102 protein-coding genes and 6 tRNA genes (2 of these 108 only partly in view) are annotated in these 115343 nt (G+C 30.9%); 51 read left to right on the top strand and 57 right to left on the bottom strand.

Annotation, left to right across the window (positions count from 1 at the left end; translation table 11 throughout):
* Both BA195_RS09110 and BA195_RS09105 read right to left on the bottom strand, forming a co-directional pair.
* A protein-coding gene (locus BA195_RS09110) for a hypothetical protein (RefSeq protein WP_068704662.1) crosses the window boundary here: on the bottom strand, nucleotides 1–1112 show its 5' portion. It extends 160 nt beyond the left edge of the window; the window shows 1112 of its 1272 coding nt (coding positions 1–1112); it begins with the start codon at nucleotides 1110–1112; its stop codon lies beyond the left edge, outside the window.
* A gap of 29 nt (nucleotides 1113–1141) precedes the next feature.
* Nucleotides 1142–3481 carry a TonB-dependent receptor gene (locus tag BA195_RS09105; RefSeq protein WP_068704660.1) on the bottom strand — a complete coding sequence of 780 codons (2340 nt, stop codon included), beginning with the start codon at nucleotides 3479–3481 and terminating at the stop codon, nucleotides 1142–1144.
* A gap of 979 nt (nucleotides 3482–4460) precedes the next feature.
* Between BA195_RS09105 and BA195_RS09095 the strand changes: the two genes are divergently transcribed.
* The 4 genes from BA195_RS09095 to BA195_RS09080 are packed head-to-tail and all read left to right on the top strand — an operon-like array spanning nucleotide 4461 to nucleotide 6030.
* Nucleotides 4461–5216, top strand: coding sequence for a hypothetical protein (locus BA195_RS09095; RefSeq protein ID WP_068704656.1), 756 nt, complete (start codon nucleotides 4461–4463; stop codon nucleotides 5214–5216).
* A gap of 2 nt (nucleotides 5217–5218) precedes the next feature.
* Nucleotides 5219–5641, top strand: a complete 423-nt coding sequence (locus tag BA195_RS09090; protein ID WP_068704654.1) for a DUF5675 family protein — start codon at nucleotides 5219–5221, stop codon at nucleotides 5639–5641.
* Nucleotides 5619–5837 carry a hypothetical protein gene (locus BA195_RS09085; protein WP_068704652.1) on the top strand — a complete coding sequence of 73 codons (219 nt, stop codon included), beginning with the start codon at nucleotides 5619–5621 and terminating at the stop codon, nucleotides 5835–5837. Before BA195_RS09090 ends, BA195_RS09085 begins: the two co-directional genes overlap by 23 nt.
* 4 nt (nucleotides 5838–5841) lie before the next feature.
* Nucleotides 5842–6030, top strand: a complete 189-nt coding sequence (locus BA195_RS09080) for a hypothetical protein (protein ID WP_068704837.1) — start codon at nucleotides 5842–5844, stop codon at nucleotides 6028–6030.
* A gap of 26 nt (nucleotides 6031–6056) precedes the next feature.
* Here BA195_RS09080 and BA195_RS09075 read toward each other — a convergent pair whose 3' ends face one another.
* The 26 genes from BA195_RS09075 to BA195_RS08950 all read right to left on the bottom strand — a co-directional run bounded on the left by BA195_RS09075 (nucleotide 6057) and on the right by BA195_RS08950 (nucleotide 36190).
* On the bottom strand, nucleotides 6057–6434 hold the full coding sequence (locus BA195_RS09075; protein WP_068704649.1) for a DUF2493 domain-containing protein: 378 nt from the start codon (nucleotides 6432–6434) through the stop codon (nucleotides 6057–6059).
* Nucleotides 6435–6445: 11 nt separating this feature from the next.
* A complete protein-coding gene (locus BA195_RS09070) occupies nucleotides 6446–6850 on the bottom strand; it encodes a DUF6943 family protein (RefSeq protein ID WP_068704647.1) in 405 nt (134 codons plus the stop codon).
* Between the two features lie 1168 nt (nucleotides 6851–8018).
* Complete coding sequence (locus BA195_RS09065; RefSeq protein WP_068704645.1) at nucleotides 8019–9047, bottom strand: RES family NAD+ phosphorylase; 1029 nt, start codon at nucleotides 9045–9047, stop codon at nucleotides 8019–8021.
* A 2-nt stretch (nucleotides 9048–9049) separates the two neighbouring features.
* Nucleotides 9050–9985: a sce7725 family protein gene (locus BA195_RS09060; protein ID WP_068704643.1), complete on the bottom strand. Its 936-nt coding sequence runs from the start codon at nucleotides 9983–9985 to the stop codon at nucleotides 9050–9052.
* Nucleotides 9946–10851 (bottom strand): sce7726 family protein, encoded by a 906-nt coding sequence (locus tag BA195_RS09055; protein ID WP_068704641.1) that lies wholly within the window; start codon nucleotides 10849–10851, stop codon nucleotides 9946–9948. Before BA195_RS09055 ends, BA195_RS09060 begins: the two co-directional genes overlap by 40 nt.
* Nucleotides 10852–10971: 120 nt before the next feature.
* Nucleotides 10972–11634, bottom strand: coding sequence for a P-loop NTPase family protein (locus BA195_RS09050; protein ID WP_068704639.1), 663 nt, complete (start codon nucleotides 11632–11634; stop codon nucleotides 10972–10974).
* Between the two features lie 48 nt (nucleotides 11635–11682).
* Nucleotides 11683–12348, bottom strand: a complete 666-nt coding sequence (locus tag BA195_RS09045) for a hypothetical protein (protein WP_068704637.1) — start codon at nucleotides 12346–12348, stop codon at nucleotides 11683–11685.
* 33 nt (nucleotides 12349–12381) lie between these two features.
* Nucleotides 12382–12660 (bottom strand): helix-turn-helix domain-containing protein, encoded by a 279-nt coding sequence (locus tag BA195_RS09040; protein WP_068704635.1) that lies wholly within the window; start codon nucleotides 12658–12660, stop codon nucleotides 12382–12384.
* 319 nt (nucleotides 12661–12979) lie between these two features.
* Nucleotides 12980–13825, bottom strand: a complete 846-nt coding sequence (locus BA195_RS09035) for an RteC domain-containing protein (protein WP_084443143.1) — start codon at nucleotides 13823–13825, stop codon at nucleotides 12980–12982.
* A gap of 89 nt (nucleotides 13826–13914) precedes the next feature.
* Nucleotides 13915–15867: a heavy metal translocating P-type ATPase gene (locus tag BA195_RS09030; RefSeq protein ID WP_068704631.1), complete on the bottom strand. Its 1953-nt coding sequence runs from the start codon at nucleotides 15865–15867 to the stop codon at nucleotides 13915–13917.
* A gap of 12 nt (nucleotides 15868–15879) precedes the next feature.
* The gene (locus tag BA195_RS09025; protein WP_068704629.1) at nucleotides 15880–16086 is read right to left on the bottom strand and encodes a GDCCVxC domain-containing (seleno)protein; all 207 of its coding nucleotides are present in this window, start codon (nucleotides 16084–16086) and stop codon (nucleotides 15880–15882) included.
* Nucleotides 16086–16679 (bottom strand): mercuric transport protein MerTP, encoded by a 594-nt coding sequence (gene merTP / locus BA195_RS09020; RefSeq protein ID WP_068704627.1) that lies wholly within the window; start codon nucleotides 16677–16679, stop codon nucleotides 16086–16088. The genes BA195_RS09025 and merTP overlap by 1 nt, the downstream gene beginning before the upstream one ends.
* Nucleotides 16680–16732: 53 nt before the next feature.
* Nucleotides 16733–17149, bottom strand: a complete 417-nt coding sequence (locus tag BA195_RS09015) for a Fur family transcriptional regulator (protein ID WP_068704626.1) — start codon at nucleotides 17147–17149, stop codon at nucleotides 16733–16735.
* Between the two features lie 3 nt (nucleotides 17150–17152).
* A complete protein-coding gene (locus BA195_RS09010; protein WP_068704835.1) occupies nucleotides 17153–18358 on the bottom strand; it encodes an efflux RND transporter periplasmic adaptor subunit in 1206 nt (401 codons plus the stop codon).
* 7 nt (nucleotides 18359–18365) lie between these two features.
* Nucleotides 18366–22697, bottom strand: coding sequence for a CusA/CzcA family heavy metal efflux RND transporter (locus BA195_RS09005; RefSeq protein ID WP_068704624.1), 4332 nt, complete (start codon nucleotides 22695–22697; stop codon nucleotides 18366–18368).
* Between the two features lie 137 nt (nucleotides 22698–22834).
* Complete coding sequence (locus BA195_RS09000) at nucleotides 22835–23146, bottom strand: DUF6660 family protein (protein ID WP_068704622.1); 312 nt, start codon at nucleotides 23144–23146, stop codon at nucleotides 22835–22837.
* Nucleotides 23147–23297: 151 nt separating this feature from the next.
* Nucleotides 23298–23696 carry a heavy-metal-associated domain-containing protein gene (locus tag BA195_RS08995; RefSeq protein ID WP_068704620.1) on the bottom strand — a complete coding sequence of 133 codons (399 nt, stop codon included), beginning with the start codon at nucleotides 23694–23696 and terminating at the stop codon, nucleotides 23298–23300.
* A 35-nt stretch (nucleotides 23697–23731) separates the two neighbouring features.
* Nucleotides 23732–25501, bottom strand: a complete 1770-nt coding sequence (locus tag BA195_RS08990; protein ID WP_068704619.1) for an efflux RND transporter periplasmic adaptor subunit — start codon at nucleotides 25499–25501, stop codon at nucleotides 23732–23734.
* A gap of 4 nt (nucleotides 25502–25505) precedes the next feature.
* Nucleotides 25506–27998, bottom strand: coding sequence for a heavy metal translocating P-type ATPase (locus BA195_RS08985; protein ID WP_068704616.1), 2493 nt, complete (start codon nucleotides 27996–27998; stop codon nucleotides 25506–25508).
* A gap of 73 nt (nucleotides 27999–28071) precedes the next feature.
* Nucleotides 28072–28527, bottom strand: coding sequence for a heme-binding domain-containing protein (locus tag BA195_RS08980; protein ID WP_068704614.1), 456 nt, complete (start codon nucleotides 28525–28527; stop codon nucleotides 28072–28074).
* A complete protein-coding gene (locus BA195_RS08975; RefSeq protein WP_068704612.1) occupies nucleotides 28528–29121 on the bottom strand; it encodes a DUF3347 domain-containing protein in 594 nt (197 codons plus the stop codon).
* A gap of 27 nt (nucleotides 29122–29148) precedes the next feature.
* Nucleotides 29149–30372, bottom strand: coding sequence for a TolC family protein (locus BA195_RS08970; protein ID WP_068704610.1), 1224 nt, complete (start codon nucleotides 30370–30372; stop codon nucleotides 29149–29151).
* A complete protein-coding gene (locus BA195_RS08965) occupies nucleotides 30369–34076 on the bottom strand; it encodes an efflux RND transporter permease subunit (protein WP_068704609.1) in 3708 nt (1235 codons plus the stop codon). Before BA195_RS08965 ends, BA195_RS08970 begins: the two co-directional genes overlap by 4 nt.
* Before the next feature lie 108 nt (nucleotides 34077–34184).
* Nucleotides 34185–34598 (bottom strand): HYC_CC_PP family protein, encoded by a 414-nt coding sequence (locus BA195_RS08960; RefSeq protein WP_068704607.1) that lies wholly within the window; start codon nucleotides 34596–34598, stop codon nucleotides 34185–34187.
* Between the two features lie 54 nt (nucleotides 34599–34652).
* A complete protein-coding gene (locus BA195_RS08955; RefSeq protein ID WP_068704605.1) occupies nucleotides 34653–35912 on the bottom strand; it encodes a site-specific integrase in 1260 nt (419 codons plus the stop codon).
* Nucleotides 35913–36115: 203 nt separating this feature from the next.
* A tRNA-Pro gene (locus BA195_RS08950) sits at nucleotides 36116–36190 on the bottom strand.
* A gap of 175 nt (nucleotides 36191–36365) precedes the next feature.
* Here BA195_RS08950 and trxB point away from each other — a divergent pair.
* Nucleotides 36366–37304 carry a thioredoxin-disulfide reductase gene (gene trxB / locus BA195_RS08945; protein WP_068704603.1) on the top strand — a complete coding sequence of 313 codons (939 nt, stop codon included), beginning with the start codon at nucleotides 36366–36368 and terminating at the stop codon, nucleotides 37302–37304.
* 60 nt (nucleotides 37305–37364) lie between these two features.
* Here trxB and BA195_RS08940 read toward each other — a convergent pair whose 3' ends face one another.
* From BA195_RS08940 to BA195_RS08915, 6 genes are all read right to left on the bottom strand, one after another.
* Nucleotides 37365–37724, bottom strand: coding sequence for a cupin domain-containing protein (locus BA195_RS08940; protein ID WP_068704601.1), 360 nt, complete (start codon nucleotides 37722–37724; stop codon nucleotides 37365–37367).
* Nucleotides 37725–37726: 2 nt separating this feature from the next.
* Nucleotides 37727–39574, bottom strand: coding sequence for a PLP-dependent aminotransferase family protein (locus BA195_RS08935; protein ID WP_068704600.1), 1848 nt, complete (start codon nucleotides 39572–39574; stop codon nucleotides 37727–37729).
* Nucleotides 39575–39810: 236 nt separating this feature from the next.
* The gene (locus BA195_RS08930) at nucleotides 39811–41607 is read right to left on the bottom strand and encodes an acyl-CoA dehydrogenase family protein (protein ID WP_068704598.1); all 1797 of its coding nucleotides are present in this window, start codon (nucleotides 41605–41607) and stop codon (nucleotides 39811–39813) included.
* Between the two features lie 18 nt (nucleotides 41608–41625).
* Nucleotides 41626–42816 carry an acetyl-CoA C-acyltransferase gene (locus BA195_RS08925; RefSeq protein WP_068704596.1) on the bottom strand — a complete coding sequence of 397 codons (1191 nt, stop codon included), beginning with the start codon at nucleotides 42814–42816 and terminating at the stop codon, nucleotides 41626–41628.
* 3 nt (nucleotides 42817–42819) lie between these two features.
* Nucleotides 42820–45225, bottom strand: a complete 2406-nt coding sequence (locus BA195_RS08920) for a 3-hydroxyacyl-CoA dehydrogenase/enoyl-CoA hydratase family protein (protein WP_068704593.1) — start codon at nucleotides 45223–45225, stop codon at nucleotides 42820–42822.
* An 18-nt stretch (nucleotides 45226–45243) separates the two neighbouring features.
* Nucleotides 45244–45702, bottom strand: a complete 459-nt coding sequence (locus BA195_RS08915) for a MarR family winged helix-turn-helix transcriptional regulator (protein WP_068704592.1) — start codon at nucleotides 45700–45702, stop codon at nucleotides 45244–45246.
* Nucleotides 45703–45892: 190 nt separating this feature from the next.
* On the opposite strand from BA195_RS08915, the gene BA195_RS08910 reads away from it, so the two are divergent.
* From BA195_RS08910 to BA195_RS08895, 4 genes are read left to right on the top strand one after another with little or no spacing between them, the layout of a single operon-like run.
* Complete coding sequence (locus BA195_RS08910) at nucleotides 45893–46822, top strand: ABC transporter ATP-binding protein (protein ID WP_068704590.1); 930 nt, start codon at nucleotides 45893–45895, stop codon at nucleotides 46820–46822.
* Between the two features lie 3 nt (nucleotides 46823–46825).
* A complete protein-coding gene (locus tag BA195_RS08905) occupies nucleotides 46826–48148 on the top strand; it encodes an ABC transporter permease (RefSeq protein WP_068704588.1) in 1323 nt (440 codons plus the stop codon).
* Nucleotides 48149–48159: 11 nt separating this feature from the next.
* Nucleotides 48160–49005, top strand: coding sequence for a mechanosensitive ion channel family protein (locus BA195_RS08900; RefSeq protein WP_068704586.1), 846 nt, complete (start codon nucleotides 48160–48162; stop codon nucleotides 49003–49005).
* Nucleotides 49006–49055: 50 nt separating this feature from the next.
* A complete protein-coding gene (locus tag BA195_RS08895) occupies nucleotides 49056–50219 on the top strand; it encodes a sigma-54-dependent transcriptional regulator (RefSeq protein WP_068704584.1) in 1164 nt (387 codons plus the stop codon).
* A 102-nt stretch (nucleotides 50220–50321) separates the two neighbouring features.
* On the opposite strand, the gene BA195_RS08890 is transcribed toward BA195_RS08895, so the two are convergent.
* Genes BA195_RS08890 through BA195_RS08880 form a run of 3 tightly spaced genes read right to left on the bottom strand, consistent with a single transcriptional unit; the run spans nucleotide 50322 to nucleotide 51230 of the window.
* Nucleotides 50322–50528 (bottom strand): hypothetical protein, encoded by a 207-nt coding sequence (locus BA195_RS08890; RefSeq protein WP_141677679.1) that lies wholly within the window; start codon nucleotides 50526–50528, stop codon nucleotides 50322–50324.
* A complete protein-coding gene (locus tag BA195_RS08885) occupies nucleotides 50509–50871 on the bottom strand; it encodes a phage holin family protein (RefSeq protein WP_068704579.1) in 363 nt (120 codons plus the stop codon). The genes BA195_RS08890 and BA195_RS08885 overlap by 20 nt, the downstream gene beginning before the upstream one ends.
* The gene (locus BA195_RS08880; RefSeq protein WP_068704577.1) at nucleotides 50871–51230 is read right to left on the bottom strand and encodes a YtxH domain-containing protein; all 360 of its coding nucleotides are present in this window, start codon (nucleotides 51228–51230) and stop codon (nucleotides 50871–50873) included. Before BA195_RS08880 ends, BA195_RS08885 begins: the two co-directional genes overlap by 1 nt.
* A 154-nt stretch (nucleotides 51231–51384) precedes the next feature.
* Here BA195_RS08880 and BA195_RS08875 point away from each other — a divergent pair, with 154 nt between their 5' ends.
* A complete protein-coding gene (locus BA195_RS08875) occupies nucleotides 51385–52920 on the top strand; it encodes a GH3 family acyl-acid amido synthetase (protein WP_068704575.1) in 1536 nt (511 codons plus the stop codon).
* Here the strand turns inward: BA195_RS08875 and BA195_RS08870 are convergent.
* A complete protein-coding gene (locus BA195_RS08870; RefSeq protein ID WP_068704573.1) occupies nucleotides 52917–53486 on the bottom strand; it encodes a hypothetical protein in 570 nt (189 codons plus the stop codon). The two genes, BA195_RS08875 and BA195_RS08870, sit on opposite strands and share 4 nt — an antisense overlap.
* 266 nt (nucleotides 53487–53752) lie before the next feature.
* Here BA195_RS08870 and BA195_RS08865 point away from each other — a divergent pair, with 266 nt between their 5' ends.
* From BA195_RS08865 to BA195_RS08855, 3 genes are all read left to right on the top strand, one after another.
* The gene (locus BA195_RS08865) at nucleotides 53753–54394 is read left to right on the top strand and encodes a peroxiredoxin (protein ID WP_068704571.1); all 642 of its coding nucleotides are present in this window, start codon (nucleotides 53753–53755) and stop codon (nucleotides 54392–54394) included.
* 79 nt (nucleotides 54395–54473) lie between these two features.
* Nucleotides 54474–54782: a thioredoxin family protein gene (locus BA195_RS08860; RefSeq protein WP_068704569.1), complete on the top strand. Its 309-nt coding sequence runs from the start codon at nucleotides 54474–54476 to the stop codon at nucleotides 54780–54782.
* A gap of 80 nt (nucleotides 54783–54862) precedes the next feature.
* On the top strand, nucleotides 54863–55120 hold the full coding sequence (locus BA195_RS08855) for a DUF6952 family protein (protein ID WP_068704567.1): 258 nt from the start codon (nucleotides 54863–54865) through the stop codon (nucleotides 55118–55120).
* Nucleotides 55121–55184: 64 nt separating this feature from the next.
* On the opposite strand, the gene BA195_RS08850 is transcribed toward BA195_RS08855, so the two are convergent.
* From BA195_RS08850 to BA195_RS08830, 6 genes are all read right to left on the bottom strand, one after another.
* A complete protein-coding gene (locus tag BA195_RS08850; protein WP_141677678.1) occupies nucleotides 55185–55913 on the bottom strand; it encodes a hypothetical protein in 729 nt (242 codons plus the stop codon).
* Nucleotides 55914–55922: 9 nt separating this feature from the next.
* Nucleotides 55923–57470 (bottom strand): phospholipase D family protein, encoded by a 1548-nt coding sequence (locus BA195_RS08845; RefSeq protein ID WP_068704563.1) that lies wholly within the window; start codon nucleotides 57468–57470, stop codon nucleotides 55923–55925.
* A gap of 27 nt (nucleotides 57471–57497) precedes the next feature.
* Nucleotides 57498–57659 carry a hypothetical protein gene (locus tag BA195_RS14405; RefSeq protein WP_176714977.1) on the bottom strand — a complete coding sequence of 54 codons (162 nt, stop codon included), beginning with the start codon at nucleotides 57657–57659 and terminating at the stop codon, nucleotides 57498–57500.
* Nucleotides 57652–59094 carry a sodium:solute symporter gene (locus tag BA195_RS08840; RefSeq protein WP_068704561.1) on the bottom strand — a complete coding sequence of 481 codons (1443 nt, stop codon included), beginning with the start codon at nucleotides 59092–59094 and terminating at the stop codon, nucleotides 57652–57654. The genes BA195_RS14405 and BA195_RS08840 overlap by 8 nt, the downstream gene beginning before the upstream one ends.
* 241 nt (nucleotides 59095–59335) lie before the next feature.
* Entirely contained in the window at nucleotides 59336–59965 is a 630-nt protein-coding gene (locus tag BA195_RS08835) for an NAD(P)H-dependent oxidoreductase (RefSeq protein ID WP_068704559.1), read from the bottom strand.
* 88 nt (nucleotides 59966–60053) lie between these two features.
* Nucleotides 60054–60881, bottom strand: a complete 828-nt coding sequence (locus tag BA195_RS08830; RefSeq protein WP_068704557.1) for a peroxiredoxin family protein — start codon at nucleotides 60879–60881, stop codon at nucleotides 60054–60056.
* Between the two features lie 37 nt (nucleotides 60882–60918).
* On the opposite strand from BA195_RS08830, the gene BA195_RS08825 reads away from it, so the two are divergent.
* From BA195_RS08825 to BA195_RS08810, 4 genes are all read left to right on the top strand, one after another.
* Nucleotides 60919–62193, top strand: a complete 1275-nt coding sequence (locus tag BA195_RS08825; protein WP_068704555.1) for a DUF2851 family protein — start codon at nucleotides 60919–60921, stop codon at nucleotides 62191–62193.
* Between the two features lie 35 nt (nucleotides 62194–62228).
* Nucleotides 62229–62906 (top strand): NUDIX hydrolase, encoded by a 678-nt coding sequence (locus BA195_RS08820; RefSeq protein ID WP_068704553.1) that lies wholly within the window; start codon nucleotides 62229–62231, stop codon nucleotides 62904–62906.
* Between the two features lie 117 nt (nucleotides 62907–63023).
* Nucleotides 63024–64478, top strand: a complete 1455-nt coding sequence (locus tag BA195_RS08815) for a nicotinate phosphoribosyltransferase (RefSeq protein WP_068704551.1) — start codon at nucleotides 63024–63026, stop codon at nucleotides 64476–64478.
* Between the two features lie 10 nt (nucleotides 64479–64488).
* Complete coding sequence (locus BA195_RS08810) at nucleotides 64489–65247, top strand: phosphoribosyltransferase family protein (RefSeq protein ID WP_068704549.1); 759 nt, start codon at nucleotides 64489–64491, stop codon at nucleotides 65245–65247.
* Between the two features lie 47 nt (nucleotides 65248–65294).
* Here the strand turns inward: BA195_RS08810 and BA195_RS08805 are convergent, their stop codons facing one another.
* The 12 genes from BA195_RS08805 to uvrA form a co-directional block, all read right to left on the bottom strand.
* Nucleotides 65295–67748 carry an alpha-ketoacid dehydrogenase subunit alpha/beta gene (locus BA195_RS08805; protein WP_068704547.1) on the bottom strand — a complete coding sequence of 818 codons (2454 nt, stop codon included), beginning with the start codon at nucleotides 67746–67748 and terminating at the stop codon, nucleotides 65295–65297.
* Between the two features lie 117 nt (nucleotides 67749–67865).
* Nucleotides 67866–70682, bottom strand: a complete 2817-nt coding sequence (locus BA195_RS08800; RefSeq protein WP_141677677.1) for a gluzincin family metallopeptidase — start codon at nucleotides 70680–70682, stop codon at nucleotides 67866–67868.
* A gap of 53 nt (nucleotides 70683–70735) precedes the next feature.
* A complete protein-coding gene (locus BA195_RS08795) occupies nucleotides 70736–71446 on the bottom strand; it encodes an LOG family protein (RefSeq protein WP_068704545.1) in 711 nt (236 codons plus the stop codon).
* Between the two features lie 235 nt (nucleotides 71447–71681).
* Nucleotides 71682–72971, bottom strand: coding sequence for an HlyD family secretion protein (locus BA195_RS08790; RefSeq protein WP_068704543.1), 1290 nt, complete (start codon nucleotides 72969–72971; stop codon nucleotides 71682–71684).
* A 104-nt stretch (nucleotides 72972–73075) separates the two neighbouring features.
* The gene (locus tag BA195_RS08785) at nucleotides 73076–73285 is read right to left on the bottom strand and encodes a hypothetical protein (protein ID WP_068704541.1); all 210 of its coding nucleotides are present in this window, start codon (nucleotides 73283–73285) and stop codon (nucleotides 73076–73078) included.
* Between the two features lie 83 nt (nucleotides 73286–73368).
* A complete protein-coding gene (locus BA195_RS08780; protein ID WP_141677676.1) occupies nucleotides 73369–74367 on the bottom strand; it encodes a hypothetical protein in 999 nt (332 codons plus the stop codon).
* A 598-nt stretch (nucleotides 74368–74965) separates the two neighbouring features.
* Nucleotides 74966–75124 (bottom strand): hypothetical protein, encoded by a 159-nt coding sequence (locus tag BA195_RS14400; protein WP_176714976.1) that lies wholly within the window; start codon nucleotides 75122–75124, stop codon nucleotides 74966–74968.
* A gap of 172 nt (nucleotides 75125–75296) precedes the next feature.
* A complete protein-coding gene (locus BA195_RS08770; protein WP_068704535.1) occupies nucleotides 75297–77483 on the bottom strand; it encodes a peptidase domain-containing ABC transporter in 2187 nt (728 codons plus the stop codon).
* 88 nt (nucleotides 77484–77571) lie between these two features.
* The gene (locus tag BA195_RS14395; protein ID WP_176714975.1) at nucleotides 77572–77712 is read right to left on the bottom strand and encodes a hypothetical protein; all 141 of its coding nucleotides are present in this window, start codon (nucleotides 77710–77712) and stop codon (nucleotides 77572–77574) included.
* A gap of 128 nt (nucleotides 77713–77840) precedes the next feature.
* Entirely contained in the window at nucleotides 77841–79427 is a 1587-nt protein-coding gene (locus BA195_RS08765) for a vitamin K epoxide reductase family protein (protein ID WP_068704533.1), read from the bottom strand.
* 99 nt (nucleotides 79428–79526) lie between these two features.
* Nucleotides 79527–80207 (bottom strand): response regulator transcription factor, encoded by a 681-nt coding sequence (locus BA195_RS08760; RefSeq protein ID WP_068704531.1) that lies wholly within the window; start codon nucleotides 80205–80207, stop codon nucleotides 79527–79529.
* A 169-nt stretch (nucleotides 80208–80376) separates the two neighbouring features.
* Nucleotides 80377–83202: an excinuclease ABC subunit UvrA gene (gene uvrA, locus BA195_RS08755; RefSeq protein ID WP_068704529.1), complete on the bottom strand. Its 2826-nt coding sequence runs from the start codon at nucleotides 83200–83202 to the stop codon at nucleotides 80377–80379.
* A 111-nt stretch (nucleotides 83203–83313) separates the two neighbouring features.
* On the opposite strand from uvrA, the gene BA195_RS08750 reads away from it, so the two are divergent.
* The 24 genes from BA195_RS08750 (at nucleotide 83314) to BA195_RS08635 (ending at nucleotide 104337) form a co-directional block, all read left to right on the top strand.
* Entirely contained in the window at nucleotides 83314–83541 is a 228-nt protein-coding gene (locus BA195_RS08750; RefSeq protein WP_068704829.1) for a PspC family transcriptional regulator, read from the top strand.
* The gene (locus BA195_RS08745; RefSeq protein ID WP_068704831.1) at nucleotides 83541–84542 is read left to right on the top strand and encodes a potassium channel family protein; all 1002 of its coding nucleotides are present in this window, start codon (nucleotides 83541–83543) and stop codon (nucleotides 84540–84542) included. The genes BA195_RS08750 and BA195_RS08745 overlap by 1 nt, the downstream gene beginning before the upstream one ends.
* The gene (locus tag BA195_RS08740; RefSeq protein WP_068704527.1) at nucleotides 84542–85441 is read left to right on the top strand and encodes an SDR family oxidoreductase; all 900 of its coding nucleotides are present in this window, start codon (nucleotides 84542–84544) and stop codon (nucleotides 85439–85441) included. Before BA195_RS08745 ends, BA195_RS08740 begins: the two co-directional genes overlap by 1 nt.
* A gap of 88 nt (nucleotides 85442–85529) precedes the next feature.
* Nucleotides 85530–87104: an alanine/glycine:cation symporter family protein gene (locus BA195_RS08735; RefSeq protein ID WP_068704525.1), complete on the top strand. Its 1575-nt coding sequence runs from the start codon at nucleotides 85530–85532 to the stop codon at nucleotides 87102–87104.
* Nucleotides 87105–87122: 18 nt separating this feature from the next.
* On the top strand, nucleotides 87123–87827 hold the full coding sequence (locus BA195_RS08730; protein WP_068704523.1) for a ComEA family DNA-binding protein: 705 nt from the start codon (nucleotides 87123–87125) through the stop codon (nucleotides 87825–87827).
* An 18-nt stretch (nucleotides 87828–87845) separates the two neighbouring features.
* Nucleotides 87846–89012, top strand: a complete 1167-nt coding sequence (locus BA195_RS08725) for an acyl-CoA dehydrogenase family protein (RefSeq protein ID WP_068704521.1) — start codon at nucleotides 87846–87848, stop codon at nucleotides 89010–89012.
* Nucleotides 89013–89162: 150 nt separating this feature from the next.
* A complete protein-coding gene (gene rpsU, locus BA195_RS08720) occupies nucleotides 89163–89360 on the top strand; it encodes a 30S ribosomal protein S21 (protein WP_068704520.1) in 198 nt (65 codons plus the stop codon).
* Nucleotides 89361–89445: 85 nt separating this feature from the next.
* Entirely contained in the window at nucleotides 89446–90333 is an 888-nt protein-coding gene (locus BA195_RS08715) for a tyrosine-type recombinase/integrase (RefSeq protein WP_068704517.1), read from the top strand.
* A gap of 14 nt (nucleotides 90334–90347) precedes the next feature.
* The gene (gene hpf / locus BA195_RS08710) at nucleotides 90348–90656 is read left to right on the top strand and encodes a ribosome hibernation-promoting factor, HPF/YfiA family (protein WP_068704515.1); all 309 of its coding nucleotides are present in this window, start codon (nucleotides 90348–90350) and stop codon (nucleotides 90654–90656) included.
* Nucleotides 90657–90756: 100 nt separating this feature from the next.
* Nucleotides 90757–90830: transfer RNA gene (locus tag BA195_RS08705), tRNA-Thr, on the top strand.
* 41 nt (nucleotides 90831–90871) lie between these two features.
* Nucleotides 90872–90954 (top strand) — tRNA-Tyr (locus tag BA195_RS08700).
* A gap of 62 nt (nucleotides 90955–91016) precedes the next feature.
* Nucleotides 91017–91089, top strand: a tRNA-Gly gene (locus tag BA195_RS08695).
* A gap of 15 nt (nucleotides 91090–91104) precedes the next feature.
* Nucleotides 91105–91177, top strand: a tRNA-Thr gene (locus BA195_RS08690).
* Between the two features lie 75 nt (nucleotides 91178–91252).
* Entirely contained in the window at nucleotides 91253–92440 is a 1188-nt protein-coding gene (gene tuf / locus BA195_RS08685) for an elongation factor Tu (protein WP_068704513.1), read from the top strand.
* A 64-nt stretch (nucleotides 92441–92504) separates the two neighbouring features.
* Nucleotides 92505–92577, top strand: a tRNA-Trp gene (locus BA195_RS08680).
* A gap of 54 nt (nucleotides 92578–92631) precedes the next feature.
* On the top strand, nucleotides 92632–92823 hold the full coding sequence (gene secE / locus BA195_RS08675) for a preprotein translocase subunit SecE (protein ID WP_068704511.1): 192 nt from the start codon (nucleotides 92632–92634) through the stop codon (nucleotides 92821–92823).
* A gap of 2 nt (nucleotides 92824–92825) precedes the next feature.
* Nucleotides 92826–93374, top strand: coding sequence for a transcription termination/antitermination protein NusG (nusG, locus tag BA195_RS08670; protein WP_068704827.1), 549 nt, complete (start codon nucleotides 92826–92828; stop codon nucleotides 93372–93374).
* Nucleotides 93375–93439: 65 nt separating this feature from the next.
* Nucleotides 93440–93877, top strand: coding sequence for a 50S ribosomal protein L11 (gene rplK, locus BA195_RS08665; protein ID WP_068704509.1), 438 nt, complete (start codon nucleotides 93440–93442; stop codon nucleotides 93875–93877).
* A 20-nt stretch (nucleotides 93878–93897) separates the two neighbouring features.
* Complete coding sequence (gene rplA / locus BA195_RS08660) at nucleotides 93898–94587, top strand: 50S ribosomal protein L1 (RefSeq protein WP_068704507.1); 690 nt, start codon at nucleotides 93898–93900, stop codon at nucleotides 94585–94587.
* A 21-nt stretch (nucleotides 94588–94608) separates the two neighbouring features.
* Entirely contained in the window at nucleotides 94609–95124 is a 516-nt protein-coding gene (rplJ, locus tag BA195_RS08655; protein WP_068704505.1) for a 50S ribosomal protein L10, read from the top strand.
* Nucleotides 95125–95172: 48 nt separating this feature from the next.
* Nucleotides 95173–95544 carry a 50S ribosomal protein L7/L12 gene (gene rplL, locus BA195_RS08650; protein ID WP_068704503.1) on the top strand — a complete coding sequence of 124 codons (372 nt, stop codon included), beginning with the start codon at nucleotides 95173–95175 and terminating at the stop codon, nucleotides 95542–95544.
* 237 nt (nucleotides 95545–95781) lie between these two features.
* Complete coding sequence (gene rpoB / locus BA195_RS08645; RefSeq protein WP_068704501.1) at nucleotides 95782–99594, top strand: DNA-directed RNA polymerase subunit beta; 3813 nt, start codon at nucleotides 95782–95784, stop codon at nucleotides 99592–99594.
* A gap of 107 nt (nucleotides 99595–99701) precedes the next feature.
* Nucleotides 99702–103973, top strand: a complete 4272-nt coding sequence (rpoC, locus tag BA195_RS08640; RefSeq protein WP_068704499.1) for a DNA-directed RNA polymerase subunit beta' — start codon at nucleotides 99702–99704, stop codon at nucleotides 103971–103973.
* 55 nt (nucleotides 103974–104028) lie between these two features.
* Entirely contained in the window at nucleotides 104029–104337 is a 309-nt protein-coding gene (locus BA195_RS08635; RefSeq protein ID WP_068704497.1) for a DUF3467 domain-containing protein, read from the top strand.
* Nucleotides 104338–104382: 45 nt separating this feature from the next.
* On the opposite strand, the gene BA195_RS08630 is transcribed toward BA195_RS08635, so the two are convergent.
* Nucleotides 104383–105069, bottom strand: coding sequence for a Crp/Fnr family transcriptional regulator (locus BA195_RS08630; RefSeq protein WP_068704495.1), 687 nt, complete (start codon nucleotides 105067–105069; stop codon nucleotides 104383–104385).
* A 103-nt stretch (nucleotides 105070–105172) separates the two neighbouring features.
* Between BA195_RS08630 and BA195_RS08625 the strand changes: the two genes are divergently transcribed.
* The 10 genes from BA195_RS08625 to BA195_RS08585 form a co-directional block, all read left to right on the top strand.
* Nucleotides 105173–107545, top strand: coding sequence for a heavy metal translocating P-type ATPase (locus BA195_RS08625; protein WP_068704493.1), 2373 nt, complete (start codon nucleotides 105173–105175; stop codon nucleotides 107543–107545).
* Nucleotides 107546–107550: 5 nt separating this feature from the next.
* The gene (locus BA195_RS14250) at nucleotides 107551–107883 is read left to right on the top strand and encodes a cupin domain-containing protein (protein WP_068704491.1); all 333 of its coding nucleotides are present in this window, start codon (nucleotides 107551–107553) and stop codon (nucleotides 107881–107883) included.
* A 3-nt stretch (nucleotides 107884–107886) separates the two neighbouring features.
* Nucleotides 107887–108552 carry a deoxyribose-phosphate aldolase gene (deoC, locus tag BA195_RS08615; protein WP_068704489.1) on the top strand — a complete coding sequence of 222 codons (666 nt, stop codon included), beginning with the start codon at nucleotides 107887–107889 and terminating at the stop codon, nucleotides 108550–108552.
* Nucleotides 108552–109913 (top strand): oxygen-independent coproporphyrinogen III oxidase, encoded by a 1362-nt coding sequence (hemN, locus tag BA195_RS08610; protein WP_068704487.1) that lies wholly within the window; start codon nucleotides 108552–108554, stop codon nucleotides 109911–109913. Before deoC ends, hemN begins: the two co-directional genes overlap by 1 nt.
* 93 nt (nucleotides 109914–110006) lie before the next feature.
* Nucleotides 110007–110165: a cbb3-type cytochrome oxidase assembly protein CcoS gene (ccoS, locus tag BA195_RS08605; RefSeq protein ID WP_068704485.1), complete on the top strand. Its 159-nt coding sequence runs from the start codon at nucleotides 110007–110009 to the stop codon at nucleotides 110163–110165.
* A gap of 35 nt (nucleotides 110166–110200) precedes the next feature.
* Entirely contained in the window at nucleotides 110201–112402 is a 2202-nt protein-coding gene (ccoN, locus tag BA195_RS08600) for a cytochrome-c oxidase, cbb3-type subunit I (RefSeq protein WP_068704482.1), read from the top strand.
* 6 nt (nucleotides 112403–112408) lie between these two features.
* Entirely contained in the window at nucleotides 112409–112576 is a 168-nt protein-coding gene (locus tag BA195_RS14205; RefSeq protein WP_084443140.1) for a cytochrome C oxidase subunit IV, read from the top strand.
* A 12-nt stretch (nucleotides 112577–112588) separates the two neighbouring features.
* Entirely contained in the window at nucleotides 112589–113710 is a 1122-nt protein-coding gene (locus BA195_RS08595) for a cbb3-type cytochrome c oxidase N-terminal domain-containing protein (protein ID WP_245662337.1), read from the top strand.
* A 25-nt stretch (nucleotides 113711–113735) separates the two neighbouring features.
* Complete coding sequence (gene ccoG / locus BA195_RS08590) at nucleotides 113736–115157, top strand: cytochrome c oxidase accessory protein CcoG (RefSeq protein ID WP_068704480.1); 1422 nt, start codon at nucleotides 113736–113738, stop codon at nucleotides 115155–115157.
* A gap of 94 nt (nucleotides 115158–115251) precedes the next feature.
* Nucleotides 115252–115343: the 5' portion of a FixH family protein gene (locus BA195_RS08585; protein ID WP_068704478.1), read on the top strand. It continues 355 nt past the right edge of the window; the window shows 92 of its 447 coding nt (coding positions 1–92); its start codon is at nucleotides 115252–115254; the stop codon falls past the right edge of the window.

Raw genomic sequence — 115343 nt, 5'->3', positions numbered from 1 at the left:
CCAGATTGATAATACCACATCCATAAATTTGCTGGTACGTTTAGTTTAATAGCAGTTTTGTTATATAGATCAATTCGAGTAACTCCCCAAGGTGTAGCTTGGTCACTACCTTTACCAATTGATGCATCATAATAAGGAGCATAAGCAATACCGTTACCTACATAATACCATCCGTTAGCACCAACCTGTGTCATACCTAATGCGGTTGATAAATCTAATTGATAAGCATCATCATAAGTTCCGTTTTTAATACGAACTAATTTTGCAGGGTTAGAGGTTAAATGATAAATATCTCCTTTTTCATCTACATGGTATACGGGTGCTCTGTAGCCGTAAGTAGAGCCTTTAGCTACTTCAGATTCTAATAAAACAGGATTTTTTAAAGAAGGGTAATCTACTACTAAAGTTGTTGCTTTATATTCATCTGTTCTAATGTTTTCATCAGTGTTTGGGTCGTAGCCTCTTTTAGCGACACCGTAATAAGCCTTTCCGTTTTGTATTGTAGGGTTGTCAATTCGCCAAATGTGTAAACCGTCTGCTGTTTGTGGAATTATTACTTCCTGTTTTTCAGCTAAAGATAAGTTTGCTAGTTCAATTCTTTGTAAAACAGCCTTTGCTTCCGTGTGTGAATATGTATCGGCGTTGTAAATCTTTTCAGTGTTAATGGTGTGTACTAAAGCATCATTTTCATTAAGCACTTTCCATCTAGGGTAAGCTGTACCCATAGCAACCTGAACGTTTGTTTCTTCTAATTGTGTGTAATTAGAGGCGCCATTTATTTCGTACTTGTAAAGCATACCACCTCCATAACTTAGGTTGTATAGATATTTACCAGAAGGTGTACCGTAAATTCTTGCAGTACGTACTGAAGGAACTTCAAAACCTTCTCCTTTAAATGAAATTTCACCATCTTTTAATTCAGAGAAAGCTTGTACAAAAGTAGCTGAGTTTCCTGTAGATCCTACTCCGAAAGCTACGTTATAGAAATCTTGCGTACCTGTAGGTATTTTATCTTCGATGTTGTCGTTTGATTCACAGCTTGTCAATAATGAACTAACGACGGCAGCGGTTAATAGCAATGATTTGCTTATTGATATAAAATTTGTTTTCATAATAATATAATTAGATTTAAATAATGTGATTAAAATATTGGTCTGTAAATAAGTTTTAAATAAAAGGCTCTACCAGGTTTTTGCATTGCCCAATTATCAAAAACTTGTTTATCGGTAATGTTTTTGGCATTAAAACTTACAGTTGTTTTATTGTTAGGGGCAGTGTATGATGCGCCAATATCATGCAGTATTTGAGTTGGGATGTAGGCTTTACCTTTACTAGCTAAACTTTCCCAGTTTCTGAAAAATTTATGGGTATATCCAAAGTTATAATTGATGGAGAATTTTGAATTTTTCTTTATAAAATCGTTAAACTTATATTCAGCATAAGTATTTGCAGTTAAATATGGAGCGTTTCTTAATCGGTCTTTATAATAGATGTATTCAGATCCAAATTCATCAAACCTTAAATTATAACGTGCATTAAAATTGGAGTAATTAGCGGTTATAAATAAACGATTGTTATAATTGTATTTTAGTTCAATATCGTATCCTTTGCTTTTAATTTTTCCTAAGTTTTCAAAACCGTACGTGTCCGATAAACTTCCGCTAATACTTCTTGTAATCATGTTTTTTATATTTCGTACAAAAAAGTTGGTTTCAAGATTAAAATGATGTTTTTTTATTGAATATGTGCCTAATAGAAAACCAAGGTTGTAATTAATACTTGTTTCAGGTAAAAGTGTATAAGTAGGTTCAATATTTTCGCTGGTATTACCAAGTAATTCAGATATACCTGGCATTCGTAAGGCTTTTTCGGCTGAGGTTACTAATGTTGTCTTAGGTGTAACAGCATATGAAATTGCTGCACCATAACCGTTATAACTAATGTTTTTTTCATAGTCTGAAGCTATAATTGTTTGTCCTACTCTTTTGGGGTCAGATAATTTTACGTGTTGTTTGTATTGCTTGTAAAATAAGTTTGTTTTTAGTTTTTTAGCAAAAAAAATACTTTCATACGAGTAGCTAATTATTTGCTTAGTAAGGTATCTAGTGTCGGTTAAATCTCTTTCTGCTTGCGGACGCATTGGATCGTCAATATCTCTAGTAAAACGATTATAAAAATAATGCAAACCTAATTTATGTTGTGGGTGTAATTGATAATACAAACCAGTTCTATTAGCAATATTAATTTCCTTATTATTTGCTAATGTAGCATCACCTGCCTCTCCGCCATTGTTTTGCCAATTAATAGGAACTCCATTAGTGTCTCTTATAATTTTACCTAACCAATTATACATGTATGGAACTGTATCAATTACCATACGGTTTGTGTGTGAAAAAGAAGTAAAGGTATTTAGTGATAAACCTTCTGTTATGAGATCTTTTTTTCTGTATTTGAAAGATAACATTTTACTATTCAGCTTATTTCTTCTGTTTCCGTATACAATATCCATAACTGGACCTGTTTGTACGTCGTTTTCCATATTAGAAATCATTAAACCTAAGGTTATTTCATCAGCCCATTCTTTATTGATATATCCAATATTGGCTTTAAGACCTTTAGATTTGTATTTGTCATGAAAGCGTTCGGCTCTTACGTATTTTACTTTTCCTGTGGTAGGATTAACTACATAAACATTATCACCCCAAACTTCATAGTTATTATCAGTGCTGTTGTAAAAAGCAGATGCATCTACATTGAAATTTGTTATAGGATTTCTATATCCACCATCTATATTTATTTGATGTGTGTTAAACGATCCGTAAGAATAGGCAGTGCTAAGATGTGTACCTATACTTTTTTTAAGAACAATATTGATACCACCACCTAATGCATCTTCGGTTAACTCGGCAGGCAAAACCCCCTTATAGGTTTCAATACGTGCTATCATTGCAGGCGGAATGCTTGATAAAGAAAATGATTCACCGTAATTTCGAAGTGGAATACCATCAATAAAAATTCGAACAGAATTACCACTAAGCCCGTTAAGATTAAAGTGTGTATGTGAACCAAGTCCTCCACTTTGTCTAATTTTAACACCAGATGTTCTACCCAGAATTTCAGTTGCTTGCAAATTTTGAACAGCTAACTTTTGCGTGTCAGCTATTGCTATAGAAAATCCTTTCTCTTTAATTAGTTTTCCTTTAGACTTACTGGTTATAATAATGTTGTCTAATTTTGTGTTCTCATTGTTTTCTAAAACAACAGTCAAGTGGTCTGATTTTGTAGTCAAATCTACATTTATACTAATGCCGCTCGTTTCAAAAGCTTTAATATAAACAGTGTATTTGCCTGCTGGTATATTTGAAAAAAGAAAGTTACCATTTTCATCAGTATATACACTTTTACCAATTTGTTTAATGTGAACTAAAGCTAATTCAGCGGGAGTTCCGTTTTTGTAGCTTACTTTACCAGATAAGCTCATTAAAATATTGTTGTTTGATGTTTTAGCAAATGATGTAAAACATAATAAAATTGATATGAAAAATAAATATAAAGCTCTCAAAATTTATTTAGATTTGTTTTAAATAACGAGGCAAATATAAAAATAGTTTTTATTTAGATTGATTAAAAATTAATAAATTTTAATTTATTTTAAAAACCCAATTAAGGGTTTGTAGATCATCACAAAAGAAGAAATAAAAAGTATTGAGGAGTGAAAAAACTATTTAAGTTAACAGGAAAAAAGGTTGTTAAAATAGAAATTGGTAAGGGAAAACGAAAACCTGTAAAATAAAAAAGACTTAAGATTTCTCTTAAGTCTTTTAAGTCGGGGTGGCAGGATTGTAACTACCACTCTAATGTCTTTAATTATCAATTAGTTACAAGTTGTTTCCTTTTTGAGGTAACCGAATAGGTAACTTTAATGATATGAACTTTCGTTTTGAATTGCTTTATACAAAAGAGGTAAAAATATAAAAACCTTATACATACAAAGCAACATAAATTTACGCAAATTTTATGATTTATGGAAGTGATTTTATAACTAATTAATATACAGATTAATGATTTCAATTTCTATTCCAGAATATTCTGAAAAATCATTGATAGTAACAAATTGATGAGGTTCTTTGTCTAAAAAGTTCTTGATATCATTTAATAACTTGCGTCCATAACGTTCACTACGCCCTGTGATGCGCTGAATGTCTTTTGGGTATATACAAGCTCTTTTCTGATTCATAATACTCTATCTATACTTTATCAATACTTAAAACAGACTTAATATTTTTATGATGATGTTGATAATGCGTTGTTAAAATGTTGTGAACACTTTCGTGTTATCAATATTTTAATGACGTTTTTGGAGTTATCGGAACGAACATCCAAAAACGGATTTCGTTTTTTTATTGACTGCCATAAAGTTACGTGATTTGAAATGTTAATCACAAAAAAAAGTAAAAATTATGGCAAAACAAACTGGAATTATTAAGCTAAAAGGAACTATCGGAGGTATTTCTTTTTACAAAACAAGCGATGGACATCTTGCTCGTGAAAAAGGTGGTGTAGACAAAAGTAGAATTCAAAATGACCCAGCGTTTCAAAGAACGCGAGAAAATGGTTCTGAATTTGGTAGAGCAGGTAAAGGTGGAAAAGTATTGCGAAATGCGATTCGTGTGCTTTTACAAAATGCAAAAGACAAAAGAGTGGTTTCTCGTTTAACAAAAATTTTAGTAGCCGTTACTAAAACCGATATTGTTAATGAAAGAGGACAGAGAACTTTACAGGATGGTAATTTAAACCTTTTAGAAGCGTTTGAATTTAATTTGAAAGGAAAGTTAGGAGCAACTCTGTTTGCTCCGTTTGTTAAAGCTTTTGATAGAGTTTCTGGAGATACAACTTTAAATTTAGCTGCTTTTTCACCAACAGTTAGAATTGCAGCTCCTGCAGGAACGACACATTTTAAAATTGTAATGGGAGCATCAGAATTAGATTTCGTAAATGAAACCTCAACTTTTGAAAATGATGAAACTGCAATTTTACCTTACACAGTTGCAGATACAGCTGCAATTGCATTAACAGCTTCTATAACTGCTAATTCTACATTACCAGTAGTACAGGTTTTAGGAGTAGAGTTCTACCAAGAGGTAAATGGACAAATGTATTCTTTGAAAAATGGTACTTATAACGCATTATCTGTAACGATTATTGATAAACCTTAACAATGGAGTTAATACTTCAAAGAGCATATTTTAAAGAGGGTACTAATGGTACTCTCTTTAATTCTGATAAATTCCTTTGTCATACCATTGAATTGCCCTGGAGAAATAACAAAAGAAATATCTCTTGTATACCAGAAGGGCAATATGAAATTCTACCAAGATTTTCAAAACGATTTCAATATCATTTGATTTTGAAAAATGTGAAAGGTAGAAGCTTTATTTTATTTCATCCTGCAAATGATGTTAAAAGAGATTTAGAGGGCTGTATTGCTCCTGTAACCTATTTAAATGGTATTGGTAGAGGTGTATATTCCAGAAATGCTATGCAGAAATTATTGTCATTAGTGTATCAAGCTAAAGACCGAAAAGAAAAAATTGTATTAATCATTAAATCACAGAATTATGAAAATTATAGAACGTTATAAAAAACCAACACCGAAATTCTTTCGAGTGTTAAGAAACATTGGTATAGCCTTAGCCACTGCAGGAGGTGCAATTATTGCAGCTCCAATAAGTATTCCTGCAACAATAATAACAATTGCTACTTATATGACAGTTGCAGGAACTGTTGCAACTGCTGTTAGTCAAGCTGTAGTTTCTAATGAAAAAAAGGATGACTAAAAATATGTTTCAGAACGATATTCAAATAAAGTCAGGTGTTGTTGGGGGAACATTACTCTCTACAGTTTTTACTATTAGTTTAGACGATATACTTTTTACTGTTATTATGGCTGTTATTGGAGCAATTGTTAGTTTTTCTGTTTCTACATTATTAAAGTGGTTGTTTTTTAGAAAGCAAAAAAAGAATACCTAGTTTTAGTACTGGGTATTCTTTTGTTTTTATTGATTGATATTTAGAATTTCGTTTTCAAAGAGAATTATTCTAGTTTTTAATTGTCTTTGTTTAGCAAGTTGAATTATGTTTTTTGTTCCTTTACTTTTTCCATCCCAAAAAGCAATTAATGCGTCTGCATATATTGCCATTTGTTTATTTCTTTTTGGTCCAGCAGCTTTACCATATTTTATCCAATCAGCCGGAAATTTTATAATGTTGATGTTTTTTTCAGACGCGTATTTCTCTCCTAATTTGTCAGCACCTTTGTAATGAGCTCCAGAAATAATTTCGATATTTTTTTGTTTGTCCAGAAATTTATCACATTCGTGTTTTAATTTTTGGTAGTTGGTGAAGTTTCTGCTCCCAGCTATAATTATTTTCATAGTTTAATTTGTTAAGATCTTAGTAAGGCTATTTTTAGTTTTGAAATAGTTAACAATTGTTGTTGTAAGTTTTCTTCGAAAGCAGTTATTTTTTTGAGTTTTTCAACTTTCAATTGCCATTGTTGTTCTTCATAGTTCTGCAGTGCAGTAGTGATTACTTTTTTTACGTCTGAAATACCAATAAATGGAATGACAGAGCCTTTTAAATAGCACCCAAAGTATTGACCAACTTTTAAGGATAAACACAGATAATACAAAGACTCTCTATTTGTTGTAGAAGTTGTGGAAATTACAAAGCAGTTTGGACAAGGTTTGTCTAATGGCTTTCCAGAATTTAATCCTTTATTCAAAATAAAAAAATGTGGGTTTGAGTAAGTTCGTCCAATTTTGTGGGTTTTGATTTCAAAAATTTGCATAAGTATCCATTTTTAGGTTCAGGTTCTTTTGCTGTTTTTTTGCCCATAAAATTTTGGAAAGAAAAACAACAAAAAGAAAGCTGTTTCTAAATGGGGAGGATAGACTATCAAGGTTTTTGAAAAAAATACTACCAACTACTGAATGTTGAATTTTAAGTATTAAACTGTTAGTGGTGGAGATTTTTTTCAAAACCCGAAGGGCTTGACCTTTATAGGCTAAAAGCGGAGGCTTTTAAAAGATAAAATTTTATACAAATACATTTTTTCTTGAGGGAAACAGATGCTGAAAGTATTGCAACATTAAGAGAACCATTTGTTTTGCTGTCTTTTTTTTGTTTTTCTTTTTATCCTTTATTATATCTAAAATGATAGATTTTATCTGGATTTTTTTTGATTACTTAAAGAAATGAAACAAACAAAGACTTGAGATAAGGAATACTTGGACTTAACGATGGTTTTGTGCAGTTGAATGAGGTAAGGAATTATAATAAAGTTAAAATACCTAGTGCGCCGGCAGCAGCGAGAATAAGTGTATTGCTTTTTATTTGATTGTACTGTTTTTTTGATTGGTTTTGTTAAAAGTGAATGTTTTGAAAATATTACTTATGAGTTAGATTATTGAAATATATAAGTTTATTTGATTGTTAATAGCATTTACTTTTAGTGAAACCAACTATCCTGATTTTTTCAAATAAAAAGTTATACTCTTATTGGCTTTTTTTTGATTTTATAGGTGCTTTACAATTTCTTTTATAAACTGAAATTTTAATGATTTTAAAAATATTCACTTAAATTTACCAGTAGGCACTTATAAAAACAATGTAAAAAAGACGGAATGTTATTAAATTATCTACTTGTTATTATTAATTACTGGATGCGCGTCGGATGTGTGGCTATTTTACATAATGGCGTTATAGTGCCTGGAGTTTTTCACGGAAGAGCAGTATAACTGCACGTTATGTAAATATAGCTTGGGATAGCGTTTAAATTATTAGCTTTTGGCAATGTGCAGCTCTTTGCAGTTGTGGAATGAGGCACGAATGAAACAAGTTGTAATGTGCTGCATAAGTGTGGCAATTTAAACGCTATAAAGGAATGGCGAGGGGAACAAACTAAAAGACAGAGGATTTTGAGGAACGAAAAAACTGGGTTTTAGTTTGTGGGGAAATTACTTAACTGTTTTATGGTGTAAATCCATCCCTTCAATTTCAAATACTTCTGTTTCAATACAGTCTAATTTTTCAGGATTAAAAATTGCCAAATTATAACCTTCAGAATATAAGGAACTTTGATATTCTACACCATCAAAACCTAAAGATTTAATATACTCACAAATATATTGGGTTGGTATATAGTCTAATGATTTATCTTTTTTTCGTATGGGAAGAGACAACTCTTGCTGAAGAGTATAAATGAAAGGTAAATATTCAATATAATTTTTAATATCTTCCCTTTCTGACCAATAAATAGGATCAGTAGCAATGTTTCTAAAGCTTATAATTTCAAATTTTTCTTTTACTATAAATTTACCTATTGTCACATAGTCAAAAATTGTACTTCTTGTTTCATATAATGCTGTTTCAATACAATCGGCAATATATAAATAAGAAATACCTCTTGGATTTGCTCTACCAGCAGAGGCAAGTTCAGGTAATGGTGGGTTACCCATATTTTCTTTTTCGAATCCTTTTTTATCAGAAATTCTAGATCTAAAGTAAAACTTTCCTTTATAGATTTTTTTGGTTAAACTACTATATAAAATAGATTTTAAAATTTCAAAATTTATAGAGTTACTTGGTAAATAGCGATTTGAGAATTTAATTTCTTCTTTAAAATCATTCCAAATATTATGAATTTTTATTTCACCATTAATAATTTCTGAAGATACGTTACTATTAAATAATTCGGTAATATCTTCCATTTCATCTATAAAAATTGCTTTAAATAGTTCTTTGGAATCTTCAACTATATCTGTAGTAAGGTTAAAATCTTTTTTTAAAGATTGTGCTATATCTTGGTTAGAGTTAGCATCAACAGTGTAAAGGGACAAGAAATTTCTAAAAAAATTAATTAACTCTCTAGCTGTATAAATAGATACATTTGTTGATTTACAAAAATTACAGTTACCAACTCTATCATCAGCATTTATTATACTAATGATATAATCACTAGTAAAACAGTTTACACAACAATTCATAACTAAATGTTTTTAATTACTAATTCGATGTGATTCATAATTGACAATTTTTTTAAAGTGCCAAGACCAGGGAAATGACCTCTTTGGTGCAAATCTCGAAAAGTATTTACTGCATTTGTTTGTATGTCTTGTTGATTACACCAAGTAACTAACTTATGTATGGCTTCAGAAAATTTACCACCAATATCTGATACATCACCATTAGAGTCAGACACAAAATGTTTTACTCTTATTCTATCATTACCATCTATATAAGATAAATGTATTGCTACAGCTCTAGGTAAAAATCCTGAATCGGAATAATTATCACCTATAGTAAGAAAATCTCCAAAACCAACAAAACCATCTTCTTGATAATATTTGTATTCTTCAGAAAAGCTGCTTTCTAAATCAAGATAATCAGCATTTTTAGGCATTTCCTTAAAATAATCATCTAGTGATACTCGCGTGTTTTGAGCAAACTCTCTATAATATCTTCTACTTGTTTTAGAGAAGTAAATTAAGTTATAAACGATATTAAGATTTGTAGTAAGTAATTCTATATTATTACCGGAAACTTCAGAATTGTGAATTAAGGTAACACCATTAAAATTAAAATTCAGAGCACCTATAAAATCAATAAATGTTTGGATATTTCTTTCGGACTTATCATCCAAAATAACAGCTAATTGGAAGTTCTCATAGCCTTGTAAACTTTCTGAAACTACATCAATAATTTCTTGATGTTTTCCTTTTAAATCGCCAACTCTAGGGTTTATAATAATATTAAAATTAACATTTTTAGAAGCTAATTCTTTTAATGTTGATTTAAAAGTTGATGTACTTTTAACTGGTTCTATTACTGGTGAAGTTTTTAATATATCATCTGAAAATATAGAGCATAAATCTCTTAATGCGATTAATTCAAATTGTTTACCTCTAACATATGGGAAATACATACTTTGCTTTTTTGGGATAAAAAATTATCTAACTGTTGGTATTCATTATCAGAAAAGTTTAAAGAATAACATATATGTTTTAATGCTTCTGGAATTTGTCTTTCTTTAAAACTTTCTGGGTTAGAAATATTTCTAAATTTTAATTTTTGAATTACTAATTTTTGAAATTCTAAAATATCAATATTTTTTGACAACTTAAGACATTCTCTAAATATTTGTGTATTAGGCACATTTGGCACAGCATTAAAATATGATTTAATTATACTTAAATATTCGTCTTTTCTTAATGTTTTAAATAATGTTTCGTGGTTAAAAACTGATTGATTTACTTTTGCTTCTTTTAAAGTTTTAAGTGCATTTCTATTAGTTAATTCAATAATACCAATATTAGAATTGTAATATTTTGTCAATAAATTAGGAATGTGTTTAGAGCTTGTTACAATGTAAATTTTATCAGCAAATTTTTCATAATCTGATATTTGTTTCTCTAATTTCTCTAAACCATCAAGCTCTGTTTTTATTTCATAAATACGAGCTTCACCATTTAAAAGCACAAAATCTGCAATAGATTTACCTACTTTAAATTCATTTAAAGCAATGGTATTTTTAAGACTATATTTTTTAATTAAAAGCTTGTTAATTAGTACGTTTTTATAGACATATTCATTTTTATAAACCTTTAATAATGATTTGTAAATTTGATTTAGCACCTCAAGATTAGTAGTATTCTCATTAATTTTAGCATATCTGTTTATACGGTAAAATGTATCAAAATAATTATCTTCTCTTACTATTTTTTTAAAATTAGAGGCAGAAAATATTTGAGCTAAACTTCTTATTTGGGTTATGTCGCTAGTTTTGTCCATTATTCAACAAATTTACAAATTTCATTAAGAAGTCGTATAATTAACGACTTTTTCTGTTATAGATTTAAAACACGTCTATTTACTTATTATTGTTTTCAATATTTAAAAGCTATTAAAATTTTAACCTCGTTTGTCTTTACTGCTTGAATCGAAACTTATTAAGTTAAACATTTGTCGCATTCGAGAACGTACACGATTACCATATCTTTCTTCTAATTCTTGTGCATTTAGGTTGGTTGTAGCGTGTGTTCTTATTTTTCTTTTTAGGAATAAATCGTAACGAGATAAAAGAATTTCTCCCATTACATTACAATCTTTACCAAAATGACGACCAGTTGATTCAACACCTAAATCATCAAAACAATAAAAACTACTATTACCATATTCTTCAATAGTTTTGTAACCAATATTATTAAATGCGAATGTGATATTTCTAGCAGGAATTAGTTCATACGGTTTTTGATGTGGTACCATAAACCTTAATAATTTCATTAAACTTGTTTTACCACAGCCTACAGGTCCCGATAATAATATCCCTTTGTTTGGATCTATTTCTAATTTTTTGCAAGCCTCAAAATCACTTATAAAATAGACACATAGTTTATATAAAATAACCTCATCTTCTTCATAGATTTTAAAGTTTTTACCAAAGAGCAGCTTTCCTTTTGCATCAAGATAAATTAATATTTTTTTGAAATCGTATGAAATATTATTGTTATTAAATTCTCCTAATTGGTATTGAACACCTCCTTCTTTTATAATATGTGGTTGTATCTTATTCATAGTTTTAGATAGTGAGTTACTGAAATAAGCGCCGTATGACGCAAAGCGTTATAAAGGCTCATTGTAGTTTTTGTTTTTACTTGTCTTTAGGTTGTCTTGATTTTGGCTAACTGCTTTTTGATTTATTTTTGTTTTTATTTCTTCAGCTTTTAGCATCCAATTTTTAGCAGTAGCTTGCCAATTGACAATTTTTGTTTTTCCACCTACTTTCCAACCAATACCTTGATAATGATTAAAAAATTTTTGAGCTTCAATTATTGGCCATTTTTCATTTTTAAAAAAAGTAATAACATCATTTTCATTTTTTGGCTGGTCAAGTTTATTAATGTTTTTATTAGTTTGTATATGTTTATTATTAGATACCAGTGCTTGTCCGTTTATAGGATTGTATGAGTCCATAACTTGTTTATAACTTGTCTCAAAATTGAACATCTTAATTTTACTTCCCTTAAATGGGTTGTGTGATGGATAGTAAATAATATATTTCCAATGATTTAGCTCTTTAATACATTTATGATATGTTGATTTAGAGCCTATCTTTGAAAAGCTCATTACTTCTTCTCGATTGATATAAAATTCGTCTAAAAACCGATTGTTATTCCAGATTTGGAATAATGCTATATATAAACTTATGTGTGTTGGATTTAAACGGTTGTCTTTAGAGAATTGAATAAATACACCTTTTAGGTGTTTTATATAATTAACTTTTTGCATAGAATAGGTGTTTTAGCTGCACTTAAAGTGGCATTAAAACTTGTTGTGTATTCTATTGTCTTGCATTACTTTTTGAATATCATCATAATCGTAATAAATAACACCACCAACTTTAGTGTATGGTAACGTACCGTTAATACGTAAGTTTTGTAATGTACCTGGTGAAATACTTAACAGGTCGCGAACTTCTGGTGATTTTAACCATTTTTTAGTGGCTAAACCAGTTTTGTTATTGATGATTGTTTTAATACCTTCTAATAATTCTAATTTGAATTCGTGAAGATCTTCGGTTGTAATAATTGTTGCTGCCATAGTAAACGATTTAAGTTAAAAACAGCTACCACATCAAACTTTCGTTATCAATGGCAGCTATTAAATTGATTTAATTCACGAGTTAGAATGTTTTTCTTAAATAGGTATTCGTGAATCTGCGATTTGACTTTCGTTTAGCAAATATGAAGTGAATTATTGAGTATTTTTCACAAGTTACACCCAACTTGGGTGTTTTTATACGCTCATATTTAATGAGTTACATTGATTTGTTTTAATGTTTTACTTGTAAAACATAGGCAATAAAAAAGAGCAAATACTATGATAATTATTTGCTCTTTAAAACACCCAAGTTGGGTGTTTATTCATCAGATTCTAGCATTTTATCTACTAAAGATTCTTTTAGTTTATCAATGAATTTTGTTTGATTTATTTTGCGTGAACGGATTTCTAAAAAAGTTCTGTAATAATCGCCCAAACTAACGTTAAACATTTGTTCGCAAATTAAGGCTACCTCTTTAATATCTGCTGTTCCACTATTTATTACTCCAGAACTATGAAGTGCATAAATGAGTTCTATTAAATCTGTTTTATTACCTGTCCAAAATAATTTTGATTGCTTTTGAAAAGCGTTATAATTTGCTTCCATACTATTGTTATTTTCAAGTTTATCAATTTCAGTTTTTAAATAAATTATTAGCATATCATAAGCAAGAATTGTGGCTACAGTAGAATCGTGGCTTGTAGAAAATTTATCATCTGCGAAAAAAGAAAGAGAATCTGGAAATAAACGAATATTAGCTTTTCCTCTTATAAAATATTCGTTATCCAAAAAAGTAGCACCTCGTCTATAATAATGATAAAACTCTAAATTATCATTAAAATAATTTTGCAACCGATCTATATGTTTGTTAAAATACTTTACTTGAGATTTGTTACTACTTCTTGGTCTTTTACTTTCAATACTAAATAATTTCACATAATAAATTAATTTACTAAAAACTTGAGGCTTAATATTTTTGAAAAAATAGATTTCATCAGAAGTTGATGTTGATTTTCGTTTTAACAAAAGTTCTCTTATTTGTTCAAGAGCTCTTTGAGTTACCTTAATACCCTCTTCAGACCTCTCTAAAACACCTTCAATTTCTTTTTCTAAAAAATCTAAATTAGAATCTAATTTTTTTACTATTCTTTCAATTTTTTTCAACTTACAGTAGTTATGAGGATAATAAATCTGGTTTGTTTAAAAATATTTTACTTAAAAAAAATTAAAATAAATACAATGACTTTAATTATTTAACGCCATTGCATTCGTTGTAATCTTACAGCATTCAAAATTGCTAATAACGCAACACCTACATCAGCAAATACAGCTTCCCACATTGTTGCTAAACCACCTGCACCTAATATTAAAACAACTATTTTAACACCAAAAGCTAAAATGATATTCTGCCAAACAATTTTTCGAGTAGAACGACTAATTTTTATTGCTCTAACTACTTTTGAAGGTTGGTCTGTTTGGATAATGACATCAGCAGTTTCAATAGCAACATCACTTCCTAAACCTCCCATTGCAATACCAACGTTACTTGCTGCTAAAACAGGCGCGTCATTAATACCATCTCCAATAAAGGCTATTTTGTTTTCAGGATTTTGCTTTAAAACCTCAACTTCATTCAATTTATCTTCGGGTAATAAACCACCTTTTGCTTTTTCAATGTTTAATTGAGAAGCCACTTTTTGAGTAATGGAATCTTTATCGCCAGAAAGCATCATTATTTTAGAAATGCCTACTTTATGTAAATTGGTTATGGTTTCTTTAGCATCTTCTTTTAATTCGTCTGCAATGACAACATAACCAGCAAACTTATTACCAATTGAAACTAAAACAATAGATTCTACAATAGTGTCGATTTCTTTTGCCACTTCAATATTATTGGCAGTCATTAATGCTTTGTTTCCAACTAAAACAGTTTTTCCGTTTACAATTCCTTTTAAACCTTTTCCTGCTATTTCTGAAACTTTGGTAGCATTAAAATCTGCTCCATTTGCTTTGTATTCTAAAATGGCTTTAGCAATTGGATGCGTAGATTGCTCTTCCATCGCCATTAAGTATTTCATAAATTCAGTTTCTTCCCAACTGATTGTTTTTACTTCTTTGATTTTGAAAACTCCTTTTGTTACTGTACCCGTTTTATCCATAACCAACGTATTAATTTTGGTCATAGCATCAAGAAAAGAAGCACCTTTAAATAGAATACCGTTTTTTGAAGCTGCTCCTAAACCACCGAAATAACCCAATGGAATTGAAATAACTAAAGCACAAGGACAAGATATTACCAAGAAAATTAAAGCTCTATACAACCAATCTCTAAAGACATAATCATCTACAATAAAATAAGGTAATAATGTAACGCCTATGGCTAAAAACACAACAATTGGTGTGTAAATACGTGCAAACTTCCTTATGAATAATTCGGTTTTAGATTTACGAGCTGTTGCATTTTGAACCATATCGAGAATACGAGCAATGGAACTGTCTTTAAATTCTTTGGTGGTTTCAATTTCTATAACACCATTGAGATTGATACTTCCTGCAAATACTTTTTCACCTTTGGCAATGGTATCTGGTTTACTTTCACCTGTTAAAGCTGCTGTGTTAAATGAACCTTTTTCAGACAATAAAACACCATCTAAAGGTACTTTTTCGCCAACACGTACTTGTATCTTTTCGCCAATATCTACGGTTTCAGGATTTACAGAAACATAATCTTTATTTCGATAAACTAACGCTTCCTTTGGTCTAACATCAAGCAATGCTTTGATGTTTGATTTTGCTCTATTAACTGCTGCGCTTTGAAATAATTCGCCTACTGCATAAAATAGCATTACTGCAACACCTTCAGGATATTCGCCAATAATAAACGCACCAATGGTTGCGATTGACATTAGAAAAAATTCTGTAAAGACATCACCTTTTTTAATACTTTTCCATCCTTCTTTTACAACAGGAAACCCAACAGGTATATAAGCTATGATATACCAAACAATGCGAATCCAATCTCTAAAAAAATTAATATCAAAATAATCTAAAGTAATACCAATGATTAGCATTACAAAACTTACTATCGCTGGACTATATGCTTTAAAATTATTGGAACCTTTACTGTGATTATGACCATCATCGTGACTGTGTTCTTTTTCAGAATTAGGTTTTATATCTCTTAAATTGAGTTTCTTTTTTTTCATATCAATACAATTTTAGCAGCAACTTTTGTTTTGCTGAATTGGTGGACAAGGAACAGTACCGTAAGAACAGTAAACACAACAATCTCCTTCATTTGGTTTAAGAACCGCTTTGCAATTCTCACACTCGTAAAAGAATTGACAAGCGTTTGTTGGCATTTCTTCTACTTTTTTATTTCCACAGTTTGGACAAGTAATCTCTGATTTTAATTGAATTTCCATTAGTTTTCTTTTTTACCAGTTACTTTATAACCTGTTGAATTAATTGCTTTCTCAATTTCCGTTTCATTGGTTTTAGTTTTGTCAAATTCAACGATTGCATTACCACTTTCATAGGATGCTTTTGAGTTTAAGATTCCGTTGAGTTTATTCACTTCGTGGTTTACGTGTTCTTCGCAACTCGCACAGGTCATTCCGTTTATTTTAAATTCAGTTGTTTTAATGTCTGATTTATCAACTATAACTATTTGTTTTTCCATATTAGAATAAAAAATTCCTGAATAATAAGGGAATGCCAACATCACTATTGCAAATACAGTCACAATTGCCAAAAAGGTTTTGGACTGCATAAATTTTGGTTTTTCATCCGTCTCACATTCACAGTCAATTTCATTTCGAGACTTTAGTTTTTGATACCAAGCAAAACCAATCACTAAAACGGTAAATCCGATGAGATAGGATCTAAAGGGTTCTAACCAAGAAAATGTTGATGCAATGCCACTTGTTCCTGCAATTAGAGCTAAAACCGGTGTGATGCAACATAAAGAAGCTGTAATTGCTGTTATTATGCTTATTCCAATTAATCTTTTCTTCATTGGTTAAATATTTAAGTCAAAGATGCTATAAATTATAATGCAAGGGAAGTGCATTATTGACCGCTGCACTTATCACATACACCTTTTACAACCAGATTTACATTTTCAGAAACAAACCCTTCAGGAACGCTAATCTGTGGGATTTTATGATCTGTTAAGCAAATGGTTTCGTTACAATTGTTGCAATGAAAATGTAAGTGTAAATCGGTTTCAACATCACACTTACAACCTTGTTCGCAAAGCGCATATTTAGTTATACCAGTACCATCATCTATTTGATGAACAATCACATTTTCTTCAAATGTTTTAATGGTTCTGTAAAGTGTAGTTCTATCTATTTTTTCAAAAGCATTTTCAATATCGCTTAATGTAACTGCTATTTGTTTTTGTGCAAGAAACTTATAAATAAGTAATCGCATTGCTGTAACACGTATCTCTTTTGACTCTAATAATTGTTCTATAGTTTGCATAATTTAATGTTCGTGTTCTGCTTCACCTTTTTTCATTTCTGCAATAAGGTAGTAGGCATTATTATAAGCGAATTTTGTACTCGTCTCGATTTCTTTAGTAAACTCTACAGCTATCCAATTACCATCTTTGGCTCCTAAAATGACTTCGACTGGCTTGAAACTCCAATCTTCATTTTCCTTTTCTACAGAAAATACAAAATAGGTATCGCCTTCTTTTATAATAGCACTTTCTGGTAATGCTCTTGTTTTTGTATTTTCAACTTGAATTTTACCTTGGATATACATTCCTGGAATTAAATTACCTTTTTTATTTTCAATTTCTGCGTGAACGTGTACTGCTTTAGGGTTATCTTCGAATGTTTTGCTTACCGAATAGATTTCTGCAATTAATTCTTCATTTTGAGTAGATTGAACATTAAAGGTTACTTTTTGACCTTTTTTTACTTTATAAACATCTTTTTCGAAGACCATTAAATCTGCGTGGACGTGATGTGTATTTACTATTTCAAAGAGTTCTGATTGAGGTTCAACATACTGACCAGTTTTTACTTCTACCTTTTGAACAAACCCTTCAATTGGGCTACGCAATGCTACTTGTTGAGATATTGTGCCATTACGAACCGATGTTGTACTGATATTTAGTAATTGTAGTTGAGCTGCCATTCCATTAACCATAGCCTTTGACGCTTCGTATTCTGCTTCTGCTTTTTGAAAATTTGCACCAGAGCCTACGCCAGCATTATATAATTTTTGTTGACGTTCATAATTTTTCTTTAAAAAATTGCTATTGCTATACGCATTGAGATAATTGGTTTGCATTTGAATGATATTAGGATGTGATAAATAAGCAACAACCTGACCTTTGTTTACTTTATCTCCTTCAATTACTTTAATGGAAACTACATTAGCTCCAATTACGGAAGTTATTGCTGCTTCATTCTGTGGTGGTACTTCTAACGTTCCATTGGCTTCAACATAACCACTCATATTTCGCAACGCAATGGTGTCAATTTTCATTTTTAAGGCTTCAAATTGTTGTGTTGATAGCATCACTTCTTCGTTTTCGCTATGCCCTTCATTAGTTTCTATTTTGGTTTCTTTATTATGAGAATGCCCATCTTCTTCGTTGTGTTTTTCTTTATTGCCACAGGCAGTTATTAAAAAGGTCAACATTACTATTATTAGGATATTATATGATCTGTTTTTCATAGTGTTATTATTTAAAATATTGTAATTCAAAAATGCTTTGTAAATAGTTTACCAATGCTGTTTGAGCTTCTAACTCTGATTGAATGGCTTGATTTATAAGTTGCGTAAAGGCAGAATAATCAATTTCGCCTTCTTTATAAGCAAATAAAGCACCAGTTTTCTGTTCTTTAATAAGTGGTAATACTTCATCTTTATAAAATAGCCAAGACGTTTTCCATTTTTGGTAATTTTCTTTTGCTTGATTAAATTTAGATTGCACTTCCTTTTGTTTAAATAACATATTTACTTCTGCAATTTCTTTATTGAATTTTGCAGTTCTAATTTGTTTTCTTGTAGTACCAGAAAGAAATGGTATAGAAATACCGGCTTGATAAGTATAATAGCCTGAACTACCGTTTACTTTTTGTAAACCACCTTGAAGGTTAAACTTTGGTAAATTTTCGGCTTTGGCTGCTTTATAATTTGCTTCTGCTTCTGCTATTTTAAGTTGAGAAACACCATACAAAGGATGAGCTTCTACACTAAAGGCTGTTAAATCTATGTTGTTAAGGGTTTTAAACTCGTTTGGAACTGTATAGATTTTTTCAGAAACTAACCATAAATTTAATTGCTGTAAAGCAATGAGGTATTCGCTATAAGCTTGCTTTGTTTTATTTTTAATTTGTAAAGCTTGATTTTTAGCTGCTGAATATTCTAATTTTGATATGGCTTCTACTTCATAATTTAACTCGACAGCTTTTTCAAAATTGGTATAAATAGCATTCAATTCTTTATACAGATTATAATTCCGTTTACTTTTAAAGGCATTAGACCAGGCTTTTTTCACCTCTAATTCTAACTCTAATTCTGAAAGTTGATACGCCTTTTGCGCTAATTGAATACGTTGTTCTAATAATTTTTGTTTTGGTGCAATACCAAACACATCTATATTTGATTGGCCAACACCAATAGTTGTGTAAATACCTGAACCATCTTTAATTTCCTCACCACCTGTGAAAATTTGAGTTGAGCCAAAATCGAAAGCAGTCCCTTTTAATTGTTGCTGTTTATCAATTTCTAACTGTCTTTGTTTTAAACTAGGATAGTTCTCTTTTGACATTTTTATAGCTTCTTGTAATGAAACAATAGGCAAAGAGTCGCTAACTTGTTGTGCATTTCCTGTTATTGGAAACAAAAACATAAAAACTATAATAGCTGTTGCAGTTGCAAATTTTTTGTTTGCTTTAAATTTAAAAGACTTGTTCTCTACCCAATGGTATAAAATAGGCAAAACAAACAAGGTTAATAATGTAGAAGTTAATAGACCACCAATAACTACCGTTGCTAAAGGACGTTGTACTTCTGCACCTGCTGATGCAGAGATAGCCATTGGCAAAAAGCCTAATACATCAGTAAAAGCTGTAAGCATAATAGGTCTTATTCTTCGTTTTGTACCTTCAATAATTCTATCTTTTAAATTGGTAACGCCTTCTTCTTTTAATTCATTTAAACCACTAATCATTACTAAACCATTTAAAACTGCAACACCGAATAAGACAATAAAACCTACACCTGCCGAAATACTAAAGGGCATATCACGAAGCCATAAGGCTATAACACCACCAATGGTTGCCATTGGAATAGCGATGTAAATCATTAAAGTTTGTGGTAGTGATTTTAGCGCAAAATATATTAACACAAAAATAAGTAGCAATGCTATTGGTACTACAGTTTGCAAGCGATTACTGGCACGTTCTAAATTTTCGAAAGCACCACCATATCGAATAAAATAACCTGAAGGCAATTGAAGATTTGCATCTAATTTTGATTTGATTTCTGCTACTAACGATTTTACATCACGACCTCTTACATTAATACCTACATAAGTTCTTCTGTTAGTATTGTCTCTACTTATTTGCATAGGGCCAGCTTTGTAGCTTACGTCTGCAACTTCACGAAGTGGAATTTGTGCACCAGAAGGCAAGTTGACAAACAAGTTTTGAACATCTGTTATGTCTTTACGATTATGAGAACTTAATCTAACCACTAAATCAAATCGTTTTTCACCTTCAAAAATAACACCTGCTGTACCTCCTGCAAAGGCAGATTGTACAATTTGGTTTAAAGTATTTACTTGAAGTCCGTATTGTGCTAATTTACTTCGGTTATAGGTGATTGTCATTTGTGGTAAACCTGTGGTAGCTTCCGCTTTCATATCACCAATACCTTCTGTACCTGCAATTATTTTAGATATTTCTTCTGCTTTTTGAGACAGTACATTTATATCTTCTCCATAAAGTTTAATAGCTATGTCTTCTCTAACACCTTCGAGTAGTTCGTTAAAACGCATTTCAATAGGTTGGGTAAATTCATAATTTACACCAGGAATCATTTCTACTGCTTCCTTCATTTCTTCAATAAGTTCATCTTTGGTTGCAACCGTTGTCCATTCGCTTTTTGGTTTCAGAATTACAAATACATCAGCAATATCCATTGGCATCGGGTCTGTTGGAATTTCGGCAACACCAATACGACTTACAATTTTTTCAACTTCAGGAAATTTTGCTTTTACAATTTGCTCAATTTTTGTAGTGGTCTCAATAGTTTCAGAAAGAGAACTACCAGGTTTTAAAATAGCGTGAAACGCTATATCACCTTCATCGAGCTGTGGAATAAACTCACCACCCATTCTGGTAAACATAAAAACTGTTATTCCGAATAAAACAACTGCGATACCAACTATTAGTTTGCCTTTATTCAAGGCTTTTTCTAATAACGGTTGGTATTTACTTTCTACCCAATGCACAAACTTATCACCATAGGATTTTTTGTCTGATTTTGGCGCTCTTAAAATAAGTGCAGACATCATTGGAACATAAGTTAAACAAAGTACCATTGCACCAATCATAGCAAAAATAAAAGTCAATGCCATTGGCTTGAACATTTTTCCTTCAATACCTTGTAATGCCAATATCGGCAAGAAAACTATTAAGATTATTAGCTGACCAAAAAAGGCAGCATTCATCATTTTTTTAGAAGCATTTGCTGCAACATTATCACGTTCTTTAGACGTTAGTTTTTTCTTTTTTAAAACTTGTGAAGCAATAAGGAAAACGGTGCTTTCTACAATAATTACTGCACCATCAACGATAATACCGAAATCTATGGCTCCTAAACTCATTAAATTAGCCCAAACGTCAAAAACATTCATTAGAATAAATGCAAATAATAAGGATAATGGAATTGTTGAAGCTACTATTAAACCACCTCTCCAATTACCTAATAAGAAAATAAGAACAAAAATGACTATTAAAGCGCCTTCAATTAAATTGGTTGCAACTGTTGAGGTTGTTTCTGCTATTAACTTACTTCGGTCTAACAAAGGTTCTATGATTACACCTTCTGGTAATGATTTTTCAATTTGAGCCATTCTTTGTTTGACATTTTCGATAACATCATTTGAATTAGCTCCTTTTAACATCATTACCAAACCACCAACAACTTCGCCTTCACCATCTTGTGTTAATGCACCATAACGAATAGCAGCACCAAATTGCACCGTAGCAATATCGCCTACAGTTATAGGAATGTTATTTATATTTTTAACCGTAATCTTTTTAATATCTTCTAAACTACGCACCAAGCCTTCACCACGAATAAAATTAGCTTGATGATTTTTTTCTATATATGCACCACCTGTATTTTGATTGTTTGCCTCAAGAGCTTTAAAAACATCTGTAATTGTAATTCCAATAGCTTTTAGTTCGCTTGGATCAACAGCAACTTCATACTGTTTAATTTTACCACCAATGGCGTTAACTTCAACAACACCTTCTACCATAGCCATTTGACGTTGAACAATCCAATCTTGCATTGTTCGTAAATCTGTTACAGAATATTTGTCTTTATACCCTGGCTTTACTTTTAGTGTGTATTGATAAATTTCACCTAATCCTGAAGATATGGGACCCATTGTAGGTTCTCCAAAACCACTAGGAATTTGCTCTTTGACCTCATTTAGTTTTTCTGATACTAATTGGCGAGGTAGATATGTTCCCATATCATCATCAAAAACTATGGTTACTACAGATAAGCCGAAACGAGAAATAGAACGAATTTCTGTTACATCTGGAAGATTACTCATTGCCACTTCCACAGGATAAGTAACAAATTGTTCAATGTCTTCTGTACCTAAATTTGGTGCTTGTGTAATTACTTGTACTTGGTTGTTGGTAATGTCCGGAACAGCATCTATTGGTACTTTGGTCATACTCCAAATACCTGCTCCAATAATGGTAAGCGTTAGCAACCCAATAATGAATTTATTATTGATTGAAAAATCAATGATTTTATTAATCATATTAAAATGTATTAATTCAGTTAAAAAATATAAAAGTGTGTTCGTAATTCGATTTCGCTCAATATGAGCTTCTCGTAGCTATGCTACTCGAAGACGAAAACATTAAAAAAGGATATAGCTATCCTATGAAAACTGAATTATACCCGAGGTGGTTGTAAAATGGAAGTCGTAAAATCTTTTTCTATCCCATTGTGGTAGAAAAAATCTTGGGTAGAAATAAATGTTATTTCATATTTTATGTAAGAAAATTGAAAATATGTAGCGTTTATATGACAACATTGACATATACAAAAAGGCGAACATAAATCTGAATCTTGGTGCTGATGGTCATTATCCATAGCTTGTGAAATTTCAGTTTTAACATCATTATCAGACACATCAAAATCAGCACAAGGTGCTAGATTGAGTGCGAAAATATAAATTGATAATATGAATGCTAATAATTTCATTGTAGCAAATATATAAATTATTTAATGCAATGGTTGTGCAAATAATAGGCTTTACAATAATTAAAAGGTGTTTGGTTAGTTATATTTTATAGCAAAAGAAAAAACCTTAATTTTCCTTTTGCTATAAATTACATTAAAAAATCATACTTATTTATTGATTCATTTTCATTTCGTGGTCGTATTGACAACAACCTGGTAAATTTTTATAAGCTTCTTCGCTTCCTGCTACTTTTTCAGTATCATAACCAGAAGCTGCTATTGCTTTATGAATTGCCATTGCATTGGTTTTGGTATCATCAAAAGAAACATCGATTTTCTTTTTATCTACATTCCAATTAGCACTTGCAACACCTTCAACAGCATTTACTGCTTTTTCAATGGTTTTTTTACACATACCACAATTACCTCTTACTCCAAAAGACAAGTCTGTCATAGCCATATCTTTTGACATTTGTGTAGTGGTTGTTTTTGTTTCTTTTTTTGTTTGACTATTACAACTTGTTACACCTAAAGCTGCTATAACAGCTATACTTAAAATTACTTTTTTCATTGTTTTAAAATTTAATTGTTATTATTTGTATTTAATTATTCTATAACTTGTTTTACCTCTCCACAGGTTAGCATTGCTTCTCCAAAATATGGATTGATTACTTTTTCTTCTTTGCTTAACCAATAGGCACCTTTATTACTATCTGCCATTGGACAAAACTCTACATATACCTTTTCATTGATACCAAATAGTTGCACAGCTTTAATAAAATGCGAAGACAAATGTTTAAAATGATTTCTTTGCTCTTTTATATTTGCTGCTTTAGAAATAGCAATTGTTGAAGATTTAATTTCTTTTACTAATGACATCCAATGATTATGAGCTTCATCTTTAACTAGTTTCATATCCACATTATTCAAATTATCAAGTAAACTATTTGCATTTTCTGATGCTTTACTTGAGTTATCTTTAACAAACGCATCCTTTAAACTAATATAGCTTTCAAATACTTTTTTTAATTGTTTCTGAAATGCTTTTGATACTTCCAACCGTTCATTCATATTGGTATGGTCTGTATTATTTTTTGATGAATTACTATCCATACCTAAATGTCCTTCGTGACCAGTCATTACTTTTCCTCCATCTTTATTCATCATAGATTTTTTTCCTTGTAATTGTGCTGCTGCATCAACTGTAAAAGTTCCGTTGGTTACAATTTCATCACCATTTTCTAAACCTTTTAATACTTTGTAATTACTACCAATTTGGTTACCTAAAGTTATTTGACGCATTTCAAAAACTGGTTGGTCTGGATTGGTTTTAATATATACTACAGAGCGTTCACCTGTCCATAAAATGGCAGATGAAGGCACGAATAATGATTTTTCTTTATTAGAGGTTACCCCTTTAATTTTTCCTTCAATAAACATTCCTGGTTTAAATACTTCGTCTTTATTATTAAGCACTACTCTTAATTTAACAGTACGTGTTCTGTTATCTAAAATAGGGTCAATAAAATCTACTTTACCTTTAAATTTTTTATTAGGATAAGTATTTGTTGTTACGTTTATTTCTTGCCCTTTTTTAAATAAGTCTATTTGGTTTTCGTACACATCAAAGTTTCCCCAAACTGAATTTAAGTTTGCAATTTTTAATAGAGGTTGCCCTTGTTTTATATAATCGCCTTGCTCTACTAATTTTTCTGTTACAGTACCAGAGATAGTTGCGTAGACAGGAAAATTTTCTTTTATTTTTCCTGTTTGTTCTATTTTATTGATTTGCTTTTCAGAAAGTTTCCATAATTTTAATTTATTACGAACTGCTTTATATAATGCCGGTTGTGATTCCTTTAATGAAGCTGCTGTAATTAATTCTTGTTGTGCTGCATATAATTCTGGTGAATAAATGGTTGCTAATAATTGCCCTTTGTTTACTTTTTCTCCAGTAAAACTGACATTTAAGCGTTCAATTCTTCCAGAGAAATAACTGACTTGCACAGCATTTGCTTTTTCATTGGCAACAATTTTACCTGATAGTTTAATACCGTTATCGTCTGCTTTACTACTACCTACAATTGATGTTTGAATGTTGGCCAACGCCATTGCATTTTTTGTTAATTTGAATTGGTCTGCTGCTAAACCATCTGCTCCAGCTTCGGCAGGAATTAAATCCATACCACAAATAGGGCAATCACCAGGTTCTGGTTGCATAATTTGTGGGTGCATTGAGCAAGTCCATTTTTGATTGGTTTCTGCTATTTCATCGTGATTATGTTCAGTTTCTTTGTTTGATGAACTACCGAATAACAACCAACCTAATAATAAGCCAACTGCTAATATTACTATGTAAACTATATATTTTTTCATTTTTCTATATTTTAATATTTCTTAATCTTAATGCGTTTGCAATTACTGATACTGAACTAAAACTCATTGCTAAAGCTGCAATCATTGGTGATAGTAATAACCCGAATATTGGGTATAAAACACCTGCTGCAATGGGCACACCCAATACATTGTATATAAAAGCAAAAAAGAGATTCTGTTTTATGTTTTTAACAACATCGTGACTTAATTTTTTAGCTTTTACAATACCTTGTAAATCTCCTTTTACTAACGTAATTGAAGCGCTTTCAATAGCTACATCTGTACCTGTACCCATTGCAATACCAACATCTGACTGTGCTAAAGCTGGCGCATCGTTAATACCATCACCTGCCATTGCTACAACACTTCCTTTTTGTTGAAGTTTATCAATTTCATTCAATTTATCTTCTGGAAGACATTCTGCTTTATAGTGTTTAAGGTTTAATTGTTCTGCTACCGATTTTGCAGTATTTTTATTATCACCAGTTAGCATTATTACCTCAACACCATTATCTTGTAGTTGTTTAATAGCATTTTGACTTGTGGTTTTAATGGCATCGAAAATAGTTACATATCCAACAGCTTCATTATCTACTGCTATATACGATACTGTTTTACCTTGTTCTTGTTCTGCAACCACATTAGTTTCTAAATTTTTAGAAATAGTTATGGCAAACTGCTCTAATAACTTTGCATTACCTAAAGCAACTTTTTTGTTTTCAACAGTACCTATAACACCTTTTCCTGCTACAGCTTGAAAATCGTTTACTTTTGTAATTACAGTATTTTTAGATTTACCATAGTTTACAATAGCTTCTGCTAAAGGATGTTCGCTATATTGATTTAAGGAAGCAATGAAATGAAGTAGCTTTTCTTCTTTTAAATTATTAATTGAGATTACTTTTTCAACTGATGGTTTTCCTTCAGTAATCGTACCTGTTTTATCTACAATAAGCGTATCTACCTTATTCATTTTTTCTAATGCTTCAGCATTTTTAATTAATACACCAGATTGTGCACCTCTACCAACACCAACCATAACAGACATTGGTGTTGCCAAACCTAATGCACAAGGACAAGCAATAATTAATACAGCAATTGCATTTACAAAGGCAAAAACATAAGCAGGTTCTGGACCAAAAATAGCCCAAACTATAAATGTTATTACTGCAACAACTAATACAATTGGAACAAAGTATTTAGATATTCTATCTGCTAATTTTTGAATAGGTGCTTTTGAACGACTTGCATTATTTACCATATGAATAATTTGAGAAAGTAAGGTTTCGGAACCTACCTTTTCAGCTTTCATAATAAATGACTTTGTACCGTTAATTGTGCCAGAACTTACTTTATCGTCTATACTCTTATCTACAGGAATAGGTTCTCCAGTAATCATAGATTCATCAATACTACTATGTCCTTCTACAATACTACCATCTACTGGAATTTTTTCTCCAGGCTTAACTCGTAATAAATTGTCTTTTTCAATTTTATCGATTGCAATAACTTTATCTTCTCCATTAGTAACCAATGTTGCTGTTGAAGGCACTAATTTTAGTAATTCTTTTATTGCTCCACTTGTTTGACTATGTGCTCTTGCTTCTAATAATTGCCCTAATAATACTAATGTTAAAATTACCGTTGTAGCTTCAAAATAAACAAATACATTACCATCGGCTGTTTTAAAATCTTGTGGAAATACATCTGGAAATACCATTGCAAATACACTAAATAACCACGCGATACCCGAACCAATACCAATTAAAGTAAACATATTCAGGTTCATTGTTTTTATTGATGTGTAAGCACGTTTAAAGAACATCCAAGTTGCATAAAACACTACAGGGATTGATAATGCAAACTGAATCCAGTTCCATTGTTTTTGTTCTAAAACATTATATAAAGGATTATTATCTAATGCTTCTGACATTGCAATTAAAAAAATTGGTACAGTAAAAATTACAGCTATCCAAAACTTTTTTAATAGTTTTTTATAGGTTTTGTCTTCTTCTGAAATATCCGCTTCTAATGGCACTAAATCCATCCCACAAATAGGACAAAAACCTGCTTCGTCTTTAATTATTTCTGGGTGCATTGGACACGTAAATTGGCTACTTGCAGTAGTTAAACTTCTTTCTTCCACCAAGTCCATTCCACAAACAGGACAATCACCTGCTTTATTATATGTTTTGTCTTCTTCGCAGTGCATAGGACAATAAAATGTACCTGTTCCTTTGCCTTTAGGTTGTTCCTGCTTTTTTTCTTTATTAGGTTGGTGTTTACCTTGTTTATGAATACTATATCGACCACCATCATCTTTTAATGCTTTTTGAAATATTTCAATTGAAATATGTGATTGCATTTCAATAATAGCTTCTGATTTTTCTAAATTGACTTTTACGTTTGAAACATCATCAACTTTTGAAAGTGTTTCTTCTACGTGACTGCGACAACCGTTGCAAGTCATTCCGTGTATATGATATGTGTGTTTCATTATTTTATTTTTGTGCCTGACAAGGGAAGGGCTATTAACCAATTAATTAGTATTTCCTTCCCACATCAGGGCTTTATTTTAAATTGCCTTTTAGTTTCTTTATATAATCAATAACCAATGTCTTTTCAGATGTTGATAATTTTGCGTTTTTATGAATTAAGGTGTAAGATGAAAGTGGCATTTCATTGTTCTTAATCTGATTAATAATTGACTTTAATTTGCTATTCTTTCTTCTGGTTGAATACGTGTCCCAGTTATTAAAATTCAGCTCTTCTTTTCCATCGGCAATATGGTTTTCGAGAAACCAAGCAATGGGTTGAATTTTATTATACCAAGGATAGCTTGTATTATTACTGTGACAATCATAACAGGACGTTTGCAATAATGTATTGATATTTTTAGGTGTATTATTTACCAATAAAAAATCTGTTTTTGGTACGATATTACTTTGGTTTAGTTCTGTAGGCATAAACTGTATGCCTACAAAACACACCACTAAAACCAATGCTATGATTTTTACAATTTTCATTTAGTTAATCTCTTTTTGCACTTTACCACATTTCAGCATTTTACTACCGTAATAAGGATTTTTAATTTCCTTGTTCAAACTTAACCAAGCGCTGCCACCATCATACATTGGACAAAATTGTTGATATAAAGTATTTTTAGTACCGGTAATTGCAACCATATCCATAATATCCTTACTCAATGTTTTAAAATGTTCTCTTTGGTGATCTATTTCACTTCTACCAATATGTTCTGCGTGTTCTTTGGCATCTGTAATAATATCTTTAAGTTCTTTTTGCTGTTCAACAGTAAAACCATTTATTTCAAATTTGCTCAAAGTATTGTTCAATTTATCGCCAGCTTTAGCAGCTTTGTTTTTGTCGGTTTCTACTAAAGCATCTTTAAGTATCATATAGTCTGCTAACACTTTTTGAACACCTGAATTTTGTGAATTATCATCCATCATATTATTGGATTTATCCATTTTGTTATGGTTCATTTCTGAATGAACTATGCTGTCTTGAGTATTCTCCTTTTTTGCATCTTTACAAGAAATTATTGTAAGATTTATTAAAGAGATTACTAAAATTGCTACTATTGTTTTTAAATATTTCATTTTTATTGTTTTAAATTATACTTGTTTTTAGTTGCTTAAATAATTGATGATTGTGGTTTGTAAATAATAAGTTTTAATCGATTCTATTTGATTCATTTGAAACTTTAATTGCAGTTCTTGAATGTCTAAAACATCATTAAAATCAATTGTTCCTGTTTCGTAACTTTTGATTAATATTTGCTCTGCATCATTAGCTTGCTTCAAATTTTTGGTTTGAGTTTTATAACTTATTCTTGCAGACACTCTTTCTTTTATTGCTTTATCTAAAAGCGTTTCCAAAGTATTTAAGCGTTCTTGTTTTTGTGCAGTAATTTCCTGCTGTTGTAACTCGTTTTGCTTTGTTTTCGATTTATATTTTTTATTAAATATTGGTATTGATAAAGACACCATTGGCATTACAATATCTTTTCCATTATCGCTAAAGTCCATATTTGGACGTTTCGCCACATTGATATAATCTAATCCAAAACCAATCATAGGACTGCTTTCTTTTTGGTTTAATAATTCTGATTGTTCAATGGATTTAAAGAGTTTATCATATTTTAATAATTCAGGATGCAATGCTAAATTTTCAAAAGTGATTTCAAAATCTTCAGAAGGCATATTTAATTTATCAACAACAACTATAGAAACCTCTTTTTCTCTATTTAAAAGTTTATTTAAGGTTGTTTGTTCTGCTAAAAATTGTTGTTGCAACACTTCTTTTAATTGTTGTAATTCATTTTGACGCATCTGTAATCGTAACACATCTACTGCTGAAGCTTTGCCAACTTCGACAGAAGTTAAAGCCATTGTTTCGTAAGTTTTTAAGAGTTCGATATTGTTAGTTAATACTTTTTGTTTTGCTTTATTAGTATATAACTTGTAATACGATTGTGATACCGAAACCATTAATTTACGTTTGGCAATTACAATATCTTCATATTTAGTTTCAGCTAAAGAACTTACATAATTTTCTCTTGCTGTTATTGAGCCAAACCAAGGCAACATTTGTTTTGCAGAAACTTTAAAGCGTTGGGCTCCAGTTCTTGTTTCTGGCTCACTTACAAAATAACCTACTCCAAATTCGGTATTTGGAATGGTATTAACTTCATTTACTTTTTCTGAAACTCTCTTGTGCTGTAACTCGAATTTTTGAATCTCTGGATTGTTTACCAAAGCTTCATCGATTAAAGTTTGTAATTCTTGTGCATTTCCTTTGAGAACAAAGAGAAAAGAAAAAAGAAAAAAGATTGTTTTTATATGTTTCATTTTGATGTTCTTTTTAGTTGAGCTTCTGCTTTCCAGCTGTATAAAACTGGTACTACAAATAAGGTGATTAAGGCAATTAGCATACCTCCAAAACTTGGTATTGCCATAGGAATCATAATATCACTACCACGACCTGTTGAGGTTAATACTGGTAATAATGCCAATATGGTTGTTGCAGTAGTCATTAAACACGGTCTAATACGTTTTTCTCCTGCTTCAACAACAGCTGCTCTGATTTGCTTTTTGTTTTTTGGTGTATTCCTTTCAAATATTTGAGTTAAGTACGTTGCCATAACTACACCATCATCGGTTGCAATTCCGAAAAGTGCAATAAAGCCTACCCAAACAGCAACACTCAAATTAATTGGATGCATCTGAAATAAATCACGCAGATTTTCGCCAAAAAAGTTGAAGTTTAAAAACCAATCTTGACCATATAACCAGATCATTAAAAAACCACCTGCAAAAGCAACTGCAATACCAGTAAATACCATTAATGATGTACCTACTGAACGGAATTGAAAATAGAGTATTAAGAAAATAATAGCCAATGCCAAAGGCACTACAACCGATAAAGTTTTTTCTGCTCTTATTTGATTTTCATAGCTTCCTGTAAATTGATAATTAACCCCTTTTGGTACTACCAATTCGCCTGAATCTATTTTTTGCTGAATTAAAGCTTGTGCATTTTCAACAACATTTACTTCTGCAAAGCCATCCATTTTATCGAATAATACATAGCCTACTAAAAAAGTATCCTCACTCTTAATAACTTGTGGCCCTTGTTCATATCTAATGGTTGCCAATTCGCTTAATGGTACTGGACTGCCTTTTTCAACTGGCACATAGATTTGCTTTAAATCGGTTGGATTAGCTCTTAATTCTCTTGGGTATCTAACACGTACTCCATAACGCTCCCTACCTTCAACAGTTTGGGTTAAAACCATACCACCAACAGCTACTTTTAGCACCTCTTGTACATCTTGTATAGATATACCATAACGTGCAATTTTTTCCCTATCAATATCAATAAGTAAATAAGGTTTTCCTACAATACGGTCTGCAAAAACAGCTTCGTCTTTTACACCATCAGCTTGTTTTAAAATTCCTTCTAACTGTACACCAAAGGCTTCAATTTGTTTTAAATCTTGACCTTTAACTTTTATTCCCATTGGTGCACGCATACCTGTTTGCAGCATTACCAATCGTGTTTCAATAGGTTGTAGTTTAGGTGCAGAAGTAACGCCTGGTAACTTGGTAACTTTTACAATGTCATTCCAAATATCGTTTGGTGATTTTATTTCTGGTCGCCAGTTTCGATAAAATTCGCCATTATTATCTTCTATTAATTGCGACCTTTCTACAGCGCTCAAAGTGACATTTTCTGTATTATTAGGATTAGCGATGAAACGTCCATCTTTTAATTCAAATAAACCATCATTATTTACTTTGTAACGTTGACGTTCTCCGTTTTTATTCAGCATATATTCTGATTTATACTGAATAATATTTTCATACATAGACAAAGGCGCTGGATCTAAAGCTGATTCTGTACGACCTGCTTTACCAACTACGGTTTTTATCTCTGGAATACTTGCTACAGCCATATCTAACTGTTGTAAAACACGTTTGTTTTCTTCGACTCCAGAATGTGGCATTGAAGTTGGCATTAATAAAAAAGAACCTTCATTTAAAGATGGCATAAATTCTTTGCCTGTATTTTTCATTATGAAAAAACCTGCTATTACAATAGCTGTTGGTATGGATAAGAATATTAGTTTATTGTTCAAACACCATTTTAAAATACGTGTATAATACCTTATGAATAATGAGAAAACACCTAATAAACCAAAGCAAATAATACTTACAAAAATGAGATTCCAAAAGATGCTTTTATCTACACCTAAAGGTCTCCAATATTCAGCTAATAAAAACACAATAGCAGATACAGATATGATAATATTAATAAGATTTGCTTGTTTTTCGCTTATCATTTTTTGAACACTTAATAGTGTTGTAACTCCAAAAGCTACCAAGATTAAACCTAACCAATAACCATAGACTGTGGCAATAATTCCTAATGCTATTAAAACCCCATTTAAAACATATTTGAAATTGGTTTTAATGTTTTTCTTTTTAAATAAAAATGCAGCAAAGGGTGGAATTAAAAACAACGCTACAATAATTGAAGCTGTTAAAGCAAATGTTTTAGTAAAGGCTAATGGTCTGAATAATTTTCCTTCAGCTCCAATCATTGTAAATACAGGAATAAAACTTATAATGGTTGTCATAACTGCTGTTACAATTGCTCCAGATACTTCTGCTGTTGCGTTGTAAACCACATTATTTATAGGCAGTTTATCTTTGTTTTCATCTAAATGCCTAATGATGTTTTCTGAAAGTATTACACCTACATCTACCATTGTACCAATAGCAATAGCGATACCTGATAAAGCCACAATATTAGCATCTACACCAAAGAGTTTCATTGCTATAAAAACCATTAATACAGCAACTGGTAGTAAGCCAGAAATCAATACAGAAGCTCGAAGATTAAATACCATAATGATTATAACTAAAATAGTAATTAGTATTTCTAATGTTAGGGCTTCATTAAGTGTCCCTAAAGTTTCCTGAATGAGTTCTGTTCTGTCATAAAAAGGAACAATAGTTACTTGTGAAGTTCTGCCATCGGCTAATACTTTTGAAGGTAGTCCTGCGCTTAATTCGTTAATTTTTTCTTTAACATTATTGATAACTTCCATTGGATTCGCACCATATCGCGCTACTACGACAGCACCAACAACTTCTGCACCTTCCTTGTCCAGTAATCCTCTTCGAGTTGCAGGACCTAAAGACACTTTTCCTATGTCTTTAATTTTAATCGCTGTGTAATCTTCGGAAGTAACTACTGCATTTTCTATGTCGGAAATAGATTTTACATAACCTAAACCTCTAACTAAATATTCGGCTTGATTAATTTCTAAAGTTTGTGCACCAATATCTTTATTACTTTCTTTTACTGCTTTTACAATATGATGTAAACCAATATTGTATTGACGCATTAATTCCGGATTAACATCTACTTGGTATTCTTGTACATAACCACCAATTGATGCCACTTCTGATACGCCACTTGCAGACGATAGTGCATATTTAACATAGTAGTCTTGAATACTTCGTAATTCTTGTAAATCCCAACCACCTGTTACATTTCCGTTTTCATCACGACCTTCTAATGTGTACCAAAAAATTTGCCCTAATCCTGTGGCATCTGGACCCAAAGCAGGATTAACACCTTCGGGTAATAATCCGCTTGGTAACGAGTTGAGTTTTTCTAATATTCTACTACGACTCCAGTAAAACTCAATATCTTCTTCAAAAATGATATAGATACTTGAAAAGCCAAACATAGACGAACTACGAATGGTTTTTACTCCTGGAATACCGAGTAAAGATGTTGTTAATGGATAGGTTATTTGGTCTTCTATATCTTGTGGTGAACGACCATCCCATTTAGTAAATACTATTTGTTGGTTCTCTCCAATATCGGGAATAGCGTCTACAGCTACAGGGTTACTTGGTAAAAATCCTGTTTCCCAATTAAATGGTGCATTTACCGTTCCCCAGCCTATAAAGAGAACAAGTAATAATACTGCTACGAGTTTATTTTCTATTAAAAATTTGATGCTTTTATTTAGCATTGTCTTTGATTATTAAACAGTTAGACATAGGTGTTAAGAAAACACCGAATACAAAAAATCATCCTTATGACATACAGCCATAGGATAAAACAGTCTAATGTTTAAAAATCAAATTAAATAAGTCTCGTCAATCTTGAAGATTTGCTTGACGACAAGTGGTGGTTCGTATTCTTCGAAAGAAGATACGTTATTATCTAACCCTTCAAAAAGGTTAATGTAAGTATATACGAAAGAAGCAATAAATACCTGCTGCTCAAAAGTAATTTTATCAACTTGAAGTTGTAATTCATTTTGACCATCAACAGCTAATTGTTCATCACTACAACAATTCTTTTTTGTTATAGAACACCCATCAGTTAATGGGTTTTCCATTTCCATTCCACAGGTTTCTGCTTTATGGAATATAGCTGTATCCATTAAAGTATCTCCACAATAGTGCATATCTACAGTAAATGACATTGTAGAAAATAACACTACAAAAGCCATTAAAAGTGACATTATTTTATGGAATACTTGTTTCATATTGAAAACAAAGGTATAAAATTTAATTCAATTTGAATAGATTTTAACTTTGCTTTAAATAAAACTTGATTGGTTTTTGGTTGTTTTTACACCTTTCTCAAATTTTGCTCTTAATGTTTTCATATCATCACTTACCTTACGTTCAATCACTTTAGCATAAATTTGTGTTGTTGAAATGCGAGAATGACCTAAAAGTTTAGATACTGTTTCAATAGGTACGCCATTACTTAAAGTTACTGTTGTAGCAAATGTATGTCGTGCCAGATGAAATGTTAGATTCTTTTCTATTCTGCATAAATCTGCTATTTCTTTTAAATAAGCATTTAATTTTTGGTTTGACATTTTTGGAAATACAGTAGCATTTGCTAATGATTTTGGATTTTCTTTATACTTATTAATTAAAGTAAGTGCTTTAGGTAGTATAGGAATTCGTAAGGCATTGTTTGTTTTCTCTCTTTTCATAATTAACCACAACTCGCCATCTATACCATAATTAATATCACTTGCTGTTAAGTTTATTACATCAATATAACTCAAGCCGGTGTAACAGGCGAAAACAAATAGATCCTTTACTAATTGTAGTCTTTCAATTGAATAATCTTTTTCTTCAATTTCGTTCAATTCCATTTCAGTTAAATAGCCTCTTTCTACTTTTACAAATTTAGATTTGAAGTTTATAAACGGATCTCTTTCAATCCATTCCAGTTTATAAGATAGTGTAATCATTTTTCTAAAGCGTTCAATATGCTTCATTACAGTATTGTTACCCATTGGTTTTTGGTGATCTGTGGGTGTGAAATTTCTTAAGTATTTTTCAAACTTTAAAATGAAATTATAATCCAATTGCTTTAAATACATATCTGTAACTTTATATTTTACAAAAATGAAATCTGCAATGTACCCTTGTGTTGTGAAGTAATTTTTTTGAGTACCCCATTTGAGTTTCCCTACCATATCTTCATTATGATATTTTATGATATCATTTAAAGAATAATTTTGTTCATCTTCTTTTAGGTAACGAGCCTTAACGGTTTGAGCTGAAGTAATCTTACCTTCGGATTTTAATTCGTTTTTGGATTGGTGAAGCTCTGAAGATACCTGGTCCAAATATGCGTTAATAATTCGAGCCTCTTGGTTGGTTCCTTTTACTTTGTTTTTGGCAGAGCTCCAAAATTCAATTTTAATTTTTCGTTTGAGGCTAATTTCTGCTCTTTTCCCATTTACCGTTATACGTGCATAAAGAGGTGCTTTTCCATTTTTAGCTTTTGATAGTTTGAGCCAAAACAGAATACTAAACGTTGTCGAAGTTTTCATATCTTTCGTCTTTAGTTAAACATTTGTTTACTGACGAAAGTCAAATCAATAATTCGGTTACCTATATACCTATTATAAAATGGTAACCGAATAGGTCACTTTTTTAATCAAATAATATCAAATCTTATGATTGCTTAAAAATCATAAAACCTCGATAATCTTACGATTACCAAGGTTTTGATGTTAATTGATTATTAATTTTGTCGGGGTGGCAGGATTCGAACCTGCGACCTCCTCGTCCCAAACGAGGCGCGATGACCGGGCTACGCTACACCCCGAATAATTATCGGTGTGCAAATGTATAAAAAATAAACATATCTGAAACAAAAAATAAAAGAAATTTTTAAAACGTAAGATAATTTTAGTTTATCGTCTAATAATCAAAATATATATCAAAAAAATACATTAGCAATAAAAAAAAATTACATTTGTAATACTATAAAAACTTAAACGATGGCAGAGAAAATTAAATGTTTGATTATTGGTTCAGGACCAGCAGGATATACAGCAGCAATATATGCCGCGAGAGCAGATATGAAACCAGTTATGTATACTGGAATGCAAATGGGAGGACAGTTAACTACAACTACCGAAGTAGATAATTACCCAGGTTACCCAGATGGAACCGATGGAACGGCAATGATGAATGATTTACAAAAACAAGCGGAACGTTTTGGAACAGATGTTCGTTTTGGTATGGTTACCAAAGTAGATTTAAACACAGAGGTTGGTGGAATTCATAAAGTTATTGTTGATGAGTCTACTGAGATTGAAGCAGAAACAATAATCATTTCAACAGGGGCAACCGCTAAATATTTAGGATTAGAAAGTGAGCAACGTTTAATAGGTGGTGGAGTATCAGCTTGTGCTACTTGTGATGGGTTCTTTTATAAAGGACAAGATGTTATTGTAGTTGGAGCAGGAGATACAGCAGCAGAAGAAGCAACATATTTAGCTAATATTTGTAATAAAGTTACAATGTTAGTACGTAAAGATCATATGAGAGCTTCTAAAGCAATGCAGCACCGTGTAAATAAAACTGAAAATATTGAAGTATTGTATAATACCGAATTAGATGAGGTTTTAGGAAAAGATGTTGTTGAGGGGGTTCGTGTTGTAAATAATCAAACCAATGACAAAAAAGAAATAGCTGTTACAGGAGCTTTTATAGCAATAGGACACAAACCAAATTCTGATTTATTTAAAGGTGTTTTAGATATGGATGAAGTAGGTTATTTAATTACCAAAGGAAAATCATCTAAAACAAACTTGCCAGGAGTTTTTGCAGCAGGTGATATTCAAGATAAAGAGTACCGCCAGGCAGTTACAGCAGCAGGTTCTGGTTGTATGGCCGCTTTAGATGCTGAGCGTTACTTAGGAGCTTTAGAATAAGTAACTAAATTACACTAAAGGATAAAAAAGAGCTTTCATATTTGAAAGCTCTTTTTTTTGTTAATAATTTTGGTCTTCTAATGATTTAGTTATAGTTGATTTTATAGTACCCGTATGTTTGGTAGTTTTACTTTCAATAAGCATAATATGGCATTCGTTTTTTGCTGAAACTCGGTGATTTACACCTTTTTTAACCACAAATAAATCGCCTTTACTCATCATAAAACTCGGTTTGTTTTCTATCTCCATTAATAAAGAACCTTCTGAAATAAAAAATAACTCATCTTCATTTTCATGATTATGCCAAGGAATATCTTCTCCTTTAATCTTAGCTAACTTTACATATTGATCATTAACTTGGGATATTATTTTAGGAGAAAAATAATTTTTAACTGTCTTAAATTCTTCATTTATATTCATAATTAAATAATTTTCACAAAATCTAAAAACACTTTTTTATGACGTTCAAGATCCATCTTTGGTGAAAGTGCTACACGGGCAATATAATCTTTATCACCTTCTTTAGTAGTTCCTTGTGTTGAAGTTGCAGGTATGGTCCAGTAACAACCTTTTAACTGTCCATAACTTACACAGTATTTACTTTCATTCGGAATTTCACTAATCATTAAATTGATTAACTTTAAATTTAAAGCTCTTTTATAGTTCTCTCTTTCTTCATCAGTAGCTCCTTTTGTAGGAAGATCTAAAGAAAAAACAGAAGGCGTAAATCCTTCATTGGCTAATTCATCTGAAACAAAATTTATTTTAGCATCAGGTAATACTTCTTGAATAAAGTTTACAAATTCGCGCGTGTTTTTATAAGCATCGCTAATTCGTTGGTTCATTGTAGGTAATTGTTTTGCTAATATCTCATATTGGAGCGCGGTTGCTTCATTATCACAAATACTTAAATGTGTAGCAATTTTTTCCATTAAAGGAATGGTGTTTTCATTTCCTACACAGTAACCTGCTGTACATTTTCCTCCACTCGGAAATTTAGATCCACTTGCAAATGAAATAGTTCTTACTGTTGATAAAATTTCGTTTTCGCCTAAAAAGTGAACATTCGGACAAAATGTTTGGTCTAAAATAAAAACAGGGTCTACAGCAATTTTTCCTGATGGAGTTTTTCGTTCTTTACTTAAAACATTTCTTAAATCTAATAAATTAGGAACTTCTACTCTTGGGTTGGTTGGTATTTCGGCAATAATATAAGGTATCGCATCTATGCTTGCAGCTTTTCTTAAAACAATGTCAATACTTTGTACCATATCATTATCACCATCAACAGGTAAATCAACAATTTCTACATTTTTAATGCAAGCAGCAACTCGTCTTGCTTGGTCATTGGTACCACCATAACAGTTTGGAGGAACAATAATTTGAATAGTTTTTCCTTTATGATTTTCTAAGGCATCATGTATCAATCCCATTAAAATTGCGTACTGAATTGATAATCCACTTGAAGCAACTAACGGTGTAGTATTTGTAGCAGTGATTTGTTTAATTGACTTTAAGACACTATTTTTATTAACATCAACTTTATTATCAATATCATTTTTAAAAGATTTTTCATTGATCAATGAATTTAAAAGGGTAAAACAATTTGCAGGTGTCATAGCAATTGTTTCTCTTCTTCTTACATGTTGTATGTCTGAAATATAAGCCTCGTTTTGTTTTCCGTTTACTAATAAAATACTTCCTAAATTTTTATACGTATTGATGAAAAAATCAATATTAGTATTTAGGTTTATATTGGTAATCCTGTTTTCTTCAGTAACAAAAATAGTAGTTCCTTCAAAATCAGAAATATCATTGAGAGTTTCAATTTTTGTTAATTCGAATTGATATCCATAAATATTTTTAATTACATCAGTATCAAAAGAATTTGGAAGCTTATTTGTGTATAAAATTCGAGTGTTTTTATTTTCTAATAAATTTTTTCTTAAAACCGCTAAAACAGGAATTGTTTTAGAATCGAAACTAATTACATTTTCAGAGTTAAGTTTATTTAGTTTTGCAGCAAACCATTCTAAAACACATGATAAAGGGTGGCCTAACCTTATATAATCATAAGCTGTTGGCAACTCGTTTAAGCTAATAGTATTAGAATTGTTTGTGTTAAATAAAGCTTCAAATTGCTCTAAAAATTCGACTTTAGCTAAACTTTCATTATAAATATCTAGTCGATGTGTTGTGGTGTCTAACCATCCAGTAGGCATGTTTTTTAAAACATTTTCAATATAATTTACTACTTTATTTTCTTGCATGATAACCTCTTTATAATAGGTATGCAATATACGCTAATTCAATTTTTTATCAATTGCTAAACTGTTGTTTTAATAAGCATTTAACATGTGTTTTTTTTATAGAAACAGCGGTAAAATAAAAAAAAGACCGCCAAAACTTAATTTGACGATCTTTAAACAAACAACTAAATTCTAAAACCTATATAGTTATAGAAGTTTTTTTAACAGTTTACAAATAGATAAACTGTAATTTATTATTAGAAGCAGTATTTATTTTCTGCTTTTAACTTCTCAGCAATAGTATTACGTAATTCAACTACGTTAGGGTAGTTTGCATACTTTGTAAAACGCTTAAGTCCCATTAACATCATGCGTTGCTCATCTCCTTCAGCAAAAGAAACAATACCTTCTTTGGCATTTTTAATGATAACATCTACTGCGTTGTATAAATATAATTGGGTCATTGCAATTTGCTCTTTTTGTGAAGCTTCACCTGAACGTTTAGCATTTTTTTCAGTTCTTAAAATAGCAGATTCAGCCATATAAACTTTAATTAAAATGTTAGAAGCAGCATTTAATAATTGTTGATGTTGCTCTAATTCTGTTCCATATTTTTGAATAGCACCACCGGCAACCATTAAGAATACTTTTTTAAGTTTAGCGATGATTTCTTTTTCTTCAGCAAATAACTCAGAGTAATCTGGTGTATCAAAAGAAGGAATACCTAATAATTCGTTACCAACAGCAGTTGCTGGACCTAATAAATCAACATGACCTTTCATTGCTTTCTTAACTAACATACCTACAGATAATAACCTGTTAATTTCGTTAGTACCTTCATAAATACGTGCAATACGAGCATCTCTCCAAGCAGACTCCATTGGAGTTTCTTCAGAGAATCCCATTCCTCCAAAAATTTGAATCCCTTCATCAGCACAAGATTGTACATCTTCAGAAACAGCAACTTTTAAGATAGAACATTCAATAGCATACTCCTCAACACCTTTTAATTCAGCATCTTGATGTGTGCTTCCTTCTTGTTCACGAATTGCAATTCTGTCTTCAATGTTTTTAGCAGCTCTGTAAGAAGCAGACTCACCAACATAAGCGTTAGTAGCCATTTCAGCTAATTTCATTTTAATAGCTCCAAATTCTGCAATAGGAGTTTTAAATTGCTTACGCTCAGTAGCGTATTGAGTTGCATATGTAATTACTCTTCTTTGAGAGTCTAAACAAGCAGCAGCTAATTTAATACGACCTACATTTAATGCATTCATGGCAATTTTAAATCCGCCTCCACGAGTAGATAACATATTTTCTACAGGAACTAAAGTGTCGCTAAAGAATACTTGACGTGTAGAAGACGCACGAATACCTAATTTGTGCTCTTCTTCACCTAAAGTTACTCCGTTTGGATTCGCTTTGTCATATTCTAAAATAAAACCAGTAATATTTTTATCATCACCAATACGAGCAAAAACTATAAATATTTCAGCAAAACCTGCATTTGAAATCCACATTTTTTGACCGTTAATTTTATAGTGTTTTCCGTCTTCAGTTAACTCAGCAGTAGTTTTACCAGAGTTAGCATCCGATCCTGCACCTGGCTCTGTTAAACAGTAAGCGCCAAAACGCTCACCCATTGCTAAGGCAGGTACATATTTTTGTTTTTGTTCTTCGGTACCATATAAAGTAATTGGCATCGTACCAATACCTGTATGTGCACCAAAAGCAGTACTAAAAGAACCTGTTCCGCTTGATATATAATCACATGTTAACATGGTAGAAACAAATCCCATTCCTAATCCGCCATAAGCTTCAGGAACTGCCACACCTAAGAAACCTAAAGCACCAGCTTTGCGCATAGTTTCTTCGGTTAAAGCATAATCTTTCTTTTCAAAACGTTCTTTATGAGGGATGATTTCACGATCGTTAAATTCTTTAACCGCTTCTTTCATCATTACTTGCTCTTCTGAAAAATCTTCAGGAGTAAATATATCTTCACACTTTGTTTCTTTAACTAGGAATTGACCTCCTCTTAATAAATCTGCCATTTTTGTTTTGTTTTTTTGTTAGTTTAAGAATTCGAAAATACCAGCAGCACCTTGACCAGTACCTACACACATCGTTACCATTCCATATTTCCCTTGCATATTACGTTTGCGCATTTCATCAAATAATTGAACTGATAATTTAGCACCAGTACAACCTAGTGGATGTCCTAATGCAATTGCTCCACCATTTACGTTAATGATATCTGCATCTAATCCTAATTCGCGAATTACAGCTAATGATTGAGAAGCAAAAGCTTCGTTCAACTCAATTAAGCTAATATCTTCTTGTTTTAATCCTGCTTGTTTTAATGCTTTTGGAATTGCAGCTACAGGTCCTATTCCCATAATTCTTGGAGGAACACCAGCAGCAGCATAACTTACCATACGAGCAATTGGTTTTATGTTTAATTCCTTAACCATATCTTCACTCATAACCATTAAAAATGCAGCACCATCACTTGTTTGAGAAGAGTTACCAGCAGTAACACTCCCGCCTGTAGCAAATACAGGACGTAAACGTTCTAAACCAGCAATGTTTGATCCCTTACGAGGTCCTTCATCTTTAGTTACTGTATATTCTCTTGTAGCACGTTTACCTTTTGCATCAACATAAGTTTCTTCAACTTTAATTGGTACAATTTGATCTTGAAAACGGTTTTCTTCCTGTGCTTTTAAAGCCTTCAGGTGAGATTGTAAAGCAAACTCATCTTGGTCTTTACGAGAAATATTGTACTTGTTAGCTACTTCTTCAGCAGTGTTTCCCATTCCCCAGTAATAATCTGCATGACCTGCAGCAACCGTATCATAGTTTAATTCTGGTTTAAAACCTGTCATTGGTACAGAACTCATACTTTCAGCTCCACCTGCAATAATACATTCAGCCATTCCTGATTGAATTTTTGCAACAGCCATACTAAGCGTTTCTATTCCTGAAGAACAAAAACGATTTACAGTTACACCAGGAACATCTTCAATTTTTAATCCCATTAAAGAGATTAAACGTGCCATATTTAATCCTTGAGAACCTTCAGGCATTGCATTACCAACAATTACATCATCAATTCTTTTTTTATCGAACTCAGGCAACTGCTCCATCATGTATGAAATAGTTTCAGCAGCTAACTCGTCAGCTCTTTTAAATCTGAACGCACCTTTTTTAGACTTTGCTACGGCAGTTCTATATCCTTTTACTATATATGCTGTTTTCATCTTTTAGTTTCTTAATGGTTTACCAGTTTTTAACATGTGTTGAATACGCTCTAATGTTTTGCGCTCTGTACATAAACTTAAAAAAGCTTCGCGTTCTAAGTTTAATAAATACTGTTCAGAAACTTTTGTTGGTTCTGATAAATCTCCACCAGCCATTACGTAGGCTAATTTATTTGCTATTTTCTGATCGTGTTCAGAAATAAATTTACTTGCTTGCATAGAGTCGGTAGCTACCATAAATGCACCCAATGCTTGTTTACCTAGTACTAACACATCTTTACGAGAAGTGGGTTGTGTGTATCCTGCTTCAGCCATTAAAACCGCATGTTTTTTAGCTTCTGCAATTTGACGATCTCTGTTTACAACAACAACATCTTTCCCTTTTTGTAATAAACCTAAGTCATAAGCTTCATAAGCAGAAGTACTAACTTTAGCCATACCAATGGTTAAGAAATACTCTTGCAATACATTTAACTGAACATCTCCTGTACGGAAAGTGTCTGATGCACGTAATGCCATTTCTTTTGAACCACCACCACCTGGGATAACACCAACTCCAAATTCTACTAATCCCATATAGGTTTCAGCAGCGGCAACCACTTTGTCAGCATGTAATGATAGTTCACATCCACCACCTAAAGCCATACCATGCGGAGCTGATATTGTAGGGATTGAAGAATAACGCATACGCATCATTGTATCTTGAAAATACTTGATAGCCATGTTTAATTCGTCATATTCTTGCTCTACAGCCATCATGAAAATCATTCCAATATTTGCTCCAACCGAGAAATTTGCACCTTGGTTACCAACAACTAATCCTTGAAAATCTTTTTCAGCTAAATCTACAGCTTTGTTTAATCCAGCTAAAACATCGCCACCAATAGTGTTCATTTTAGATTGGAATTCACAGTTTAAGATTCCGTTTCCTAAATCTTCAATAACAACACCTGAGTTTTTAAATACTTCATTTGTTTTACGAATATTATCTAAAATGATAAATGAATCTTGTCCTGGTTTTTTAGTTTGTGCTTTAGCAGCAACATCATAAAAGTAAGTTGCTCCGTTTTTAACTGTATAAAAAGAAGTTTCTCCTTTAGCTACCATTTCGGTAACCCAAGCAGCTGGTTCTTTTCCTTCAGCTTTCATTAGTTCGATACCTTTTTCTACACCTACAGCATCCCAAATTTCGAAAGGTCCATTTTCCCATCCGAAACCAGCTTTCATGGCATCGTCAATTTTATATAATTCGTCAGAAATTTCTGGAATTCTATTTTGAACATACGCAAACATTGCTGCGAAGTTTTTACGGTAAAATTCTCCCGCTTTATCTTTTCCGCCAACTAATACTTTAAATCGATCAATTGGTTTGTCAATAGTTTTAGTTAATTCTAAAGTAGCAAACTTTGCGCGTTTTTTAGAACGATATTCCATCGTGTCTAAATCTAACGTTAAGATTTCTTTTTTTCCTTCAGCATTTACTGATTTCTTGTAGAACCCTTGCTTAGTTTTACTTCCTAACCATTTGTTTTCCATCATGGTGTTGATGAAACCTGGTAATTTGAATAATTCGTGAGCTTCGTCGTTAGGACAGTTTTCGAAAATACCGTTGGCAACATGTACTAAAGTATCTAAACCTACAACATCAACAGTTCTAAAAGTTGCTGATTTTGGGCGACCAATTACCGGCCCTGTTAATTTATCTACCTCTTCAACAGTTAAACCTAATTCTTTTACTTGGTGAAATAAAGATTGGATTCCGAAAATTCCAATCCTGTTACCAATAAAAGCAGGAGTATCTTTAGCTAAAACTGAAGTTTTTCCTAAAAATTTTGAACCGTAATCCATTAAAAAGTCAGTAACTTCTTGTTTACAGTCTGGTCCTGGAACTACTTCAAATAATTTTAAATAACGAGGAGGGTTAAAAAAGTGAGTTACTGCAAAATGTTTTTGAAAATCTTCACTTCTTCCTTCGTTCATAAATTTGATAGGAATTCCTGAAGTGTTAGAAGAAATAATGGTACCTGGAGTACGGTGTTTTTCTAATTTTTCAAAAACGATTTTTTTAATATCTAATCGTTCAACAACAACTTCCATAATCCAATCAACATCGGCAACTTTTGCGATATCGTCTTCTAAATTACCCGTAGTAATTCTTTGGGCAAATTTTTTAGAATAAATAGGAGATGGCTTTGATTTTAAAGAAGCAGCTAAAGCGTCGTTAACCAAACGATTACGAACGGCTTTGTCTTCTAACGTAAGTCCTTTTGCTTTTTCTTTGTCGTTAAGTTCTCTTGGAACGATGTCTAATAATAAGACTTCAACGCCAATGTTTGCAAAATGACATGCAATACCGCTTCCCATAATTCCAGAACCGACGATTGCTACTTTTTTAATTCTTCTTGTCATTTGTTTATTGATTTGTTTTTATACAGCTTCTTTATCGGTATCACTATATACCATTTTGTCTGCAATAAGTTTGTTTATGGTTGTTGTTACTTTAAAGAAAGTTGCTAACTCATCTTCAGTAATAAAATTTCTTATTTTGTTGTTAAATTGATACACATGACCTTTTGAAACTTCACGCATTTCTTTACCATAATCGGTTAGTTTTATAATAACGCTTCTTCCATCAGTAGGGCTTTTTTCTCTACAAATTACTCCTTTATCTTCCATTGTTTTTAATAAGCGTGAAAGACTCGTCGGTTCCATTCCCATTAATGGGCCTAATGCAGTTGATGGTGTTCCGTTTTCATAATCAATATTCAATAAAACAAAAGCAGTAGCCATAGTACTATCATGCTTTGCAGCTTGCTCGTTGTACATTTTTGCAACAGCTTGCCAGGTGGCTCTTAATTGATGATCTATTGATTTATCTTTATCCATGTGAAGCCAAAGATATAAAAATTTATTATGCATGCATAGTAAATTTAAAAAAAGTTATGCATGCATAGTAAATTTAACATTCAATTAATATGTAACGTTTGTAGTAAAGTAGTTACTAATAAGTATAAAAATATGTAAGTTTGTCATTATCGATTTTTAAACAAGCTACAGTAAATCAACTACAAAGCCAATGAGTAATTTATTAGAAATTAATAGTATAGTAAAACGTTACGGAGATTATACTGCGTTAAATAACGTGTCAATGCAAATACCTAAAGGAAGTGTTTTTGGGCTTTTAGGGCCTAACGGAGCAGGTAAAACATCGTTAATTAGAATTATTAATCAAATTACAATGCCTGATAGTGGTACTATAATTTTAGATGGTGAAAAGTTGGCGCCTAATCATATTGAATATATTGGTTACTTACCTGAAGAAAGGGGGTTGTATAAATCGATGAAAGTTGGTGAGCAAGCTTTGTATTTAGCGCAATTAAAAGGGTTGAGTAAAGCGGAAGCTAAAAAACGATTAAAATATTGGTTTGATAAATTTGATATTGGTGCTTGGTGGAACAAAAAAATTGAAGAACTTTCTAAAGGAATGGCGCAAAAGGTTCAATTTATTGTTACCGTTTTACATCAGCCTAAATTATTGATTTTTGACGAACCTTTTTCAGGGTTTGATCCGATAAACGCACAATTAATAGCTAAAGAAATTTTACAACTTCGTGATGAAGGAGCTACGATTATTTTTTCTACACATCGTATGGAATCTGTAGAAGAAATGTGTGATTATATTGCATTGATTGATAAATCAAACAAAATATTAGATGGTAAACTAGAGGATGTTAAACGTGAGTTTAGAACCAATACTTTTCAAGTTGGGGTAAATACAGCTAATCCGAAAGAAGTAGCAGTAAAATTAAAAGAAAACTTTAAAGTGTTTCCTGCCGATTTTAAATTATTAAACGATGGTTTAAAATTAAATGTAGGACTAACCACAGGTAATTCAGCAAATGATTTGCTATCATTTTTAACAACACAAGGACAAGTACAGCATTTTGTAGAATTAATACCAAGTGCTAATGATATTTTTATTAAAGCAATAAATAAAAACAGCTAAAAAATGAGTAGATTAAAATTAATTATAGCACGAGAGTTTATTGCTAAGGTTAGAAATAAATCATTTATAGTTATGACTTTTTTAAGTCCGTTGTTAATGATTGGAATGGGGGCATTGGTGTTCTTTTTGATGAAAAAGAATGACGAAAAAGTAAAAAAAATAGTATATGTTGACGAGTCAGGATTATTTACAAAAGATGTTTTTAACGATTCTAAAACAATAAAGTATGAAAATTTTACAGCATTAGGAATTGAAGATTCTAAAAAAAAGGTGGAAGAAGGCGATTATTACGGAGCCTTATACATACCAAAACAAGATAGTTTAGAAATACTTGCCAATTCAATTGAGTTTTTCTCAAAAGATTCACCAAGTATGTCTATCATGGGAAATTTAGAAAGTAGAATTGATAAAAAGTTACGTAATGAAAAACTAACAAGTTTTGGAATAGATTTAGCGCATATCAAAGAGTCTAGAATTTCAGCAGATATAAAAATGTTTAATTTTTCTGGTGAAAAATCATCTAAATTAATCAACGGATTAAAGATTGGAGTAGGCGGTTTAGCAGGGTATTTGTTGATGATGTTTGTAATGATATACGGAACCTCAGTAATGCGAAGTGTTATTGAAGAAAAAACAAGTAGAATTATAGAGGTTATAGTATCGTCGGTAAAACCTTTTCAATTAATGTTAGGTAAAATTATAGGAAATGCATCCGCAGGATTGTTACAATTTTTTATCTGGGGAGTTTTATTTCTTATTTTTAGTTTAATTGCTTCTGCTGTTTTCGGAATTGACTTGGTAGAAATGCAAACCGCTAAAGTACCTGCCGAACAAATGGATGCAATGCAACAAGCAGCAGGTAATAAAGGTGAAATGTTAGTGCAAGAAATTTTTAAATTACCGTTATTAAAAATGTTTCTATTATTTATTTTCTATTTCTTGGGTGGGTACATGTTGTATAGTTCATTGTTTGCGGCCGTAGGTGCTGCGGTTGATAACGAAACCGATACACAGCAGTTTATGATGCCAATTATGTTGCCATTAATATTAGCGGTTTATGTTGGTTTTGCAACTGTAATAAATGACCCCCATGGTCCAGTATCTGTAATATTTTCATACATTCCATTTACCTCGCCAATTGTAATGTTAATGCGTGTTCCGTTTGGTGTTGCTTGGTGGGAAATAGCAATATCAATGTTATTATTATTACTTACTTTTATGGTAATAGTATGGTTAGCTGCAAAAATTTATCGTGTAGGTATTTTAATGTACGGTAAAAAACCTACTTATAAAGATTTATGGAAATGGATTCGATATAATGGATAAAAAATAACTAAATGAAAGATGTATTAAAGCAAATCAAAGTTTTTTTAAGCTATAAAATTCCCATAGGAGGAAAAGAAGTAGATATTACAATACAAACAGTTTTGTTATTAATATTAGCTTTTCTTGTAGTAAAATATTTATTAAGATATTTTAAAAAATTTGTAAAAAACAGATTAGAAGAAGAGGATAAAAACAAATTTAACACCATTTTTTCTTTTGCAAGTTGGTTGCTATATTTAATTGTTTTTTCAATCAGTTTATCATCGGCAGGTGTTAATTTAAGCGCAATATTAGTAGCATCATCAGCATTATTAATTGGTATTGGTTTAGCGTTGCAAACTTTTTTTCAAGATATTATTTCTGGGGTCTTTATTATTTTAGATAAAAGTGTCCATGTAGGCGATATTATTGAATTAGATGAAAAAGTAGGTAGAGTAGAAGAAATAAAGTTAAGAACAACACGTGCCGTAACAATTGATAACAAAGTGCTGGTAATTCCTAACCATAAATATTTAACCAATAGTTTATATAATTGGACACAAAATGGAACAACAACACGTGAAAGTGTAAAGGTTGGAGTGGCATACGGAAGCGATGTACAGTTGGTTAAGGAACTATTGTTAAAAGCCGCAAAAGAGCACGCTAAAGTTTTTCAACATCCCGCACCAACGGTAATCTTTGAGAATTTTGGAGATAGTGCTTTAGAGTTTAAACTCGTTTTTACATTAAATGATAGTTTTCAGGCGCAAATACCACAAAGTGATATCCGATTTAAAATAGATAAATTGTTTAGAGCGCATAATATTTCAATTCCTTTCCCACAAAGAGATATACATATTATAGATAAAAAAATATAATGGCTTGGTTATTGTATCGATAAAAAAAGCTAAAAATAATACACAATATAATGTCAAAAATATTAATAATTGAAGATGAAGCTGCAATTCGCAGAGTTTTAAAAAAAATTATTTCAGAAGAAAACGAAGCATATCAGTTAGAAGAGGCTGAAGATGGATTATTAGGAATTGAAATGATTAAAAGCAACGATTACGATTTGGTTTTATGTGATATTAAAATGCCAAAAATGGATGGGGTTGAAGTATTGGAAAAAGCTAAAAAAATAAAACCAGAGGTACCAATGGTTATGATTTCTGGTCATGGGGATTTAGATACTGCAGTGAACACTATGCGTTTAGGAGCTTTTGATTATATTTCAAAGCCACCAGATTTAAACCGATTGTTAAATACGGTTCGTAATGCGTTAGACAAAAAGGAGTTGGTTATTGAAAACAAACGCTTAAAAAAGAAAGTTAGCAAAAACTATGAGATGATTGGTAAGAGCGATGCGATTACTCACATCAAAGAAATTATTGAAAAAGTAGCAGCTACAGATGCTAGAGTTTTAATTACAGGGCCTAACGGAACTGGAAAAGAATTAGTAGCACATTGGCTACACGAAAAATCAGAAAGGGTAAAAGCATCTATGATTGAGGTAAATTGTGCAGCAATTCCGTCTGAATTAATAGAAAGCGAACTTTTTGGGCATGTAAAAGGTTCTTTTACAGGAGCAAATAAAGATAGGGCAGGTAAGTTTGAAGCTGCAAATGGCGGAACTATTTTTTTAGATGAAATAGGCGACATGAGTTTGTCGGCACAAGCAAAAGTATTGCGTGCTTTACAAGAAAATAAAATTCAACGAGTAGGATCAGATAAAGATATAAAAGTAAATGTTCGTATTGTAGCAGCTACAAATAAAGATTTAAAACAAGAAATAGCCGAAGGGCGCTTTCGTGAAGATTTATACCATCGTTTGGCAGTAATTTTAATAAAAGTACCGGCTTTAAATGATAGACGAGACGATATTCCTTTATTGGTAGATTTTTTTGCTGATAAAATTTCAAAAGAACAAGGAATGGCTAAAAAAATATTTTCAGAAAAAGCTATAAAACTATTACAAGCCTATGATTGGACAGGTAATATTCGTGAATTAAGAAACGTAGTTGAACGTTTACTTATTTTAGGTGAAAAAGAAATATCAGAGAATGATATAAAATTATTTGCAAGTAAATAAGGGTATTAAAGTCACGAATAAATAAAAACACCTAGAAGAATGTTTCAAAGATTCTTCTAGGTGTTTTTTAGTTAGAGAAAATTTTAGGATACATATAGTATATTATTTCATCATTTTTTTTGCAAAATTATAAACACCTAATTTACCAAGATTAGTAGCTAGTGTTTTTACCCAATTAACAATTGATAAATCTTCTTTTAACTGCTCTTTTATTAGTTTAATTTCCTCAACTGAAATATCACGTTTAAGACGTAGTTTTTTTAATTCGGTAGTTATTTCCTGACTGTTTTTATAGTGTTTTTTCATCATCAAAATATTTTTCAGATAAGCTTTTAATAACAAAGTTATCTATATGATTTCTTACTAAATATGCAATAAGTCCAAAAACAAAAAAAAGTAATGCAACCAAAATGTATCCTAAAAAAGGATTATTTAAATAGTTACCAATAACTGATGAGATTGCAACAGCTAAAAATATAAAAGCAATAAGTATAAAAATACCTATAATAGCAAAATTAAAAATCATGCTAAGAGAAGATGTTAAAACCTGAAAAATTTTTAGCTTATAATATTTTTCAGAATTTTTAATAAATTCCTCGCCTTTCTCGATCGCTTTTTCTGAGTTTGTGTGTAAAGATTTAAAAACAGACATTATTTAGTTTGTAATTTTTTATTCTTAGCTTTTAATGTTTTAAGGCGTAACTCTAGGTTAGAAATAACATCTTCAGCTTTATAACTAGCATCTGTAATAATAGTATCTAGTTTTTCTTCTAATGTATTGCTTTTTGCGTTTAAAGTATCAGATACATTGTTTTTTAAAGTTTCTGCTTTTGTAGCAACTTCATCTTTAATATGTGTAGCTTCTGTAACAATAGTGTCTTTTGCAGAAACAGCACCATCTGCTATTTTTTGCCTTGTTTTACTTCCTTTATCTGGTGCAAATAACACCCCAATTCCGGCACCAACAGCCATTCCTACTAATACTCCAAATATGTTTTTATTATCGCTCATTTTTTTTGTTTTTAGGTTAATAATTATTGATACTACAAAGATAACTTAGGAATAAAGTAAGCTTTAACTCATAAAATATTAATATTAACTCAATAGCTATTTTTACATTGTTTAATGCTTTTTCTTACTTATTTTTGATAAAAAAACAAGGTTTATGGCAGTTTTAGGAGGTATTATAAAAGGTGTTATTGATGTGGCAAACGCATTAGTAAGTAGTGATAATCATATAGAAAATCAAAAAAAAGTATTATCTGATTTATTAACTATAGCTAAAAACACACAGTTTGGTAAGCAGTATAAATTTGATGATATTTTAAATACAGATAAACATGTAGTTTCATTTGCTAAAGAAGTTCCTTATTTTGATTACGACGCAATGAATAAAGAGTGGTGGTATAAATTACATGAGGGACAAGAAAATGTAACATGGCCTGATAGTCCAGATTATTTTGCGCTAAGTTCAGGTACAACTGGTTCAGAAAGTAAGAGAATACCTGTTACAAACGAAATGTTAGAAGTGATAAGACAATCAGGAATTAAACAAGTATTGGCTCTTAAAAATTTCGACTTGCCGGTTGATTTTTTCGAGAAAGAAATTATGATGCTAGGTAGTTCTACGGATTTAAATCAACGAAAAGATGACAAAGAAGAAGGCGAAATAAGTGGTATAACCGCAAGTAATATTCCTTTCTGGTTTAAAAGCTATTATAAACCAGGGGAAGATATTGCTAAAATAAGTGATTGGGATACGCGGGTACAAAAAATTGCTGAAGATGCAAAAAAATGGGATATTGGTGCTTTAAGCGGAATTCCATCTTGGATAGAATTAATGCTTCAAAAAGTAATCGAACACCATAACCTAAATAATATTCATGAAATATGGCCTAATCTTAAGGTGTATACGTCAGGAGGTGTGGCCTTTGGTCCTTATGAAAAAAGTTTTAAAGCTTTATTAGGTAAAGAAGTAACTGTAATAGATACCTATTTAGCATCCGAAGGGTACATTGCAACACAAGTAAGACCAGAAACAGACGCAATGCAGTTAAATACAAATGAAGGTATTTATTTTGAGTTTGTTCCTTTTAAACCTGAATACATACTTTCAGATGGGGCGTTAAAAAATGATGCGCCTTCTATTACCTTAAAAGATGTAAAGTTAAATCAGGACTATGTTTTAATTATAAGTACGGTAAGTGGTTTATGGAGATATATAATAGGTGATACAATTGAATTTACTGATGTTGAAAGAGCAGAAATAAAAATTACAGGGCGAACTAAGTTTTTCTTAAATACAGTTGGTTCGCAACTGTCTGTTAATAAAATGGATGCAGGAATGAAGTATTTAGAAGAGCAGTTTAATACACAAATAACAGAATATACTATTTGTGCAAAACGACATAAAGACGATGAGTTTTATCATACTTGGTATATTGGAACAGATTTAAAAGAAGATGAACCGGTAGTTGCTGAAAAGTTAGATACATTTTTAAAAGAAGCAAATAAAAATTACAAAGTAGCTCGGAGTAAAGCTTTAGAAGGTGTAAAAGTAACTATAATACCAGCTGCTATTTTTCATAATTGGAGCGAAAGAAATAAGAAAAAAGGAGGTCAAGTAAAAATGGAAAGAGTTATGGGAAGTGAAAAGTTTGCAGAATGGGAAATATTTGTAAAAGAACAGCTAAACCTTTAAGGTTTTAGAGTAACATTATCACGATCGTTAACTAGTTGCATAATTTCCTCTGGCGATAAATAATAACGCTTCATTCTGTTTTTATAGGTTTGTGTTATATCGGCGTGATTTAAAATGAAGTTTTTGGTTCTCATAATATAGTCTTCCATTCCTTGTTTTACAGCAAAATGATCGGCTTTTCTTTCGGCATTAATAATGTGTTTTTCTAACAGTATATATTTAAAACCAAACCAAATTAGTTCAAGGTTGCTCATTTCTTCATAATCCATTATATGACCTAGTTCATGACCAATCCAACCTACAAAAACATCATAAGGAATGTCTCTTGTTTTTAATTCAGTGCCAGATATTTTAAATTTTTCACTAATAAAAATAACATAACGTCTATGTTTTTTTCCGAATAAAACGGTTAAAAACTCAGGTTGCGCTTGCATGGTCGATTTTTTAATGTTTTTTTTAAATTTAAAAGTAATAGGGGTGTTTTCTAAAGAAGGGAAGTAAGAAAGCGCTTTTGTAACTTTGGTAAAAATATTTTTTGGAATTGTTTTGTTTTTTAAATTGCTCATAGGTATTATTAAGTTCAATCAAAAATAGAAGAATAAGTGTAATTGAATTAACGGATATAAAATTATAATTAACTCTTTTAGATTTTTTCTACTAAGAATAAGAGTTTAGAATCGCATGATAGCTTAAAGTGATAATTGCAAGCTGAAAGTATAAGTAAAATTGATAAAGGAATAAAAAATTAGCATCAATTTTTTTTAATTCAAGATGATTTGCTTGGTATATTTGTACTTGTAAAACGAATATTAATAAATAAAAAATATAAAAAATGGCAACAGCAGTTGGTAAACAATTTCCAAATTTAAGTGTAGATGCAATGAACGAAATGGGAGACACGTTCAAAGTAAATGTATTAGAAGAGGCTAAAAATAATAAGAAAAAAGTATTGTTATTCTGGTACCCAAAAGATTTTACATTTGTATGTCCTACTGAATTACATGCTTTTCAAGCAGCTTTAGGTGAGTTTGAAAAAAGAAATACAATAGTAATCGGAGCTTCTTGTGATACTCCTGAAGTACATTTTGCATGGTTAAATCAGCCAAAAGATAACGGAGGAATTGAAGGTGTTACTTACCCTTTATTAGCAGATAGCAACCGTAATTTATCATCAATCTTAGGAATTTTAGATATTTCTGATGAGGTTTTTGACGAAGCTACACAAACAGTACAAGTTGTTGGAGATAATGTAACTTACAGAGCTACGTATTTAATTGACGAAGAAGGAACTGTTTTTCATGAAGGAATAAACCACATGCCAGTTGGTAGAAATGTAAATGAGTTTTTACGTTTAATTGATGCATATGCTCATGTTCAAAAAAATGGAGAAGTATGTCCTGCAAACTGGGAAGAAGGTAAAACAGCCATGAAACCAAATGCAAAAGGAACTGCTGAATATTTAGCATCTAACTAATAAAAACTAAGAAAGGAATCTGTTCGTGTAAAAATTGGGGGATTTAATTACACGAACCCCTTTCTAATAGCATAAAATTATGGTACAAGAATTAAATCAGGATAATTTAACTGAAATTATTTCAGAAAACACTAAAGTAGTTGTGCAATATTCGGCAACATGGTGTGGTAACTGCCGCATTATGAAACCAAAATTTAAGAAGTTGGCTACTGAAAACGAAAACACGGTTTTTGTTATTGCAGATGCAGAAAAGTTTCCTGAAAGCAGAAAACTAGCAGATGTAAGTAATTTACCAACTTTTGCAACTTTTGTTGACGGTAAATTTGTAAAGCAAACACAAACCAACAAGTTTGATGTATTAAAAGAATTAGTAAACGAAGTAGTATAACTTTTATCAAACTTGGTAAAGTAGATAAATTGTATTAAAAAGGTTTTAATTTAATTAAATCGAAAAAATAGTAAGATATTATGAAATTACCAGTTATAAAACACTTAACTTCATTTATTGAAGAAAATGACCAGGATTACGTACTAGAAACAATTGAAACATTAGAAGCTTTAACTGAAGTTTCGTCATTAAAAGATGAAGAATTAGATGTTATTGGTGAGTTAATTTCTAATATGTATGGCGCTATTGAAGTAGACAAAATGGTTAAAGATGGTACTCCTAAAAAAGAAGCACTAAATAATTTTATGAAACGTGTTTTAGGATCTATTGATAAATAGTTTTTAAGTGTTGAAAGATTAAAAAAAACCAAGTTTTTTAACTTGGTTTTTTTATATAAAAATATTATATTTTTGTATATATTTTTCCTTTCCTAGTTATGGTCTTTCTCTTTTTGCTAGACTCAATGTAGTTGTTTATTTTTTCTTTTGTTTTATCATTAATTTCTTTTTTTTGAATTCTTGTAGCTTTGGAGGAGTTATAATTTGTTAGTGTTCCCTTTTCTGAATTAAAAGACATTTTTGAAACCATACTTACCATGTTAGCATAATAATTATGATAAATTTTTATGTCATTAAAATCATTAACAATCTTAATCATTGTTGTTTTTGATTCATTAAACTCAAGTTGTATTTTTTTTGATTTAGGTAGTTTTAAGTTTATAGAAACAGTTTTTGAACCTAGCTTAAATTCAGGGAACTTAGTTAGCTTAGTATTTGTGTTTATAAATAATTTTTCAGCTTTTTTAGAAAAAGGTTTATTGTATTGTAAAATAATAATGTCTTTTTTTATTTGATTATTTTTTAAGCCAAATAAATAAAACTCTTTCTTTAATTCTTCATTAGGGATTAGTTTTAATTTATTTTGATCAGAAATTGAATAGTTTCCGTATATTTTCAAGTCAACATTCCCAAACATTGAGTAATAAAAAAAAGTAGTATTCTTTAGTAAATATAAACCAGAAGAAACTTCAAAGCCAGATAGGTTATAAAAACCTTCGGCTTCTTTATATTTGTTTTGAGCAAAGCTACTATTCAAAAATAGGACGAAAAATAATAGGTAGTATTTATTCATTAGTCAATTTTATAATATGTTTTTTGGAATTATTTTTCTAGTCCAAGTTTTTATACGTTTATAATTACTCACTTCAGAGTCTGGATTGTATTTTAATGTTGTTTCCCATGAATTTTCAGGTTTAAATTCTTCTTCCATACCTTTTAAAATACTCTTTGAAACTTTCTCAGAATTTACAATAACAATACATTCTGTATTTAGATTTGCGCTCCTAGGATCAAGGTTAAACGTACCTATAACAGTTGTTTTATTATCTATAACCATAGATTTTGCATGAAGACCAAAAATTGGTTTATGATTTAGTTTTTCTTGAAGCTCACCAGTCATTATTTTTGTGCGTTCAGCTGCATCCGGACGAAATTCAAATATTCTAATTCCTGTATTTAATAGTTTTTTTCTATCTGTTTGATAACTACTAAAGGCTTCTACATTATCTGTAGAGGCTAAACTATTAGTAAGAATTCTAATTTTTACACCTCTATCTATAGCTTCCTTAAATAGATTTTGGGCTAATTCAGTAGTAATTAAATAGGGTGTTTGTATATCTATAGATGATTTAGCTTTTTTAATTAAATTAATTAAAGCTGTTGTTGAAATTCCACCACCACCTAAACCATGTTTTCCATCATTTTTGCCAGGATTATCAGAAATAAATATTACATCATCTAGCCATATTAATTTACCTGACTCTTTAATAGAGTTAAATGTATTAGGTAAATTTTTAATTCGTTCTCTTATCTGTGGCCAAAAATTAGCAGGATTGCAGGCATATTCATGTAAATTATCAAACCTATCTTCCGATAAAATATTTTCTGACTTTTTTTCTATTATACTAGTAACATCTTTGCTGAGTGAACTATTCCAAAACTCATCAAAAGATTTATTAACTTCTTTAGTTTCTTTTCCTATTAATAAAATATCTCTATCTCTAAAATTATATTCATGATCGTAATCAAAATATTCATCAGCTATGTTACGACCTCCTGTAATTACAACTTTACCATCAACAATAAATGTTTTATTATGCATACGTTGGTTAGCAGATCTAAAATCTGTTGTAAATTTTCGAATTTTTTGAAAAATATTCTTTCCTAAATTAACACCAGGGTTATAAATTTTTACAGTAATGTTTTTATGAGAATTAAATGTAAGAATGTCCTCTATGTCTGAATCAACCATAATATCATCAACAATGATTCTAATTTTAACGCCACGATCAGCAGCTTTTATTAAATAATCACAAGCAATCAGACCTACATTATCGGTTGAGAAAATAAAGTATTGAATGTCTATGGTTTTTTCAGCATATTCAGTTAACCAAGCTCTGGCAATCATTGATCCGCTACCATCTTCTAAAACATAAACACCTGTTTTATTTTGCATAAGTTCAGTAAATTCATTGAGCTCGTTAGATAGTGTTATGCTATCGTTTCGATGAATACTTGAACAAAAGTCTGTTTTATTTTTTTTAGAAGATGTACTGCATGAAGCTACAATAAAAGCAATAATTATATAGCAAATATGGAAATTTAATATTAATTTAATTTGTGTTTTCATTTTTTTGTTTGACTAAGCAATAGTGATTTAGTTTTTTTTCTCTTTTTGTTCATTCATTTTTTTTACAAGCGCTTTTAAACGTTCTTTATTACGCTGCTTTTCTAGTTTTACTTTATTTTCTTTCTGTTTCATTAAACGAGTATGCTTCGCTTTATTAGCAGTGTTTTTTGCTTTTCCTTTTTTAGGCATTTTTATGTTGTTTTATAGCTAATAATCCTAAGAAAGTAAGTAGTCCGTTAAGAACTAAAACAAAGAAGCCAAAATCGAAATTTAATTGCGTTTTACTAAAAAGACTTATTAAGTAGGTGAAAATAGGAGAGATTATACAAATTATTGGAACTAAATTATCTTTAACTTTAAATTTGGTAAACAATCCGAAGGCATATAAACCTAATAAAGGACCATAGGTGTAACCTGCAAATTGAAATATTTTAGCAATTACACTAGCATCTGCAATAAAATATTTAAAAGCTAAAATAGTAGCTATTAATACAAATGAAAATAGAATATGTATTTTCTTACGAACCTTCTCTTTTTCTTGATTATCTTCTTTTTTATCAATTTCTAAAATATCAATACTAAATGATGTTGTTAAAGATGTTAAAGCACTATCAGCACTTGAATATGCGGCTGCTATTAATCCTAATAAAAAGAACAACGAAGTTGCTATACCTAAATCGCCACTCATAGCTATCATCGGAAATAATTGATCTTTATGCGCAGCAATACCATTTGTAGTAGCGTAATCGGTTAATAAAACTCCTAAAGCTAAAAAGAAAAAGTTTACAACAACTAAAACAAGCGTAAACCAAAACATGTTTTTTTGAGCGTCTTTTAAGTTACGACAAGTTAAGTTTTTTTGCATCATATCTTGATCTAAACCTGTCATTACAATAGCAATAAAAGCTCCAGAAAAAAATCGATTCCAAAAATAATTTCCAGATTTCCAATCCTCAAAAAAGAACATTTTAGAAAGTTTGTTTTCGGTGATGTATGATGATAAACTGTCTATTTGCATTTCATCTTTAATCATAACAATACATACACCAACTGCAATTAACATAAATAAGGTTTGTAAAGTATCTGTCCAAACAATAGTTTTTATTCCTCCTTTAAAAGTGTACAACCAAATTAGTAAAATGGTAATAGTTACGGTAACCCAAAATGGAATTCCGTATGCATCAAACAGTATTAATTGTAACACATTAGCAACTAAAAATAAACGAAATGCAGCACCAATAGTTCTTGATAATAAGAAAAATGACGCTCCGGTTTTATACGAAAATCTACCAAAACGATCTTCTAAGTAAGTATAAATTGATGTAAGGTTTAATCGATAGTAAAGAGGCAGTAAAATTAATCCGATTACTGCATATCCAACTACATAACCCAACACCATTTGCATGTAGCTCATTTGTTGTCCTTCTACCCAACCAGGCACCGAAATAAAGGTAACTCCAGATAATGAAGCGCCAATCATACCAAAGGCAACTAAATACCAAGGAGAAGAATTGTCAGCTTTAAAAAAGGTGTTGTTGTTTGCTGATTTACCAGTGATGTAAGAAATAAGAATTAATACACCAAAATAGGTAAGAATAAGTAGTAGTATATGTAGTGGTTGCATACAGTTTAATTATGAATTACGAATGTACTAATTTGTAATTATAAATTAAATGCAAAGGGTTTAATAAATGTAAAGAGCAGAACATAAAGATAATGTTCTGCTCTTTTTGTATCATAATTCTATTTCTACGTGTCATTCCAAATTTATTTCGGAATCTCATCACTCAATAAATTATTTATTTCCAATGAGAACCTTAAACAAGTTTAGGTTGACGAACATCTTTTATGATTAATTAAAAATGTTAAATTTCAATAATAACGTCCGCTATATTTTTACGAACCTTTTTCAAATCTTTCATATAATCATCTTCCGCTCTAAAACCAACAGGTAATACTAAAACAGATGTTAAGTTATGTTGATCTAATTCTAAAATTTCATCATATTTTTCAGGAATAAATCCTTCCATAGGGCACGAATCTATTTGTTCGTTTGCAGCAACTGTCATTAAATTACCTAAAGCGATATATGCTTGATTTTTATTCCAAACCTTTAATTCTTCTGACGATTTACTTCCGATAGACGAAGTAAGCATTTCTTTAAAAGGATTTAAAATTTCATCAGGAGTATTTCTAGTAGCTTTTACTAATGAGAAATAATTATCAACATCTTTTGTGCCGTATTCTTTAGGAATACATAAAACTAATACATGTGAAGCTTGTAATACTTGTGGTTGATTCCAAGAATGTTCAACTAATTTTTGTTGAATTTCTTTATTTTTAATAACCACCATTTTAACAGGTTGTAATCCGTAAGAAGTAGCAGTTAAATTAAAAGCTTCTTTTAATGTATTTATTTGTGTTTCTGAGAGTGATTTATTTTCGTCGAATTTTTTAACAGCATAACGCCATTGTAAACTTTCTATACTATTCATATAATTTAATATTATTTATAAAGCAAAACTACAATTGCTTTTAAGAAAAATTAATGTTTAACTATTTTAAAAACTTATGGTAACAAATTTAATTGTTATAGTTGTCTATAACTTTAATAAAATTCTCTGGTTCTGGTCGTACTCGGTAATTATCGGTTAAATCAGCAAAAATAATTTTATTGTTTTTATCGGTAATAAGAACAGTTGGTAAAATAACATCAGCGTCATAACCAAAAACTTGAAAACCTGCGGGTAATCCGTTTTTATGAAGAATACCAAGTTGTTTCGCAACAATGTTATCGTTGTCTACTAAAAAATGAAAAGGAACTTTATGTTTTTTTGCCAAATTTTCAGTGAATTTGTGAGGTTGAGAACTTATCAAAACCATATTGGTATTTCTTTTTTCTAATTCCTTATACTGATTTACAACTTCTTGTATTTGAGCCATGCAAAGCGGACACCAATTACCGCGGTAAAAAATGAATATATTAAAATTTCCAGATAAATTATCTATTGAGATATCTTCTTCTTGGCTATTCTTAAGAGTAAAATTAGGAAGTGTTTTTCCAACATCTAAAATTGAGGTATTTCTAAAATTAAAAGAAGAATACCAAGTTAAATATGCTAACCAACCTAAAGTTAAAATTACCGCTATAAGAAGCGATTTTTGTTCGAAATTAAAAAGATTTAAAACAAAACCGATAACTATAAAAGTTGAGTAGAATTGTAAATTTTTCGTTGTTCTAGCTACTGGTTTTATAAATAACATCGAAAAGAAAACAATAACAGTAAGAGATGAAATTAAGAGTCCTATTTCATTGATATTAAAATCAATATTTATAATTGTTTTTATAAAAATAATTAAAGAAAAAACGGGAAACCCGCTGATAAAAAGTGATTTGTAAATATTTTTCATATCTTGATAGTCGTAAAATAATTGCTAATTTACGGTTATGAAAGAAGAATTTCTACATTTTATGTGGCAATACAAATTGTTTGATGCAAATAATTTGAAATCTGAATTAAATGAAACTATTCAGATAGTTAAAGCTGGTGTTCGTAATACAAATGCTGGCCCTGATTTTTTAAATGCTCAGTTAAAAATAAACGATCAATTATGGGTTGGTAATATTGAAATTCATATTAATTCTTCCGATTGGTATGCGCATAAACACGAACAAGATGAGAATTATGATGCTGTAATTTTGCATATAGTTTGGCGGCACGATTGTGAAGTATTTATGAAAAATAATAAACCTATGCCAACGCTTCAGTTAAAGAGTTTAGTTAATGAAGATTTATTGGGTAATTATCAAAATTTATTTTCTAAAACATTACGTTGGATTCCTTGTGAAAAGGAGATAGTTAATGTTGATTCATTTTTAATGAGTAATTGGTTAGAGCGATTGTACCTAGAACGGTTAGAAAATAAATCAGTTTTAATAAAAGAATTATTATCGCGCTCAAATAATGATTATGAAGCTGTATTATTTCAATTATTAGCTAAAAATTTTGGGTTAAAAATTAATGGAGACGCTTTTTTACAATTAGTGCAATCGTTTAGTTTTTCTACGCTAAGAAAAGTTTGCTTTAACGAACAGGAGCTTTCTGCTTTATTATTTGGTCAAGCAGGTTTTTTAGAAAAGGATGTTGAAAATGAATACTTCATTCAATTAAAAAAAGAGTATAATTACTTAAAGCATAAACATAATCTAGAACCCATTGCAAATAATTTATTTCAGTTTTTTAGAATGCGCCCCACAAATTTTCCAACCATTCGAATTGCTCAATTAGTGGCATTGTTTCATAAACATCAAAATTTGTTTTCTAAATTAATGCAATTAAATAAAATAGAAGATTTTTATAAGTTATTTTCAGTTGAAGTAAATGATTTTTGGAAAGAACATTATACGTTTGAGACCGGATCAAAAAAAACATTGAAAAAACTCACAAAATCATTTGTTGATTTATTATTGATAAATACCATTATACCGTTACAATTTGTATACAAACAAAGTAAGGGAGAAGAAGTTAATGAAGAAGACTTTTTTAAATTAATTAAGCAAATTAAACCAGAAAAGAATTCAATTATTAACAAATTTTCAGATTTAAAAATTGATGTAACCAGCGCTTTTGATAGTCAAGCGTTATTAGAACTTAAAAATAATTATTGCGCAGAAAAACATTGTTTACAGTGTGCGATAGGTAATCATTTGTTGAGAGCATAAATTTAACTATTTTTGTGTATAAATTACACATATATATGAGTGAGCAAGCCATAAAATTATCAGTAGATGCAGTTGTTTTTGGTTATGAAGCAGGTGTTATATCAATATTACTTATTAAAAGAAAATACGAACCTTTTAAGGGTAAATGGGCAATACCTGGCGGTTTTGTTTTAAATACAGAATCATTAGAAGAAGCTGTGGAGAGAGAACTTAAAGAAGAAACAGGAGTAAAGATTAATTATTTAGAGCAGTTGTATACATTTGGATTACCAGATAGAGATCCTAGAGGAAGAGTAGTATCTGTTGCTTACTTTGGATTAGTACGCCCTAATGAATTTAGAGTACAGGCATCAACTGACGCTGAACAAGCAGAGTGGTTTAATATTGACGAATTACCAGATTTATCTTTTGATCATAAAGAAATACTGAAAGCTGCTATAGAAAGATTACAAGGGAAAATTACTTATGAGCCTTTAGGTTTTGAATTACTTGATGCAAAGTTTCCGTTTTCAGATTTAGAAAAATTATACACAACCCTTTTAGGAAGAGCTGTTGATAGAAGAAATTTTAGGAAGAAGATTATTGGTTTAAATGTACTTGACGAGCTTGACGAAAAAGTGTCAAAAGGCTCTGGTAGACCTGCAAACTTATTCCAGTTTAATAAAAAAAGATACTTTCAACTTAAAAAAGAAGGGATTATTTTCGAGGTTTAATCACTTGTTTATAGTGGTTTATGTTATTTGTGTAAAAATAACGCAAATAAAACTAGTTTAAGATTAAAATACATTATATATTTGTGTTGTAATAACGCAAATTAAAACATTATTTCTATGAATGGATTATTATTAACCGACGGTTATAAAACAGGACACCACCAACAATACCCAAAAGGAACAGAAGAAGTTTATTCTAATTGGACACCAAGAAGTAATAAATATGCACCTAAAGGGTGTGATAAAGTAGTTTCTTTCGGGCAGCAATATGTTATTAAATGGTTACACGATTATTTTAACGACAATTTTTTTTCGAAAAATAAAGAAGAAGTTTGTAACGAAATCAAAGAAGAACTTTCTTTATATCTAGGAGCTGAATATGATGTAACTCATTACGAACAATTACATGATTTACAATATTTACCAATACAAGTTAAATCATTACCAGAAGGCGTAGAGGTACCAATTAGAGTACCTATGCTTACTGTTGTAAATACACATAAAGATTTTTATTGGATTACTAATTTTTTAGAAACCATATTATCTACCATGCTATGGCAACCAATGACATCGGCTACAATAGCAATTTTATATAAACGAATCTTTAAAAAGTGGGCATTATTAACCGATAGCGAAAATGTTGCTTTTATTGATTTTCAAGGACACGATTTTTCTATGAGAGGAATGGGAGGTTTACAAAGTGCCTTATCTTCAGGTATGGGACATGCAAGTGTTTTTATGGGGTCAGACACGCTTCCTGTTATTAGTGGATTGCGTAAATATTACAATGCAAAAGGATTTGTAGTTGGATCTGTAAATGCAACAGAACATTCTGTAATGTGTGCTGGAACAAAAGATGATGAAATAGGTACATTTAGAGCATTAATGAATACGTATCCAACAGGAATATTATCTGTAGTAAGTGATACTTGGGATTTATGGAAAGTGCTTACTGATTATTTACCAAAATTAAAAGAAGAGGTTTTATCTAGAGATGGTAAATTGGTAATAAGACCTGATAGTGGAGATCCAGTAGACATTATTTGTGGAGAGAATCAAAGTATAAACGGAACAACACCACAAGAAAAAGGAGTAGTAGAATTACTTTGGGATATTTTTGGAGGTACTATAAATAAAGAAGGTTTTAAAGTTTTAGATGCGCATATTGGTGCTATTTATGGAGATAGTATAACCACAGAAAGAGCTGAACAAATATGTAAAAGATTACACGATAAAGGGTTTGCATCAACAAATGTTGTTTTGGGTATTGGTTCTTTTACATACCAATTTAACACAAGAGATACTTTTGGATTTGCAATGAAAGCAACATCTGTTGTTGTTAATGGTGAACGAAGAGAAATTTTTAAAGACCCAATTACAGATGACGGAATAAAGAAATCGGCAAAAGGATTGGTAAAAGTAGATTTGGTTGATAATGAATATGTTTTAATAGATCAAGCTTCTGTTGAAGAGGAGGAGCAAGGTGAGTTACAAATCATATATAAAGACGGTGCCTTTTTAAATGAGGTAACATTACAAGATGTTAGAGGACGTATAAATGAAAGTGTATAAAATTTAAGTTATGAAATACGAAATAAAGAAATTTAAAGATGGGCAAGTTGCTGCTAAAATTATAGAAGCGGGAGATTTACATATTAAAATTAGAGGGAATTCTTACGAAGATTTATTTAGAATAGCAGCTGTAAAAGAAGCATGGAATGCTGTAAACACTACAAATAAAAACGCGATAGCAATATTAACAATTACTTGTTTAATTGGGCAGCGATCTGACAGGCGTTTTAATATTGGTGAATCTTTCGATTTAAAAGTAATAGCAAATTTTATTAATTCACTAAATTTTGATAGAGTTGAAATATTGCATCCACATAGTTCAATTAGTTTAGCTTTAATTAATAATTCGGTTGAATTAAAGAATTTTGAATACGTTAAGGAAGCATATCTTAAAATTGGAAATCCAATATTAATAAGTCCAGATGCAGGCGCTTATAAAACTACGCATGAAATAGCTGAAAAATTAAATGCAGATTTGGTTCCGTCAAATAAAGTAAGAATAAACGGAGTACCTGTAATAAGTATCCAGGGAGATGTAAAGGGGAAAGAATGTTTAATTGTTGATGATTTAGCTGATGGAGGAAGGACGTTTAAATTTTTAGCAGAAGCATTAAAAAAACAAGGAGCATTAAATGTTTCTTTATATGTAACGCATGCACAATTTAACTATGGTTTTGATGAATTAAAAGAAACTATAGATCATGTATATTGTACGAATAGCTATAAAGATATTAAAGATGATTTTGTAACACAGTTTAAAGTGATATAAAAAATCCCAAACTAACTAGTTTGGGATTTTTAATTTTATTATTCAGCTTAATACAAACTCTTAAATTCCACAGGATTTGCTTCGTGCATAATTTCATAAACTTTTTCAAAAATGTCTTCAGCAGATGGTTTAGAGAAATAATCTCCATCAGTACCATAAGCAGGTCTATGTGCTTTTGCTGTTAATGTTTGAGGTTTACTATCTAAATATTTGTATCCGTTTTGATTTTCAACAATTTCTTGTAATAAATAAGCAGAAGCTCCACCAGGAACATCCTCATCAACTACTAATAAACGGTTTGTTTTTATAACCGATTTTACAGTGTCGTGGTTTAAATCGAAAGGTAATAAACTTTGTGCATCTACAATTTCTATATTAATACCAACCTGTAATAATTCTTTAGCGGCTTCTTCTACAATTCTAAGTGTAGATCCGTAAGAAATAACAGTAATATCAGTTCCTTCTTTTATGGTTTCAACAACACCAATCGGAGTTTTAAATTCACCTAAATTTGTTGGTAACTCTTCTTTTAAGCGATATCCATTTAAACACTCTACTACTAAAGCAGGATCATCACCTTCTAATAGCGTGTTGTAAAAACCAGCGGCTTTGGTCATGTTTCTAGGAACTAGTACATGAATTCCACGAATATTATTTATAATTCCACCCATTGGAGAACCTGAATGCCAAATTCCTTCTAAACGGTGTCCTCGTGTACGAATAATTAACGGTGCTTTTTGTTTACCAAAAGTACGGTAACGAAGTGTTGCTAAGTCGTCGCTCATAATTTGTAAAGCATATAAAAGGTAATCTAAATATTGAATTTCAGCAATTGGACGTAAACCACGCATTGCCATTCCAATACCCTGACCTAAAATTGTTGCTTCACGAATACCAGTATCTGAAACTCTTAATTCACCATATTTTTCCTGTAAACCTTCTAATCCTTGATTTACATCACCAATATATCCAGCATCTTCACCAAAAATTAAAGTTTCAGGATATTTTTTAAATATAGCATCAAAATTATCACGCATAACAATACGAGCGTCAACCATGTTTTTTTCAGCTGCGTAAGTTGGTGCTTTTGATGAAATTTTATCAGTAGCTAAAGCTGTTTCACTTAATAAGTGCGCAGAGAATTTTACGCCAGCATCTTTAATTGCTGTTTTAATAAAGTTTTGTAATGTTATTTTTTCGGTAAAATTTTCATCTTTTAAATAACGTAAAGTTTTACGAGTAGCTACTAAAATATCTTTTCTAATAGGTTCGCTTATGGCAGCTAAATCATTTTTATACTTTGTAATAAATGATCCGTTGTTACTTTTTTGAGCTATTATTTCTAATAAATCAACGGCAGCAGTAACTTCAGCTTTTATTTCATTTGTATAAGCACTCCAAGCATCACGTTTAGCTTTGCTTACTTCTTTTTTAGCTTCTTTTTCTATTTTTTGTAACTCTTCTTCAGAATCAATAAATTTTAAAACACCTCCATCTTCATCTTGTAATTCGAATTCTAAAATCCATTTTCGCATTTGAGCAATACAATCAAATTCTTGCTCCCACTGTAAACGTTCGGCAGATTTATATCTTTCATGTGAGCCAGACGTAGAGTGTCCTTGAGGTTGTGTTAATTCTTTTACGTGTATTAATACAGGAATGTGTTGTTCTCTCGCAATTTTTGATGCTTTATTATAAGTGTCAATTAATTGCACATAATCCCATCCGTTTACGACAAAAATCTCATAACCATTTGTATCGTTTTCTTTTTGAAACCCTTTTAAAATTTCAGAAATACTTTCTTTTGTTGTTTGATGCCTTGCATGTACCGAAATTCCGTATTCATCATCCCAAACATTCATAACCATTGGCACTTGTAAAACACCTGCGGCATTAATAGTTTCAAAAAATAATCCTTCAGAAGTACTTGCATTACCTATGGTTCCCCAGGCAACTTCGTTTCCTTGATTAGAAAAATTTGTAAAACTTTCTAACCCTTTAACGTTACGGTAAATTTTTGACGCTTGTGCTAATCCTAACAAACGAGGCATTTGACCAGCAGTTGGAGAGATATCTGCAGAAGAATTTTTTTGGCCTGTAAGGTTTTTCCATTCTCCATTTTCATCTAAAGAGTGTGTTGCAAAATGCCCTCCCATTTGACGACCTCCAGACATTGGATCAACATTAATATCAGCATGTCCATAAAGTCCGGCAAAAAATTGTTGAGGTGTTAATTGGTCAATAGCCATCATAAAGGTTTGGTCACGGTAGTAACCAGATCTAAAATCACCATTTTGAAAAGCTTTAGCCATAGCTAATTGTGGTACTTCTTTTCCGTCACCAAAAATTCCGAATTTTGCTTTACCTGTTAAAACTTCTCTACGTCCTAATAAACTACATTCTCTGCTTATACGAGCAATTCGATAGTCATTTAAAACTTCATTTTTAAAATCTTGAAAAGAAAGTTGTTGAGTGTTAGCTGTTTCGGTATTTTGCGACATAATCTTCTAATTTTGGAATGGTTACAAAGATAGTTTTTTTAGTTGAAATTTAAAAATTTGAGTTTTCATTGATTATTCTTCAAAAAAACAGTAAAAAAACAAGATTTGTTGAAGTATCTATAATAAACCTCTTCGTAGAAAATTATAAATTTGATCAATACTTGTAGTCGCGATAAATCGAATTTTTGATGGATAAGCTTTTTGGTTTACTTCAAAACCTTCGTTTGTATAAACAGGTAAGTAAAGTTCAAAAATATTAGGAATAAAATTTAAGCGCACTCCATTTTCATAAAAATATTTAGGAGAATGATTTTTGTTTTTCAATATTGCAAAATCGTTATAAACTTCGACCCATTTATATACACTAACACTTGTGTTTATTGATGCTATGAATTGATTAGAAAAATATGGTTTGTTAAATTTAGATTTAAAACCTGCCTGATCTATTACAAATTGTTGGCTAAAAATTCCTTCGTTTTCTGATCGCCCAAATAAGTTTTGTTCAAATAAATAATCAGAACCTCTGTTTAATCCAAAGCTAAAATAATCACCTTCAGATTTATTGTGTAAAAATAAGCCTCCAAAAAATCGAATATCAAAACTTCTATCAGCTGAAAAAAATCGACGATAACGAAAATCAGTAGTTACTTTACTAAAACTAGCATTAAATTCGGTGTTTATTGCATAGGTAGTTCTATTAATAGCATCAAATTTTGAACGAATATATCTTAAATTAAAAATATTATATTTATCACTTTCTTTTAAAGGTTGGTTAGGTTCGATTTCTTTTTTTACGCTAATTAATCTAGCGGTTAATAATTTTATACCATTTTCACGAAGGTTTTTTCTTCTAAATTGAAAGTTTATAGAAGGGATATAGGCATTGTACTTAAGTTTTGGAGCATAATGAAAACTACTCCCGCTAAAACTATAACGGATTTTATAGAGTTGTGATTGTTTGAAAAAGTGATTATAGGAAAAAGCGTAAGATCCTGTAAATTTTTTGCTTTTTGTGCTGTAATTAGGTGTTATACTAAACTCTAGATTATGGTTTACCACAGATCTATTATTAATGTTAACACCAACGATTAATCCGTCATATAAATTGTATTTAAAATCTGGGTAATAAAATAATTGATTGTAATATGGGTTTTCAATGTCTTTAAAAAAACGAAATTGTAATGGTTTGTTAATTAACTTGTTAGTGGTGCTTCTAAAATTGTCTAGCGAATTATATTCTGGATAAGAGTTCTCGTAATTTAAAGCAAGTTTGTTAAAGTTACCTTTTTTTAATTTAATTGTTTTTGTAGAGTCAGTACCGCTAATCCATTTTTTAAATTTAATTTTTTTGTTTTTTATTCCATATAGAGAAAAAGGAGAAGGAAAATTTCTCTTATTTTTAATTGTAACTAATAAGGAGTCTTTATTTTTAGTATTTACAACGTTTGATATTTTGTAATCAATTTTTTTATTAGTTTTTATGTAGTCGTTAAAAAACCAGTTTAAATTTTTTGAAGTATTTTTTGTTAGTATTTTTTTAAAACTACTGCTATGACTTATTTTTAATTGATTTTTTGCGTAAAATTCTTTTAAAGATTTTACTAAAGTGTCTCCTCCAATAAATTTTTGTAAATAAAGTAATCCTAAACCTGCTTTGTATGGGCTTACTATTTTACGATTGAAGTTTGAAAGAGAGTCGGAAGAAGTTGTTAAAGATTGATCATAAAATTTACGTGCACTAAACTGATATACAAGACTATATTTATCGTTTTGTTTTAATTTTGAAATGTTATAGGTTTTTATAGGCCAATATTTTGAATATTTACCTAAAACAGTAATTTTTGGGTAAAATTTTTCAATATATTTCATCATTAAAAAAGTTTCTACGCCTTCAGTAAGCCAATAATCTGTTCTTTTATCCGTGATTAACACATCTTCAAGATATTTTTTTGAAAGCGCTCTAAAAAAATTAATCTCCCACCTGAAATTTTTAGGAAAAGGTTTTAATATTTTAGGTAACCCATATATTTCATACAAAGAATTTTTATTAACAGTAGTTGCGTCAACAAGTATTTCTTTATGAGGATTTTTTCCTAAAAATTGTTCAATAAAATTAAGTTGTTTATTTATAATTTTAACAGTGGTATCTTTTGAAATTTTATTTAAATAAAGATCTGTTTTTATTCTTTTCTTTTTTGTTTTAAATGTAATAAAGGTTTTAATAGAGTCGATATGAAGAATAATATCTTTTTTCTTTTTACCTGTTAAGTAGTAGTTGGTACGTGTTTTGCCTTTTTCTTTTATCTGATTTAGATTGCTTTTAAAAATGTATTTTTGAGGTATGTTTATATGTATTTTATAATTGGATAAGTTTTGATATAAATCATCCAAATTTAAATTACTTTGTAGTTTCCATTGTTTTTGATGAACAGCAGGAATAAGATGCCAAAAACGTAAATGATATCCTGTTTTTGTTTTTCCGTACCCTGTATATTTAGCGTTAGGGATTTTTACAGTATAGGTAGTTGTTAATATTATACTATCATTTGGTTTTAAAGTTTTGTGTAAATCAACTTTAATAATGTCTGATTGTTGTTCTTTAAATTTAACTTGTTTAAAATTTATAGATAGCCTGTGAATTTTTGAGTATCCTTTGTCTTTTTGTTTAGCAAAGAAAAAATCCTTTTTATAATCTTCAATAAAACGTTTTGCTAAAGGTGTTTTATTGTTTTTAAAACTGTTAGCCCAATTATGTAAAAAAATAGTGTTTAAATTTACAGAAGAATTGTTGTAAAAGACTGTTTTTTGTTGAATATGAAGTAAATCATTTTTAACATTTAATTTTGCTTTTATATCAATAGCGTTTGTTTGTGCTATTAAGTTATGACAGCACAATAATATAAAAGATAATAAAAGGAGTTTTTTTTGTTTCAAATTTAAAATAAAAAGGCTTGTTATTTATTTAACAAGCCCTAAAGATAATTATTTTAGAAATTAGGTTTTAATTGATATTTTGTGTAAAATTTATTAAAATGTTCTACGGCTTCATCAGCAGTGTCAACAACTCTAAATAAGTTTAAATCTTTTTCACTAATGTTACCTTCTTCTAATAAGGTGTTTTTAATCCAATCTAACAGACCACCCCAAAATTTCTTACCAACTAAAACGATTGGAAAACGACCAATTTTATTGGTTTGAATTAAAGTAATTGCTTCAAAAAGTTCATCCATAGTACCAAAACCTCCTGGCATTACAACAAAACCTTGTGAGTACTTTACAAACATTACTTTGCGTACAAAAAAGTAATCGAAGTTTAAGTTTTTATCGCGGTCAATCCAAGGGTTATCGTGTTGTTCAAATGGTAACTCAATGTTTAGGCCAACCGAAGTTCCTTTTCCTCTTCGGGCTCCTTTGTTACCGGCTTCCATAATACCTGGGCCACCACCAGTGATTACTCCAAATCCGTTTTGTGTTAATTTAAAAGCTACTTCTTCGGCTAGTTTATAATAAGGATCATCAGTTTTTGTTCGTGCTGAACCAAAAATAGATACACAAGGACCAATTTTACTTAATTTCTCGTATCCTTCAACAAATTCGGCCATAATTTTAAAAATAGCCCAAGAATCATTTGTTTTTATTTCGTTCCAAGTTTTTGGTTGTAGTTTTTCGGTTATTTTTCTGTCATCGTTCGGACTCATGTTCGTATTTCTTTTATAGTTATTATAACAGTTTGTGTTGCTAAGTTTATAATTTTAACAAGCTTGCTAATTTAGTTCTTTTTAGTAAATAAACTATTGAAAAAATAAAAAATAGAATTTTAAGTTCGCTTTTATTATGATAAAAATAGGTTAGGTTCTTAGTGCTGATTTTGATTAAATCCTTGATCTTTTAAAGACACTCAAGGTTTATGTTTATTCTTCGCGAAAGAATTTTTTATTTAACAATATTTCTTAGTTGATAGAAAAAACGCTCTATCAGGCGTAAATCTTCAGTTATAATATCTGCGCTACCTTTCATTTCTTGTTTAAATACTATTTTTTTACCGTAAGTAGTTTTTAAATCTTGAGGTAGTTTAACATTTATTAGGTAATTTCCTTGTTCGTTCGGAATTTGTGAAATGGAAAGTATTTCTCCATTTAATTCTCCAAATTCATCAGAAGGATAGTTTAGTAGTTTTATTTGCACTTTTTGCCCTTTTTTTATTTTTCCTGAATTTGTAGCAGGGGCTTTAATTTTTCCTATAAAATAATTGTTTTTGGTAGGAATAACTGTAAATATTAAATCACCTGTTTTTACAGTTTGATTTTTATCCCAAAAGGATAAAAAAGAAACTTTACCATTTATAGAAGATGTTAATGCGTATTGTTTTTCCCAATCTTTTATGGCTTTTTTTAAGTAAAGAAAAGATTGGATAGCTTTCTTTTTTAAACGGCTATCATTTTGAGTTTTTTTGATAACGGTTCCTTTTAAATTTTTTGTTGAATTATTTATTAATTCTCTAATTTGAGAAATAGAAGCTTCAATACTTTTATAAGATCTCTTTGCTTGTAAAAAATCTATTTCTTTTTGTTCTTTTTGCTTTGCAGATATTACCCCTTTTGTAAACATTTTTTTACTTCTATTAAGGTCTATTTTTTTAAACTCTAATTCTTTTTTGTTTAATTCTTTTTGTGATAATAAAATTTGCAACCTTCCTTTGGCTTCAATTACAGACATTCTGTTGGCAAAACTTTCTGACTTAAATGGGGTTAACTTATTATTTAAAATATATTCAGAGTAGTTGTTTTCAAATTGAGAATAACTACTTGTAATGTCTCCAAGAATTAAAAAGGGTAGTTTGTTGATAGGAAAGGAAAAATTATCTTGATTTATTTTTATTGTATCGCATATGTTTTTTAATAATAAGACATCATCATATATAGCACTATTTTCTATAACAGCAAGTACTTCACCTTCAGATACGTTTTTATTTTCACTGGTTAAAAATACTTCAAATTTACCTGAAGATTTTGCGTGTAACTTTTCAGGAGGAAAAGAGGTGGTAATCATTGCTTCAGTACTTATAATATCAGGGTACTTTACAAACCATGTTATAAATAAAATCATTATTATTAAGCTAAGAAATAACGTATTACCCCAACGAATCATCCAATTTGGTACTTGGTTTAGTATATCTTGTACTTCTTCACTACGTATTTCTATGTCTTGATTATTTTCTGGCATATTTTTTTAATAATTATAAAAGAGGAGAATATTATTCTCCTCTAAATTAATGAAGGAAGTAGGTGTTTATAGAATGTAATATTATCTTCCTTCATGTTAGTCTTTTAGTTAAGTTCACCAGAATCACAACTAGTATGCATCAAAGCACACCTACTTGCTCCAGGGTAGTTTTGCATTTGATTACAAGGCAAGCATCCTGGTACAGGACCAAAACAAATGCCAAAAGGGAATTGACTGCAATCGAAACCACCATTAATTTGTTTTTGTTGTGCTTTGTTTAAAGCTTTTCCTAAGTTTAAGATTGATTTTTTCATTTTAAAATAATTTAATTTTGATCAAATCCCTGATCATTTAAAGACACTCAAGGTTTATGTCTATTCTTCGCGAGAGAATTTTTTTATAAGGAGGTGTTAAAGTTTTTTACAGTCTTTTTAAATTGTAAAATACGCTTGCCTCTTTTTACTGTGTAATAATTAACCGATCCTATTTTATTTTTGTTTAAACGATATTTGTTTATGTCAATTTTATTTATTTTAACATTGTTTATCTTTAGTATTCTATCGTTTAATTGTAGGTTTTTACCAGTTTCTTCAATTATACTTGCAATGGTTATTTTTTCACCTTTTTTTCTATAGTCTTTTAGTTTAACACCATCTGTAATGAAATTATGATTTCTTTTAAAATCAAGTTCTTTGATAAATACCTGAGATTTTTTAAAATCAATTATTATGTTAAAATTTTTTAAAAATTTCCCGCCAATAATTCCTTTAAAAATAGGTGTATTTTTGTTTTCTATTCTTACATCTTCATTGTTGTCAATAATTAAAAAAGGATATTTTCTTTTGTTAAAAGTTAATGATTTTATCTTAAAGTATTGAGGTGAGTTAAATCCATGAGGACTAGCATTTGCTGTTTTAATACTGAAAATTGATTCAGTATTTTTTAGTTTTTGAAAAGAGTTAATTGTAGTAATACCTCTGCTGCTACCAGTATCAATAATAAAATCACCAAATATTTGTTTACCATTAACTGTTGATATCTCTAATTTTGTTGTAAATCTTTTGTAAAGCTCTATGTTTTTATTGTTTTGTTTAGTTTCTAATTTTAAATAATTTTTTTTAATGTTTTCGTCTTGACTATCGTACAGTTTAATCACTTGTTTGTGATAATTAATTTCTAGTATATAATCTTTAAAAAAATCGATACCTAATATACCATCACAGTACTCATCTAAATATTTATTTAGATTATTAAACCTTATAAGATTTACTTTTTTTATTAAGTTATTAATATTAAGTTGTAAAGGGGTTTTATAGATAACTCTTTGATTTATTTTTTTTAAAACAGGATTTTTTATATTAAACACCGTTCCGTATTCACCTGTGTCAAGTATCATTTTTAAGGCCCTGTTCTTAACTATAACATTTAAATATATTTTATTATTAACTAGGTTAAAAGGAATTTCGTGAAGCGCTTTTTGTGAAAAACAACTAGTGATATAAAAAAAGAGAAGAATAATTTTTTTCATTTTAAAAAATTAAATAAAGAGAGAGGGGTAGCTCTCTCTTATTTAGTATTAATTTAGTGTGTATCCATGTTTGCCACAATGATGATAAAAGTTATTGACTTAGTTAAAATAATCATGATAACTTCCTAAAAGAATCATTTTTGTAGCATAAATTTTTATTTTCTTAATTTGAACTTTCACTTAATTCATGATGGAGTGTTTTTTTCTACAGTTCCCAAACTATAGTGTCACAATTAAGATGACGCCCCTTCCAGTCACAAGGCAAAGAGTCAGGTATTCCTGGGGTAATAAAACATTGACATACTTGAAGAGTTGGAGTTGGACCATTTCCTAAGATGTTTTTTTGTTCAGCTTTATTTAAAGCTTTACCTAAGTTTAAAATTGATTTTTTCATCATTGTTATTTATTTAAAAGATATTTGAGGTTTGTTTTAATTAACAAAACTTTGTTGCATTTCTTGAGATTCTTATTCTTCTATTGGTCTAGAAAATATGCTATTAGGGTCACATGCACCTCTGGTAGAAGTTCTTGTGTGTGGGTCGTAATTTTCGCAATCTCCTCCATTAATTTGTTTTTGTTCAGCTTTATTTAAAGCTTTACCTAAGTTTAAAATTGATTTTTTCATTTTAAAATAATTTATAAATTGATTAAATCCTTGAAAATTTAAAGACACTCAAGGTTTGTGTCTATTCTTCGCGAGAGATTTTTTTTGCCATTGTGAGTAAAACGAAACAATTTTGCTCTAAATTAATAAAGTTACTTCGTCGTTTCTCTTATCGTAATGAAGATTTTATATTTTATTTACCTAAGTCTAATTGATTTTTTACTAGATGATAATAACTTCCATTTAGTTTAATGAGCTCTTCGTGTGTTCCTTTTTCGATAATTTTTCCTTTGTCTAGCACTACTATTTGATGAGCATTTTTTACAGTACTTAATCTGTGAGCAATTACAACTGCTGTTTTATTAGAGAAAAATTCATTTAATTTTCCCATAATTACTTTCTCGTTATTAGCATCTAATGCACTAGTGGCTTCATCAAAAAATAAAAACTTTGGATTTTTATATACAGATCTAGCAATTAATAATCGTTGTTTTTGTCCTGTACTTAATCCGTTTCCTTCGCTACCTATTTTTGTGTTATACCCTAATGGCAATCCTTCTATATAGTCATTTATGTTAGCAACGTTTATTGCATGCGCTAGCTTATCTTTATCAACATAATCTTCCCCAACAGCAATATTTTTTGCAATGGAGTCATTAAAGATATAGCCCTCTTGCATGACTACGCCACAGTTTCTTCTCCATTCTTTTTGTGAAATATTTTTTAAATTAAAATTTCCAATAGTTATATCTCCTGAATCTACTTGGTAAAAACCAAGCAATAATTTCATTAAGGTTGTTTTTCCACTTCCGCTAACCCCAACTATAGCGGTGGTTTTATTGGCAGGAATCTCTAAGGATAAATCTTTTAATACAGGCTCCAAACCTCCTGTATATCTAAAAGAGATATTGCTAAGTTTTATAGATTTTTTTTCAGGGATATGAGTTACTTTTTCATCTTCAGGTTTTTCTTCATCTTCCATATTGTGAATTTCCCCTAATCTATCAATAGATATTTGAGCGTCTTGTACATCACGCATAAAATTTATTAATTGCGTTATTGGTCCGTTTAATTGACCAACGATATAGCTTATAGCCATCATCATTCCTAAAGTAATGTCTCCATCAATAACAAGTTTAGCTGATAAAATGGTTATAAACATATTTTTTAGCTCATTGATAAAGTTAGAACCTACACTTTGTGTTTGTTCTAAAGCCAAACTCTTAGTAGCAACTTTAAATAAACGAGCTTGAACATACTCCCAATTCCAACGCATGCGTCTTTCTGCATTGTGGAGCTTAATTTCTTGCATTCCGTTAATAAGTTCAATAACTTTACTTTGTTCTTGACTTACCTGAGAGAATCGTTTGTAATCTAATTCTTTTCTTTTTTTGAAGAAAAACAAGACCCAACCAAAGTATAAAACACTTCCTAAAACAAATACTCCGAATATTTGTAAACTATAATACCCTAAAACTAAACTGAAAATAATTAGGTTAAAAAAAGAAAATAAAACAGTTAAAGAAGAGGTTGTTAAAATTCGTTCGATACGTTTGTGGTCGTTAATTCTTTGTAATAAATCTCCTGTCATACGAACATCAAAATAGGAGATAGGTAGTTTCATTAATTTGATAAAGAAATCAGAGATTAACGAAATGTTTATTCGAGTACTTAAATGCAATAAAATCCAACTTCTAATGATTTCTAAGGATGCTTTTCCTATAAAGAGAAATAGTTGCGCGAATAATATTAAGTAAACAAAATTTAAATCTTGGTTTTTTATACCAACATCAACAATACTTTGTGTTAAAAAAGGAAGGATTAACTGTAATAAACTACCAGCTAATAGTCCAATAATCAATTGAACTATAAATTTTTTATACTTGAATAAGTATTTGAATATAAATGAGAATCCAAATTTTTCATCTTCTTCAAATTCTTCTTGATAAAACTTAGGAGTAGGTTCAACCAATAACGCAATTCCTTCTTCTGTATTTTCACCGGCATTGTTACCAATCCAAGATTGAATAAACTCTTTTTTTGTAAAAGAAATTAAACCATGGGCAGGGTCAGAAATATAAATAGTGTCTTTTTTTATCTTGTAAAGAACCACGTAGTGATTTTTATTCCAATGAAGTATGCAGGGTAGAGGTGCTTCTTTAAGTTTGTTAAAAGCTAGTTTAATACCTAAAGATTTAAAACCCATAGATTCAACAGCGTCACTTAACCCAAGTAAGCTACTTCCTTCACGAGTAGTTTCGCTTAAGCTACGTAATTGTTGTGTGTTAATAGTTTTACCATAGTGTTTGGCTATGATTTTAATACAAGTAGGGCCACAATCTTTGGCTTCAGTTTGTTGGTAATTTGGGAATTTTTTCAAAAAAAATATTTTATTTATTAGCCAGAGTTAATTAACCCTAGCTAATAAAGTTTTAAAAAGTACTATTAAAAAATAATTTTTTAAATGATTAGCAGTAGCAACCGTAACCTCTTGGGCCAGGGCGACATCCATTTCTTATTTCCTCTATAGAACATGCTCTACCTCCATTAATTTGCTTTAACTCTATTTTATTTAAAGCTTTTCCAAAATTTAAAATTGATTTTTTCATAATTAAATTATTAAAGTTACTTTTGCGGCGAACATTTAAAGACACTCACCTTATGTGTCTATTCTTCGCGAGAGAATTTTGTTCAAATACAAAGCTCTGTTTTCAGAGCTTTGTTGTTTTATTTACATTTATACCATTACTAATGGTTTAGCGTTTTCTTCTAGTTCTTCAATAAAAAAGATTAGATCAGTTCGGTTATATTCTTTTGGAAACGATCTTCCGTTTATTAAAATTTCAGGAGTAAAATTAATAGCGTTTTCTTTACACCAATTACTACCCTTATCTAATTCAGATGTATAGTAATTTATATCATTGCAACGTCCCCACTTTTTTAACCAAGCTTCGGTATTTCCGTGTTCGTAAATTTCAGACATTGCTTTTAAGCAATTCGAATCTCCTTTTTTATCGTATACTTCTAGTAATTTACTTGTTATCTTAACTAAATTATCTTCTTTATTTTTAGAGTTTATCGTAAAACGAGTAATTATTTTTACATTTTGATGATATCTATGTAATATTTCATCAATATGTTTATGAACAGGTTTACAATGTCCACAAAAAGGATTAGTTACAAGTACGATTTCTAAATTGGAATTAGGATTACCAAAAATAATCTCCTTACTGTTTTCTACTTGAGTATTTAATTTTGGTGACTTTTGTAGTAAAGTTTCAAACAAGGTGAAGTTTCTTTTAAACTTAACGTTTTCAATTTTTTCTTTTTTTAATTGGTTAACACTTGAATATAATGGCTTTATATAAGCCCAGAATAGCCAGGTAGCCAATATTATCATACCAAAAGTTACAAAGTCGGTAACTATAAAATCATTTATATAGGTGTCTGTAATTAATGGAATTAAAGCTTGTAACCATAAAACACCAACAATACTTAGGCAAAGTAGACACCATTTTTTTAAAACGGCATATTGGTAATATAAAGAGTATAGCGTAACAGGTATAGCTATTAAACTTATAGTATATGAAATTCTAGGACTTGAAGATTGAATAAAAGTTAATAACGTTAATCCAATAAAGTAGATAATGCTAAAGTCACTTAATTTATAGCCTTTAAATACTTTAGCACCTTTTGAGGTTAAAACGGCATCACAATCTTTTTTGTTATCAGCTCCTGAGCAAAAAGCATTTCCTATGGTTGTTTTTAAACCTAATTCTTGTTTAATGATAGCAATACTAGTTATAATTCCAATTACTGATAATACTAAATGAATAACAGTGTACCAAGAAGTAGTATTTTTATAAATTAGAAATGTTGCTAAAAGGATTAAAACACTTAATCCAAGTTTTTTTATAGGGTTAGAGTTTGTTTTTACAAGTGTTTTTTCTTCTGATTGTTCAACAGCTACTATAATTCCTGTAAAATTTTTAAGGAAATCACTTTCAGAGTTTTTTTGTATTTTACCTTCTGTATTGTAAATATTATAGCTTGTATTTTTCTTTTCAACGACAACCAAGTCTTGACCTTGTGTTGTTTTAACTTGTGCTAAAAAACAAACAGGTAATTGTAAAAGCGTTTCTTTATTTATAGGAACGTCTGCTGCAACATTTTCTATATTGAAATGATCTAAAACACCAGTTATAGCATGTAAACTTGGGAATGAAGGATGGCTTTGTATTTGAAAAGAAAGTTCTTCTTTATCAAACGAAATTTGATTTTTCTTTAAAAGTATTTGAACTAAATTTGTTAATGAGTTTTTCAAAAGCTGTTTTTTGAGGTTATTCTATTTTTTCAAAGCTATTTTTTTAAAATTTAAAAAGCGCGTTAAAAACCGTAAAAAAAGTAAGGGAAAACCTTACTTTTAGATAATGCCTTTTTCTTTAGCTATTAAAATTAGTTCTCTATCTCCTTTTTCTTTAACATTAAAAGCTTTCTTTAAGTGACGTTTTCTTTTTTCAATACTGGCTACAGATAGTGGAATGTAATTTGGCATATCTTTCATTTTTGCGCCAATTGATAGTTCATATAGTATTTTTCTATCTATCGTATCAATTATAAAATTGGATGAAATCTCTTTTCGTAATAACTTTAAGATAGATTTACTATAAAAAACTTCATTATTGATTGTTTGATAAATTGCTCTTTTAAACTCACTAGAGGTAAGGTCACGTTTTAATATAAACCCTTCAGGATTTATGGTTTTAAATGTTGTGTGTATTCTAAAATTATCATCAGAAGCAGTTGAAATAATAATTTTTGTTTTGGGAAGTGTTTTCTTGATTATAAGAGCTATATCCTCTCCAGAAATTTGATTTTCATCATTTTTTTTGGAAAAATTTAGTTCTAAAATAACAATATCAAGCGGAGTCTTATTTTTAATAACCTCATTAATAAAGTTGTTTGCTATTTTAGGATCATGAATTAGGTTTATATTTAGATCATACGTATTTCCCTTGTTTGTATTATTTATAATGCTTTTATATGCTTCGCACATTAACGGACAGCCATCTAAGACTAAAAAAGTAATTTTTTCTTTTTTCATAAGAAGGTGTAAAAAGTAATTTTTTACTTGTAAATCTAAATGAAAAAAAATGTATTGTCAATACCCAATACCCCTAATTGAGTTATAGGGTTAACCCTAACAGAAATAGGGTTAACCCTATTTCTGTTAACATTTATTTAACATATTATATGTTTTGATGTTGGTATTGTTAGCTTTTTAATTCTTTTTTTAAAAACCTAGCCGTATAACTGGTTTTATGTTTGGCTACTTTTTCAGGAGTTCCTGTAGTTAAAACATTACCACCATTTTTTCCGCCTTCCATACCAATATCAATGATGTAATCGGCAAGTTTAATTACATCCATATTATGTTCAATAATAAGTACCGTGTTTCCTTTGTTAGTTAGTTTATTTAAAACATCCATTAATACGCTAATGTCTTCAAAATGTAAGCCTGTGGTAGGTTCGTCTAAAATATAAAAAGTATTTCCGGTATCTCTTTTCGATAATTCCGACGCTAACTTTATACGTTGTGCTTCTCCACCAGATAGTGTGGTGGATTGTTGCCCTAAAGTGATGTAGCCTAAACCAACATCTTTAATTGTTTTTAATTTTCGGTATATTTTAGGAATATGTTCAAAGAAATTTGTGGCTTCATTAATTGTCATCTCTAAAATATCAGAAATCGATTTTCCTTTGTAACGAATTTCTAACGTTTCTCTGTTAAAACGTTTTCCTTGACAGGTTTCACATTCTACCTGAACATCAGGTAAAAAATTCATTTCAATAACGCGAACTCCACCTCCTTGGCAAGTTTCACAGCGACCACCTTTTACATTAAAGCTAAAACGACCTGGTTTATAACCACGAATTGCGGCTTCTGGAGTTTTTGCAAATAAACTTCGGATTTCGCCAAAAGTACCCGTATAGGTTGCTGGGTTTGAACGTGGAGTTCTACCAATAGGAGATTGATCTATGTCAATAACCTTATCAATATGCTCTAAGCCTTCAATTTTTTTATAAGGCATTGGTTTTTTAACGCCGCGATAAATATGAGCATTTAAAATTGGGTATAAGGTTTCGTTTATTAAAGTAGATTTTCCGCTTCCTGAAACGCCGGTAACACAAATCATTTGTCCTAAAGGAAATTTTACGGATACGTTTTTTAAGTTGTTTCCTGATGCTCCGGATAGTTTAATAAAATTTCCGTTTCCTGCTCTTCTTTCCTTTGGAACAGCAATTTCTTTTCTACCAGTTAAATAATCAGCTGTTAAGGTGCTGTGTTTTTTTAAATCATCAAAAGTTCCTGCGCTTACTATTTCACCTCCATGAACTCCTGCGCCTGGGCCGATATCAAAAACAAAATCAGCTTGCTCAATCATGTCTTTGTCATGCTCTACTACTAAAACCGAATTACCAACATCACGCAATTTAATTAATGAATTGATTAGTTTTTCGTTGTCTCGTTGGTGTAAGCCAATACTAGGTTCATCTAAAATATATAAAACTCCAACTAATTGCGAGCCAATTTGCGTTGCTAATCTAATTCGTTGGGCTTCTCCACCAGAAAGTGATTTTGAAGTTCTGTCTAGCGTTAAGTAATCTAATCCAACATCTAATAAAAACTGAATTCTAGTTCTAATTTCTTTTAATATTTCAGCAGCAATTATTAATTGTTTTTCAGAAAGACTATTTTCAATGTTTTTAAACCAATTAGCTAATTCGGCAACGTCCATTTGTGCTAAATCGCTAATGTTTTTATCGTTGAATTTAAAATGAAGTGCTTCTTTTTTTAATCGTTTTCCCTCACAAGTTCCGCAGGTAACTTCGTCCATAAAGTCTTTTGCCCAGCGTTTAATAGAGGTGCTTTCGGCATTTTTGTATTGATTTTCTATAAAAGAAATGATTCCTTCAAAGTCAATTTCGTAATTGCGCGTTACACCAAGGTCTTTAGAGTTTATTTCAAATTTTTCGTTACCACCGTGTAAAATAATATCCATAGCTTTTGATGGAATCTTATCTATCGGATCGGTAAGTTTAAAGTTATGCCTGTCGGCAATGGTTTGTAGTTGTTTAAAAATCCAGCTATTTTTTTGCTCTCCTAAAGGAACAATTCCTCCTTTTTTAATTGAAATTGTAGGGTCTGGAATTATTTTTTGTTCGTTAATTTGGTTTGTTGTTCCTAGTCCGTTACAATGTGAACAAGCGCCTCTTGGCGAGTTAAATGAAAATGTATTTGGCTCAGGATTAGGGTATGCTATTCCGGTTGTAGGACACATTAATTCACGACTAAAATAACGTGGTTTTTCATCGTCAACATCAACCACCATTAAAATATTATTCCCGGTATATAAAGCTGTTTTTATAGTTTCTTCTAACCTTTTTTCTGATTTACTATTAACAGCTAAACGATCGATTACCACCTCAATATCATGAGTTTTGTATCGATCTAACTTCATGCCTTTTACAATCTCTTTTATTTCTCCATCTACACGAACACGAACAAAACCTTGTTTTGAAATTTGTTCGAAAAGCTCACGATAATGCCCCTTTCTCGATTTAATTAAAGGTGCTAAAATGGCAATTCGTTTTTCGTTAAAGTCTTTTAAAATTAATTGTTTGATTTGCTCATCAGAATAACTCACCATTTTCTCATTGGTATTGTATGAGTATGCATCCGAGGCACGAGAAAACAGCAAGCGAAGAAAATCGTAAATTTCGGTAATGGTTCCTACTGTTGAACGTGGGCTTTTATTGGTGGTTTTTTGTTCGATAGAAATTACGGGCGATAAACCATCAATTTTATCAACATCAGGTCTTTCTAGGCCGCCTAAAAACTGACGTGCATATGCCGAAAAAGTTTCAATATACCTACGTTGCCCTTCGGCATAAATAGTATCGAAGGCTAAAGATGATTTTCCACTCCCGCTTAAACCAGTAATAACTACCAGTTTTTCACGAGGAATTTTTACATCAATGTTTTTTAAATTATGAGCTCGGGCTCCGTATACTTCTATGTGCTCTTGATCTTTCAAAGTGTGCTTTTTACGAAAAAAGCAAAGTTACCAAAACCAAATTTATTTTATAGCTGATGTTGTAAACAAATGATTGTAAATTGGTATCTTGCATTTAAAACCTATTTATATATGAAGTTTATTCACGCGGTACGTCATTTTTTTGAACGTCATGGTTTTGCAGTGTCTTCTCGGTTGGCAGATCGTTTAGGTATGCGGGCAACAAATGTGCGATTGTTTTTTATTTATATATCGTTTGTAACCATAGGATTGTCATTTGGAGTGTATTTAACATTGGCTTTTTTATTACGATTAAAAGATATGGTGTACACTAAAAGAACTTCTGTTTTTGATTTATGATGAATCTCGTATTTAAGTCAAGATTATACAAGGCTATACTGTTTTCAGTTTTAATTTTATCGATAGGAGTAGGAGGATACCTTATTTTATTTAATTATTCTTTTATTGATGCCTTGTATATGACGGTAATTACCATAACTACTATAGGTTTTGGAGAAGTACATCCGTTTGGTACAGGAGAAAAGATATTTACAATTGGATTGATACTGTCTAGTTTATTTATATTCGGGTATGCTGTATCTTCTTTTTCAGAATATTTAATAAGCGGACAATTTTTTCGTCAACTAAAAATAAAAAAAGTGAAAAAGAGTATAGAGAAATTAAATGGACATACTATTGTGTGTGGGTATGGTAGAAATGGAAAACAAGCAATAGCTAAATTAAATAATTATAATAAAGACGTTGTTGTAATAGAAAAACATGAAGAAATTGTTAAAAAACTCGATGAAAACGGAGTTTTAAACATTGAAGGTGATGCGACTTTAGATGAAACATTATTAAAAGCAGGTATTTTAAACGCGGCTAATTTAATAACAGTTTTACCTTCGGATGCTGATAATTTGTTTGTTGTATTAACAGCTAGTCAGTTAAATAAAAAATGTAGAATTATAAGTAGAGCCTCAAAAGAAACATCGTATAGTAAACTTAAAATTGCTGGAGCAGATAATGTAATTATGCCCGATAAATTAGGGGGTGCGCATATGGCATCTTTAGTGGTTACACCTGATGTAATTGAATTTGTAGATAGATTAACTATTGAAGGAGATACTACTGCAAATCTTGAAGAAATAGCAATAGATAATTTACCAGAAAAATATTTAAATCGAACAATTTTAGATTTAGATTTACGAAAAAAAACAGGCTGTACAGTTATCGGTTATCGTACATCGGAAAAAGAATATATCATAAATCCTGATGCTTCTGTAAAACTTACAGCAGGAGCAAATTTAATTGTTTTAGGGCGTCCTAAACAAATAATTAAATTAAGAGAGTTATTTTAATGAAAAACATAGTTATTACAGGAAGTAATGGTTTGCTAGGTCAAACTTTAGTAAATCTTTTATTACAGGATAAAGAAAAATATAAAGTAATTGGTTTTTCAAGAGGAGGAAATAGAAGTGGAAGAGATGATTTTAAGTACATTTCTATTGATGTTACAGATAAATTACTACTTAAACAAAAGCTTAAAGAATATAGTCCTGATGTTATTGTAAACACAGCAGCCATGACAAATGTTGATGCTTGTGAAGAAAATAAACAGGCTTGTGATGTTTTAAATATTGATGTTGTTCGGTTTTTAAAAGAATATTCAGAAGAAACAAATATTCACTTAATTCATATATCAACAGATTTTATTTTTGATGGAGAAAGTGGGCCTTATAAAGAAACTGATATTCCTAATCCAATAAATTACTATGGGCTATCTAAATTAAAATCAGAAGAATTAATAACAGCATCAAAAATAAATTACACAATTCTTAGAACCATTTTAGTGTATGGAAAAGTGTTTGACATGACAAGGAACAATATTGTTTTGTGGGTAAAAAAATCACTAGAAGAAAAAAAAGAAATTACCATTGTTAACGATCAATACCGTATGCCTACTTATGTTGATGATTTAGCATTGGCTTGTAAAATAGCAATAGATAAAAAAGCATTCGGAATTTTTAATATATCATCAAACACATTACTAAGTATACAAGAAATAGCACAACAAATAGCTGAAGTTTTTAAATTGGATAAAAAATTTATAAAAGCTATTTCGACAACAATGTTAAATCAAAAAGCAAAGAGACCTTTTAAAACAGGTTTTGATTTAAGTAAAACAAATAATGAGTTGGGTTTTTACCCCAAATCATTTAAAGAAAATTTACAAAAATTTAAAGAAAAACTAACTTAAAAACTACATTTAACGCATAAAACTTGTTGAAAGTACATTTTTTTATGATATTGCGAGCTACTAATTCAAAAAACAAACATACATAATTATGAAGAAAAAACTTCTAACGTTGTTATTACTAATAACACCGATGTTAACATTTGCACAAGAAAAAGGTATTGATCAACAAATAGACGAAGTTTTTGGTAGCGCTACAGGCTGGTTTGTCAATTTAATATTCTATCAAATTGACTTTGGAGGAGGTATAAAAGTTTTTTGGGTATTATTTCCATTAATATTAGGAGCCCTTTATTTTACTTTTTATTTTAAGTTTATTAATTTTAGAGGGGTTGTAACATCTATTAATATAATACGAGGTAAATATGACGATCTTGATCATCATGAATCTATGCATGGAGCAGGTGATTTAACAGATGGAGACCATAGAGAGACAATTGCAATAGAAGATCATGAAGGAGAGGTTTCTCATTTTCAGGCATTAACAGCAGCATTATCAGCAACAGTAGGTTTAGGTAATATAGCAGGGGTTGCAATAGCAGTTTCAATTGGTGGTGCTGGAGCTACTTTTTGGATGATTGTAGCAGGTTTTTTAGGAATGGCATCTAAATTTGTAGAGTGTACACTTGGTGTAAAATATCGTGATATTGAGTCAGATGGTACCGTTTATGGAGGGCCAATGTATTATTTAACAAAAGGGTTAAAAAATAAAACATTAGGTAAAGTTTTAGCAGGATTATTTGCTGTTTTTGTTATTGGAGGTTCTTTTGGAGGTGGTAACATGTTTCAAGTAAATCAAGCATTTCAATTAGTTGAAAATATAACAGGAGGTGAAGCATCTCTTTTACATGGTAAAGGATGGTTGTTTGGAGTAGTTATGGCTGTGCTTGTAGGTATAGTAATTATTGGAGGAATTAAAAAAATAGCAAAAGTAACAGATAAAATTGTGCCATTTATGGTTGCTATATATGTAGCGGCTTCATTATTTGTAATATTTGCAAATATAAATATGGTTGGTGATGCTTTTTCGCAAATTATCAGCGGAGCCTTTAGTCCAGAAGGTATGGCTGGAGGAGCAATAGGAGTATTGGTGCAAGGATTTAGAAGAGCTGCTTTTTCAAATGAAGCAGGTGTAGGTTCTGCTTCTATAGCGCATTCAGCTGTAAAAACAAAATACGCAGCTTCTGAAGGGTTAGTAGCCTTGTTAGAGCCGTTTATTGATACCGTTGTAGTTTGTACTATGACAGCTTTAGTTTTAATTATAACTGGTAATGTGACATCAGCAAATGCAGGGTTAAATGATGCACAAGCTATTTTGTTAACATCAGGAGCCTTTGAATCTGCTATTTCTTGGTTTCCATACGTGTTAACAATTGCAGTAGTGTTATTTGCTTTTTCAACAATGATATCTTGGTCTTATTACGGTTTTCAAGGTTGGGCTTATTTATTTGGAAGAAGCAAAAAAATGGAATATACCTATAAAATTATCTTTTGTGTTTTTGTTGTTATTGGTTCAGCAGCAAGTTTAGGTTCGGTAATAGGGTTTTCAGATGCAATGATTTTTGCAATGATGGTACCAAATATGATTGGTATTGTAATGCTTGCACCTAAGGTAAAAGAAGAGTTAGCAAAGTATATGAAAGCTATTAAAGAGTTTGCTAAATAATGTAAGTTATTAAGAGTAATGAAAATATTTAAACCCCATTTCTGGTATAACAAACGCCAAAGAAATGGGGTTTTCTTTTTGATAACACTTATTGTTTTACTTCAGGTAGTTTATTTTTTTGTTGATTTTTCATCAGGTAAAAAAGTAAAAGAAAATACAAAAGAGTTATTGTTTTTTCAAAACAAAATTGACAGTTTAAAAGCTATTGAAGTTGAACGTAGAAAGTTCAAGATATATAAGTTTAACCCAAATTATATTTCTGATTTTAAGGGAGAGCAATTAGGAATGTCTTTAGATGAAATTGATAGATTACATGCATATAGAAAGCAAGGGCGGTTTGTAAATTCAACTAATGAGTTTCAGCAAGTAACTCAGATGTCTGATAGTTTAATAAATAAAATATCCCCAAATTTTAAATTTCCTGATTGGGTTGTTCAAGAAGAAAAAAGAAGAGTTAAGTTAATAAATTCTATAAAAGCTACTGATAAAGAGGAGGTGATTGAGGAGAAGCAATTTAAAGAAAAAATCATACCAATAAATATAAATACCGCAACATTTAAAGAGGTGCTTAAAATACCTTATATAGATTATGCTTTGTGTAAAAGTATTTTTGATTATAGAGATGAAGTAGCAGAACTTCAAGATATATCAGAAATAAAAAAGATAGCTGGTTTTCCTATAGATAAATATGATAGAATAGTTTTATATTTGAAAGCAGAATAAACAAACAATAAAATAATTATGAACAGTATGTACTTTACAGAAGAACATGACTTTTTTCGTCAAAGTTTTAAAGACTTTTTACAAAAAGAAGTAGTTCCTCATATAAATAAATGGGAAAAAGATGGAGCCGTTGAGCGTTTCATTTGGAAGAAGTTTGGTGAAATGGGGTATTTCGGATTAAATCAACCAGAAGAATATGGAGGATTAGGATTAGATCTTTTTTATACTGTGATATTCTTAGAAGAATTACAAAAAATTAACTCAGGAGGTTTTGCCGCTAATATGTGGGCGCATGCTTATTTAGCAATGACACATTTAAATAAAGAAGGTGATGATAGAATCAAAAAAGAATATTTAACTCCGAGTATAAACGGAGATAAAATAGGATGTTTATGTATTTCAGAGCCTTTTGGAGGGAGTGACGTTGCTGGTATGCGAACTACAGCAATTAAAAAAGAAGATACTTATGTGATTAATGGGTCAAAAACATTTATTACAAACGGAGTATATTCTGATTATTTGGTAGTTGCGGCAAAAACAAATCCAGAGGATAAGCATAAAGGAATGAGTATTCTTTTAGTTGATAGAAACACACCTGGGATCTCATCAACTAAATTAGATAAATTAGGATGGAGAGCTTCTGATACAGCTGAAATTGCTTTTGATAATGTCGTGATTCCTGCCGAAAATTTAATGGGAGAAGAAGGGAAAGGGTTTCCTTATATAATGCAACATTTTGCTTTAGAACGTTTAATAATGGCTATAAATGCTCATGCAAGAGCAGAGTATGCTGTAAATTATGTGATAAATTATATGAGTGAAAGAGAGGCTTTTGGGAAGACGTTAGATAAATTTCAAGCATTGCGTCATAAAGTTGCAGAAATGGCATCAAGAGTAGATATGTGTAGAGAGTATAATTATTCTATCACAAAAAGACTAAATGAAGGGGTTTATGTTGTTAAAGAAGCAAGTATGAGTAAAATGTTGTCTACCAAAATGGCAGATGAAGTTATTTACGATGCTTTACAGTTGCTTGGTGGTTATGGTTATATGGAAGAATATCCGTTAGCACGTTTATTAAGAGATAGTCGTTTAGGTCCGATAGGTGGTGGAACTTCTGAAATTTTAAAAGAGATTATAGCAAAGATGATTATCGATAAAAAAGAATATAAACCTGCTACTTAATTATTTACATGTTTTTTTTAGATAAAATAATAGTATTTGAAAGAAATTTTTAAAAACAGTATAAATTAGTTGTTTATTAAAAAATACTCAGTACATTTGCAGTCCTAAAAATAAAAATTTAGAGACTACAATGAAGGGAGGTGCTAATACATGTTAATCATTCCAATTAAAGAAGGAGAAAATATCGATAGAGCGTTAAAACGTTATAAGCGAAAGTTTAGAGATGTAAAAATCTTAAAACAATTAAGAGACAAGAAGCAGTTTAATAAACCTTCTGTTGTAAAACGAGCTCAAATGATGAAAGCATCTTACGTTCAAGGATTAAGAACGAAAGAAGAAGTAAGTTAATGATTACTTACAAATATTATATAAACCTGTATTGATATCAATACAGGTTTTTTTGTATATTTATTTTTGTAAAAACAAAGAGTAAATGCTTGTAGTTGCCTTTTTAAGATATTTAGAATGTGAAAAAAATTATTCTAAAAATACAATTAACGCTTATAAGCGAGATATAATTGCGTTTAGTGATTTTTGTGAAGAAGAATTTGATCAAAAAGAAATAACACTAATACATTACCATCAAATAAGAACTTGGATAGTTGCTCTTGTAGAAAATAAAATTTCGAACAGAAGTATTAATCGAAAAATAAGTTCTCTGAAAACGTTTTATAGTTTTTTGCAAAAAATACATGAAATTGAAATAAATCCGTTAGCAAAACATAAGGCATTAAAAGTTCAAAAAAAAATACAAACGCCATTTGATAAAGAAGAGGTTGAAAGTGTGTTGAGTGTTTTAGGAGAAGGTAAAGATTTTGAATCAGTAAGAGATAAGTTAATTGTTGAGTTATTGTATTCAACGGGTATGAGGAGAATAGAGTTGGTTAATATCAAAGAAAAAGATATCGATTTTAGTCGTCAGGTCATAAAGGTTTTAGGAAAAAGAAATAAAGAGCGGTATGTGATGGTGTTGCCGTCTGTTTTAAAGACTTTAAATCAGTATTTAAGCTTAAAAAGAGATTATGAAAAGAGTTCAGTAGAGGCACTTTTAATAACAAAAAAAGGGGTTAAAATATATGAAACTCTTGTGTACCGAGTAATAAATTTGTACTTTAGTAAAGTGTCAACAAAAGCAAAAAAAAGCCCACATATTTTAAGGCATGCTTTTGCTACGCAACTGCTTAATAACGGTGCGTCGTTAAATTCGGTTAAAGAATTGCTAGGGCATTCAAGTTTAGCCGCTACCCAAGTGTATACGCATAATAGCTTGGAGCAGATAAAAAAAGTATATAACAAGGCTCACCCTAGAGAGTCAAACTAAAGATTGAAAAAATTATGAAAGTATTCACGCAGTCAGTAAACTTTACAGCAGATAAAGGTTTAATAGAATATATTGAAAAAAAAATAGAAGGGTTAGAGAAGTTTCATGATAAAATCGTTGATGTAGAGGTTTTTTTAAAAGTGCAAAAAACAAGTGAAAAAGAAAATAAAATAACAGAAATAAAAATAAATATACCAGGAAATGAAATAATGGTAAAAAAACAAAATAAAACCTTTGAAGAAGGCGTGAGTGTTGCGGTAGACTCATTAAAAAGGAGTTTAAAAAAATCAAAAGAAAAACAACGAGATTCATTAGTATCATAAAAAGATAAAAAATAATTGAAAAAAGTTTTAAAATATTAAAATTACTTTATACATTTGCAATCCGTTAGAAATAGCGGATTGTTTTTTTATGACAATAAAAGCCGATGTAGCTCAGCTGGCTAGAGCAGCTGATTTGTAATCAGCAGGTCGGAGGTTCGAGTCCTCTCATCGGCTCATAAAAAAAAGAAGTTCTTTAACATTGTTTAAATTACCAAGGGGAGATACCAAAGCGGCCAACTGGGACGGACTGTAACTCCGTTGTCTTACGACTTCGCAGGTTCGAATCCTGCTCTCCCCACTTTTTAAAGCGAATTTATTATTAAAGCTAAGTTTTAGTAATGATAAAAGTTTTAAAAGTATGCGAAAGTAGCTCAGTTGGTAGAGCGTCAGCCTTCCAAGCTGAATGTCGCCAGTTCGAACCTGGTCTTTCGCTCTAATAATTATCCAGGCCGGTGTAGCTCAGTTGGTAGAGCGCATCCTTGGTAGGGATGAGGTCACCGGTTCAAATCCGGTCATTGGCTCTTTTTTAGAGTTTTTTTAAAAAAGAATTTAAAGTAACACTAAATATATTTAACTAAGAATTAAAATTAATAATCATGGCAAAAGAAACTTACGATCGTTCGAAGCCCCACTTAAATGTTGGTACTATTGGTCACGTAGATCACGGTAAAACTACTTTAACTGCTGCAATTACAAAAGTATTAGCAGATGCAGGATTTTCTGAACAAAGAGCTTTTGATCAAATCGATAATGCTCCAGAGGAAAAAGAAAGAGGTATAACAATTAACTCTTCTCACGTAGAGTATGCAACAGCTAACCGTCACTACGCGCACGTAGACTGTCCAGGTCACGCCGATTACGTAAAGAACATGGTAACTGGTGCTGCACAAATGGATGGAGCTATCTTAGTTGTAGCTGCAACTGATGGGCCAATGCCACAAACTCGTGAGCACATCTTATTAGGTCGTCAGGTAGGTATTCCACGTATTGTTGTTTTCTTAAACAAGGTGGATATGGTAGATGATGAGGAGTTACTAGAGTTAGTAGAGATGGAAGTTAGAGATTTATTATCTTTCTATGAATATGATGGAGATAATGGACCTGTAGTAGCTGGATCTGCTTTAGGAGCTTTAAATGGAGAAGAGAAATGGGTAAATACAGTTTTAGAATTAATGGAAGCTGTTGATACTTGGATTGAAGAGCCACCAAGAGAAACTGAAAAAGATTTCTTAATGCCAATTGAAGATGTATTCTCAATTACTGGTCGTGGTACTGTTGCTACTGGTCGTATTGAAACAGGAATCATCAACTCTGGTGATCCAGTTGAAATTATCGGTATGGGTACTGAGAAGTTAACTTCTACAGTAACTGGTATTGAAATGTTCCGTCAAATCTTAGATAGAGGTGAGGCAGGAGATAACGCAGGTATCTTATTAAGAGGTATTGCAAAAGAAGACATTAAAAGAGGAATGGTAATTGTTAAGCCAGGATCTGTAACACCACACGCTAAGTTTAAAGCTGAGGTTTATGTTTTAAAGAAAGAAGAAGGTGGACGTCACACTCCATTCCATAACAACTATCGTCCACAGTTTTATGTGCGTACAACAGATGTAACAGGTACTATTAACTTACCTGATGGAGTAGAAATGGTAATGCCTGGAGATAACTTAACTATTACAGTTGATTTAATCCAACCAATTGCATTAAACTTAGGTTTACAGTTTGCTATCCGTGAAGGAGGTAGAACAGTAGGTGCAGGTCAGGTAACTGAAATTTTAGACTAAGAAATTAGTTTATATCATAAAGAAAAGGAGTCTCTTTATTGAGAGACTCCTTTTAAAATGAAATACGGGTTTAGCTCAGTTGGTAGAGCACTGGTCTCCAAAACCAGGTGTCGGGGGTTCGAGTCCCTCAATCCGTGCAAAACTAAAGCGAGTTATGGTATTAAATCATAGCTCGTTAAAAGGATAAAAACATGAATAACTTTATAGAGTACATAAAAGGTTCTTTTGAAGAATTAAACACTAATATGACTTGGGCATCTCGTGAAGAGGCTCAAAAGTCAACTGTAGTTGTTGCGGCATTTACTATTATTTTTGCTTTAGCAGTAGCAGGAATTGATAAAGTTTTTCAAACAGGATTAGATAATTTCTTTAAAATGTTTTAATGATGGCTGATTCAGTGATGAAATGGTATGTAGTTAGAGCAGTAGGAGGTCAAGAAAATAAGGTGAAAACTTATATCGAGACAGAAATCGCTCGTTTTGGTTTGTCGGATTACGTAAATCAAGTAATTGTTCCTACAGAAAAAGTTATTCAAGTAAGAAACGGAAAGAAAGTTAACAGAGAAAGAGTATACTTTCCTGGTTACGTAATGGTAGAAGCTAATTTAGCAGGTGAGGTTCCTCACGTAATTAAATCTGTAACAGGAGTTATAGGTTTTTTAGGTGAAACAAAAGGAGGAGAACCAGTACCAATGCGTAAATCAGAAGTAAACAGAATGTTAGGTAAAGTTGATGAACTTTCTGTTAGAGATGAAAATATCGCAATACCTTATAACGTTGGAGAAACGGTTAAGGTAATCGATGGACCATTTAATGGATTCGACGGAGCAGTTGAAAACGTAAATGAAGAAAAGCGTAAATTAGAAGTAATGGTTAAGATTTTTGGAAGAAAAACACCATTAGAATTAAATTATACGCAAGTAGAAAAAATATAATCGTTACACCTATATTTAGATGTGTTTGAAGCTTCCATTTTAAACACGTCATTAAATCTTAAACAATGGCAAAAGAAGTAAGTAAATTAGTTAAACTACAAGTAAGGGGAGGTGCTGCGAATCCGTCGCCACCAGTTGGACCCGCTTTAGGTGCTGCCGGTGTTAATATCATGGAGTTCTGTAAGCAATTTAATGCACGTACACAGGACAAGCAAGGTAAAGTTTTACCTGTTGTGATTACAGTTTATACAGACAAATCATTTGAGTTTGTTGTAAAAACACCACCAGCTGCAGTACAATTATTAGAAGCGGCCAAAATTAAGAAAGGTTCAGGAGAACCTAATAGGAAAAAAGTAGCTAGCGTTACTTGGGATCAAATTCGTGGAATTGCAGAAGACAAAATGGTAGATATGAATGCCTTTAAAGTTGAGTCTGCAATGAGAATGATTGCAGGAACAGCTCGTTCTATGGGATTAACAGTAAAAGGTGATGCACCTGCTTAAACTTTAAAAGATATTTAGAAATGGCAATTACTAGAAAGCAAAAAGAAGCTCGTGCTAAAGTAGATAGCTCTAAAGTTTATAGCTTAAAAGATGCATCAGCATTAGTTAAAGAAATTACAAATGTAAAATTTGACGCATCAGTTGATTTAGCAGTACGTTTAGGAGTTGATCCTCGTAAAGCAAATCAAATGGTACGTGGAGTTGTAACTTTACCACACGGAACAGGTAAAGATGTAAAAGTGTTAGCATTAGTTACTCCAGATAAAGAAGCAGAAGCAAAAGAAGCGGGTGCTGATTATGTAGGATTAGATGAATACCTTCAAAAAATTAAAGGAGGTTGGACAGATGTTGATGTAATTATTACTATGCCAAGTGTTATGGGTAAATTAGGTCCTTTAGGTCGTGTTTTAGGACCAAGAGGTTTAATGCCTAACCCAAAAACAGGTACAGTAACTATGAACGTTGCAAAAGCAGTACAAGAAGTAAAAGCTGGTAAAATTGACTTTAAAGTTGATAAAACTGGTATCGTACATGCTGCAATCGGAAAAGTATCATTTGATGCTAAGAAGATTCAAGAAAATGCAAACGAGTTATTACAAACGTTAATTAAATTAAAGCCAACAGCGGCTAAAGGAGACTATATTAAGAGTATTTTTATGTCTTCAACTATGAGTCCTAGTGTTGCTGTAGATGAAAAATCTGTATCATAAGGCAGTTAAAACTTTTTAATTATGACAAGAGAAGACAAATCACAAGTAATACAAGATTTAACAGCAAGATTAGCAGATACAAGCATCATTTACTTAGCAGATATTTCTGCTTTAGATGCAACTACTACATCAAATTTACGTAGAGCTTGTTTCAAAGCAAATGTAGAATTAGCTGTTGTAAAAAATACATTACTTTCTAAAGCAATGGAAGCTTCTGATAAAGATTTCGGAGACTTACAAGGAGTTTTAAAAGGTAATACATCAATGATGATTGCAGAGGTAGCAAATGCACCTGCAAAAGTTATTAAAGAGTTCAGAAAAAAATCAGACAAACCTTTATTAAAAGGAGCTTTTGTTGAAGAGTCGGTTTATGTTGGAGATGACCAATTAGACGCTCTAGTTAACATCAAGTCTAAAGAAGAACTTATCGGAGATATTATCTCATTATTACAATCGCCTGCTAAGAATGTTGTTTCAGCATTACAATCAGGAGGTAGTAAATTATCAGGTATCTTAAAAACGTTATCAGATAAATAATTACGCGCACTAATAAACTAAATAATAAAATTTCAAAAAACAATTAAAATGGCAGATTTAAAAGATTTCGCAGAACAATTAGTTAACTTAACAGTAAAAGAAGTTAATGAATTAGCTGATATTTTAAAAGATGAGTATGGTATTGAGCCAGCAGCAGCAGCAGTAGCAGTAGCAGGTCCAGCAGCAGGAGGAGAAGCAGCAGAAGAAAAAACTGAATTTGATGTTATCTTAAAAGCAGCAGGAGGTTCTAAATTAGCAGTTGTAAAATTAGTTAAAGAATTAACTGGATTAGGATTAAAAGATGCTAAAGCAATCGTTGATAGTGCACCAGCACCAATCAAAGAAGGTGTAACTAAAGATGAGGCAGAAGGTCTTAAAAAATCTTTAGAAGAAGCAGGAGCTGAAGTAGAGCTTAAGTAAGCTATACTCCCGATTTAAAACGGGATAAAACAATTAAGGTTTAGGTACTAGGGATACATATCTCTAGTCCTAAACCATTTTGTGTATATATTCGTTCTTTATTTTATTACAGTTTTTAAAATTGTAATAACACGACTATAAAGCGCTGATTTTAAGTCAGCAAAGCAATTAAAATTGCATTATTGAAACGAAATAGTTTCAAAAAATAATATTTTTAATTTAAAAATAGCATCTCTTTTGGCAACGATAAACACTACTGAAAGAATTAACTTCGCATCATCGCAATTAGGTACCGATTATCCAGATTTTCTAGATATTCAGGTAAAGTCATTCCAAGACTTTTTCCAATTGCAAACTAAGGCAGATGAGCGAGGTGAAGAAGGTTTGTACAAAACTTTCATGGATAACTTTCCGATTACAGATACACGTAATCAATTTGTATTAGAATTTTTAGACTACTTTGTAGATCCACCAAGGTACAGCATTCAAGAATGTATTGAAAGAGGATTAACACATAGTGTACCTTTAAAAGCAAGATTAAAGCTTTATTGTACAGATCCTGAACACGAAGATTTCGAAACTATTGTTCAAGACGTATATTTAGGTACTATACCATATATGACCAACTCAGGAACTTTCATTATTAATGGAGCAGAAAGAGTTGTAGTTTCTCAGTTACACCGTTCACCAGGTGTTTTCTTTGGACAATCTTTCCACGCAAATGGAACCAAGTTATACTCTGCAAGAGTAATTCCTTTTAAAGGATCTTGGATAGAATTTGCAACTGATATCAATCAAGTAATGTATGCTTACATTGATAGAAAGAAAAAATTACCAGTAACTACGTTATTCAGAGCCATCGGTTTTGAAAGAGATAAAGATATATTAGAAATTTTTGATTTAGCAGAAGAAGTAAAAGTTTCTAAAGCTGGATTAAAAAAAGTATTAGGGCGTAAACTAGCGGCTAGAGTTTTAAAAACTTGGCATGAAGATTTCGTTGATGAAGATACTGGGGAAGTAGTATCTATTGAACGTAACGAAATAGTTTTTGATCGTGATACAATCATAGAAAAAGAACATATTGATGAAATAATTGATGCAGGAGCTAAAACTATCTTATTACATAAGGTAGATAATGACATGGCAGATTATGCAATCATTCACAATACATTACAAAAAGATCCTACCAATTCTGAAAAAGAAGCAGTAGAACATGTTTATAGACAATTACGTAATGCTGAACCGCCAGATGAGGAAACTGCAAGAGGAATTATTGAAAAATTATTCTTCTCAGAGCAGCGCTACAGCTTAGGTGAAGTAGGGCGTTTTAGAATGAATACTAAACTTGGTCTTAATGAAGATATAGACCAAAAAGTATTAACTAAAACAGATATTATTACGATTATCAAATACTTAATCGAGTTAATTAATTCGAAAGCAGAAGTAGATGATATCGATCACTTATCTAACCGTCGTGTTAGAACAGTAGGTGAGCAATTAGCAGGACAATTTGGTGTTGGTTTAGCTCGTATGGCGCGTACAATTCGTGAAAGAATGAATGTACGTGATAACGAAGTATTTACTCCGATTGATTTAATTAATGCGAAGACCTTATCTTCAGTTATTAACTCATTCTTTGGTACCAACCAATTATCTCAATTTATGGATCAAACCAATCCATTAGCTGAGATTACACACAAACGTCGTTTATCCGCTTTAGGACCTGGAGGTTTATCTAGAGAAAGAGCAGGATTTGAGGTGCGTGATGTTCACTATACTCACTATGGAAGATTATGTCCTATTGAAACTCCTGAGGGACCGAATATTGGATTAATTTCTTCTTTATCAGTATTTGCCAAAGTAAATAACTTAGGATTTATCGAAACTCCTTATGTAAAAGTTACAGAAGGAAACGTAGATGCTAAAAAAGAACACATTTATTTAAGTGCAGAGGAAGAAGAAGGAATGAAATTTGCACAATCTAATTTAGAGGTTGATGCAGACGGAAGCTTTGTTGGCGAAAAATTAATTTCACGTGAAGGTGGGGATTTCCCAGTAGTAACACCAACTGAAATTGATTATATGGATGTTGCTCCTAACCAGATTGCATCGATATCAGCATCGTTAATTCCTTTCTTAGAACATGATGATGCCAACCGTGCATTAATGGGATCGAACATGATGCGTCAAGCAGTTCCATTATTACGTCCAGAGTCTCCAATTGTAGGTACAGGTTTAGAACGTAGAGTAGCAAAAGACTCTCGTATTTTAATCAATGCTGAAGGAGCTGGTGTTGTTGAGTATGTTGATGCGAATAAAATTAAAATTAAGTATGATAGAACAGAAGAAGAACGTTTAGTAAGTTTTGATTCAGATGATATTTCATACAACTTAATTAAGTTTAGAAAAACCAATCAAGGTACAAACATCAACCTTAAACCAATTGTAAAAGTTGGCGATAGAGTTGAAGAAGGTCAAGTACTTTGTGAAGGTTATGCAACACAAAAAGGAGAATTAGCTTTAGGTAGAAATATGAAAGTAGCCTTTATGCCTTGGAAAGGGTATAACTTTGAGGATGCAATTGTAATTTCTGAAAAAGTTGTTCGTGAAGATATCTTTACTTCTATACATATCGATGAATATTCATTAGATGTTCGTGATACAAAATTAGGAGCTGAAGAATTAACAAACGATATTCCAAATGTTTCTGAAGAGGCTACTAAAGACTTAGATGAAAACGGAATGATTCGTATTGGAGCAGAAGTAAATCCTGGTGATATCCTAATTGGTAAAATTACACCAAAAGGAGAATCTGATCCAACTCCAGAAGAAAAGTTATTACGTGCCATTTTTGGTGATAAAGCAGGTGATGTTAAAGACGCATCATTAAAAGCTTCTCCATCATTAAGAGGTGTGGTAATTAATAAAAAATTATTCAAACGTGCTTTAAAAGATAAAACAAAGCGTGCTCGTGATAAAGAAGCAATCGCTGCGTTAGAAGCATCTTATGTATCTAAATTTGAAGGATTAAAAGATATATTAATTGAAAAATTATTCAATTTAATTACAGGAAAAACTTCTCAAGGAGTATTTAATGATTTAGGTGAAGAAGTATTACCAAAAGGTAAAAAATTCACTCAAAAAATGTTAAACTCTGTAGGTGATTTTACACACTTACACGGAACTTGGACTACCGATAAAGACTTAAATAGATTAGTTGTTGAGTTAGTTCACAACTATAAAATTAAAGTAAACGATTTACAAGGATCGTTACGTCGTGAAAAGTTTACAATTTCTGTAGGTGATGAATTACCAGCAGGAATCTTAAAACTTGCTAAAATTTATGTTGCTAAAAAACGTAAATTAAAAGTAGGTGATAAGATGGCAGGACGTCACGGAAATAAAGGTATTGTTGCACGTATTGTACGTCAAGAAGATATGCCTTTCTTAGAAGACGGAACACCTGTAGATATCGTATTAAATCCATTAGGGGTACCATCTCGTATGAATATTGGTCAGATTTATGAAACTGTTCTTGGATGGGCAGGTCAAAAATTAGATCAGAAATATGCAACACCAATTTTTGATGGAGCAAACATAAACGAGATTAATGCCTTAACAGATGAAGCAGGAATTCCACGTTACGGACATACCTATTTATATGATGGAGGTACAGGAAAACGTTTTGATCAACCAGCAACGGTAGGTATAATTTACATGATTAAGTTAGGTCACATGATTGAAGATAAAATGCATGCGCGTTCTATCGGACCTTATTCATTAATTACACAACAACCATTAGGAGGTAAAGCTCAGTTTGGAGGTCAGCGTTTTGGGGAGATGGAAGTTTGGGCACTTGAAGCATATGGTGCATCAAGTATCTTACGAGAAATCTTAACTGTAAAATCTGATGATGTATTAGGAAGAGCCAAAACTTACGAAGCAATCGTAAAAGGTGAAACTATGCCAGAACCTGGTTTACCAGAATCATTTAATGTATTAATGCACGAACTGAAAGGTTTAGGTTTAGACGTTAAATTAGAAGAATAATAAACAGTGAAATATCATTAGGTAATTATTACAATTACCTAATGATAAATCATTTTAAATATACGCTTCATTAGAGGCAAATTTTTAATTCGAATCCATTACTTATTATGGCAAGAAAGAACGAAAAATACACTGTTAAAAAGTTTAACAAAATTTCAATTGGTTTAGCATCACCTGAGTCTATTTTAGAAGCATCAAGAGGTGAAGTTTTAAAGCCAGAAACTATTAATTACCGTACACATAAACCAGAAAGAGATGGTTTATTTTGTGAGCGTATTTTTGGTCCTGTAAAGGATTATGAATGTGCTTGTGGTAAATATAAAAGAATCCGTTATAAAGGGATTATTTGTGATCGATGTGGTGTTGAAGTTACTGAGAAAAAAGTACGTAGAGATAGAGTAGGTCACATTAATTTAGTAGTACCAGTAGCACATATTTGGTATTTTAGATCATTACCTAACAAAATGGGATACCTTTTAGGGTTACCATCAAAAAAGTTAGATATGATTATTTACTACGAACGTTACGTAGTAATTCAGCCAGGTATTGCTAAAACTGCAGAAGGGGAACCATTACAAAAAATGGATTTCTTAACTGAAGAAGAATACTTAGATATTGCTGACGAACTTCCACAAGAAAATCAATATTTAGATGATTCTGACCCAAACAAGTTTATCGCTAAAATGGGAGCAGAGTGTTTAATTGATTTATTAGAAAGAATCGATTTAGACTCATTATCGTTTGAATTACGTCATAAAGCAAATACAGAAACTTCAAAACAACGTAAAAACGAAGCATTAAAGCGTTTAAATGTTGTTGAAGCTTTTAGAGATTCTCAAAAGAATAGAGAAAACAATCCAGAATGGATGATTATGAAGGCGGTACCAGTTATACCACCAGAATTACGTCCGTTAGTACCATTAGATGGTGGTCGTTTTGCTACTTCAGATTTAAATGATTTATACCGTCGTGTAATTATCCGTAACAATCGTTTAAAGCGATTAATGGAAATTAAAGCACCTGAGGTTATTTTGCGTAATGAAAAACGTATGTTACAAGAATCGGTAGATTCATTATTTGATAACACACGTAAATCATCTGCAGTAAAAACAGAATCTAACCGTCCATTAAAATCATTATCTGATAGTTTAAAAGGTAAACAAGGGCGTTTCCGTCAAAACTTATTAGGTAAGCGTGTTGATTATTCTGCACGTTCGGTAATTGTTGTTGGACCAGAATTAGCATTATCTGAATGTGGATTGCCAAAAGATATGGCAGCAGAATTATACAAGCCTTTCGTTATTCGTAAATTAATCGAAAGAGGTATTGTTAAGACTGTAAAATCTGCAAAGAAAATTATAGATAGAAAAGAACCTGTTGTTTGGGATATTTTAGAAAATGTAATTAAAGGACATCCAGTTTTATTAAACCGTGCCCCTACATTACACCGTTTAGGTATTCAAGCATTTCAACCAAAATTAATTGAAGGAAAAGCAATTAGATTACATCCACTTGCTTGTTCTGCCTTTAATGCCGATTTTGATGGAGATCAAATGGCAGTGCATTTACCATTAGGACCTGAAGCTATTTTAGAAGCTCAATTATTAATGTTAGGTTCGCACAATATCTTAAACCCTGCAAATGGAGCTCCTATTACGGTACCATCACAGGATATGGTATTAGGTCTTTACTATATGACAAAAGAAAGAAAGTCAACTCCTGAAGTGCCAATTAAAGGTGAAGGATTAACTTTCTATTCTCCAGAAGAGGTAATTATTGCCTTAAATGAAGAAAGAGTAGACTTAAATGCAGGTATTAAAGTTCGTACACACGATGTTGTTGACGGTCAAGATGTTACTAGAATTATAGCAACAACAGTTGGTAGAGTTTTATTTAACGAAAAAGTACCTAAAGCTGCTGGTTATATTAATGAGGTTTTAACAAAAAAATCATTAAGAGGAATTATTGGTGGAATTTTAAAAGTTACCAACATTCCTGCAGTAGGAAGTTTCTTAGATGAAATTAAAAACATGGGATATAGATATGCCTTTGAAGGAGGATTATCATTCTCATTAGGAGATATCATTATTCCAGAAGAAAAACATAGCATGATTGCAGAAGCTAATAAAGAAGTTGATGTAATTGTAGGAAACTACAACATGGGTATGTTAACACAAAAAGAACGTTATAACCAAGTAATTGATGTTTGGGGATCTACGAATAATAGATTAACAGAATTATCAATGAAGCGTTTACGTGAAGATCAACAAGGATTTAACTCAGTATTTATGATGTTAGATTCTGGAGCACGTGGATCGAAAGAACAGATTCGTCAGTTAACAGGTATGCGTGGATTAATGGCAAAACCTAAAAAATCGACTGCTGGTGGTGGAGAAATTATTGAGAATCCAATTCTTTCTAACTTTAAGGAAGGATTATCAATTCTTGAATACTTTATTTCAACGCACGGTGCGCGTAAAGGATTAGCCGATACCGCATTAAAAACAGCCGATGCTGGTTACTTAACACGTCGTTTAGTAGATGTATCTCAAGATGTTATTGTAAATGAAGTAGATTGTGGTACTTTAAGAGGACTAGAAGTAGCTCCATTAAAGAAAAACGATGAGATCGTTGAATCATTAAGTGATCGTATCTCTGGTCGTACATCATTACATAATGTATATGCACCAAATTCTGAAGATCTTTTAGTTGCTTCGGGTGAATTAATTACTCCTAATTTAGCAGATAAAATTGAAGCTTCAGGAATTGATAAAGTTGAAGTTCGTTCAGCATTAACATGTGAATCTCAAAGAGGAATTTGTGAAAAATGTTACGGACAATCATTATCAACAGGTAAAAAAGTTCAAAGAGGTGAAGCAGTTGGTGTAATTGCAGCACAATCTATTGGAGAGCCTGGTACACAGTTAACATTACGTACATTCCACGTTGGTGGGGTTGCAGGTAACATTTCTGAAGAGAACAAGTTAATTGCAAAATTTGAAGGTAAAGTTAAGATTGAAGATTTACGTACAGTAAAAGGAAAAGATAGCGACGGTAAAGAAGTTGAAATCGTTATTTCTCGTACTGCGGAAATTAAAATTATTGATAAAAAGACTGATATAGTATTAAGTACAAATATTATTCCTTACGGTTCTATCATCTTTGATAAAGATATGAAATCGATTAAAAAAGGAGATGCAGTATGTCAGTGGGATCCATTTAATGGAGTTATCGTATCTGAATTCGGTGGTAAAGTTAAGTTTGACAATTTAGAACAAGGTATTAATTACTCTGTTGAAATTGATGAGCAAACAGGTTTCCAAGAAAAAGTAATGATTGATTCTAAAAATAAAAAAATTATTGCTTCATTAATTATTGAAGATGCTGATGGTAATGCTTTACGTTCGTATAGTTTACCTGTAGGTGCTCATTTAATGGTAAGTGATGGTGATAAAGTAGAATCTGGTCATACTTTAGTTAAAATACCTCGTAAGTCTGGTAAAGCAGGCGATATTACAGGAGGTTTACCACGTGTAACAGAGTTATTTGAAGCACGTAACCCATCTAACCCTGCAGTAATTGCTCAGATTGATGGTGTGGTTTCTTTTGGTAAAATTAAGCGTGGTAATCGTGAAATTATTATTGAATCTAAAACAGGTGAGATTACTAAATATTTAGTAAAATTATCGAACCAAATTTTAGTACAAGAAAATGATTTTATTAAAGCGGGTATGCCTTTATCAGACGGAGCTACAACTCCAATTGATATTTTAAATATTAAAGGACCTTCTGCTGTACAAGAATACTTAGTAAACGAAATTCAAGAAGTATATCGTTTACAGGGTGTGAAAATTAACGACAAGCATTTCGAAGTAGTAGTACGTCAAATGATGCGTAAAGTTAGAATTATTGATTCAGGAGATACATTATTCTTAGAAAATCAATTAATTCATAAAAATGACTTTATTACAGATAACGACGCTATCTACGGAATGAAGGTTGTTGAAGATGCAGGAGATTCTGAAAACTTAAAACCAGGACAAATTGTTTCAGCTCGTCAATTAAGAGATGAAAATTCAATTTTACGTAGAGCAGATAAAAACTTAGTAGCCGCTCGTGATGCACAGCCAGCAACCGCTGAACAAGTATTACAAGGTATTACTAGAGCTTCGTTACAAACGAAGTCATTTATCTCAGCAGCGTCATTCCAGGAAACTACGAAAGTATTAAACGAAGCCGCAGTAAACGGTAAAATTGATACCTTAGAAGGATTAAAAGAAAATGTAATTGTTGGTAAACGTATACCAGCAGGTACAGGAATGAGATCTTACGATAAACAAATCGTAGGTCCTAGAGATGAAATGGAAAAAAGTTTATAATTTCTAATATAAAAGACCTCTAAATTTTAGAGGTCTTTTTTTTTAAATTTTTATTATGGAAGAAAATAAAGACCCACAATTAAACATAGAGTTAGATCAAGAGGTTGCAGAAGGAACTTATAGTAACTTAGCAATTATTAATCATTCAGTATCTGAGTTTATTGTTGATTTTATTAATATTATGCCAGGTGTACCAAAGGCAAAAGTAAAATCAAGAATAATATTAACACCACAACATGCTAAAAGGTTAACTAAAGCTTTAGCAGAAAATGTTCGAAAGTTTGAACAAGCACATGGTGAAATAAAAGATTACGAGCAAATACCAATTCCTATGAATTTTGGAGGTACCACAGGAGAAGCTTAAAAATAAAAACGTCTATAATAGACGTTTTTATTTTTTATAAAAGGATTAAAATCCTGTAGCAATATCATTTAAAGCTTTAGAATCTAAAATAAAAACTTCTTTTCCTTTTAAGGAAATAATTTTTTTCTTTTTAAATTCAGATAACAGTCGAATAGCAGATTCTGTAGCTGTACCAATAATATTAGCAATATCTTCACGAGATAAATGAATATCTAAGGCACCATTTTCACTTTTAGAAAATCTATTTTCAAGATTTAAAAGCGTGGCAGCTAAACGTTGCTTTACAGTTTTCTGTGCCATATCAACAATAAAATTATCAGCAGTTTTTAGCGAAGAAGCCATGTTTTTAAGTATATCCATGGTAAATTTAGGATTATTTTCTAAATCTCTTACTATTTCTTCTTTTGGAATAAAGCAAATTTGCATGTCATTTACAGCAATTGCTTTTAAGTTAGAAGCTTCATCATTAATTAAACTGCGTTCACCTAATAAATCACCTTTTCTTACCAAATTTACAATTTGATCTCGTCCATTGTCGCTCATTTTAGATACTTTGCAAACACCATCTTTAATGCAAAAAACACCATTTATATGCTCACCTTCTTCAAATAAAACTTCTCCTTTTTTTATTGTTTTAGATGTTTTACAACCAGCAATTCTAACCAATTCGTCTTTTGTGAGTGATTTTAAAGAATTAAATTGACGAATAATACATTGTTCACATTTACTCATGGTGGTAGTTTTTGATAAAAATCAAAGATAATCAAAAGCATGATAATTGTCATATTTTAACCGAGCTTCTTGTCGGATATTTGTAGTAGGCAAAAGAGTAAATATGGAAAACACACTATGTTTTCATTGTGGTAACGAATGCGAAACCGAAACAATTACTATAAAAGAGAAATCTTTTTGTTGTAATGGTTGTAAAACAGTTTTTGAAATCTTTTCAGAAAATGATTTAACTTGTTACTATGATTTTCAAAACAATCCAGGAGCAATTCCTAAAGAAATTGAAGGAAAATACGATTTTTTAAACAATAAATCTATTGTTAATAAACTATTAGAGTTTAACGATGGTAGTATACATGTTGTAAATTTATATATACCACATATACATTGTAGTTCGTGTATTTGGGTGCTAGAAAATTTGCATAAATTAAATGGTAGCATAAGCTCGTCACAAGTAAATTTTCCTAAAAAAACAGTGCGTATCACCTATAATTCTGATATTGTTTCTTTAAAAGAAATTGTATTACTATTAAGTTCTATAGGATACGAACCTTATATAAGTTTAGAAGACTACGAAACCGGAAAAAATAAAGTTGATAGAAGTTTAATTTATAAACTTGGTATTGCTGGGTTTGCCTTTGGAAATGTAATGTTTTTATCTTTTCCAGAATACTTTGAAGTATCAGAATATTGGCTAGAACAGTATAAAGATATTTTTCGGTGGTTGATGTTTTTTTTCTCACTTCCTGTCGTTTTCTATGCTGCGCAAGATTATTTTATTTCTGCCTATAAAGGCTTACGATCAAAAATTTTAAATATAGATGTACCTATAGCTCTTGGAGTTACAGTATTATTTATAAGAAGTACTGTTGAAATTATTTTTGATATTGGGACTGGATTTTTTGATTCACTAACGGGGTTGGTTTTCTTTTTACTACTAGGTAAATTTTTTCAACAAAAGACTTATAATTTTTTGTCGTTTGAACGTGATTATAAATCGTATTTCCCGATTGCAGTAACTAAAATATCATCCGAAGGGAAAGAAAAAAATGTACAAATTTACGATATAAAAAAAGGAGATCGATTATTAATCAGAAATCAAGAGTTAATTCCTGTTGATGGTATTTTAATTAACGGAAAAGCAAAAATAGATTACAGTTTTGTTACTGGCGAAGCTGTTCCGGTATCAAAAAAATCGGGCGATAAATTATTTGCAGGAGGAAAGCAATTATCTGGAGTTTTAGAAATGGAAGTTTTAAACTCAGTTTCACAAAGCTATTTAACACAACTATGGAGTAATGATGTGTTTAAAAAAGATAAAAACTCTTCCTTTAAAACATTAACAGATCAAATTAGTCAACACTTTACCATTATAATATTGTTAATCGCTTTTATAGCTGCATCTTTTTGGATGTATCATGATGCAACAAAAGCCTTAAACGTGTTTACAGCAGTATTAATTATTGCGTGTCCGTGTGCTATAGCATTAGCAGCCCCGTTTACATTAGGAAACATGTTACGTATATTAGGTAAAAAGAAATTTTATTTAAAAAATGCAACAGTAATAGAACAATTAGCGGCGATTGACAGTGTTATTTTTGATAAAACAGGAACTTTAACAACAAGTAAGGAGAATAAAATTGCTTATGATGGAGAAGAATTATCATCCGAAGAAAAATCGCTATTAAAAAGTGGTTTACGAGGATCTAATCATCCTTTAAGTAGAATGTTGTATAGCTCATTAGATGAAAAAATGAGTACTGTAACTAATTTTAATGAGTATACAGGAAAAGGAATTGAAGTTGCACTAAAAAATACGATACTAAGAGTAGGATCTTCATCTTTTGTGAAAAATACTGATGAACAGCATAATTTAGATACTTCAGTTCATGTTAGTATAAATAAACAATATAAAGGAAAATATGTTTTTAAAAACGCCTATAGAAATGGTGTAAAAACATTGTTTTCTGAACTGAACTCAGATTATAAATTAGCTGTTGTTTCGGGAGATAATGAAGGGGAAAAAAAATATTTAGAAAAAATATTACCTCAAAAAACATCCTTTCTTTTTAATCAAAAACCAGCTGATAAATTAGTGTATGTAGAAAAATTACAAAAAAAAGGCGAAAATGTAATGATGATTGGAGATGGACTAAATGATGCAGGTGCTTTGGCACAAAGTAATGTTGGAGTATCATTATCCGAAAATATTAATGTGTTTTCACCAGCATGTGATGCTATTTTAGATGCCTCAAAATTTAATCAAATAGCTAATTATATTAAAGCATCAAAAAAAGCAATTCAAATAATTAAATATAGCTTTATAGTATCGTTGTGTTATAATTTAATAGGCTTGTATTTTGCAACAACAGGGCAATTAAAACCGGTAATAGCTGCAATATTAATGCCTTTAAGTTCTATTAGTATTGTTGTGTTTACAACTATTGCAACCAATTTATTAGGAAATAAAATAAAATAAAAATTATGAAAGTAGCCTCATTTTTAAAAGACATAAAATTTAATGAACACAAACCAGCAGTTGCTTTAATGTTAGATACTGATTTTTCGAAAGAAATACGTATTGTGTTTAAAAAAGGGCAAATAATGGAAGACCATCAAGCTCCATTTGCAATTATTGTTCAGGTGTTAAAAGGTTGTATTGATTTTGGTGTAAACGGAGAAAATACAGTGTTAAATACAGGTGATGCAATTTCATTAAAACCACAAGTAGTTCATAATCTTACAGCAGTTGAAGAGAGTGTTGTACGCTTAACATTATCTAAATTAGATACTTTGAAAAGAGTGGAAAATGTTTAGATTATGAAAATTAACAAATATATAGATCATACATTATTAAAAGCTACAGCATCAAAAAATGACATTGTAAAGTTGTGTAACGAAGCTAAAGAATTTAACTTTTATGCAGTTTGTGTTAATGGATGTTATGTTGAACTAGCGAAACAAGAACTTTATAAATCGGATATAAAAATAGCCGCAGTAATTGGGTTTCCTTTAGGAGCAATGGCTACAGAAGCAAAAGTTTTTGAAGCTAAAAATTGTATAGAAAAAGGAGCGTCAGAAATTGATATGGTTATCAATATCGGAAAATTATTAGATGGAGAAAATGAATATATAGAAAACGAAATTAGATCGATAAAAAAAGCTATCGGAAATAATATATTAAAAGTGATTTTTGAGACTTGTTATTTATCTAAAAAGCAAATAAAAACAGCATCAGAATTAGCCGTAAATGCAGGGGTAGATTTTGTAAAAACATCAACTGGTTTTGGAACCAGTGGAGCAACTTTTAAAGACGTTGAAGTTATGAAAAAAGTTGTAAAAAACAACGCACAAATAAAAGCGGCAGGTGGAGTTAGAGACAAAGAAACCGCAGAAAAATATATTAATATGGGAGTTACTCGTTTAGGAACTTCATCGGGGGTTTCACTTGTTACCAAAGGAATTGCAGAAAAAAAACAATATTAATGAAAACACTTATACAAAAATATAATATTCCTGGCCCAAGGTATACCAGTTATCCAACGGTTCCGTATTGGGAAAACGAAACATTTAATAAAGAAAGATGGCTCAAAACATTTAAAGATTCATTTGTAGAAAGCAATTCATCAGAAGGAATAAGTTTATATATTCATTTACCTTTTTGTGAAAGTTTGTGTACTTTTTGTGCCTGTCATAAACATATAACTAAACGACATGAAGTAGAAGAAGATTATATTGATACTGTTTTAAAAGAATGGAATTTATATACTAATTTGGTTGATGAAACGCCAATTATAAAAGAAATTCATTTAGGTGGAGGAACCCCAACTTTTTTTTCAAAAGAACAATTAAAAAAACTAATTGATGGTTTATTTGTAAATGCAAAAAAACACAAAAATCACGAATTTAGTTTTGAGGGACACCCTAATAACACCACAAAAGAACAATTACAAACGTTGTTTGATGTAGGTTTTACGCGTGTTAGTTACGGTGTACAAGATTATAACCATAAAGTTCAAGTTGCAATTCATAGAGTACAACCTTTTGAAAATGTAGCAAGAGCTACACGTTGGGCAAGAGAAATTGGTTATACATCGGTTAGTCACGATTTAATTTTTGGACTACCATTTCAAACTAAAGAAAATGTAATTCATACCATTAATAAAACCAAAGAATTACAACCCGACAGAATTTCATTTTATAGTTACGCTCACGTACCCTGGGTAAAAGGTGTTGGTCAAAGAGGTTTTAACGAGCAAGATTTACCAAAAAATGAAGAGAAAAGAGAATTGTACGAAATAGGAAAAGAATTGTTTGCTGAAATGGGCTACATAGAAATAGGAATGGATCATTTTGCTTTACCTTCAGATACCTTATATAAAGCAACTAAAGAAAAAACTTTACATCGAAATTTTATGGGCTATACCGCCAATAAAACGCAATTAATGATTGGGCTAGGTATGTCGGCAATATCAGATTCTTGGTACGGATTTGCACAGAATGTAAAAACAGTAAAAGAATATCAAAAAATAGTTAACCAAGGAGAAATACCTGTTTTTAGAGGGCACATTTTATCTGAAGAAGATTTAATTATAAGAAAACATATATTAAACATTATGTGTCATTTTTCCACTTCGTGGAATGTTGAAAAGTTAAAGGTTAAAGATATTGATATTCATTTACAAAAATTACAAGAAATGGTTGAAGATGGTTTGGTTGTAATTAAAGAAAACACTTTAGTAGTACCAGAAAAAGCAAGACCCTATGTGCGTAATATTTGTATGGCTTTTGATAAACGATTACATAAAAACAAACCAGAAACAAAATTATTTTCGATGACGATTTAAGACTTCTTTAACAAATATCATCAAACATGATAAAAGTCATATTTTAAGAAAAACATCAAAAGTACCTTTGATATATAATTTATCAGGCAAGATATGAGCGTTATTTACTTACTACTTTCACTAAGTATTTTAGTGGCACTAATTTTTTTTATTGCATTTATCGTTTCAGTAAAAAAGGGGCAGTACGATGATTCGTATACGCCATCTGTTCGTATGCTTTTTGATGACGAATTAGTCAAAAAAGATCAATAAAAAAACTAACAATAGATATTAAATTCAATTAAATTATGGAAATGCAACAATTTTATTACGATAATAAAATCGTAAAAAAATTCATTTACGCCACACTACTATGGGGAATTGTAGGTTTCTCGGTAGGTTTACTTTTGGCCTTAATGTTTTTATTCCCAAATATTACCGACGGAATCTCGTGGTTAAGTTTTGGTCGTTTACGCCCATTACATACCAATGCGGTAATTTTTGCCTTTGTAGGAAACGCTATTTATGCAGGGGTTTATTATTCGTTACAACGATTGTTAAAAACACGTATGGCGAGTGATTTTTTAAGTAATTTTAATTTTTGGGGATGGCAGTTAATTATTGTAGCAGCCGCAATCACACTTCCACTAGGATACACAAGTTCGAAAGAATATGCAGAGTTAGAGTGGCCAATTGATATTGCAATAGCTTTAGTTTGGGTCGCTTTTGGTGCTAATATGATTTGGACAGTTTTACAAAGAAGACAACGCCATTTATATGTTGCCATTTGGTTTTATTTAGGAACCTTTGTAACCGTTGCAGTATTACACATATTTAATAGTTTAGCATTACCAGTTGGGTTTTTAAAGTCTTACTCTGTATATGCAGGAGTGCAAGATGCTTTAGTGCAATGGTGGTATGGGCATAATGCCGTGGCATTTTTCTTAACAACGCCGTTTTTAGGATTAATGTATTACTTTGTTCCAAAAGCAGCAAACAGACCAGTATACTCATACCGATTATCAATCGTTCACTTTTGGTCGTTAATATTTATTTATATCTGGGCAGGACCTCACCATTTACTATATACAGCATTACCAACTTGGGCTCAAAATTTAGGAGTTGCATTTTCTATCATGTTACTTGCTCCATCATGGGGAGGTATGATAAATGGATTATTAACACTTCGAGGAGCATGGGATAAGGTTCGCACCGACCCTGTTTTAAAATTCTTTGTTGTTGCAATTACAGGTTATGGTATGGCAACTTTTGAAGGGCCAATGTTATCGTTAAAAAATGTGAATGCCATTGCACACTTTAGTGATTGGATTATAGCACACGTACACGTTGGTGCCTTAGCATGGAACGGGTTTTTTACCTTTGGGATGATTTATTGGATGGTTCCAAAATTATTTAAAACAAAATTATATTCTACAGCATTAGCAAATTTCCATTTCTGGATTGGTACCTTAGGTATTATTATGTATGCATTACCAATGTACGTAGCAGGTTTTGTACAAGCATCAATGTGGAAGCAATTTAATCCAGACGGAACATTAGCGTATGGTAATTTCTTAGAAACCGTAAATGAAATTATACCAATGTATTGGATGCGTGCTATTGGAGGTAGTATGTTTATTGTAGGAGCATTTGTAATGTTGTATAACATGATTCGTACTGTAAAATCTGGTAGTAATGTTACTGATGATTTAGCCGAAGCAGCACCATTAACTAAGGTATCTAAGCACAGAACAAAAGGTGAAGGATGGCATACTTGGTTAGAAAGAAAACCAGTAAAATTAACTATTTACGCTACTATTGCTATTTTAATAGGAGGAGTTGTACAAATTGTACCAACACTATTAGTAAAATCTAACATTCCAACCATATCAAGTGTAAAACCATATTCTCCGTTAGAGTTAGAAGGGCGTGATATTTATATTAGAGAAGGATGTGTAGGATGTCATTCACAAATGGTACGACCATTTAGAAGTGAAGTTGAACGATATGGTGAATACTCTAAAGCAGGCGAATTTGTATATGACCATCCATTTTTATGGGGGAGTAAGCGTACAGGGCCAGATTTACATAGGGTAGGAAGTAAATACTCTGATAGTTGGCACTTAAACCACATGTATGATCCGCAAAGTACCTCACCAGGTTCTATAATGCCAGCATACCAATGGTTGGTAAGAAGTAAACTAGATAAAAGCAATACAGAAGATAAAATGAAAGCCATGGTTTCTTTGGGTGTTCCTTATTCTGATGAAGAAATAGCAGCAGCGCAAGCTAGTATGAATGAGCAAGGAGCTAAAATTCAAGAAAATTTACATCAAGATCCTGATTTTGCTAAAAATTATGCTTCAGATAAGAAGTATGCCGAAGAAAATGGACAAGATTTTATCGAAATGAAAGACAGAGAAATCGTTGCCTTAATAGCATATTTACAACGATTAGGTACCGATATTAAAGTAAAAGATGTTCAAAAACAATTAAGTACTAAAAATTAAAAGGTCATGTTAAAATTCGTAAAAAACCATATGGAGAGTATTACAGGTATAGAAATATATCCTATGATCTCACTAACAATATTCTTTACCTTTTTTATGGTGTTGTTTTGGTGGGTGTTTACAGCCAAAAAAGAATATATAAGCAAGGTAAGTAGTTTACCTTTAAATGATTAAAATGAAATTATTATGAAAAAATATATTCAATCAATAGTATCTTTTCTTTTTGTTTTTTCAATGCCATTTATTTTGGCGGCGGCGTTTAAAGCATATAAAGAGCCATTTAATTTTTTAGAAACTCCTATAGTTTGGTTAATAGCCATAGGTTTTGGTTTAGTAGTACTTTTAAAAGAGGTATTATCTAACACAGTTGTAAATAAAGCAAATACATTAATGCCTAAAAACTATACTAGACTTCAGGCTATTATTTCGTTTTTATTTACCTTTTTAACACCTTTTGTATTAGCAAAAGCGATTAATTCGTATGCAAATCCATATAATTTTTTAGAAACACCGTTGGTTTGGATCGGTCTTATTGCCTTCGGATTGGTAATTTTAGCAAAAGAAGTGTTAACCATTACCGGAGTTAAAAAAGTTGAAGAAGCTGAAATGGTAAAAGCAGGAATAAATCCTGATGAAGTTGATCAATGGAGCTGGGCTAAAACATTAATAGCTAAATGGACAGAAGCAAAAGCTATTGAGCAAGAAGAAGAAATTGTATTAGACCATAATTATGACGGAATTAAAGAGTTAGATAATAACTTACCGCCATGGTGGGTGTATATGTTCTACGGAACAATAATCTTTGCAGTAGTATATTTAGTGCGATTTGAAGTTTTAGATGGCTATACACAAGAAATGGAATATGCACAATCTGTAGCACAGGCTAAAAAAGAATTAGCAGCTTTTAAATCTACTTCAAAAGAAGCTATTATTGATGCAGAAACAGTAACACTTTTAACTTCAGAAAGTGATTTAAAAAGAGGTAAAGCTGTTTATAATTTAAACTGTGCTGCTTGTCACATTGGTGATGGAGGTGGAGGTATCGGTCCTAATTTAACCGATAAATATTGGTTGTTAGGTGGCGGACTTAAAAACGTATTTGCAACCATTACCAATGGAGGTAGAGACGGAAAAGGAATGGTTGCTTGGGGTAAAACTTTAAAACCAAAAGACATACAAAAAGTAGCAAGTTATATTATGTCTATGCAAGGTACCACACCAGCAAACCCAAAACCACCACAAGGTGAGTTATATGGAGATGAGGTACAGGTAAAAGAAGTTACACAAGCAAAAGATAGTTTACAATAGTATTTGGTTTTAATAGTTAATAGCAATGGAAACACCCAAGAACGAACAATTTAGAGATAGTATTGGTACCATCAACAATGAAGGTAAGCGTGCTTGGGTGTATCCTAAAAAGCCAAGTGGACGATTTTATAAATACAGATCGTATGTTAGTTATTTTTTGTTATTAATTTTACTATCAGCACCTTTTATAAAAATTGATGGAAACCAATTTTTATTATTCAATGTTATAGAGCGTAAGTTTAATATTTTCGGATTTCCTTTTTGGCCACAAGATTTTCATTTATTAGTGGTTTCAATGATTGTAGGTGTCGTGTTTATTATTCTTTTTACCGTAGTTTTTGGACGAATTTTTTGCGGATGGATTTGCCCCCAAACCATCTTTTTAGAAATGGTTTTTAGAAAAATAGAATATTGGATTGATGGTGATAGAGGAAAACAAATCCGTTTAGAAAAACAGCCTTGGAATGCCGAAAAAATTAAGAAACGAGTTTTAAAATGGTTTATCTTTTTTATTATCTCATTTTTAATAGCAAACGTTTTTTTGGCTTACCTAATAGGTGGAGATGTTTTAATTACTTACATAACAGGTAATCCGTTTGATAATATTAATACCTTAATATCATTGTTAATCTTTACCGGAGTTTTCTATTTCATATTTGCTTGGTTTCGAGAGCAAGTATGTATAATTGCTTGTCCTTATGGTCGTTTACAAGGGGTTTTACTAGATAACAAAACAATTAATGTAGCATATGACCATGTGCGTGGTGAAGGAAAAGAAGGAAGAGCGAAGTTTAATAAAAAGGAAGATAGAGCTACAAGTGGAAAAGGAGATTGTATTGATTGTTTTCAATGTGTAAATGTGTGTCCTACAGGAATTGATATTCGTAATGGAACACAGTTAGAGTGTGTAAATTGTACTGCTTGTATTGATGAGTGTGACCATATTATGGAAAAAGTAGGTTTCCCTAAAGGTTTAATTCGTTTTGCAAGTGAAGAAAATATTGAAAAGAAAGCTCCTTTTAAATTTACAGCTAGAATGAAAGGATATTCAGCTGTTTTAGGAATTTTAATAGCAGTTTTAATAGGAATGTTGTTTTTAAGAAATGATGTTGAAGCAACAATATTACGATTGCCAGGGCAATTATATCAGCATAAAGAAAACGGAATTATTAGCAATATATACACGTATAAAGTAATTAATAAAACAACCAAACAAATTGATGATGTAAGTTATAAGTTGTTGTCTCATAAAGGGAAAATAGAAACAGTAACGCATCAAAATTTTGAAGTACCAAAACAAGGATTGGCAGAAGGAACTTTATTTGTAGAGTTACATCAATCAGAAATGAAAAAAGAAAAAGTAAACCTTAAAATAGGAGTGTATAGTGGTAATAAATTAATAGAAACTACTAAAACCAATTTTTTAGGGCCAAGAAGTTATCGATAAATAATTTGTCATTACGAGGAAGCATGACGAAGTAATCTCATAATAAATTAGCAGATTACTTTATTTTATTAACAATGACACAAAAATAAATAAAATGAAACTAAACTGGGGCACGGGCATAGTAATCGCAATTATTGCATTTATGAGTTTTATAATGTATTTCGTTATATCAATGAGTACAGGTAA

The sequence above is a fragment of the Tenacibaculum soleae genome (assembly GCF_001693415.1).
Classification (GTDB): Bacteria; Bacteroidota; Bacteroidia; order Flavobacteriales; family Flavobacteriaceae; genus Polaribacter; species Polaribacter soleae.
This window is presented reverse-complemented; position numbering and strand designations above follow the sequence as displayed.

Bases quoted from the DNA above. Each gene is read 5' to 3' on its own strand.
- BA195_RS09105 (WP_068704660.1), bottom strand. From the start codon at position 3,481: ATGAGCTTATCTGGTAAAGTAAGCTACAAAAACGGAACTCCCGCTGAA.
- BA195_RS09095 (WP_068704656.1), top strand. From the start codon at position 4,461: ATGGCAAAACAAACTGGAATTATTAAGCTAAAAGGAACTATCGGAGGT.
- BA195_RS09090 (WP_068704654.1), top strand. From the start codon at position 5,219: ATGGAGTTAATACTTCAAAGAGCATATTTTAAAGAGGGTACTAATGGT.
- BA195_RS09085 (WP_068704652.1), top strand. From the start codon at position 5,619: ATGAAAATTATAGAACGTTATAAAAAACCAACACCGAAATTCTTTCGA.
- BA195_RS09080 (WP_068704837.1), top strand. From the start codon at position 5,842: ATGTTTCAGAACGATATTCAAATAAAGTCAGGTGTTGTTGGGGGAACA.
- BA195_RS09075 (WP_068704649.1), bottom strand. From the start codon at position 6,434: ATGAAAATAATTATAGCTGGGAGCAGAAACTTCACCAACTACCAAAAA.
- BA195_RS09070 (WP_068704647.1), bottom strand. From the start codon at position 6,850: ATGCAAATTTTTGAAATCAAAACCCACAAAATTGGACGAACTTACTCA.
- BA195_RS09065 (WP_068704645.1), bottom strand. From the start codon at position 9,047: ATGAATTGTTGTGTAAACTGTTTTACTAGTGATTATATCATTAGTATA.
- BA195_RS09060 (WP_068704643.1), bottom strand. From the start codon at position 9,985: ATGTATTTCCCATATGTTAGAGGTAAACAATTTGAATTAATCGCATTA.
- BA195_RS09055 (WP_068704641.1), bottom strand. From the start codon at position 10,851: ATGGACAAAACTAGCGACATAACCCAAATAAGAAGTTTAGCTCAAATA.
- BA195_RS09050 (WP_068704639.1), bottom strand. From the start codon at position 11,634: ATGAATAAGATACAACCACATATTATAAAAGAAGGAGGTGTTCAATAC.
- BA195_RS09045 (WP_068704637.1), bottom strand. From the start codon at position 12,348: ATGCAAAAAGTTAATTATATAAAACACCTAAAAGGTGTATTTATTCAA.
- BA195_RS09040 (WP_068704635.1), bottom strand. From the start codon at position 12,660: ATGGCAGCAACAATTATTACAACCGAAGATCTTCACGAATTCAAATTA.
- BA195_RS09030 (WP_068704631.1), bottom strand. From the start codon at position 15,867: ATGAAAAAAAAGAAACTCAATTTAAGAGATATAAAACCTAATTCTGAA.
- BA195_RS09025 (WP_068704629.1), bottom strand. From the start codon at position 16,086: ATGGAAATTCAATTAAAATCAGAGATTACTTGTCCAAACTGTGGAAAT.
- merTP (WP_068704627.1), bottom strand. From the start codon at position 16,679: ATGAAGAAAAGATTAATTGGAATAAGCATAATAACAGCAATTACAGCT.
- BA195_RS09015 (WP_068704626.1), bottom strand. From the start codon at position 17,149: ATGCAAACTATAGAACAATTATTAGAGTCAAAAGAGATACGTGTTACA.
- BA195_RS09010 (WP_068704835.1), bottom strand. From the start codon at position 18,358: ATGAAAAACAGATCATATAATATCCTAATAATAGTAATGTTGACCTTT.
- BA195_RS09005 (WP_068704624.1), bottom strand. From the start codon at position 22,697: ATGATTAATAAAATCATTGATTTTTCAATCAATAATAAATTCATTATT.
- BA195_RS09000 (WP_068704622.1), bottom strand. From the start codon at position 23,146: ATGAAATTATTAGCATTCATATTATCAATTTATATTTTCGCACTCAAT.
- BA195_RS08995 (WP_068704620.1), bottom strand. From the start codon at position 23,696: ATGAAAAAAGTAATTTTAAGTATAGCTGTTATAGCAGCTTTAGGTGTA.
- BA195_RS08990 (WP_068704619.1), bottom strand. From the start codon at position 25,501: ATGAAAAAATATATAGTTTACATAGTAATATTAGCAGTTGGCTTATTA.
- BA195_RS08985 (WP_068704616.1), bottom strand. From the start codon at position 27,998: ATGAAACACACATATCATATACACGGAATGACTTGCAACGGTTGTCGC.
- BA195_RS08980 (WP_068704614.1), bottom strand. From the start codon at position 28,527: ATGAAAATTGTAAAAATCATAGCATTGGTTTTAGTGGTGTGTTTTGTA.
- BA195_RS08975 (WP_068704612.1), bottom strand. From the start codon at position 29,121: ATGAAATATTTAAAAACAATAGTAGCAATTTTAGTAATCTCTTTAATA.
- BA195_RS08970 (WP_068704610.1), bottom strand. From the start codon at position 30,372: ATGAAACATATAAAAACAATCTTTTTTCTTTTTTCTTTTCTCTTTGTT.
- BA195_RS08965 (WP_068704609.1), bottom strand. From the start codon at position 34,076: ATGCTAAATAAAAGCATCAAATTTTTAATAGAAAATAAACTCGTAGCA.
- BA195_RS08960 (WP_068704607.1), bottom strand. From the start codon at position 34,598: ATGAAACAAGTATTCCATAAAATAATGTCACTTTTAATGGCTTTTGTA.
- BA195_RS08955 (WP_068704605.1), bottom strand. From the start codon at position 35,912: ATGAAAACTTCGACAACGTTTAGTATTCTGTTTTGGCTCAAACTATCA.
- trxB (WP_068704603.1), top strand. From the start codon at position 36,366: ATGGCAGAGAAAATTAAATGTTTGATTATTGGTTCAGGACCAGCAGGA.
- BA195_RS08940 (WP_068704601.1), bottom strand. From the start codon at position 37,724: ATGAATATAAATGAAGAATTTAAGACAGTTAAAAATTATTTTTCTCCT.
- BA195_RS08935 (WP_068704600.1), bottom strand. From the start codon at position 39,574: ATGCAAGAAAATAAAGTAGTAAATTATATTGAAAATGTTTTAAAAAAC.
- BA195_RS08930 (WP_068704598.1), bottom strand. From the start codon at position 41,607: ATGGCAGATTTATTAAGAGGAGGTCAATTCCTAGTTAAAGAAACAAAG.
- BA195_RS08925 (WP_068704596.1), bottom strand. From the start codon at position 42,816: ATGAAAACAGCATATATAGTAAAAGGATATAGAACTGCCGTAGCAAAG.
- BA195_RS08920 (WP_068704593.1), bottom strand. From the start codon at position 45,225: ATGACAAGAAGAATTAAAAAAGTAGCAATCGTCGGTTCTGGAATTATG.
- BA195_RS08915 (WP_068704592.1), bottom strand. From the start codon at position 45,702: ATGGATAAAGATAAATCAATAGATCATCAATTAAGAGCCACCTGGCAA.
- BA195_RS08910 (WP_068704590.1), top strand. From the start codon at position 45,893: ATGAGTAATTTATTAGAAATTAATAGTATAGTAAAACGTTACGGAGAT.
- BA195_RS08905 (WP_068704588.1), top strand. From the start codon at position 46,826: ATGAGTAGATTAAAATTAATTATAGCACGAGAGTTTATTGCTAAGGTT.
- BA195_RS08900 (WP_068704586.1), top strand. From the start codon at position 48,160: ATGAAAGATGTATTAAAGCAAATCAAAGTTTTTTTAAGCTATAAAATT.
- BA195_RS08895 (WP_068704584.1), top strand. From the start codon at position 49,056: ATGTCAAAAATATTAATAATTGAAGATGAAGCTGCAATTCGCAGAGTT.
- BA195_RS08890 (WP_141677679.1), bottom strand. From the start codon at position 50,528: ATGATGAAAAAACACTATAAAAACAGTCAGGAAATAACTACCGAATTA.
- BA195_RS08885 (WP_068704579.1), bottom strand. From the start codon at position 50,871: ATGTCTGTTTTTAAATCTTTACACACAAACTCAGAAAAAGCGATCGAG.
- BA195_RS08880 (WP_068704577.1), bottom strand. From the start codon at position 51,230: ATGAGCGATAATAAAAACATATTTGGAGTATTAGTAGGAATGGCTGTT.
- BA195_RS08875 (WP_068704575.1), top strand. From the start codon at position 51,385: ATGGCAGTTTTAGGAGGTATTATAAAAGGTGTTATTGATGTGGCAAAC.
- BA195_RS08870 (WP_068704573.1), bottom strand. From the start codon at position 53,486: ATGAGCAATTTAAAAAACAAAACAATTCCAAAAAATATTTTTACCAAA.
- BA195_RS08865 (WP_068704571.1), top strand. From the start codon at position 53,753: ATGGCAACAGCAGTTGGTAAACAATTTCCAAATTTAAGTGTAGATGCA.
- BA195_RS08860 (WP_068704569.1), top strand. From the start codon at position 54,474: ATGGTACAAGAATTAAATCAGGATAATTTAACTGAAATTATTTCAGAA.
- BA195_RS08855 (WP_068704567.1), top strand. From the start codon at position 54,863: ATGAAATTACCAGTTATAAAACACTTAACTTCATTTATTGAAGAAAAT.
- BA195_RS08850 (WP_141677678.1), bottom strand. From the start codon at position 55,913: ATGAATAAATACTACCTATTATTTTTCGTCCTATTTTTGAATAGTAGC.
- BA195_RS08845 (WP_068704563.1), bottom strand. From the start codon at position 57,470: ATGAAAACACAAATTAAATTAATATTAAATTTCCATATTTGCTATATA.
- BA195_RS14405 (WP_176714977.1), bottom strand. From the start codon at position 57,659: ATGCCTAAAAAAGGAAAAGCAAAAAACACTGCTAATAAAGCGAAGCAT.
- BA195_RS08840 (WP_068704561.1), bottom strand. From the start codon at position 59,094: ATGCAACCACTACATATACTACTACTTATTCTTACCTATTTTGGTGTA.
- BA195_RS08835 (WP_068704559.1), bottom strand. From the start codon at position 59,965: ATGAATAGTATAGAAAGTTTACAATGGCGTTATGCTGTTAAAAAATTC.
- BA195_RS08830 (WP_068704557.1), bottom strand. From the start codon at position 60,881: ATGAAAAATATTTACAAATCACTTTTTATCAGCGGGTTTCCCGTTTTT.
- BA195_RS08825 (WP_068704555.1), top strand. From the start codon at position 60,919: ATGAAAGAAGAATTTCTACATTTTATGTGGCAATACAAATTGTTTGAT.
- BA195_RS08820 (WP_068704553.1), top strand. From the start codon at position 62,229: ATGAGTGAGCAAGCCATAAAATTATCAGTAGATGCAGTTGTTTTTGGT.
- BA195_RS08815 (WP_068704551.1), top strand. From the start codon at position 63,024: ATGAATGGATTATTATTAACCGACGGTTATAAAACAGGACACCACCAA.
- BA195_RS08810 (WP_068704549.1), top strand. From the start codon at position 64,489: ATGAAATACGAAATAAAGAAATTTAAAGATGGGCAAGTTGCTGCTAAA.
- BA195_RS08805 (WP_068704547.1), bottom strand. From the start codon at position 67,748: ATGTCGCAAAATACCGAAACAGCTAACACTCAACAACTTTCTTTTCAA.
- BA195_RS08795 (WP_068704545.1), bottom strand. From the start codon at position 71,446: ATGAGTCCGAACGATGACAGAAAAATAACCGAAAAACTACAACCAAAA.
- BA195_RS08790 (WP_068704543.1), bottom strand. From the start codon at position 72,971: ATGCCAGAAAATAATCAAGACATAGAAATACGTAGTGAAGAAGTACAA.
- BA195_RS08785 (WP_068704541.1), bottom strand. From the start codon at position 73,285: ATGAAAAAATCAATCTTAAACTTAGGAAAAGCTTTAAACAAAGCACAA.
- BA195_RS08780 (WP_141677676.1), bottom strand. From the start codon at position 74,367: ATGATACTTGACACAGGTGAATACGGAACGGTGTTTAATATAAAAAAT.
- BA195_RS14400 (WP_176714976.1), bottom strand. From the start codon at position 75,124: ATGAAAAAATCAATTTTAAACTTAGGTAAAGCTTTAAATAAAGCTGAA.
- BA195_RS14395 (WP_176714975.1), bottom strand. From the start codon at position 77,712: ATGAAAAAATCAATTTTAAATTTTGGAAAAGCTTTAAATAAAATAGAG.
- BA195_RS08760 (WP_068704531.1), bottom strand. From the start codon at position 80,207: ATGAAAAAAGAAAAAATTACTTTTTTAGTCTTAGATGGCTGTCCGTTA.
- BA195_RS08750 (WP_068704829.1), top strand. From the start codon at position 83,314: ATGAAGTTTATTCACGCGGTACGTCATTTTTTTGAACGTCATGGTTTT.
- BA195_RS08745 (WP_068704831.1), top strand. From the start codon at position 83,541: ATGAATCTCGTATTTAAGTCAAGATTATACAAGGCTATACTGTTTTCA.
- BA195_RS08740 (WP_068704527.1), top strand. From the start codon at position 84,542: ATGAAAAACATAGTTATTACAGGAAGTAATGGTTTGCTAGGTCAAACT.
- BA195_RS08735 (WP_068704525.1), top strand. From the start codon at position 85,530: ATGAAGAAAAAACTTCTAACGTTGTTATTACTAATAACACCGATGTTA.
- BA195_RS08730 (WP_068704523.1), top strand. From the start codon at position 87,123: ATGAAAATATTTAAACCCCATTTCTGGTATAACAAACGCCAAAGAAAT.
- BA195_RS08725 (WP_068704521.1), top strand. From the start codon at position 87,846: ATGAACAGTATGTACTTTACAGAAGAACATGACTTTTTTCGTCAAAGT.
- rpsU (WP_068704520.1), top strand. From the start codon at position 89,163: ATGTTAATCATTCCAATTAAAGAAGGAGAAAATATCGATAGAGCGTTA.
- BA195_RS08715 (WP_068704517.1), top strand. From the start codon at position 89,446: ATGCTTGTAGTTGCCTTTTTAAGATATTTAGAATGTGAAAAAAATTAT.
- hpf (WP_068704515.1), top strand. From the start codon at position 90,348: ATGAAAGTATTCACGCAGTCAGTAAACTTTACAGCAGATAAAGGTTTA.
- tuf (WP_068704513.1), top strand. From the start codon at position 91,253: ATGGCAAAAGAAACTTACGATCGTTCGAAGCCCCACTTAAATGTTGGT.
- secE (WP_068704511.1), top strand. From the start codon at position 92,632: ATGAATAACTTTATAGAGTACATAAAAGGTTCTTTTGAAGAATTAAAC.
- nusG (WP_068704827.1), top strand. From the start codon at position 92,826: ATGGCTGATTCAGTGATGAAATGGTATGTAGTTAGAGCAGTAGGAGGT.
- rplK (WP_068704509.1), top strand. From the start codon at position 93,440: ATGGCAAAAGAAGTAAGTAAATTAGTTAAACTACAAGTAAGGGGAGGT.
- rplA (WP_068704507.1), top strand. From the start codon at position 93,898: ATGGCAATTACTAGAAAGCAAAAAGAAGCTCGTGCTAAAGTAGATAGC.
- rplJ (WP_068704505.1), top strand. From the start codon at position 94,609: ATGACAAGAGAAGACAAATCACAAGTAATACAAGATTTAACAGCAAGA.
- rplL (WP_068704503.1), top strand. From the start codon at position 95,173: ATGGCAGATTTAAAAGATTTCGCAGAACAATTAGTTAACTTAACAGTA.
- rpoC (WP_068704499.1), top strand. From the start codon at position 99,702: ATGGCAAGAAAGAACGAAAAATACACTGTTAAAAAGTTTAACAAAATT.
- BA195_RS08635 (WP_068704497.1), top strand. From the start codon at position 104,029: ATGGAAGAAAATAAAGACCCACAATTAAACATAGAGTTAGATCAAGAG.
- BA195_RS08630 (WP_068704495.1), bottom strand. From the start codon at position 105,069: ATGAGTAAATGTGAACAATGTATTATTCGTCAATTTAATTCTTTAAAA.
- BA195_RS08625 (WP_068704493.1), top strand. From the start codon at position 105,173: ATGGAAAACACACTATGTTTTCATTGTGGTAACGAATGCGAAACCGAA.
- BA195_RS14250 (WP_068704491.1), top strand. From the start codon at position 107,551: ATGAAAGTAGCCTCATTTTTAAAAGACATAAAATTTAATGAACACAAA.
- deoC (WP_068704489.1), top strand. From the start codon at position 107,887: ATGAAAATTAACAAATATATAGATCATACATTATTAAAAGCTACAGCA.
- hemN (WP_068704487.1), top strand. From the start codon at position 108,552: ATGAAAACACTTATACAAAAATATAATATTCCTGGCCCAAGGTATACC.
- ccoS (WP_068704485.1), top strand. From the start codon at position 110,007: ATGAGCGTTATTTACTTACTACTTTCACTAAGTATTTTAGTGGCACTA.
- ccoN (WP_068704482.1), top strand. From the start codon at position 110,201: ATGGAAATGCAACAATTTTATTACGATAATAAAATCGTAAAAAAATTC.
- BA195_RS14205 (WP_084443140.1), top strand. From the start codon at position 112,409: ATGTTAAAATTCGTAAAAAACCATATGGAGAGTATTACAGGTATAGAA.
- BA195_RS08595 (WP_245662337.1), top strand. From the start codon at position 112,589: ATGAAAAAATATATTCAATCAATAGTATCTTTTCTTTTTGTTTTTTCA.
- ccoG (WP_068704480.1), top strand. From the start codon at position 113,736: ATGGAAACACCCAAGAACGAACAATTTAGAGATAGTATTGGTACCATC.